The organism is Bradyrhizobium algeriense, assembly GCF_003062295.1.
GTDB classification, from domain to species: Bacteria; Pseudomonadota; Alphaproteobacteria; order Rhizobiales; family Xanthobacteraceae; genus Bradyrhizobium; species Bradyrhizobium algeriense.
In genome coordinates, this window is the sequence record NZ_PYCN01000025.1 from 1 (window position 1) to 102,442 (window position 102,442).

Annotated in this window: 72 protein-coding genes and 17 pseudogenes; 42 read left to right on the top strand and 47 right to left on the bottom strand. The window is 59.1% G+C overall.

Features of this window, described 5'->3' with window-relative positions; genetic code table 11:
- Positions 1-70: 70 nt before the first annotated feature.
- The gene (locus C7G61_RS32130; protein WP_108521520.1) at positions 71-1,492 is read right to left on the bottom strand and encodes a M16 family metallopeptidase; all 1,422 of its coding nucleotides are present in this window, start codon (positions 1,490-1,492) and stop codon (positions 71-73) included.
- Here C7G61_RS32130 and C7G61_RS47545 point away from each other — a divergent pair.
- The gene (locus C7G61_RS47545) at positions 1,422-2,051 is read left to right on the top strand and encodes a hypothetical protein (protein ID WP_190242069.1); all 630 of its coding nucleotides are present in this window, start codon (positions 1,422-1,424) and stop codon (positions 2,049-2,051) included. The two genes, C7G61_RS32130 and C7G61_RS47545, sit on opposite strands and share 71 nt — an antisense overlap.
- A 2,155-nt stretch (positions 2,052-4,206) precedes the next feature.
- On the opposite strand, the pseudogene C7G61_RS32155 reads toward C7G61_RS47545, so the two are convergent.
- Positions 4,207-5,273: pseudogene (locus C7G61_RS32155) on the bottom strand (IS630 family transposase).
- On the opposite strand from C7G61_RS32155, the gene C7G61_RS32160 reads away from it, so the two are divergent.
- Together C7G61_RS32160 and C7G61_RS32165 are read left to right on the top strand one after the other, a co-directional pair.
- Positions 5,176-5,556 (top strand): LexA family protein, encoded by a 381-nt coding sequence (locus tag C7G61_RS32160; protein ID WP_244608557.1) that lies wholly within the window; start codon positions 5,176-5,178, stop codon positions 5,554-5,556. The pseudogene C7G61_RS32155 and the gene C7G61_RS32160 sit on opposite strands and share 98 nt — an antisense overlap.
- 143 nt (positions 5,557-5,699) lie before the next feature.
- Positions 5,700-7,175 carry an acetyl-CoA carboxylase biotin carboxylase subunit gene (locus C7G61_RS32165; RefSeq protein WP_108521525.1) on the top strand — a complete coding sequence of 492 codons (1,476 nt, stop codon included), beginning with the start codon at positions 5,700-5,702 and terminating at the stop codon, positions 7,173-7,175.
- Positions 7,176-7,224: 49 nt separating this feature from the next.
- Here C7G61_RS32165 and C7G61_RS44985 read toward each other — a convergent pair whose 3' ends face one another.
- Positions 7,225-7,518 carry a hypothetical protein gene (locus C7G61_RS44985; RefSeq protein ID WP_190242070.1) on the bottom strand — a complete coding sequence of 98 codons (294 nt, stop codon included), beginning with the start codon at positions 7,516-7,518 and terminating at the stop codon, positions 7,225-7,227.
- Between C7G61_RS44985 and C7G61_RS47550 the strand changes: the two genes are divergently transcribed.
- The 12 genes and pseudogenes from C7G61_RS47550 (at position 7,477) to C7G61_RS32240 (ending at position 22,702) form a co-directional block, all read left to right on the top strand.
- Positions 7,477-7,680 (top strand): acyl-CoA carboxylase biotin carboxyl carrier protein subunit, encoded by a 204-nt coding sequence (locus tag C7G61_RS47550; RefSeq protein WP_108521529.1) that lies wholly within the window; start codon positions 7,477-7,479, stop codon positions 7,678-7,680. The two genes, C7G61_RS44985 and C7G61_RS47550, sit on opposite strands and share 42 nt — an antisense overlap.
- A 1-nt stretch (position 7,681) precedes the next feature.
- A pseudogene (locus C7G61_RS46235) lies at positions 7,682-8,411 on the top strand (carboxyl transferase domain-containing protein); the annotation flags it as partial.
- A 232-nt stretch (positions 8,412-8,643) separates the two neighbouring features.
- On the top strand, positions 8,644-8,724 hold the full coding sequence (locus C7G61_RS47090) for a hypothetical protein (protein ID WP_274542299.1): 81 nt from the start codon (positions 8,644-8,646) through the stop codon (positions 8,722-8,724).
- Positions 8,700-9,269 (top strand): carboxyl transferase domain-containing protein, encoded by a 570-nt coding sequence (locus C7G61_RS46240; RefSeq protein WP_274542296.1) that lies wholly within the window; start codon positions 8,700-8,702, stop codon positions 9,267-9,269. Before C7G61_RS47090 ends, C7G61_RS46240 begins: the two co-directional genes overlap by 25 nt.
- Before the next feature lie 3,105 nt (positions 9,270-12,374).
- Positions 12,375-13,388, top strand: coding sequence for an anthranilate phosphoribosyltransferase (gene trpD, locus C7G61_RS32195; RefSeq protein ID WP_108521535.1), 1,014 nt, complete (start codon positions 12,375-12,377; stop codon positions 13,386-13,388).
- A gap of 15 nt (positions 13,389-13,403) precedes the next feature.
- Positions 13,404-14,222: an indole-3-glycerol phosphate synthase TrpC gene (gene trpC, locus C7G61_RS32200; protein ID WP_108521537.1), complete on the top strand. Its 819-nt coding sequence runs from the start codon at positions 13,404-13,406 to the stop codon at positions 14,220-14,222.
- 490 nt (positions 14,223-14,712) lie between these two features.
- Positions 14,713-14,952, top strand: a complete 240-nt coding sequence (locus C7G61_RS32210) for a hypothetical protein (protein WP_108521541.1) — start codon at positions 14,713-14,715, stop codon at positions 14,950-14,952.
- Between the two features lie 301 nt (positions 14,953-15,253).
- A complete protein-coding gene (locus tag C7G61_RS32220; protein ID WP_108521545.1) occupies positions 15,254-15,769 on the top strand; it encodes a flavin reductase family protein in 516 nt (171 codons plus the stop codon).
- A 1,404-nt stretch (positions 15,770-17,173) separates the two neighbouring features.
- Positions 17,174-18,698, top strand: a pseudogene (locus tag C7G61_RS32225) (class I adenylate-forming enzyme family protein).
- A 209-nt stretch (positions 18,699-18,907) separates the two neighbouring features.
- Entirely contained in the window at positions 18,908-20,206 is a 1,299-nt protein-coding gene (locus C7G61_RS44990) for a preATP grasp domain-containing protein (RefSeq protein WP_244608559.1), read from the top strand.
- A 744-nt stretch (positions 20,207-20,950) separates the two neighbouring features.
- A complete protein-coding gene (locus tag C7G61_RS32235) occupies positions 20,951-21,295 on the top strand; it encodes a DUF6788 family protein (protein ID WP_108521548.1) in 345 nt (114 codons plus the stop codon).
- Position 21,296: 1 nt separating this feature from the next.
- Positions 21,297-22,702: pseudogene (locus C7G61_RS32240) on the top strand (ISNCY family transposase).
- A 116-nt stretch (positions 22,703-22,818) separates the two neighbouring features.
- Here the strand turns inward: C7G61_RS32240 and C7G61_RS32245 are convergent.
- The 3 genes from C7G61_RS32245 to C7G61_RS44995 form a co-directional block, all read right to left on the bottom strand.
- Entirely contained in the window at positions 22,819-23,484 is a 666-nt protein-coding gene (locus tag C7G61_RS32245; protein ID WP_108521550.1) for a 2OG-Fe(II) oxygenase family protein, read from the bottom strand.
- Between the two features lie 37 nt (positions 23,485-23,521).
- A complete protein-coding gene (locus C7G61_RS46245; protein WP_244608560.1) occupies positions 23,522-24,205 on the bottom strand; it encodes a GFA family protein in 684 nt (227 codons plus the stop codon).
- An 851-nt stretch (positions 24,206-25,056) separates the two neighbouring features.
- Complete coding sequence (locus tag C7G61_RS44995; RefSeq protein ID WP_190242058.1) at positions 25,057-25,743, bottom strand: hypothetical protein; 687 nt, start codon at positions 25,741-25,743, stop codon at positions 25,057-25,059.
- A 1,382-nt stretch (positions 25,744-27,125) separates the two neighbouring features.
- Here C7G61_RS44995 and C7G61_RS47555 point away from each other — a divergent pair.
- The 3 genes and pseudogenes from C7G61_RS47555 to C7G61_RS32270 all read left to right on the top strand — a co-directional run.
- A pseudogene (locus tag C7G61_RS47555) lies at positions 27,126-27,752 on the top strand (class I SAM-dependent methyltransferase); the annotation flags it as partial.
- Positions 27,753-27,825: 73 nt separating this feature from the next.
- Positions 27,826-28,689 carry a carbohydrate ABC transporter permease gene (locus C7G61_RS32265; RefSeq protein WP_108521554.1) on the top strand — a complete coding sequence of 288 codons (864 nt, stop codon included), beginning with the start codon at positions 27,826-27,828 and terminating at the stop codon, positions 28,687-28,689.
- Positions 28,690-28,750: 61 nt separating this feature from the next.
- The gene (locus C7G61_RS32270; protein WP_420836808.1) at positions 28,751-29,593 is read left to right on the top strand and encodes a carbohydrate ABC transporter permease; all 843 of its coding nucleotides are present in this window, start codon (positions 28,751-28,753) and stop codon (positions 29,591-29,593) included.
- A 4-nt stretch (positions 29,594-29,597) separates the two neighbouring features.
- Here C7G61_RS32270 and C7G61_RS32275 read toward each other — a convergent pair whose 3' ends face one another.
- From C7G61_RS32275 to C7G61_RS32325, 10 genes and pseudogenes are all read right to left on the bottom strand, one after another.
- Complete coding sequence (locus C7G61_RS32275; RefSeq protein ID WP_108521558.1) at positions 29,598-30,428, bottom strand: energy transducer TonB family protein; 831 nt, start codon at positions 30,426-30,428, stop codon at positions 29,598-29,600.
- Positions 30,429-30,432: 4 nt separating this feature from the next.
- Positions 30,433-30,876 carry a TonB system transport protein ExbD gene (gene exbD / locus C7G61_RS32280; protein ID WP_108521560.1) on the bottom strand — a complete coding sequence of 148 codons (444 nt, stop codon included), beginning with the start codon at positions 30,874-30,876 and terminating at the stop codon, positions 30,433-30,435.
- A gap of 16 nt (positions 30,877-30,892) precedes the next feature.
- The gene (exbB, locus tag C7G61_RS32285) at positions 30,893-31,654 is read right to left on the bottom strand and encodes a tonB-system energizer ExbB (RefSeq protein ID WP_190242067.1); all 762 of its coding nucleotides are present in this window, start codon (positions 31,652-31,654) and stop codon (positions 30,893-30,895) included.
- A 54-nt stretch (positions 31,655-31,708) separates the two neighbouring features.
- Positions 31,709-32,227 (bottom strand): heme utilization cystosolic carrier protein HutX, encoded by a 519-nt coding sequence (gene hutX, locus C7G61_RS32290; RefSeq protein WP_108521562.1) that lies wholly within the window; start codon positions 32,225-32,227, stop codon positions 31,709-31,711.
- A 13-nt stretch (positions 32,228-32,240) separates the two neighbouring features.
- The gene (gene hmuQ, locus C7G61_RS45000; RefSeq protein ID WP_190242059.1) at positions 32,241-32,576 is read right to left on the bottom strand and encodes a heme-degrading protein HmuQ; all 336 of its coding nucleotides are present in this window, start codon (positions 32,574-32,576) and stop codon (positions 32,241-32,243) included.
- 376 nt (positions 32,577-32,952) lie between these two features.
- Complete coding sequence (locus tag C7G61_RS32300; protein WP_108521566.1) at positions 32,953-33,795, bottom strand: electron transfer flavoprotein subunit beta/FixA family protein; 843 nt, start codon at positions 33,793-33,795, stop codon at positions 32,953-32,955.
- Positions 33,796-34,552: 757 nt separating this feature from the next.
- Complete coding sequence (gene nifA, locus C7G61_RS32310; protein WP_108521570.1) at positions 34,553-36,373, bottom strand: nif-specific transcriptional activator NifA; 1,821 nt, start codon at positions 36,371-36,373, stop codon at positions 34,553-34,555.
- Between the two features lie 231 nt (positions 36,374-36,604).
- Positions 36,605-37,439, bottom strand: a pseudogene (locus C7G61_RS32315) (SDR family NAD(P)-dependent oxidoreductase).
- Positions 37,440-38,109: 670 nt separating this feature from the next.
- Positions 38,110-39,882, bottom strand: coding sequence for an NEL-type E3 ubiquitin ligase domain-containing protein (locus C7G61_RS32320; protein WP_108521657.1), 1,773 nt, complete (start codon positions 39,880-39,882; stop codon positions 38,110-38,112).
- A gap of 415 nt (positions 39,883-40,297) precedes the next feature.
- A pseudogene (locus C7G61_RS32325) lies at positions 40,298-40,560 on the bottom strand (IS66 family transposase); the annotation flags it as partial.
- Between C7G61_RS32325 and C7G61_RS44120 the strand changes: the two are divergent.
- Positions 40,459-40,845 carry a hypothetical protein gene (locus tag C7G61_RS44120; protein WP_145963720.1) on the top strand — a complete coding sequence of 129 codons (387 nt, stop codon included), beginning with the start codon at positions 40,459-40,461 and terminating at the stop codon, positions 40,843-40,845. The pseudogene C7G61_RS32325 and the gene C7G61_RS44120 sit on opposite strands and share 102 nt — an antisense overlap.
- 203 nt (positions 40,846-41,048) lie before the next feature.
- On the opposite strand, the pseudogene C7G61_RS32330 reads toward C7G61_RS44120, so the two are convergent.
- Positions 41,049-41,666: pseudogene (locus C7G61_RS32330) on the bottom strand (IS256 family transposase); the annotation flags it as partial.
- An 11-nt stretch (positions 41,667-41,677) separates the two neighbouring features.
- Here C7G61_RS32330 and noeE point away from each other — a divergent pair.
- Positions 41,678-42,565, top strand: a complete 888-nt coding sequence (gene noeE / locus C7G61_RS32335; RefSeq protein WP_476727211.1) for a nodulation protein NoeE — start codon at positions 41,678-41,680, stop codon at positions 42,563-42,565.
- A 778-nt stretch (positions 42,566-43,343) separates the two neighbouring features.
- Here noeE and C7G61_RS32340 read toward each other — a convergent pair.
- The 9 genes from C7G61_RS32340 to C7G61_RS32380 all read right to left on the bottom strand — a co-directional run bounded on the left by C7G61_RS32340 (position 43,344) and on the right by C7G61_RS32380 (position 53,633).
- Positions 43,344-44,333 carry a nodulation protein NodZ gene (locus tag C7G61_RS32340; protein ID WP_274542298.1) on the bottom strand — a complete coding sequence of 330 codons (990 nt, stop codon included), beginning with the start codon at positions 44,331-44,333 and terminating at the stop codon, positions 43,344-43,346.
- Between the two features lie 395 nt (positions 44,334-44,728).
- Positions 44,729-46,774: a carbamoyltransferase family protein gene (locus C7G61_RS32345; RefSeq protein WP_108521661.1), complete on the bottom strand. Its 2,046-nt coding sequence runs from the start codon at positions 46,772-46,774 to the stop codon at positions 44,729-44,731.
- Positions 46,775-46,867: 93 nt separating this feature from the next.
- The gene (locus C7G61_RS32350; protein ID WP_057853266.1) at positions 46,868-47,656 is read right to left on the bottom strand and encodes an ABC transporter permease; all 789 of its coding nucleotides are present in this window, start codon (positions 47,654-47,656) and stop codon (positions 46,868-46,870) included.
- Positions 47,657-47,659: 3 nt separating this feature from the next.
- The gene (nodI, locus tag C7G61_RS32355) at positions 47,660-48,574 is read right to left on the bottom strand and encodes a nodulation factor ABC transporter ATP-binding protein NodI (RefSeq protein WP_108521574.1); all 915 of its coding nucleotides are present in this window, start codon (positions 48,572-48,574) and stop codon (positions 47,660-47,662) included.
- A 9-nt stretch (positions 48,575-48,583) separates the two neighbouring features.
- On the bottom strand, positions 48,584-50,293 hold the full coding sequence (gene nodU, locus C7G61_RS32360; RefSeq protein WP_108521576.1) for a nodulation protein NodU: 1,710 nt from the start codon (positions 50,291-50,293) through the stop codon (positions 48,584-48,586).
- A 12-nt stretch (positions 50,294-50,305) separates the two neighbouring features.
- The gene (gene nodS / locus C7G61_RS32365) at positions 50,306-50,923 is read right to left on the bottom strand and encodes a nodulation methyltransferase NodS (protein WP_108521578.1); all 618 of its coding nucleotides are present in this window, start codon (positions 50,921-50,923) and stop codon (positions 50,306-50,308) included.
- 40 nt (positions 50,924-50,963) lie between these two features.
- Positions 50,964-52,328 carry a chitooligosaccharide synthase NodC gene (nodC, locus tag C7G61_RS32370; RefSeq protein ID WP_108521580.1) on the bottom strand — a complete coding sequence of 455 codons (1,365 nt, stop codon included), beginning with the start codon at positions 52,326-52,328 and terminating at the stop codon, positions 50,964-50,966.
- A 16-nt stretch (positions 52,329-52,344) separates the two neighbouring features.
- Positions 52,345-53,004 carry a chitooligosaccharide deacetylase NodB gene (gene nodB, locus C7G61_RS32375; RefSeq protein WP_057853261.1) on the bottom strand — a complete coding sequence of 220 codons (660 nt, stop codon included), beginning with the start codon at positions 53,002-53,004 and terminating at the stop codon, positions 52,345-52,347.
- Positions 53,001-53,633 carry a NodA family N-acyltransferase gene (locus C7G61_RS32380; protein WP_108521582.1) on the bottom strand — a complete coding sequence of 211 codons (633 nt, stop codon included), beginning with the start codon at positions 53,631-53,633 and terminating at the stop codon, positions 53,001-53,003. Before C7G61_RS32380 ends, nodB begins: the two co-directional genes overlap by 4 nt.
- Before the next feature lie 805 nt (positions 53,634-54,438).
- On the opposite strand from C7G61_RS32380, the gene C7G61_RS32390 reads away from it, so the two are divergent.
- From C7G61_RS32390 to C7G61_RS45015, 11 genes and pseudogenes are all read left to right on the top strand, one after another.
- Positions 54,439-55,383: a LysR family transcriptional regulator gene (locus tag C7G61_RS32390; protein ID WP_108521586.1), complete on the top strand. Its 945-nt coding sequence runs from the start codon at positions 54,439-54,441 to the stop codon at positions 55,381-55,383.
- A gap of 803 nt (positions 55,384-56,186) precedes the next feature.
- The gene (locus tag C7G61_RS32395) at positions 56,187-57,140 is read left to right on the top strand and encodes a LysR family transcriptional regulator (RefSeq protein WP_108521588.1); all 954 of its coding nucleotides are present in this window, start codon (positions 56,187-56,189) and stop codon (positions 57,138-57,140) included.
- Positions 57,141-58,364: 1,224 nt separating this feature from the next.
- Positions 58,365-58,577 (top strand): hypothetical protein, encoded by a 213-nt coding sequence (locus C7G61_RS32400; protein ID WP_244608561.1) that lies wholly within the window; start codon positions 58,365-58,367, stop codon positions 58,575-58,577.
- A 145-nt stretch (positions 58,578-58,722) separates the two neighbouring features.
- Positions 58,723-59,430, top strand: coding sequence for a MerR family transcriptional regulator (locus C7G61_RS32405; RefSeq protein ID WP_108521590.1), 708 nt, complete (start codon positions 58,723-58,725; stop codon positions 59,428-59,430).
- Positions 59,431-60,684: 1,254 nt separating this feature from the next.
- Positions 60,685-61,791, top strand: coding sequence for a branched-chain amino acid ABC transporter substrate-binding protein (locus tag C7G61_RS32410; RefSeq protein WP_244608562.1), 1,107 nt, complete (start codon positions 60,685-60,687; stop codon positions 61,789-61,791).
- A gap of 507 nt (positions 61,792-62,298) precedes the next feature.
- Positions 62,299-63,388: pseudogene (locus tag C7G61_RS46250) on the top strand (pyridoxal phosphate-dependent aminotransferase); the annotation flags it as partial.
- On the top strand, positions 63,371-64,465 hold the full coding sequence (locus C7G61_RS32420; protein WP_244608567.1) for an LLM class flavin-dependent oxidoreductase: 1,095 nt from the start codon (positions 63,371-63,373) through the stop codon (positions 64,463-64,465). The pseudogene C7G61_RS46250 and the gene C7G61_RS32420, both read left to right, overlap by 18 nt.
- Before the next feature lie 147 nt (positions 64,466-64,612).
- Positions 64,613-65,038: a hypothetical protein gene (locus tag C7G61_RS32425; RefSeq protein WP_108521594.1), complete on the top strand. Its 426-nt coding sequence runs from the start codon at positions 64,613-64,615 to the stop codon at positions 65,036-65,038.
- A gap of 126 nt (positions 65,039-65,164) precedes the next feature.
- A pseudogene (locus C7G61_RS47830) lies at positions 65,165-66,427 on the top strand (cystathionine gamma-synthase family protein).
- Between the two features lie 1,424 nt (positions 66,428-67,851).
- Complete coding sequence (locus C7G61_RS45010; RefSeq protein ID WP_190242060.1) at positions 67,852-68,019, top strand: hypothetical protein; 168 nt, start codon at positions 67,852-67,854, stop codon at positions 68,017-68,019.
- 295 nt (positions 68,020-68,314) lie between these two features.
- Complete coding sequence (locus tag C7G61_RS45015; protein WP_190242061.1) at positions 68,315-68,629, top strand: hypothetical protein; 315 nt, start codon at positions 68,315-68,317, stop codon at positions 68,627-68,629.
- A 154-nt stretch (positions 68,630-68,783) separates the two neighbouring features.
- On the opposite strand, the gene C7G61_RS47570 is transcribed toward C7G61_RS45015, so the two are convergent.
- Both C7G61_RS47570 and C7G61_RS32460 read right to left on the bottom strand, forming a co-directional pair.
- Complete coding sequence (locus C7G61_RS47570; protein ID WP_108521601.1) at positions 68,784-68,981, bottom strand: transcriptional regulator domain-containing protein; 198 nt, start codon at positions 68,979-68,981, stop codon at positions 68,784-68,786.
- Between the two features lie 127 nt (positions 68,982-69,108).
- A complete protein-coding gene (locus tag C7G61_RS32460; RefSeq protein WP_108521603.1) occupies positions 69,109-69,420 on the bottom strand; it encodes a DNA -binding domain-containing protein in 312 nt (103 codons plus the stop codon).
- Between the two features lie 877 nt (positions 69,421-70,297).
- Here C7G61_RS32460 and C7G61_RS32465 point away from each other — a divergent pair.
- Entirely contained in the window at positions 70,298-70,729 is a 432-nt protein-coding gene (locus C7G61_RS32465; RefSeq protein WP_108521605.1) for a hypothetical protein, read from the top strand.
- 25 nt (positions 70,730-70,754) lie between these two features.
- Here C7G61_RS32465 and C7G61_RS32470 read toward each other — a convergent pair whose 3' ends face one another.
- From C7G61_RS32470 to C7G61_RS32505, 9 genes and pseudogenes are all read right to left on the bottom strand, one after another.
- The gene (locus C7G61_RS32470; protein ID WP_108521607.1) at positions 70,755-71,384 is read right to left on the bottom strand and encodes a transposase; all 630 of its coding nucleotides are present in this window, start codon (positions 71,382-71,384) and stop codon (positions 70,755-70,757) included.
- Positions 71,267-73,427, bottom strand: a pseudogene (locus tag C7G61_RS47260) (TrlF family ATPase); the annotation flags it as partial. The pseudogene C7G61_RS47260 and the gene C7G61_RS32470, both read right to left, overlap by 118 nt.
- A 12-nt stretch (positions 73,428-73,439) precedes the next feature.
- The gene (locus tag C7G61_RS32480; protein WP_108521609.1) at positions 73,440-74,456 is read right to left on the bottom strand and encodes a nucleotidyl transferase AbiEii/AbiGii toxin family protein; all 1,017 of its coding nucleotides are present in this window, start codon (positions 74,454-74,456) and stop codon (positions 73,440-73,442) included.
- Complete coding sequence (locus C7G61_RS32485; protein ID WP_108521611.1) at positions 74,449-75,042, bottom strand: DUF6088 family protein; 594 nt, start codon at positions 75,040-75,042, stop codon at positions 74,449-74,451. Before C7G61_RS32485 ends, C7G61_RS32480 begins: the two co-directional genes overlap by 8 nt.
- Positions 75,043-75,122: 80 nt before the next feature.
- The gene (locus C7G61_RS46260) at positions 75,123-75,362 is read right to left on the bottom strand and encodes a hypothetical protein (protein WP_244608563.1); all 240 of its coding nucleotides are present in this window, start codon (positions 75,360-75,362) and stop codon (positions 75,123-75,125) included.
- A gap of 13 nt (positions 75,363-75,375) precedes the next feature.
- Positions 75,376-75,753 carry a hypothetical protein gene (locus tag C7G61_RS46265; RefSeq protein ID WP_244608564.1) on the bottom strand — a complete coding sequence of 126 codons (378 nt, stop codon included), beginning with the start codon at positions 75,751-75,753 and terminating at the stop codon, positions 75,376-75,378.
- Entirely contained in the window at positions 75,753-76,001 is a 249-nt protein-coding gene (locus C7G61_RS32495; protein ID WP_244608565.1) for a toll/interleukin-1 receptor domain-containing protein, read from the bottom strand. The genes C7G61_RS46265 and C7G61_RS32495 overlap by 1 nt, the downstream gene beginning before the upstream one ends.
- Positions 76,002-76,252: 251 nt before the next feature.
- On the bottom strand, positions 76,253-77,536 hold the full coding sequence (locus tag C7G61_RS32500; RefSeq protein ID WP_108521613.1) for an IS701 family transposase: 1,284 nt from the start codon (positions 77,534-77,536) through the stop codon (positions 76,253-76,255).
- Between the two features lie 47 nt (positions 77,537-77,583).
- Complete coding sequence (locus C7G61_RS32505; RefSeq protein ID WP_202975805.1) at positions 77,584-77,871, bottom strand: hypothetical protein; 288 nt, start codon at positions 77,869-77,871, stop codon at positions 77,584-77,586.
- Between the two features lie 94 nt (positions 77,872-77,965).
- Between C7G61_RS32505 and C7G61_RS32510 the strand changes: the two genes are divergently transcribed.
- From C7G61_RS32510 to C7G61_RS32535, 6 genes and pseudogenes are all read left to right on the top strand, one after another.
- On the top strand, positions 77,966-78,520 hold the full coding sequence (locus C7G61_RS32510; protein WP_108521615.1) for a hypothetical protein: 555 nt from the start codon (positions 77,966-77,968) through the stop codon (positions 78,518-78,520).
- Between the two features lie 12 nt (positions 78,521-78,532).
- Positions 78,533-79,456, top strand: coding sequence for a hypothetical protein (locus tag C7G61_RS32515; RefSeq protein WP_108521617.1), 924 nt, complete (start codon positions 78,533-78,535; stop codon positions 79,454-79,456).
- A 51-nt stretch (positions 79,457-79,507) separates the two neighbouring features.
- Positions 79,508-79,663, top strand: a complete 156-nt coding sequence (locus C7G61_RS45025; protein ID WP_190242072.1) for a hypothetical protein — start codon at positions 79,508-79,510, stop codon at positions 79,661-79,663.
- A 193-nt stretch (positions 79,664-79,856) separates the two neighbouring features.
- Positions 79,857-80,558: pseudogene (locus C7G61_RS46270) on the top strand (IS701 family transposase); the annotation flags it as partial.
- A 248-nt stretch (positions 80,559-80,806) separates the two neighbouring features.
- Complete coding sequence (locus C7G61_RS32530) at positions 80,807-81,919, top strand: IS110 family RNA-guided transposase (RefSeq protein WP_108521623.1); 1,113 nt, start codon at positions 80,807-80,809, stop codon at positions 81,917-81,919.
- A gap of 356 nt (positions 81,920-82,275) precedes the next feature.
- Positions 82,276-82,938 (top strand): annotated as a pseudogene (locus C7G61_RS32535) (transposase); the annotation flags it as partial.
- A 188-nt stretch (positions 82,939-83,126) separates the two neighbouring features.
- On the opposite strand, the gene C7G61_RS32540 reads toward C7G61_RS32535, so the two are convergent.
- From C7G61_RS32540 to C7G61_RS47575, 5 genes and pseudogenes are all read right to left on the bottom strand, one after another.
- Entirely contained in the window at positions 83,127-90,680 is a 7,554-nt protein-coding gene (locus C7G61_RS32540) for a non-ribosomal peptide synthetase (RefSeq protein ID WP_190242066.1), read from the bottom strand.
- 245 nt (positions 90,681-90,925) lie between these two features.
- On the bottom strand, positions 90,926-92,218 hold the full coding sequence (locus C7G61_RS32545) for an aminotransferase-like domain-containing protein (protein ID WP_108521627.1): 1,293 nt from the start codon (positions 92,216-92,218) through the stop codon (positions 90,926-90,928).
- Positions 92,219-92,307: 89 nt separating this feature from the next.
- The gene (locus C7G61_RS32550; protein ID WP_108521629.1) at positions 92,308-92,856 is read right to left on the bottom strand and encodes a VOC family protein; all 549 of its coding nucleotides are present in this window, start codon (positions 92,854-92,856) and stop codon (positions 92,308-92,310) included.
- 257 nt (positions 92,857-93,113) lie between these two features.
- Complete coding sequence (locus C7G61_RS32555; RefSeq protein WP_145963722.1) at positions 93,114-93,464, bottom strand: hypothetical protein; 351 nt, start codon at positions 93,462-93,464, stop codon at positions 93,114-93,116.
- A 206-nt stretch (positions 93,465-93,670) separates the two neighbouring features.
- Positions 93,671-93,799, bottom strand: a pseudogene (locus C7G61_RS47575) (AAA family ATPase); the annotation flags it as partial.
- A 775-nt stretch (positions 93,800-94,574) separates the two neighbouring features.
- Here C7G61_RS47575 and C7G61_RS32570 point away from each other — a divergent pair.
- From C7G61_RS32570 to C7G61_RS32580, 3 pseudogenes are all read left to right on the top strand, one after another.
- Positions 94,575-95,450, top strand: a pseudogene (locus C7G61_RS32570) (IS5 family transposase); the annotation flags it as partial.
- Between the two features lie 3 nt (positions 95,451-95,453).
- Positions 95,454-96,558 (top strand): annotated as a pseudogene (locus C7G61_RS32575) (IS110 family RNA-guided transposase).
- A gap of 292 nt (positions 96,559-96,850) precedes the next feature.
- Positions 96,851-97,330: pseudogene (locus C7G61_RS32580) on the top strand (IS5/IS1182 family transposase); the annotation flags it as partial.
- Between the two features lie 236 nt (positions 97,331-97,566).
- Here C7G61_RS32580 and C7G61_RS32585 read toward each other — a convergent pair.
- The 3 genes from C7G61_RS32585 to C7G61_RS45565 are packed head-to-tail and all read right to left on the bottom strand — an operon-like array spanning position 97,567 to position 99,836.
- Positions 97,567-98,937, bottom strand: coding sequence for a HesA/MoeB/ThiF family protein (locus C7G61_RS32585; protein ID WP_108521636.1), 1,371 nt, complete (start codon positions 98,935-98,937; stop codon positions 97,567-97,569).
- Positions 98,937-99,323, bottom strand: a complete 387-nt coding sequence (locus C7G61_RS32590; protein ID WP_108521638.1) for a hypothetical protein — start codon at positions 99,321-99,323, stop codon at positions 98,937-98,939. The genes C7G61_RS32585 and C7G61_RS32590 overlap by 1 nt, the downstream gene beginning before the upstream one ends.
- Before the next feature lie 12 nt (positions 99,324-99,335).
- Positions 99,336-99,836 carry a multiubiquitin domain-containing protein gene (locus tag C7G61_RS45565; protein ID WP_202975806.1) on the bottom strand — a complete coding sequence of 167 codons (501 nt, stop codon included), beginning with the start codon at positions 99,834-99,836 and terminating at the stop codon, positions 99,336-99,338.
- 80 nt (positions 99,837-99,916) lie between these two features.
- Here C7G61_RS45565 and C7G61_RS32600 point away from each other — a divergent pair, with 80 nt between their 5' ends.
- Positions 99,917-100,303 carry a helix-turn-helix domain-containing protein gene (locus C7G61_RS32600; RefSeq protein ID WP_108521640.1) on the top strand — a complete coding sequence of 129 codons (387 nt, stop codon included), beginning with the start codon at positions 99,917-99,919 and terminating at the stop codon, positions 100,301-100,303.
- 12 nt (positions 100,304-100,315) lie between these two features.
- Here C7G61_RS32600 and C7G61_RS32605 read toward each other — a convergent pair whose 3' ends face one another.
- Both C7G61_RS32605 and C7G61_RS32610 read right to left on the bottom strand, forming a co-directional pair.
- Positions 100,316-100,507 carry a hypothetical protein gene (locus C7G61_RS32605; protein ID WP_108521642.1) on the bottom strand — a complete coding sequence of 64 codons (192 nt, stop codon included), beginning with the start codon at positions 100,505-100,507 and terminating at the stop codon, positions 100,316-100,318.
- A 48-nt stretch (positions 100,508-100,555) separates the two neighbouring features.
- Positions 100,556-102,133, bottom strand: coding sequence for a hypothetical protein (locus C7G61_RS32610; RefSeq protein WP_145963724.1), 1,578 nt, complete (start codon positions 102,131-102,133; stop codon positions 100,556-100,558).
- Between the last annotated feature and the right edge of the window lie 309 nt (positions 102,134-102,442).

Below are 102,442 nucleotides of genomic sequence, written 5' to 3' on the forward strand. Positions count from 1 at the left end.
GGTGCAGAGCCGAGCGTCGCGATCGCGAGCGAGGCCCCACCGAGGACGGCACGCCGAGTGAGAGAATGGGTCACGAGCGCTTCTCCTTACGTTTGGGCGCAGATTCCTTGATCAGATAGCCGGTCACCGAGCGCTTGTTGTCGAGCCAGTTCTGCGCGGCCTCGCGCACCTGCTCGGCGGTGACGGCGCGGATGCGGTCCGGCCAGCTTCGGATATCGTCGATGCTGAGCCCGGTGGTGAGCGCGGTGCCATACCAGCCCGCAAGCGTCGCCTGGTCATCCTGGGCGTAGATCGCTTGCGCAATCAATTGGGTCTTGACGCGCTCGAGATCCTCGGCGCGCGCGGGATTTTGCGCAAGGTCGGCGATCACCTTGTCGATCGCGTCCTCGATCTGGGCGAATTCGATGCCAGGTTTCGGCATGACAGAGATCATGAATTGCGAGGCATCAAGCGAGGTGCCCTCGTAGCTCGCGCCCGTGCTGCTCGCGAGCTGCTTGTCGATCACCAGCACGCGGTAGAGATAGGAGTTGATCCCGCCGCCCATCAACTGCGCGAGCACGTCGAGCGCAGGGCTCTCGCCTGCGGCCGCGGTGGTAGCCGACGGCACGAGATAGGAGCGGCGCCAGGTGGGCTGCTCGACGCGGGGATCGGAGAGCGTCACGGTGCGGGGTGCCGCGGGCGTCGGCTCCTGTGGCCGCACGCGCTTCGCGGGGATCGCGGGCTGCGCAGGAATGTCGCCAAAATTCTTTTCCACCATCGGGCGGATTTCGTTGGGATCGACGTCGCCGGCGATGATCAGGATCGCGTTATTCGGCGCGTAGAAGCGCTTGTAGAACGCGAGCGCGTCCTCGCGGTCGAGCTTCTCGATCTCCTGGCGAAAGCCGATAATGGGGCGGCCGTAGGGGTGGTTGAGGTAAAGCGCCGCCATCATCTGCTCGGTGAGCCGCGCATCGGGATTGTTGGCAACGCGCATGTTGAATTCTTCGAGCACAACATCGCGTTCGGACAGCACGTTCTCATCTTGGAGAACGAGACCGGCCATGCGGTCGGCCTCAAATTCCATCATCTTCGTCAGCTGCTCGCGCGGCACGCGTTGGTAATAGCCGGTGTAGTCGGGCGAGGTGAAGGCATTCTCGTCGCCGCCGACGCGCAGCACGGTCTGGGAGAATTCGCCGGGCGGATGCTTCGCTGTGCCCTTGAACATCAAGTGTTCGAAGAAATGCGCAAGCCCCGATTTGCCCGGCGTCTCATCGGCGGAGCCGACCTTATACCCAATCATCTGGGTCACGACCGGGGTACGATGATCGGGGATCACCACCACCTGCAAGCCGTTCGCAAGCGTGAAGCTTGCTGGTCGTTCCGAGGTGACTGTGATCTGGGTAAGCACGCTCCTGTTTTCAGCAACGTCCCGGAGGCTAGGATTGCTGCTATTATCCCTTTTGTATTCGGCTCTGTATTCGACCGCCAGCGCGGTGGGTGCCGTCAAGGCCATTGCAACAATGGCCGTGCCTAGCACCTTGGTTGTCACGGAACTACAATTCTTCATGCCATCGCCTTTTGGTCACATCGAGATTCACATTCTGCAACGGACGATCCCGACAAAGCAGAGAGCCGCACGCCGTTGGCAAACAATGGAGCAAAAGCCGTGCCAATCGCCTAATGCTTCCGCGCACCGCTGCGCGGGCAGCTGGACGCACAACGAAGCGCCGCGCGTTCTTTCTCTTCCGAAAGCCAAAGCCGCACTTGTTTGGTATCTGCCAACATGTTGCGAACACGACATTGCACACGAAAACGCACGACAACTCGCCGCCTCGCGCTTGCCTAAATCCTGCGACGCCGCATACTGGCGCCTTGATCTCGCGCCAGAGGCACTGCTCCGCCGTTTCGTGGCCGCGCTGGCGCCCGCCAGGAAACATCCAAAGCTTGTCGCGGCGCGGCCGCACCAGGAGTACCCGGCCGCTTCGACGCCTGCCACCAGCACGGCCAAGCGATCATCGTTTCGATCGATCAATATGCCGAGAAAGCGTTTGGCAAGCGAGACTATTTCCTAAATAGGCCTCCCGGTTTCAGGGGCCGGAGCGACCAAATCCCGAGGTCGACGTCATCTGGGTCTATGGCGCCGGCGAACACGGCGTCATGGCCTTCACCGACTTCGGAAATCTGATCGAGCTCGTCCGGATGCACAAAGAAAATCCGACTTGGCTCAAGCGCTGGCCGCCCGACTAATACAATCAGCCTGCGGCCTACGCCGGATGCGTACGGATTTTGTCGAGAACCGGCGAAGCATCAGGAACTGTGATTAGGCTCTGCGTCGCCATCCTCTTTAAGCGTCGGCCACTCCTCTGCGCGTCGGGCTAGCTTCTCATATTCCTCGGCGATCTTAAGGAGCCTATCTCTGGACTTGCCTTCAGCGAGCGACACCGCTTTGGTCCGCGTCGCTTCCGCACGGCCTCGCCAGAATTTGGGATCGTAGAACGGATCTATCGGTTTCATGCAAATGAGCATGCAGTTCGTACATTAAGAAAATGCGACATCAGCCCCTCCAACATTACGTAGGCCGCCCTCCCCGCAAAATTCACAAATTCGGCCCAATTGCCTATATCTCGGAAGGAGCGAAGCCGCGGGGCGCGATTCGCTTGAGAAAGCCGAAGCGGGGCACACGCATTGAGCGGTTGATAGAGTTGCTTTGCTCATGCCTCGTACACACCTGGTGGCAGCCGGACCAGCACGATACCACCCCCAGCCGCCACGACCTCCTTCGAAAGCGCACTCGGTCAAGTTTCTGCCAGGACGAAGGTTTAGACGCGCAGCATCTAAAGCGCCCGCCATCTCGGGCTTGAAAGCTCTTCCCTCTTCGAACTGCTACCACGTCGCGCGATTTGCGCTGACTGGGATCGCAAACCAATCTAATGTTTCGATCTCTCCGACTTGCCGGCTTGGAGGGATCAGCCGTGCTGGAGCTGTCACTTCTAACACGTGCACGGCTGCCCTCGGCCTCTAGATGGGAATGAAACTGAGATTTTCCGCGCCAGTGAAGGCCTCTCACTCTGATTCGCGCGAGATGGCTCTGGGGGCGCACGAGTTTGGACATATCCACACGAGCAGTCCTCGAAGGGGCTTGAATCGTACGCAGCGTTAGATTGTACGATCTTAAAAGCAGGTGGCGCCCCTAAGGCCATCTAAAAGCCTCCCGCCAGGTGATGAGAATTGCGAATGTCCCAAACTCTTAAGCTCACGCCGCAAGGGCCCGTCACGATCCTCGAGCACTCCCCCGAAAGCGAAGTGATCTATGGAGCGCACGGCGAACTGGCCAAGTTGCAGCCGGAACAGGACGAAGCATTTGGCACAATCTCGATCTCCGATGTCACGCGTGCCGCTCCTCGCAAGAGGTGGAATGCAGGTCGCGAGAGCGGACCATGTGGGTGATGGCCCCAGCTGTTACAGGCCGATAATGGTTCGCACTCCCCAACCAGGTGCAGCTTCGGGGGCGTGTTGGACGTAGCTGAATGCCGAAATTGCTGGCGGGGTATACCTTACCGCTATCGTAACTTCTTTCGTCTAGCCGGGCCGCAATCGTTGTTTCGCCCTGCTTGGCGGCTCTGAGTATCGGCCGACTGGCGGGTTGTTAGCCGCCTCCTCGCGCTCGGAAAATTACGGTATCTCACGACTAAGCGACCGAGGCACCGCTGCGATGGGTGTACAGATACGCAATGTGCGCTTCCGCGGCCGTCAATGCTTTGAATGGTTCCGGCCTGTTTCCCGGTAGACAGGTCATACTGCGCTTCGCGCAGGACGAACAATACCGCAGGATGTATCGACTTGAAGAGGATATCGTGAATCAAAAGCAGCGAACGCATGGGTCTTGGTTCTTCAAAGCACACCGCTGTGCAACAGCACTTGCTGTTGCTGTTGTGACGACAACAGCTCTATGCACCGAACAGGCGGGTGCGCGAGATCGGCCAGCGACACCGGAGGAGCGAGAGGCTTGCACTCCGGACGTGTTTCGCTTTTGTGGCAGCCACATACCTGATGCAGGCGCCATTACTGCCTGTCTCAGAGCCAAGTTCACAAACCTGAGTGACCAATGTCGCTACGTGATATCAGTTCGAGACTCTGCCAAAGGAAAGGAAGGCTCGAAATGAGCCAGCGCCAATAGGCCGGCGCCTTCGATCGCCCGCGTTCGAGACTAGTACCTCGTCACAGTGATTATGACTCTTTGGCAGCGACGGGATAGGCGCGGCCCATTTTGGCGCGAGCTTTGTCGGTTGTGAACATCCAATTGATGCGAGCGCCGGCGGCGTTTCGTTGTCGTTCCCAGGCGTCGATTTCGCGGCGGAGCCAGTGTGGGTCGTCGTTTCTGCGGTCCAGGCACTGGCCCGCGGAGCACGCCGATCTCGATCTCGACCATGTTGAGCCAACTGGCATGCTTGGGGGTGTAGTGGAACTCCAGGCGGCGCAGAATCCGTCGGGCTTCGGCGGGTGCGAATGCCTCATAGAGGGCGCCTACGGAGTGGATCGACAGATTATCCTGCACCACCCGGATGCACGCGGCGTCGGGATAATGGACATCGACGAGTTCGCGCATGCAGTGGGCGTAGTCTACTGCCGTCCGCCGCTCGGCGACCTTGACCTTGCGCCAAGGGCAATGGACGTCGATGCAGACGAAGAGATTGACGGTGCCGTTGCGGCGGTACTCGCAATCGTAGCGTTCGAGCTGGCCCGGTTCGGGTGGGATCGGCTGGCGAACCTCGCCGATGAGCTGGACCGGGCTCTCGTCGAAGCAGACCACCGGTCGGTCGGGATCGGGCGCCTCGGCATAGAGGTCGAGCACGTCTTCCATACGGGCGACGTATTCGCCGTCGACCTTTGGAATGCACCACATATCCTTGCGCCAGGGCTTAAGACCGTTTGCGGCCAGCCGCCGGCGCACCGTCTCGCCTGACAGGCTCTCGTGATCGGTGAGATTGACTATCGCCCCGGCCAAAAGCTCCAGCGTCCAGCGAGCGCGGCCCTCCGGGGGACTCGCGCAGGCGGTTGCCACCAACAGGGCTTCCTCCTTGCCGGTGAGCTTGCGCTTCGCCCCAGGACGCGGCTCCGCGCCCAGCGCGCGCTCCAGATTGGCCTTCCACGAAACGCCGCTTGGTCCGGTACACGGTGGAACCGCTCACCGCTACCGTGCGCGCAATTTCTTCATTGCTGCAGCCGGCATTGGCTGCCAGCAATATCTGGGCGCGCTTGAGTTTGCGGGCGGCCCGTTTGCCCTTGCTCAACATCGCGGTGAGTTCACTGCGTTCGGCTTGGCTCAGTTCGACCCGCCAGTACCTGGCTTTCATCTACACCTACGCCCACATGTTCCGGCGCCCGCCCGCCGAGGCCGACATGCAGCGCCACTTTCAAGTCAGTCCGCCCTCGGTACACCAGATGATCGTGACGCTCGAACGAAATGGTCTCATCAGCCGTCAACCCGGCATCGCCCGAAGCATCCAAATCCTCATGCCTCCGGAAGACCTGCCCATCTTAGATTGGCTCGGAATCAACCAGTCAGAACCATTGTGACGAGGTACTAGTCCCCGGCTGAATTCCAGGACGGCAACGCTGGATGGGGACAGATGAAAGGGCGCGGGCAATTGAGGCCGCACCAACCGCTTGCGACTGACGGAACTCCCGGCATCGGGCACTTGCTTGGACGAATAGGCGAAATGCGTAAGTTACCCTTCCACACCATTCTGATCGCCAACAGAGGCGAGATTGCCGTACGAATCATCAAGACTTTGCGAAGGCTGGGGCTTCGCTCTGCAATTGTCTACCACGATGCCGATGCGGGGACGCCGGCTGTCTCCATGGCTGACACGGCGATTGCCATCAGCGGTCGCACGCCAATAGCGGCCCATCTCGATATCGCGCAATTCATCGCTGCTGCCCACAAGGCGAGCGCCGACGCCCTTCATCCGGGTTATGGATTTCTCTCCGAGAATGCTGAGTTCGCCAGGGCCGTGATAAAGGCGGGCATTGCGTTCATCGGGCCCGCCCCCGAAAGCATAGAACTGATGGGCGATAAAATCCGGGCCCACAACTTCGTTCAGCGGAACGGTTTTCCGGTCGCACCTTCGGCGATCGAAGAAGATGATCCAGCGACATTCACATTCAGGGCGCGAGCTGTTGGAGTTCCTTTGCTGGTGAAACCATCGGCGGGCGGTGGCGGCAAGGGCATGCGGATCGTACGCGACCTCGCTACCCTGGAGGACGCGATTGCGCAGGCGCGCAGTGAGGGGCAGAGGTACTTCGGCGATGGCCGGCTTTACGTCGAACGATATGTCGAAAACCCGCGGCACATCGAAGTACAGGTGCTCGGCGACTCCTTCGGAAACGTGGTCCATCTCTTTGAGCGAGAGTGCTCGGTGCAGCGCCGGTTCCAGAAGATCATCGAGGAGGCGCCGTCGCCCGTACTGTCGCCAGAGTTGCGCAAGCGGGTCTGCGAAACCGCCGCCTGCATCGCGCGCGCCGCCAACTATCGAAACGCAGGCACTGTCGAATTCATCTTTGACGGTGGAGAGTTCTATTTTCTTGAGATGAATACGCGTCTGCAAGTCGAGCATACTGTGACCGAGATGATCACCGGCATCGATCTTGTTGCTCAACAGATCTATGTCGCCGCGGGCCGCGAACTTGGATTTTCGCAGTCCGATATCGTCTCGAGAGGACACGCGATCGAGGCTAGACTGTATGCGGAAGCCCCGGAACGTGGATATGTTCCGACGACTGGTAAGGTACTTGTTCTTGAGTACCCGGACGGCGACGGCGTACGGATCGACAGCGGCATCTTGCAAGGCCAGCAGATCACGACAGCGTTCGATCCCATGCTCGCAAAGATCATCGCGCATTCGCCGACGCGCATTGAGGCTGCGCTGAAGGCCCATCGCGCGATGCGGGAGCTGGTGCTTCTCGGCTGCGAGACAAATGCAAACTTTCTCACACGTATCCTCCGCGACGAGGCATTTCTGAGCGGACACGTCCATACGGGATATCTTGAGGAAAATCCGCACATCGCATCGGGCGAGCCTGCGTCCGACTTATCTGCCTTCCTCGCCACAGCCGCCCTCCTGACGAGACCTATCCGCGAATGGACAGATGCCGTGCCCGAGCTTCACGCAGCGCTGGGCAGCTGGAGAAACTGACGTGAAACACTCTTTTGAAGTTGATGTCGTGGATTATCAGTTATCGCTTTCACGTTGCCAACAGGGCTATCGCCTTCTCTTGAGTAACAAAGTGATTGGCCCAGTCGTGTTCTCCCAGTAAGGCGACGTTTGCGGCGTCCTTACTATCGCTGGCGAAAGCGAACCGGTCAGGTTCGCCATCGACGGCGAGGTTATTCACGTGCACATCCGCGGCAGGACGCGCATTTTGCACTACCGCGACCCGTTGAGAACGCTCGCTTGCGCGAATAATGAGGCAGATCATCTCCTGGCCCGCGCGCCAATGCCGGGTCTCGTCGTTACGACCAGCGTTTCGCCTGGTCAACCCGTTTCCGCAGGCACGGCGCTGATGAAAATCGAGAGCATGAAGTTGGAAACCATCAGACGCTCTCCACGGGACGGCGTGATCGACCGAATTCACTTCAACGGAGGCGAGAGCTTCGAGCGAGGCGCAGTGCTGGTTACGCTCTCAGAGGAAGGGCGTTGAGATGCAGCGGATCGCTTCTGCAGCGGATGTCAAATCTCACGAATTCCGCCTCAACGAACTCCACAATAGACGACTTGCGGCCGAATTGAAGGAACGACAACGTGTCGTCCGCTTCAACCGTCCTGAACGAGACCTTGAGCGCCTGCATCGGCAAAACAAGTTGTTTGTACGTGATCGGATCGAGGCTTTGCCCGATCCAGAAACTCCGTTCCTCGAGCTTTCGACGCTAGCCGCTAACAAGGCTTACGACGGCGAGGTGCCTGGCGCTGCGCAGGTCGTCGGCATCGGCATCGTAGCGGGTCGCGAGGTCATTGTTCACGCGGATGACGCCAGCGTGAAGGGCGGCGCATGGTATCCGTTGTCTGTCACGAAGATCGTGCGGGCCTTGGACATAGCGATCGAGAACTGTCTGCCAGTGGTTCATCTGTGCGACTGTGCTGGTGGTTTCCTGCCTTTGCAGGCGGAGTTCTTCGCGGATCGATACTACGCGGGTCGACTCTTCCGCAATCAGTCCATTCTCTCAAAGTCGCCATCGCAATGGGTCATTGCACCGCGGGAGGGGCGTACGTTCCGGCGCTTAGCGACTACAACATCATCGTGGAGGGAACGGGCGCGATTTTTCTAGGAGGCCCCCCGGTCATGAAACCGCCACGGGCGAGACGGTATCCGCCGAAGAGCTTGGTGGCGCTCATATGCATACCAGCGTGTCTGGGACGAGTGACTATTTCGCAAGCTCCGAGATCCACGCGATTGCCATCGCACGGGACATGTCGCTCGCTTCAATCGTGCCACGAAAGCCTCGATGGATCGAGTCTCTCCTGAACCGCCGGCGTACGACGCGTCCGAACTCTACGGCATCATTCCCAGGGATCCTCGAGTGCAGTTCGACATGCGGGAGATCATCACCCGTCTGGTGGATGGCACCCGGTCCACGAATACCAGTCTCTCTATGGCGAGTCTCTGGTGTGCGGCTTCGCGCGGCTTTATGGATATCAGATCGGGGTTATTGCAAACAATGTGTGCTGTTCAGCGACAGTGCGCTGAAGGGCGCTCACTTCATCCAATTGTGCGACAAGAACCGAACGCCCCTGCTCTTTCTGCAGAATATCACGGGTTTCATGGTCGGCCGCGAATACGAACGGCGCGGCATCACCAAGGATGGCGCCAAGCTGATCATGGCCGTCTCTGGGGCGTCGGTGCCCAAGTTCACGGTCGTTTGCAACGGCTCCTACGGAGCGGGGACGTTCGCTATGGCCGGGCGGGCTTTCGATCCACGCTTTATATTCACCTGGCCGCAGTCTCAGATTTCTGCGATGGGTGCAGAGCAAGCAGCAGGCGTGCTCACCCATGTCAAGGCAAGACAATTAACCCGCGAGGGTGGACGCCTGTCTGAGCAGGAGTTGGCAGCTATTCGAGAGCCGATTCTGGAAGGGTATCGGGAACGATCGAGCGCCTGTTATGCAACCTCCGAAATCTGGGACCACGGCATTCTTGATCCTGTCGACACCAGAAACGCGCTCGCAGTGGTCCTGAGCGCTTCGCTCAATACACCCATTGAGGCGCCACATTACGGCGTGTTCAGAATGTAGCGATCGGATCAGGGCCGCCTTGGCGGGATCATCGAGGTAGCGCAGTGCGATCCAGCCGCACATGAAATGGAAGTCGGCGCGATAATCGCAAAGCGCAAGGCGCCGATTATGCCCGTCATTCGATCTGGCTGGGTTTCAAATCGGCGGCCGGGTCTACCTCCACACCCACGGAAAGGAAGACAAGTGAAACGCATCACCTTCGCCGCGGCGCCGCTCGCGCTGACGAGCGCGGCGCACGCTGGCCCCGAGCTCGAAGCCAGCGCCGGCTTCCTTGCCGGCATCCGCTCGATCAACGTCACCATGCATCGCGTCCGCCCGCACAGATTAGGCGCCGCAAGCCGAAAGAAATGTCCAGCCTCGGCGCGCCGTCGCACATCGACGCCGATCACAACGACTGCGGTGCGGTCGGAGCGGTGCGTGCGTCCCCTTAACGGGTCGCACAAGACCGGAGAGATCATCGCGAGCAGGATTGCGGCGACGAAGACCAGGGCGAGCGCGAAAGCGTTTCACCGAAACGACCAGAGCAAGATACAGAGGACAGTCAGAAGCAGAGCAGAGTAATCCGCGCATCCCCGATGATCGGCGCCGTAACAGATCGCTGGGCATCATAGGAATGTCCGTGTGCCCCCTGATGGATTCCTGACCGCACCACCACGATTCCGGTCCGTCGTCCCGTACTGCAGAACAAACACCGTCCCGTTGAAGCGAGGGATTGAATGCCACCCAGAAGCCGCCGGTTCATTGATGACAATCATCGCCTTGGATGACGCAGCTCGAACGCTAGCATTGGTGAGGGATCGCTGGCTTGCTGCTGGCGAATACCGGCGAGGTATCGATGGCGCTCTCCACGGTTTTAATCGCAATCGTGGCGGCGTTGTTGTCAGTTCATCTGAGGACAGGCGGATCCGGTTTCAATGTGCCCCATCGTCGACACTCTCGAAGCAGCTAGAAGAGATGGGCTTCAAACCAGTTTCGGTGGGGCCAGTGAGCCGCTGAAGTCTGGCAACCTCACGCAGCACTGCGAACGGTTTCAGAAATGGTCTGTGCCAGTACGACGTCATCACGCAAATGATGATCTATGAGTATCGGATGCCGATATGTCGTTGAACGAACGCGATGTGCTGTCGCAAACACGCAACCGGGCTATCGCCTTAGGCCGGATTCGCTCTTCGCGCGCGCCCGAATCGATGTTTTCGTCGCCCCCGAGCGGGTCCAGGAGTACACTTAGTGGACAATGCCAACAAACAAATAGCGCTTGAAGAACACTCGGGTCGCGAGCAGGTGGTAAAAGATGGAAAATGGCATCACGGCCCGAACCGCGAAGATACTCAGCGCGCCCTTCACAACGGCGGACTTCGCAGCTTTGTCAAAAGGGCAGCCCTCGATTCGGTCCCGTTTGCGCTTTGCGCTCTGATATTGATCAACTGTGGAGCTGCGCTTGCAGTCTTGGCGTTCCTCGAACGTATATCAACCAGAGCCACAATCGATCTGAGCCTTATCGGCGCCCTCGCCTCAGCAACGCTGTCCTTTGCGTTGGGGGCCGCGCTCGCTTTGCTCGCAATGTTCGCCTGCGCCGCAGCTGAAAGGGCGGTTTCGAGGCTCAGTACTTGTGAGCCACCAAGGATCCAAAAGGCACGCCGCTTGCGCGCTGCAAAGACCGCGCGCGTTTGCCACGTCTGTTCTTCCGCGCTGGCCTCGCTAGCTTTATTCGCTTTTGGAATGTCCGAGACGAGCTCCACACCCCCGATGCTTCTGCAGAGGTAAGCTGCCCAAGTGCCCGTTCGAGTTGGCAAGACTCGAGCCCGCGAGCTGAGAACCCGCCAGGAGCCCCGCCCATGCAGTGTCCGAAATGCAACTCCGATAACTGGTGCGAAATCGCGTCGCATGATCCCTGGAGCGGTCGACCGATGATCCTGCAATGTCTGCGGCGAATATACTGAGCACAAGCTCGCTGAGCGCGAGGAGGCGTACGGCGCCCTGACCGGCGAACACCAACCGACCCGCCGGCTTATCCTGGATGCCCTTGAGAATGCTGGTCTAACGATCGTCCGCACCTTAAAAAGAATGGGAGACCTGCGCATGGGCCCTGCCATTCCTTGCCCCGCCCACCCTGTATCGCCGGCTCCGGAAAACGCGGGACTGTGAGGCGGTGCCTGATCGTCATGCGGGCTTCACGCCGTTATGGCCGATCTGAAGCGGCAGGTCGAGCGAGTGGCATCGAGCCGGCACGATGTGCGTTTAGCTAACTATTTCCGTACCGCAACCTCTTGCGCCGCAGTACGGCGAGCACTCGAGGAGGCCACAATCAAAAATAGTGCATAAGCTCGGGACTCTGAACCGCATCTATTCCACATTGGACGACATGCTCTATCCGCCGCTTCGTGCAATCACGTGGACGCGGCTAGGAGTTGCGGCGGGATCTGCAATGTCGCGATGTCGGCTCCGCTCACCTCACCGCGCGCGTCGCTTGGGTGCAATAAACGTCGGCATTGCAGAACAAGTCGGCTGGGGCACGTATCGGGCTGCCGTTTTTCAATTCTTCTTCTTTGCGCCCATAGGGGATCTTGAGCACGTCTGTCTGGAACGCCCGCGGTGAGTGTTCTCATATCAGTCAGACGGCGCTGGGACGGGTTTTCCACGATGGCGGCGGCCTGCATTTGGCCGCTTGTTTCCTCGTACCTCAGGAAGCGGCACAATGGAATACTGGAATAATGTTCAGCCAAGCCACTGAAGGGGGTTGAACCTTACGCTGCGTCAGGCTGTAGGCTTGGAAACCAATTATGACCAAACCTACACCACGCAAGCAATGGTTATCGGCTAACGCGGCAGCGGGGTTACCGTGCACATGATTTCAGGCTTGGAACTGACGCCTATTCGAATCGACTTCCCACTGATGAAGCCGGAAAGCTGCGAGATCGTGCCGTTTGTCGAGTTCGCATCGGACGAGAGAAGAGCCAAAAGAGAGTCTTCAAGCATGTTGTGCGACAAGCGGCCCCCCGCCCTCGTCACCAAGCTGGACCATCGGGATCGGCTCATCGATCAACGAGGTCGCCTTCGCCCACGCAACCGCTGCCACTAGCAACAGCTAGCACGTTCGAAAGCACGATGAACGCCTTCAACTCGAATATTGGCAAAGTCGCCGGCGGCGCCACGCTGACCCTCGAGGAAGCGGCATCCGCTTTCGACAGCATGATGTCAGGCGAAGCCACACCCGCGCAGATGGGTGGACTTCTCATGGCGCTGCGGGTGCGCGGCGAGACGGTGGAAGAGATTACCGGCGCCGCTTCCGCGATGCGGAGTAAGATGCTGCGAGTCAGTGCGCCGCACGATCCCGTCGACATTGCCGGCACTGGCGGCGACGCTTCGGGCTCGGTCAACGTGTCGACCTGCGCCGCTTTCATCGTCGCTGATGCTGGCGTGAGGGTTGCCAAACATGGCAATCGCGCACTGTCCTCGCGCTCGGGCGCTGCCGACGTCTTGGCGTCGCTCGGCGTGAGGATCGACATCACCCCTGAAGACGTCACTCGCTGCGTGCACGAAGCCGGCATCGGCTTCATGTTTGCGCCGGTCCATCATCCCGCCATGAAGCACGTTCACCCGACCGGGATTGAGCTCGCTACCCGCACCATCTTCAATCTACTCGGACCGCTGTGCAATCCGGCCGGCGTCAAGCGACAGATAGTCGGAGTGTTTTCGCGGCAGTGGGTGCTGCCCTTGGCGCAGGTGTTGAAGAATCTTGGCGCTGAGTCAGTGTGGGTGGTGCACGGCTCGGACGGACTCGATGAGATCACCCTGACCGGCCCGACCTTTGTTGCCTCGATTGAGACCAGCGAGATCCGCACCTTCGAAGTGCCCCCTGAACAGGCCGGCCTCCGCCGCTGCGGCAGCGTGGGGCTGAAGGGCGGCGATGCCGACGCCAATGCAGTCGCGCTGCAAAGCGTGCTCGACGGCGCCCCAAGCCCGTATCGCGATATCGCGCTTCTCAATGCGGCCGCGGCATTGATCGTGGCCGGCCGTGCCAAACCCTTGAAGGAAGGCGTCGCCCTTGGGCAGAAGTCGCTTGATAGCGGTGCCGCGGCGGCGCGATTGAAACATCTAGTCGCAATCTCTAACGCCTGACAGCCGAGCTGACCGATGTCCGACATTTTGACCAAGATCGAGGCCTACAAGCGCGAAGAGATCGCAGCCGCCAAGCGCGCCTTGCCGTTTTCAGAGGTCGAAGCGCTCGCGCGGCGGGCCCCGCCCCCGCGGGGTTTTCTCGCCGCCATCTGCAACAAGCACGCAGCAGATGAGTATGCGCTGATCGCCGAGATCAAGAAGGCCTCTTCCTCCAAAGGCCTTATCCGGGGCGACTTCGATCCGCCCTCGCTTGCCAGGGCCTATGAAGCGGGCGGCGCGGCCTGCCTGTCGGTGCTGACGGATACGCCCTTCTTTCAGGGGCACCCTGATTTCATGATGGCAGCGCGAGCTGCAACATATCTGCCGGTGCTGCGCAAGGACTTCATGTTCGACACCTATCAGGTGGTACAAGCGCGCGCTCAGGGGGCCGACTGCATCCTGATCATCATGGCGGCGCTCGACGACGAAACCGCTCGCGAGATCGAGGCTGCGGCCCTGGCCCATGGCATGGATGTGCTGATCGAGATCCATGACCGCGACGAGCTCGATCGGGCGCTAAAACTTCGCTCGCCGATGATCGGCATCAACAACCGCAACCTGCGCACCTTCGAGACCACGCTTACGACCAGCGAGGCGCTGGCGCCGCTCATACCGAAGAATCGCCTGATCGTCGGCGAAAGCGGTATCTGCGGCCCGGGCGATGTTCTGCGTCTTTCGCGGCTTTGCATTTCGACCTTCCTGGTCGGAGAAAGTCTGATGCGGCAGGCTGACGTGACGGCGGCGACCCGCGCGCTGCTCTCGCGCGAGGCGGCGGTTTCGACCGGAGTGCAGTGATGGCGCGCAAAGCCTCCAAGCCGAGCTCGCTTCGCTCAGAATACGGCTCGCCGCAAACGATAGTGAGGTGTCGCCGCTGTTGGCGACGGTTAGTCAGCATCCAGAAGGTCCGCGCAACTCAATCAGCACCGAGCCGGTGGGTCTCCCCTGCATTTGACGACGGCCGAGAAGTGCGGCCGGTGATGGTGAGGCGAAATGCACCGTTTGCACGAAATAGCGGTGCATTAGCCTGAGACGGTAAGAGCAAAATCATGGAAAGTTTTCACAACTCGAGGCGGATGAGGGCAGTCTATGCTCGGAGCAAAGCGCTTATCAGGCTGCAGGATGCGTACCGTATCAATCTTGCTGAGCTAATCGAGGCTAGGGCGGCGCCTGAAAGATCGACGGTCACTCAGATTGCCAGAGCCGGTGCGAAGCGCACCACGGAGATCGTCGAAAAGACAGGCGACTCGGGGACTCGCGCTTCGCGGTACCGCGAAGGAGACAAACAATGATGTCTTGGCGGACGATCACGGTACTCGGGTCGATCGCAACGATCGAACTCATGTTTCGTAAGTTTCGTGAGGTAATCGATACAGACGACTCGATCTCGCCCGAGCTGCGGCTTTCGTTGCACGCGACGCTGGATGAGCGTCTTCTCTTCGGGAAAGAGCGCCTTTTCAACAGTATCGGAAAACAAAGCGGCGCGGCGGCCATGCCCATATCACCACCGAGGAACGATTCGCAGTGAATGACGCCACGCGCAGACAGATCACGGACCGCCAGCCCTTCGGACGTACGGGCCGCCTTCGCTGTCGCTACGCGACGAGGACGCGGAACGTATTCGATCTGACGCAAAGGCACGCTGAACGCTATCATCCAAGCGGAGCCACCGATTGTGTTCAGCCGCATCGCCAGATCATGCTGTGGAGCAGTCAGATTATCGGTGCGATCAAACCCGCACTGCGCGGAAGCAAGTTCGAGAGTCGCGACCAACGCAATCTCCGCATAGTTCAAAAGTTCGAGGTCAAACGCCACTCCGGAGCTGGGCCATGAGCTGCCAATCGCCTCCCCGGATCAGCGATATTCAGTCCATCGAGGCGATCGAGTTTCGCCAAGCCATGCGAAATCTGGCGAGCGGCGTCTCCATTGTAGCGACCGGAACAGCCGTCCGACGGCGAGGGTTAACGGTCAGTTCTATTACTTCGATCTGCATGGAGCCGCCCTGCCTGCTGGTCTGCATTAATGCCAGTTCCGAAACTCACGACGCGATACTCGCCAACGGCACTTTTGGCGTGAGTCTTCTCGGCGGCAATCAGCAGGACCTCGCACTGCGTTTCGCCGGCCGGCATCTGTCCACCGTTTCGATACAGCGCCATGGGATCAGGGCGTTCTTGACGTACCGGTTCTGCAAAGCGCAGTTTGTGTGCTCGAATGCGTCTTGCATCACCACCAACTCGTCGGCACCCATGGGGATCTTTATCGGCCGGATTGTCGCGACGCGATCAGCTCAAGGCAATCCACTCGTCAACTTCCGTGGCGAACTTCGAACGTTACTGTACGGCTGAGTGCAGGTTTTCACCGCAATGTCGCTATTCGTAACGACACCCTACGGCTAAGGCTATGTTGAGAGCCACAATGAAGGAGCCGAGTTATGATGATAGAATACTTGCCCGAGAGGGGAGTGCAAATGGCGGAGCCCTTCGATTTTTGCGGGTTTAAGCTCGTCTTGAAGGGCCCGTATGCCGCTAAGCCTTCAGACTTGAAAGGGATCACGCTCGTTGACCACGACAATGCGCTGATGCCTATTTAGTGCCTTCCTGCCTGGCTGCCCCAAGGACAACAAAACCTGGGAAGCAGCCTACGCCAAGATGGTCGCAAGCGCGCGCGAGCGCGGCTGGATTGACGCTAAAGTAAATGCAATTCGCGCACACATCGAAAGAAGGTTCTGATCAGAAAGATCCGAGGCAGCTCGCATCCTGAGTTAGTGCCCTGCATGCAAGTGACACTCGTTCCTAATCTGTCTCGATAGCGACTCCTTTGGCAGCTCGGCTTCTTACCCAGAGGCGAACAGCATGATGGCGGCGAGAAGATCAGCCCTGAATGGGAACCCGACACGCATCAGCTGCGCCGCTCACTAAGACGGCGCCTTAAGGCCTTGGCGCTGGCAACGCTAGCCCGGCTCGGCCCCTATGAGGAAATGGCGGTGCTTTTTCAGTTTTCGTATCATCGCTGCTCCCGGAGGCTTAGGAATTTGAGCATATTCACACGACGGCCGCCCAAAAGGACTTGAATCGCACGTGGCGTCAAATTGTACGATCTCAAAGTAGGTGGCGCCGGCTTCCGGCCGCGCCGCGCTCAATCCGAGAAGCGTGTTTTGTTCTGTCCGCACAGATCCCTGGGCGCTGGTATGGCGACAAGATCGCGCAAACGCATAAAGGTCGATTGGGCTGCAGAAGCTCCCAAGGAGCTGTGGCGGCAAATTTCGCTCGCCACGATCGGCGCGACATCGCAAGAGATTGCCCGGTATCTCGGAGCGGCATGTGAAAAGACCTGACGGCTCCAGGAAGATATTGCTAGTCAATCACACTCAAGGCCAATGCCGGGCCATTGTCGGCCTCAAAGGTGGAGATGCGGGAGCCGCCTATATGTGTGGCGAGCCTGTATTGAGAAGATCGCGCAGGAAACTCTCGTCATGGTGCGCTTATCACCATTGTCTGATGCACGCAGCCCCTGTCGATCAAAACTGAAGTACGTGAGCAAGAGCCTACACTTTGAGTCTCCGGATTACATCCACCCTACCTGAGCCTCACGAGATCGTCACAAGCTGAACTCTTTTGCGGATACCTGACGGAAGGCCCCTCATCTAAGACAATAAAGCCGTAATCGACACCTTCCGAGCGACGTAGAGGAGCTCTCATTGGCCGCTTCGGGAGGCAAGTACTGTGCAAGCCAGGGAAAACGGAAGACTGATGGTTGATCTCTGCACGCTGATTGAGCGCAACGCGGCGTTCACTCCCGACAAGCCCGCGATCAATTTCGAGGGCGAGACCTTAAGCTACGCGATCTTCAATCAACGGATCGAGCAGGTCGCGCGCGCCCTAAAAAGCCAGCTCGGTGTCGAGAGAGGCGATCGCGTCGCGATCCTCAGCCTTAACCGGCCTGACCATCTGGTGCTGCTCTATGCCTGCGCGCGGCTCGGCGCAATGCTCGTGCCATTGAACTGGAGGCTTGCGGTCGCCGAGCAGCTCTTCATCCTGTCCGACGCCGCCGCCAAGGTGCTGGTGATCGAACACGCCTTCGAGGCACTCCTGCCGGCGCTGGCGGAGCAACTGCCGGATATCTTTGTCGTCGGCTTGGATTTTGCGCCCCTCGGCGGAAGCAAATGGGATGGCCTTCTAGACCGAGGGCGCGGCGGTGGTCGCAATCCGTACACGGACCTGTCCTGCCCGCTTCTGATCGTCTATACCTCGGGCACGACAGGGCGGCCGAAAGGGGCTGTGCTGCGCCAAGAGGCCTTGCTTTGGAATGGGGTTATGAGTCAGCACATGCATGGCCTCACCTCGGCTGACCATGTCTTGACAGTGTTGCCGCTGTTCCACGTGGGTGGCCTCAATATCCAGACGACGCCAGCGTTGCATCACGGCGCGACGGTTACGATCCACACGCGGTTTACGCCAGAGGCCACGCTCGCTGCGTTCGAACGCGAACGGCCAACTCTGGCCGTGCTGGTGCCTGCCACGATTCAAGGCCTGACCGAGCATCCCAAGTGGTCGACCACCGACCTAAGCTCACTCAGAGCAATTTCCACCGGCTCAACCATGGTGCCGCAGCACCTGATCGAACGCTTTGTCGCCCGCAGCGTACCAGTACTGCAGGTGTATGGCTCCACGGAGACCTGCCCAATTGCTGTCTATACGAGACTCGGCGGTGATCTCTCGCGTGAGGGTACGACTGGCCTGCCCGGCCTTTTCTGCGAAGCGGCAATCATCGATGATGGGGGCAACAAGCTGCCGCCAGGCACCCTGGGCGAGATCGCAGTGCGCGGGCCTAATGTTTTCTGCGAATATTGGGGCAATCAAGAAGCAACGCGCGAGGCGCTGCATCACGGCTGGTATCACACTGGCGACATTGGCCGCCGCGATGTTGATGGGTATTTTTGGGTCCATGATCGCAAGAAGAATCTGATCATTTCCGGCGGGGAAAACCGTTTATCCGGCAGAAGTCGAGCGTGTGCTTATGGAGCATCCCGATGTCGCAGAATGCGCTGTCGTCGGTCGGCCCGATTCGCGCTGGGATGAAGTACCAGTCGCCTATGTGATCAGGCAGTCGGGCGTGCGGATTGAAGCGGAAGCACTAACCGCGCATATGCAGTCGCAGCTCGCCCGTTTCAAAGTGCCGCGCGAAATCATTTTCACGGAAGAATTGCCGCGAACGGGGTTGGGCAAGATCCAGCATTTTATGCTGAAAGAGCTCGATGCGCGATCAAGTCGGTAAGGAGGCACCAAATGAATATCGCGGATTGGGCGCTGGCAATATTTCCCTTGCCGCCTGCACGCGATCTTATGTCTCTAGCTCACTGAAGTCGTTTCGAACAACTGTACTACACGAATACGCTGCCGCACGTTCATCGTAGTGCCGGACTGCGCTTCCGTCCCGATATATGCCAAGTACTACGGAGCTCGTTGATGCCGCGGATCCTAATTATGAACGCCGGTACCGCCCAAATGTCGGGTGCCGATCTGACGGCAATCCAACTTTCGCTTGCCGCCAAGTCAGCCTGGCGCTCCGTATGGTTTGCACAAGCGGGCGACCTAATTGTCTCTCCGGTAGCGATCCCAACTGATCTGCTACACTACGTTGGCGCGACGCTAAGGTTCGACCCATCGACCGTCTTGGTGCTCGTGCCAGAAAACGCGCACGAGACCCGGGTCCTTAGTGATTTCACTCTGCAGTCCAATACAATTGTTGAACAAATCCAACGCCACATTTGTGAGAAAACACATTGGAAACTCTGTGCTTGCTACTCTACTGAAGGCGTTGCGCGCTTAGCGGCGATGCTCGGCATACAGCAGAATGGGAACGACTTCGCTCTGCAGCGAGGACCTGATCTATTGAACCGCAAGAGCCACTTCCGTCAATTGGCAACAAGTGTCACGCTTCCGTTGCCCAGTGGATGCATAGCAACAAGCTCAGAAGAATTGTTCAGAGCGGTCAACTCCCTAAGGCTTGAAACCGGCAGCGTCATTGTAAAATTAGACAATGGAGCCGGCGGGGTTGGAAATATCATATTAACCGGCAAGGAGAGCGCTCCACTACCTGGGGCAAGGGAGACCCGGCGGGTTCTTTGGCCGTCGTTTGATCCTGATGCACTTTGGTCTGAGATGACAACCCGATCGTGTAAAACAGTGGTCGTAGAATCATACCACTTGGCCCGTTCTCTGTTCTACCTTGAGTTTGAAATCGAGGAAAATGGTTCAATTGCATACGTCAACAGTGGAAACATACGTCTGCATCGAAGCGAAGATCGGGCCGAACGAGCTCTCGTCTGGACCGGTCTAGAGCTTCCAAGCGACCTGAGCAATGAGCAGTACTCGACCGCTTACGCGCACGCCTATCGATTTGTGGAGCTTGCGCGGACCTTGGGTTACCGCGGAATGATCAACATAGATGCCATTTTCTCGACCGACGGGCGGCTGCTGTTTAATGAAGCGAACGGTCGGTGGGGCGGGGGCTCGGTACTGCACAGCATTGCTGACCGATTGCTAGGAGCCGACTATTCCCATTCCTACGTGATTTCATCTGTGCGAAACGTCCGACTAAACTCCCTCCAAACGGCACTTGATTGTTTTGTCGATGAAGGATTGCTATTTGATCGCATACACAAGGAAGGCGTTATTCCGCTAGCCGCCGACCAAGAGGCAGGCACGGTGGAGTGTCTCGTGATCGCGCGCGACAGGCTGGTGGGCCGGAATTTCGAGCATCGATTATCGACGATGCTCTGATTTGGATCACTGCCCCATGTTCCACTCTTCAGGATGCCTTCTTCGGTCCATTTGTTCCAACTTGAACAACATCCCTATTCCCAACCATGTGCTGAAGCCAAAACGCGCCCTAAGGAGATGGCGAAGCGCTCTCTTCCAGGTTGACTGGCGCACCACTGTCGATTCTTCCGTTCCAAACCCAAGTTGTTCGGCGCACCAACCTTGTCAGGTTTGCTATGCCACAACCGTGCAAACGGTTTAGTTCTGGACGACGCGCGGAGCACGAGAATGCCGGAGCGATGCAGATCGGCACCCAAATCTGCAGTCATTGCTCCATTCTTTAGCTGATTAAAGTAGTTAGGCAGAACGGCTGGACGTACAATACCTTGTCCGGGATATGAGCCTCGCAGTTTGACCATCATTGCGCCAGTGGTTAGCGTTCCCCTCTCCTCTTCAGGCAGCAGAACTCGCTCTTGTCTGATAACTTACCATCCAGCATCACTGTACAGACGATAGCGACGGGCGAGGAAGACAGCAAAGTATCTTCGAGCGTCGAGCCCGGCATTCGTCTAGTTAGAGAATGCCGGCCTGCATCCATAGATCTCATTCGCACGCCATTATAATCCATTCCATCCATCTAGCTACTTTTCCGGCGCAAAAATCGGCGGCCTTGTGCGGCTGCCAGAATCGCTCGCTGTGGCGAAAACTGCAAGGTCGGACGGATTGGCGTTGACTTGAAGCGGCAGCGTTGATTCATTCTTATGAATGATTCGTGATCGAGCCCTTCAAACGCGTGAGAAGCTTGTCGACAAGCTACCGGTCACCGGCGAACTGCTGCGCGGCTCGCTGCTGGAGCGCACGGTTCGTCATAAGAGCGGCTGCCCGAAATGCGCGCGCGGCGAAGGGCACCAGGTGCATGTCCTGACGGTAAGCTATGCGGGCGGACGCGTGCGTCAGTTCAGCGTGCGGCGCGAGCGCGTTGCCGAGGTGCGCCGTTGGCTGGACAACTACCAGAAGCTGAAAGACGCGATCGAGGCGATCTGCGAGCTCAATCACCACCTGCTGCGCCCTGATGCGGCGGTGCCGCGGGGGAGGAAGAAACGTGATTGAGATGCGCAGAGCGCAACTGAGCTTCGGCGACGGCTTGATCGCCGGGGAAGTGAGCGATCTTCGCGAAGGCTGGATGACCCATGCTGACCGGGTTCTGGCGGATGAACAGATCGTCGGTGCGGTGTACGAGGCGCTGGCGAGACGACATCCCAAGAGTCGTGGTCGTGGTCGGCTGGGCGCGCCGGCCGAGGTGGTGTTGCGATTGTTGATCCTCAAGCACGTTCGCAACTGGAGCTATCACGTACTGGAACGCGAAGTGCGCGCCAACCTGGTTTACCGCGACTTCACCCGGGTGGGCGGCGGCAAGACGCCGGACGCCAAGACGATGGGGCGCTGGGGCCTGGCTGTGGATCCGGAAACAATCAGGCAGATCCACGACCGGATCGTGCAAATCGCGCAGCAACAAGGGGTGACGCAGGGACGCAGAAAGCGCGTGGATACGTGGTGGAGACCAACATCCATTACCCGACCGACAGCACGTTGCTGGGCGACGGGGTAAGGGTGTTGATCCGCATCATGAAGAAGGTCACCAAGATCGTCGGCACGGCCGGAACCAAACTGCGCGACCGAACGCGAAGCGTAAAACTGCGCCTGCTCGATATCTCGCGAACCGCACGTGCCAAAGGACCGCTCAATCACGAGAAGCTCAAGCAAGGCTACCGGCGGCTGTTGAACTCGACGAGCCGTGTGGTGGGGCAAGCGAAGCACTTCTCCCATGAGATCGCCACCGGCGTGAAACGGGCCAGGGGCATCTTGAACCGGCTGGAGCTGCAAGGCTTGCGGCAGGAGCTGGAAACGATGATGTCGCTCGTACGGCAGGTGATGCAGCAGACCCGGGAACGCATCTTCCGCGGCAACACGCGGGCGGAGGACAAGCTCTTCAGCGTGTTCGAGCCCTCGACGGAGATCATTCGCAAGGGCAAGGCCGGCAAGCCCAACGAGTTCGGCAAGGTGGTCAAGCTGCAGGAAGCCGAAAACCAGATCGTGATCGACTACGAAGTCTACGACCGGCGGCCGAGTGATTCGGACCTGTTGATCCCGGCCATCGAAATCCACCAAGCCAAGCTCGGTCGCACGCCACGTCTGGTCGCAGCAGACGCCGGGTTCTATTCCGCCAGGAATGAAGCCGCGGCGAAGGCGAGCGGCGTCAAACGCGTCTGCATCCCCAATCGCTCCATCAAAAGCGTCGCGCGCAAGCGCGAGCAGAAGAAGCGTTGGTTCCGCAACGGCCAGAAATGGCGGACCGGATGCGAGGGGCGCATCAGCGTGGCCAAACGGCGGCACGGGCTCGATCGCTGCCGCTACAAAGGCCGCACTGGAATGAAGCGGTCGGTCGGGCTCGGCGTTGTCGCCGATAACCTCATGAGCATCGGTCGCGTGATGGAAGAGCAGTCACTCCAAAGGTAGTCCACTTCCAGCGCCAATCTTGGCCTCTCATCGCCCCGCGGGGCTTCTCGTTGTCTGCGTGGTTGACCCTGCCCTTCAGAGCCGCGATTTTTGCGCCGGAAAGTAGCTAGCCGACCTCATGCGCGAGCAGCAGGGTTTTCGATTATCCTGCGGTTCGCACCGCCGTATTTTGAACAAAAGTAGACGAGTGACCGACGCTCCCCGGCGTACACCTGCCTTACTTCATGCCGGAACCTACATGTGGTGATCAGTACGGTTCCTAAAGGTGGGCGAAACATTTGGAGTTTACGGTCGGTTGGATATACGACGAACTCACCGCCCTCGAAATCTGTCGCTAGCTGAACAATCACAGAATACTCGAAGTCGGGATCGCTCTCTGCATCCAAATGGATGCCAATGAAGGACCCAGGCGGCATGCGATGCATTTGGCATCGGCGAATGACGTATTCTGATGACGCTCCGAAGATCTTCCTGAGCGCGGAGACCCGCTCTGTCCTTTCAAGTAGTTCGATGATCTGCGCTGAAGCTGTACCATTCACGTTGCTAGGATTACGGCCGGCGTGATCCAGCCGCACTCGTCTTACAAAAACATTGTGAGAATCGCCGGCATCTCCCTTCCGAACCCCTTCTTCGGGAATATCGGACTGCAACTGATCGATCCTCGTCAACTCATCTTTGGTGAACAGCGTCTCGGGGGCAATCAGGACCGTACCTTTATCTGCCAGCTCTGAGCGGTACTTCGCGAGGGCATCTTCTGAAAGCAGACCAAGTTTATCACTCATTGTTCGCGCCTTTCGGATTCACTCAAATTCGACTCTTCTAATCCGCCTGCAACGAGCGGATCGCCAGATCCCAATTCTCGCCGTCGAAATCATCTATTCTTATGCTTTCGATCGTCGTTTTATCTAGGCATCGAACATTTACGCTGAATCCTGAAGGATTCGATCGCGGCCGATAAAATGGCTTTACGCCGCAAACCCGACAAAACGTATGCCGAGCGATGTTCTTATTGAACTGATATGTAGTGAGGAGTTCTTCGCCGCACTCAATCCTGAGCTTGTCGTCAGCAACGAGCATGTGCAAAACTCCGGACATTTGGCAGATTGAGCAATTGCACTTCACTGCAGAAATCTCTGCTGGCGCTCGTACGTAGAACTTGACAGCCCCACAGTGACAGCGGCCACTGTGTTCAACCTCCGGCCGACCATCTCCGTCACGCGAATCAATTCCGACTAGATTGCGGCACCACTCTAAGCTGAGACCATACGCGTGGTCGAATTCATCCAAGAAACGGCTACTGCAGTCGGCAGGGACCAGCTCGCTAATGAGCCTGATTGTCATCTCTCCGTGATATTTCTCCGCCGGATCCTCGCCGCCGACATGGACCTGGAAATACTCAAGATCATCAGTCCGAGCATCAAAGGTTCTGACTAAAGTGGTCCAAAGCGCCTGGATCATTTCCGCAGCATGTAGCTCAAAGGCAACCATGTAGGCGCAGCGCACTATGGGGTCTCTCGACGACAAGCCATGATATAGCGCACGCAGGTACCGGCTCGTTGTGGTACTGTAGTTAGGCTGTATTGCTCGGCCAAGTAGGCGCGACGCATCTGTTCTAAAGAGCTTTGAGTGGAAGTTTTCTGTTTCCAGAATACTGGGTAGCGCAGCGTTGCCGCCTTGGAGAACCCGACTGTGACCTCCCGTTTCATCCCAGCAGATAAAATTTGCGACCACACTGGTCAACTCAACGTCCCTCGGGAGGTCTCGATTGCGACGTATTGCGTCGAATATGAGATCCTTTTGCGATCCCGCCTGCAGGTGCGGGAACGCTTGTGACATCGCTAAGTATTCAGGTAGTAGACTGGCAACCTGATCTTTGGACATCTCCGCAGCGAACGGATGGGGGACAAGCAGAGCCCGGGCTCGCCGAGCCAAGTGCTCGCCAACTGGTATCTCTGAAGGTTGATGCAGTTTAGAGGAAGAAGCTTGGGATAACGTCATTCGAACCCGGGTATGCAGAGAGAGAGAGAGAGAGAGAGAGAGAGAGAGAGAGAGAGAGAGATTTTCTTGGCCTAGACCTAGGACCGCCAACCGATACCAATTCCCCCGGATCGAGAGACGAGTTCATTTTCCTGCAAAGAGGCATCACTTCGTCTTGAAGGCTCTCGATCTGGTCGATCCATCTAGTATCCTCCGGCTTCGGGTAGACCTTGGTGCGATAGTGCTTTGCTCAACTTATTTGTTCACGGATGTGTGGATTTTCTTGCTCCAAATGATTCCGTCGTCTCGCAGGCGTGCTCATTGGTTTCTCGATTGTGAGCTGTAGTTCCTACCGGGGTCGGTTCGCTTGCGCGAGATCAAAGCCAATTCCACGATGATTTCGTAGTGTGGGTTGGAGCGAGTGCCTGGGCCCGCACCTGCGCTATTGTGGTTGCGAGGTCAAGCACACGGGCTTTCGCTTTTTGCGCCTGACCAGCACTCAATACCAAAGGGAAGATATGCGCGCCTTCACTTTCGCCTGCCCGATCACCAACATGACGGTTCAGAAGTGGCTCGATGCTGATGCCGAGGCGACGGAACGAGAATTTCAAGGCCTTGTCTGCCCTGCTTGTTCGCAGTTGCACTTCATAAGTCGCAAGACTGGAAAACTGCTGGGGCAGAAAGAAAAATGACATCGCCTCACAATTCTGAAGCGTTGACTTGTGTCCTTTTCCGGCTCTAGCGGTCACTTCCTTCTCCGCCCAGGAGCCTCGACGGGGCGCTAATGTAGGAGAGAGCGTCAGCCAGCTGTTACAAGCCCGCCGCTCCTGCGTGTAGCGCAGCCCCTGCAAGCGCTGAGCGGCCCACCCGATAGCCTTGTATATCTGAGCCAGCTTCAGGTGCTCTCGTCGGGCATTGCTGTCAGGCGCGATCTGAGCGAGTGATCGGCATTTGTCCAATGCGGCGGTGGTACGACACGCGGGGGCTTGCTTGCACACCGGCCCTTCCCGTGCAAAAAGCCGCGCTTGCCTGCGATCACCCCGGAGCAAGGCAGGGATTTCCATTTCAGCCTCCTGCCAGCGCCAACAGCCGTGCGAGGTAGGTCGGTGGGGTCACCTTCATTTCTCTCTCCATGTTGTCGTTCGGTCCGTGTCCGGTTGGAGACGCCAAGTCGGAAACCTGACAAAGTGGCACTCTCATTCCAGCGCCCCGTCGTCCGGACGCAGGTCCTTTTGCTCACGTCAAGCAAGGCTCGCACCAATTCTCGCGACCGGCACCCCGATTGCTGTGATGACATGCAAGGAAGCCGCAGCTGTTGCGCGGATCGGACATAGTCTGCGCACCGGAGCCTGAGCCATGGCAGTCAAAGTTGGACTAATAATCTCGCTGCTATCTGTAGTTGTGTTCAACAGAAAGTTTGGCCTGGCGAATTCGCAGGCGTCACGACCCCCGATCCTATTGACTCGTTGCAACTCCGCTTTCCCTGTTTTGGCGTAGGAACGACATGTCTCGCCATGAGCTGCAGTGATCAGCAGACGCGTTCGTACCGGATCGGCATCTATTGGCACATGGCCTCGAGACGGCCGCTGGAGCACGGCAGCGTCGGCGGCCAACGACAGCATCATTGGATCGCGTGCCGCGAGCCGCATCACACCAGGTGATGCTCCGATACTGTGCGCTTAGGTAGGTGGCCATAGGGCACATTTATCCTCAAGGAACGATCTGAATTCGGCGCGTGAGCGGACCGTAGTCAGTTGAGGCTGGCCTTGTCGTATTCAGCCGCGTCCGGTTGGAGACGATGATGAGCGGAACCCGACAGTAGAATGCAACTCTTCCTCCAGCGCGCCGCGAAGCACCTGGTTATGCCCTTTTTCAAGCAAGGCTCGCACAATGTCTTTTGCGGCACGCCGATTGCTGGGAGACGGGCAGGATCGATTACGTCCATCGCAGTCTCGGAGGCACCGAGCCCGGAGTTCAGATGAAACTTGCTCGATTGATTCGAATCGATGCCATAGACGCCGCACGCTTGAGTGATCGTCCGCCAATTCAGGCTTCGCCCGTCCGTCGCTGGGTGCCCGCGTGGCGTTTGCCCAGGAGCGGCTTTGGTTCTTGTCGGAGGGCGGCAGAGACGCCGCGACATCAAGATGGGTTTGCGCTGACGGAGCTCGACAAGGTTGCGCTGCAGTCGACCTGGGATGGCCACCCTCGTCGAGTTGATTTGCTCAATACTCTTGGCACGTACAGGAGCAGCTGAAATGCGAGCGCTACATGTTGATCATCGTGCGGACCTTTCTCGCGCGTTGCAACGAGCGCTCCTGGATTGCGCTTTTGGCGTTCACGCCCTGCAAGCGCCCACTTCCTTGTGAACTCCCAAATCCCGAGACCACGCTCATGCGCAAGGTTCGCGCCAATATACCGTATAAGTAAGGAAAAGAGAGGTGTCCTCATGTCCAAAAACAATGCGGGCCAATTCAATGAACTTGCCACTCTATATGAAGACACCGTTCACTGGCCCTTTCGAAAAGAGATCGAAATTCCAAGCGTATTACTGGCTATTGGTGATGTTGAGGGTCTCTCAGTCCTCGACTTCGGGTGCGGCACGGGGATGTATTCCCGCTGGCTAAAGCAACGCGGCGCGGGCCGGGTTGTAGGGTACGATCCGACGAAAGGCATGCTCAACTACGCGCGGCGTCGGGCGGAGAAGGAGTTTCCGGGCATCTCCTTCGTCACTCGTCTCAGCCCCGATTTGATAGGTCAATTCGACCTGGTTCTTGCCGTGCATGTGCTGCAATACGCTAGCAGCGGACCTGAGCTGCAAGATATGTGCGCCAACATGGTCGGTCTGTTACGTCCTGGCTGGCGCTTGCTGACACTGGCGATTCACCCATCTTACGATCCACGTCGGAACTATTACGAACGCTATGGCCTCAGGCTCAGCGCCGATGATCTTCAGAAACCATATGTCGATGGTGGAGGTGTAAGGATACGACTCTGCAAAAACGGAAAGCAGGGCAGCGTCTTCGCATCGTATTGGTCCGCTGCTTCTTTGGAGCGGGCGTTAGGGCAAGCCGGCCTCCGATCGTTGGAACTGGATGCCCCAGAATGCGCCGCTTTCGTCGGCGTAGGAAAGGAATTCACTGATCGTGATGTGCCTGGCGCCCGCGATCGGGCTGCTCGCGGTATTCCTCACCTATCCGCTGGGCCTCGGCGTCTGGCTCGCCTTCACCGACACCACGATCGGCCAGCGCGGTATCTATATCGGCTTGGAGAATTTCCAGTATCTGTGGACCGATCCCCTGTGGTGGGGCGCGGTGTTCTACAGCGTGTTCTACACCGCGATCGCGACTTTCGGGAAATTCGCGCTCGGCTTCTGGCTGGCGCTGCTGCTCAACAACCACTTCCCGCTCAAGAGCCTGCTCCGCGCCATCGTGCTGTTGCCGTGGATCGTGCCGACGGTGCTGTCGGCGCTGGCTTTCTGGTGGATCTACGATCCGCAGTTCTCGATCATTTCCTATCTGCTGGTCGACGTGCTGCATATCCGCTCCACCAACATCGATTTCCTCGGCAATCCCTGGAACGCGCGGTTCTCGCTGATCGCGGCCAACATCTGGCGCGGCATCCCGTTCGTGGCGATCTCACTGCTGGCGGGCCTGCAGACCATTTCGCCCTCGCTCTATGAGGCGGCGATGCTGGACGGCGCCAGCGCCTGGCAGCGCTTCCGCTACATCACCTTCCCGATGATGATGCCGATCCTCGCCATCGTGATGACGTTCTCGATCATCTTCACCTTCACCGACTTCCAGCTCGTCTACGCCATCACGCGCGGCGGGCCGGTCAACTCCACGCATCTGCTCGCGACGCTCGCCTTTCAGCGCGGCATCGCCGGCGGCGAGCTCGGCGAGGGCGCAGCGATCGCGGTGTCGATGATCCCGTTCCTCGTGTTCGCGACATTGTTCAGCTACTTCGGCCTCGCGCGCCGCAAATGGCAGCAGGGAGAAGCCAATGACTGACGCCCAAAACGTTCAAGTATTGGCCCAATCCACCAACGTCGCCAGCGCCACACCCGACACGATGGCGTGGGATTCCCGCGCGCGGCGGGTGATGATGATCTATTTGCCGCTGTCGTGTTTCGTGCTGATCCTGCTGTTCCCGTTCTATTGGATGGCGATCACCTCGTTCAAACCGAACGCGGAGCTATTGAACTACAAGGAGCACAATCCGTTCTGGATCTCCTCGCCGACGCTCGCCCATATCAAGCATCTGCTGTTCAATACCGCCTATCCGACCTGGCTGAAGACCACGATGTTCGTGGCGATCGGTTCAACTTTCCTGTCGCTGTTTGCCTCGACGCTCGCGGCTTACGCGATCGAGCGCCTGCGCTTCCGCGGCAGCCCCTATGTGGGCCTCGGTATCTACCTCGCTTATCTGGTGCCGCCCTCGATCCTGTTCATTCCGCTGGCCACCGTGATCGTGCAGTTCGGCCTGTTCGACTCGCCGATGGCGCTGATCCTGGTGTATCCGACCTTCCTGGTGCCATTCTGCACCTGGCTCCTGATCGGCTATTTCAAGTCGATCCCGTATGAGCTCGAGGAATGCGCGCTGTTCGACGGCGCCACACGGCTGCAGATCCTGCGGCGGATCACGCTGCCGCTTGCGGTGCCCGGCCTGATCTCGGCCGGCATCTTCTCCTTCACGCTGTCATGGAACGAGTTCATCTACGCGCTCGCCTTCATCCAGAGCGGCGCCAACAAGACGGTGCCGGTCGCGATCCTGACCGAGCTCGTCACCGGCGACGTCTACCAGTGGGGCGCGCTGATGGCGGGCTCGCTGCTCGGCTCGCTGCCGGTCGCGCTGTTTTACTCGCTGTTCGTCGATTACTACGTGTCGTCGCTGACGGGCGCGGTGAAGGAATAAGGCTCTAGCGGATATAGAACGCCACCGGCGCGCTGAACGGCATCGAGGATTGCTTCACGTCCGCGGGGAATGCGGGAAACGGCTGGGCGCGGCACACCATCGCCAGCGTCTCGGCATCCAGCGCCGAATGGCCCGACGAGCCGCCGAGGCCGACGGAAAGCACCCCACCGCTTCGGCTGAGCGTGAAGCTGATCCGCGCGGTGCCCTGCTGGCCCGCGGTCTTGGCGGCGGGCGGGTATTGCTTGAAGCGCTGCAGATGGGCGGCGACCATCTGCCGGTAGGAGGCAAGCGCCGCTGCGGACGCGCCGGCGTTGGCGGCGGACGCCGCCGGCGCCTGGCGCTCGGCCTTGGGCGAGGCCGTGGTGCGCGGCGCAGGCGGCGCATCGGTTGGCTTCTTCGCATCCGGGCGAACCACTTTCGGTTTTACTGGCGACGGTTTTTTCTCAGGCTCGGCCTTGACCGGCTCCGGCTTCGGCAGGGTCGGCTCGGTCTTCTGCTCCGGCGGGGCTACGACTTCGGGCGTCTCCTGCGGCGGCGTCGGCGGGATCTGTTCCTGCACGGCTTCCGCAGCCGCGGGCTCCGGCGGCGAGGCATCGGCCTGCTGCATTACGGGGCCCGGCGCGAGATCCATTTGCGTCGGTTGCGGCGCGGAGGAAGCCGGCGCCATGTCGACCATGATCGCCGGCAGCGAGACGCCGGGCACCGGCCGCTGGGTGTACCAGTTCAACGCCAAACTAATCAGAGCCGCGTGCGCGGCAGCAATCGCAAACGCCGATGCTCCCCATCGCCGGACACCCGCTTGGTCGGAAACATCGTGGAGCGCGAACGCGTTCACGGCGCTAGCTCCGGCCGTCGAGGCCGACCAGCGCGATCTTGAGATAGCCGGCGTTGCGCAACAGGTTCATCACCTCCATCAGGTCGCCATAGCTGACGGCCTTGTCGGCGCGCAGATAGATGCGTTCGTTCTTGTCGCCCTTGGTGGCGGCGTCGATAGTGGCGGTCAGCGTATCGCGCGCGATGACATCCTCGCCGACCGCAACCGACAGATCCGGCTTCACGGTGACGAATACCGGCTTGTCCGGCCGCGGCGATGGCTCAACGGCACTGGCTGGAAGATTGACACCGAGATCGACGGTAGCGAGCGGGGCGGCGACCATGAAGATGATCAGGAGCACCAGCATCACGTCGATGAACGGCGTGACGTTGATCTCGTGGGCCTCGACAAGATCGTCGCTGCCGCCGCGCGTCCGTCCGCCGATTGCCTGACCGAGCTTCGCGCCCATCGCTCACACTCCGTCGTTACTCGGCGGCGCGCGCGAGGCGGAACGAGCCGCGGTCGCCTTCGCAGCTGATCAGGAGCAGCACCATCGCCGAGGCGTCGCCGAGCAGCGCGCGATGGGCCGCGATGGTGCGGGTGAGATGGTTGTAGATCACGACCGCCGGGATCGCCGCGACGAGACCGAGCGCCGTCGCGAGCAACGCCTCGGCGATACCGGGCGCGACGACCGCGAGATTGGTGGTGTGGGCCTCGGAAATGCCGATGAACGAATTCATGATGCCCCAGACCGTTCCGAACAGGCCGACGAACGGCGCGGTGGCGCCGATGGTCGCGAGCACGCCGGTGCCGCGCGCGATCTGCCGCGACATCGCCGCTTCGACCCGCTCCAGCCGCAGCGCCGCCCGCTCCTTGAGGCCGTCGTCAAAATGGCCGCCGGAGAGAGAGGCCTCGCGCGCGGCGGACTGGATGATCTGCGCCACTGCATCATTGCCGCCGCGGCTTTCCTGCTCGGCCTTGGCCAGCACGGTGTCGGTTTCCAGCATGCTCAGCCGCCGCCTGGCAGTCGCCGTCTTGCGGCGGACTTCAACGGTCTTGGCAAGCCAGATCGTCCACGTCACCAGCGAGGCGAAGGCTAAGCCCACCATGACCGCCTGCACCACGATGTCGGCATTCACGAACATGTTCCAGGGCGACAGGTTGCGCGGCAGCAGCGCAACGTCGGTAGCGGCCAGCGCCGTACCCGGCAAGGCGGCCATGGCGGCCGCGCCACTGCAACGGATCATAACGTCCAGCATTTTTCGCTGCATGATCGTCTCCCGGGCTGACATACGGATCGGCTACGCCGCGCAGGCGGGCGCGATCCTTTCGGCCAACGTGTGAAAGCGTTGCAACTGGTCGGCCCGCAGCGCGCGCGTCTCATCACGGCCGACGAACACCTTGAACATGATGCCGCCGTCGACATTGATGAAGGCGATGAAGGCCGACGATTTGCCCATGAAGGGCCGCTCGATAAAGGCAATCGCCGCGCAGCGCTCGTGCCGAAGATGGCCGTGCAGCCCCTTCGGGGGCTGCATCAGGTTGAAATAGCCGCGGCCGACCTCGCCCGCCGGCACGCCGCCGGTGAATTCGAAGATCGCATCGTCGGTATGCACGATCAGCGTCACCTCGCCCCATTGCGCGACATCGTTCATCGCTGCAGCGAATTCAGCGCCGGGACCGAAACGCACCATCGTGTCGGGCAGCGCCTCAAGCACGGCGCGCGGCGTGACCTTGCGCTCCCGCGCCACGTCCTCGATCACCGCGCCCGGATTATCCGCCATATGCGCCTTGAGTTCGGCAAGCTGCGCGCTCAACATCGCACCCTCCCCGTCACGCGGCGGCGCTGGATTTGCGCTCGCTCAGGATCACGTCGAATCCTTCAAATTTGGGATGGCCGAGATAGAGGCTTTCGCCGGTCTTGTTGTCGGCGCGGGCGTGCGCCCGGCGGAACTCGTCTGATTTGGTCCAGGCTTCGAAGGCGGCCTTGTCGACCCAGGCCGTATGCGAGGAATACAGCGTGTGGTCCTCGGCGACGGGGCCCTTGAGCAGGTGAAACTCGACGAAGCCGGCCATGCTGCTGAGATAGGATTCGCGCGTGCGCCAGACCGTCTCGAAGGCCGCTTCAGAGTCAATCTTCACCTGGAACCGGTTCATTGCGATAAACATTTCAAAATCTCCTTGCTGGGGTGCTGGGGTGTGCCTGGCGTACCGTTTGAGTGGGTTGGAAACATGGATGCACCGAAGCCGCGCTGGAGCATCAGCGCGGCCCGGTACGGTTAGAGGCGATGGTCTGGCGCTGCGTGCCGCCTCGCCCTCCGGACCGATCACGACCGGCGCGAGATCAGCCTTCCGCTTCTCGGCGAGCTTGCGGCCCGCGCCCATCAGCTTCCAGGAGATTGGATGCACCTGCCCGCGCTCCTGTTCGATGACTACCCAGACATGCTTGTCAGCGAATGCCCAGGCAGCGCCTTCTTGGCGGCGCGCCGTTGCGCAGGCAACGCGGGAGCTCTTATCACATCGCTCATCGCCAAGACCCTTCAGATCAGGCATCGCGGGCTAGCGCCGCAAGGTCGGTTTCAAGCTTGGGCTGGTGGTTGAAGATGGCGTCGATCAATGCTTGCGCCGGCTGCTCGGCGGCCTCTACCAGCACCGCCTTCTCAGCGCGCGCGGACGGCGCGAAGACACGCTTGACGACGGTCGGCGAGCCCTTGAGACCGCATTTGGAGATGTCCTCGACACCGGCCTCCTGCGCACTCCATTTCACGATCGGCGCCCGGGCGGCACGCAATGCATCGGCCATGGCGCCGCGGCGAATCTGATTGGTTGCCTCCAGCATGGTGATGAGACACGGCAGCCTGGTGCGAAGGACCTGGACGCCACCTTCGGAGCGCCGTTCCGTTTCAATTGTGCGTGCGGTGAGATCCAGGGCCCTGATCTTTGCGACGTAGGTAAGCTGCAGCACACCGAGCCGCTTCGCGACGCCGGGCCCAACCTGCGCGGTGTCGCCGTCGATGGTCTGCTTACCGGTGAAGATGAGGTCCGGCGGGCCATATTCCTTGCCGATTTTGCGGATGGCGGTCGCCAGCGCGTAAGTCGTTGCCAACGTATCGGCGCCCGCAAAGCAGCGGTCGGTGAGCAGTACGGCGCGATCGGCGCCAAAGGTCAGCGCTCTGCGTAATGAGTCCTCGGCTGATGACGGCCCCATTGTAAGGACGGTGATCTCGCCGCCGAACTTATCGCGCAGCTCCAACGCGGCCTCGAGCGCGAAGAGGTCGTATGGATTAATGATGGTCGGCACGCCCTGACGCATGATCGTGTTGGTCACGGGGTGCACGCGGATCTGCGCGGAGTCGGGAACCTGCTTGATGCAGACGACGTTGTGCATGTGCTTCTCCAGACGTTGCAACGGCTGGCGAAGAGAACAGCAAGTGTCGTACCATTGCGCGAATTTCAAAATCAGGCAGCAATACAATGGCCTTTGGGAAGCGTCATGTCACTGTAGCCTGACGTTCGCCGGCGGAATTGCGACATTCGTCCTGACTACGACAGCTCGGTTCGCGCGGCGTGATTTGTCGTTGATCTGGATCAAGGAGAGCGGCTCAAAACGGGATGCGCTTTGCTCGAGTCGATCCATACGGGATCCCGAGTCTCCGCAGCGGCCGCTGCGCTCACGAGAGAGCGTAAGCCCTGAGCCGACTTGCACTGTACGATGCTTCGCATCGCTAGGAGCAAGACCAGCGCCGCAATAAGCTTGCGGCGCCTGCGACCGCTTGGCACACGGCGGTCCCTTCGCGCGCAGGCCCGCATCGCGCAGCGGTCGCTGCATATGACGCCGGGCAAATTGAACGAGGTCGAACACCCGATGGTCTCGCTGACTATATCCGGCGTGAGCTAATGGTCGATGGCGACACGGCCAACGAATTCGCGATGACAGCGCCGCGTCCGCACGACCGTTGCGGGCATGGGACCGCCGGTGGTCGCGCGGGCTGATCTCGAGGATGACAAAATCGGGCCGACGCGGGGGTCGCATCCGATCGTGATCGGGTCCAAGTCCGCGCCAAACCAACCAAGCCTCTATGTCTGTTTCCAGCTATTCGCCCCAACAGCGATGGTCACGGCCCCGACATATCCCGACACTCCTTTCAGAAGCGCTTGATCTCGATGCCATATTTCCTCAGGGCGTAGCCAATCTGGCGCGGCGTAAGTCCAAGCAGGCGCGCCGCCTTCGCCTGCACCCAGCCGGATCTTTCCATGGCCGCGATGACACGCTCGTGATCTGTCATCTTCGCACCACCTACGAGGGCTGCGCCGACTGGCGCTAGCGGAGCCAGCTCGCTGCCGAAAGGCGGGACCGATGTAGCCTCGGCCGGCGATGTGGCCGGCTTGGCGGGCACTGGTACGATCGGCCCCTGCTGCAGGGGCGTCTCGTCCGATCCGCTCTTCCACAGCATCGCGGAAAGGCACTGGCCGTGGCAGCAGGCAAAGTCGTCTCTCACGATCGATGGTCCCGGTGCCAGAGTTGCGGTCCGCTGCACGCAATTCTCAAGCTCGCGGACATTTCCGGGAAAACCGCAGTTCATCAGTACTTCAATCGCACTCGTATCGAAGGTGAGCGTACGGCCGTTCTCGCTGTTGAAATTACTGAGAAACTTGGTGGCGAGGAGCGGGATATCACCGCGCCTTTCGCGCAACGGCGGCAGCAGCAAGGGAACCACGTTGATGCGATAATAGAGGTCGGCGCGGAACTCGTTCCTTGCCACCGCCTCTTCCAGGTTCTTATTCGTCGCGGCAATCACGCGAACATCGACCTTAATGGTCTGGTTGCCGCCGACGCGCTCGAATTCCTGCTCCTGCAGCACGCGCAGTAGCTTTGCCTGGAACGAGGCCGAGATCTCGCCGATCTCGTCCAGAAATAGCGTCCCCTTGTCGGCGAGCTCGAAGCGACCCTTGCGCGTACTGAACGCGCCGGTAAAGGCACCCTTCTCATGACCGAACAATTCGGATTCCAGTACCGTCTCAGTCAGCGCCGCGCAATTGAGTTTTATGAAGGGCCGCTTGGCGCGCGCCGACCGCTCGTGAATGGCCTTGGCGACCAGCTCCTTTCCGGTACCGGACTCGCCGCGCAACAGCATCGTGCTGTTTGATTTGGCTACGACCGCGATCTTCTCAAGCAGCTTGCGCAGCGCCGGGCTGTCGCCAATAATCCCCTCGACATGAACCTTCTTGCGCTCCCGCGCAGGCTGCTTGAGCTCGGACAATTCCTTTTGCAGCCGGTCCTTCTCCGCCATCAATCGCTCGCGGTCACACGCGAACAGGCGATGCAGCTTCACTGTCTGCCCCACTAGGTTGGCAATCATTGTGAGCAGCCGCACGTCATAATCGAGCTGGGCGCTCGACGCGTTGTCCAGGATGCGGTCGATCGTCAGCGTGCCCACGACATTCGCATCGATGCGAATGGGAACACCGATGAACGACACTCGCATGTCGTCGGAGGCCCCGAGCACCTCCTTGTCCGCAGCACTAAAGGCCGGATGCACTGCTACGTTTTCGGCGACGAGCGGCTTGTCCGACGCCACGATCTCGTCGATTGCCTTCTGCGGCAGGCGCATCCGGTAGCGCTCGTCGCTGCCTTCGCTCCAGCCGGCGCCCACGGTAATGTCCGGCACGCCATCATCGTGGAACAGAGAGACGATGCCGTGCCGCATCTGCACAAACGATTGCAGAAGATCGACGACGTTGGCCAGCGTGACTTCCAGCCGGCAGGGGGCGGTGAGTACTTTCGATATTTCGAAGATCCCGATAATCGCACTCTCGTACAACGGCACATCACAGACCGCGTCGTCCGTCTCGGAGTTTGAGTTAGGCCTTTCGCGTACGGAAGGGATATGCAGCATGACGACGTCTCCGTTGTTATGACCATCCTCCCTGTCCTCCTGTTCGGATTTGCGAATATTGTGTTGCATGTCATCCTCGATCTCGCCGCCATTTTAGGATGACGCAAAAGATAACTTCTTATTATGGCTCGATGGTACAACTTACAGCGCGTTGAGCGCGGCATGACGGTAAACTTACAGTGCTTTGACTAGCTTACTATTCTCTGCTCTTCCGCACTTGTCGCTTCCATTCCGTGGGAACACGAATTCCATTGATGTAGATCAAATCAGCTGCGATTTGTTTGTTGCCGGTGCAGTCTATCACAGGTGTTGGCCACCATTGATCGGCACCTCGGTGCCTGTGACATAACTTGCCGCATCCGAGCAAAGGAAGAAGATGACCTTCGCGACTTCTTCGGGTGTGCCAACTCGGCGCAGCGGAATATTTGGTACAAGGCGCGCTTCCGTGTTCGGCGACAAAATGTCTGTCTTGATCTCGCCGGGGGCGATCGCATTCACGCGAATGCCATGCGGTGCATAGTCGTGCGCCATCTCGCGCGTGAGACATGCGAGCGCAGCTTTTGATGTCGCATAGGCAGAGCTGGCAAACGGGTGCACCCGCGAGCCTGCGATTGAGGTCACGTTGACAATTGATCCGGTCGCTGCTTTCAGCTCGTCAAACAGGCCTTGCGCGAGCAGGATCGGCGCCACCAGATTGAGGTGGAATACCCTCATCCAGGTCTCGACTGACGTCGTCAACGCCGTCAGTCGTGCGCCATTCGGCATCTTCGGTGAAATGCCGGCATTGTTGATCAATGCGTGCAATGGCGCGCCCGCGAGGCGCTCCTTGACCTCGGCGATGGCGCGCCAGCATCCGATGATTGCTGAGGTCGACCTGGACATGGTTGTCGGCCCCTGACTCCCACGGGCAGCGCCCGCCATCGAACGGTCGGCGCGCGCAAGAAATGATGCGCCAGCCCGCTTCCGAAAACAGCTTTCCGGTGGCGTGACCAATGCCGCGCGACGCGCCGGTTAGCACCAACGTCTTCTGTTCTCCCTGCTGGATGCGGCCTCCATCGGTGTGAAACGGACAGCCCACGTCGGTCGCGGACGGTGGACCGGCGACCGCTTCGTCATTTCTCAGATCGAGACTCAAACGCGCCTCCCATTCCCTTGCCCTCGACCGTGAACGCGGTGCAGGATTTGGGCCAGTGCGATGCAGAGGAACGCTCGCACGTTTTTGCGGCCCAATGTCGCGTTCGCAACAGCTTGTCGGGTTCCACACATCATGCGCGTTTGCTTTCGGACAGTAGCAAACGCTGGTGCACAAGCCGCTTTTCGAGTCTCGCATAACGTGCGCGCCACCCCCATTTGGCTCCGCTCTTGCTCCATGGCCCTAATGCGCGCTGGTTTATCGAAAAATATTTTCAATGCGGTCGGGCAAGGTCCGTCAGCTAAATTGCTGCGCATATCAGAACCGCCGGCGAATTCGCTTAGTTCGCTCTCACACCCTTCGATGCGCTGGAATGAGGTATTGCTGTTGAGCAATCCGCCCCTCCTCTACCGGCCACGTCATTCCAATTCATCATTTCGTGATCGAACTGGGTCTCACGACAGGTGGTAGCAAGCTCTCCCCTGCAGGCGTTTCTCGGCGGCCTATCGCCATCGCAGTCTTCTTGAGCGTGGCGATGGCTCACGGTCGGCTAGCTCGGCTTGCTGCTGCGGCGGCGGAGCTGCCAGGCAGGCACAGTTTCTCATCTCGATCGCGCAATCGACCGCGGCGACGGCCGAAACAGCGATTGACAGCCTTCGCATGAACGGCCGCTTCACAGCTCGAGGCCGCGATCCGCGAGCACCTTGTGCATTACCGCGCTCTTGATCTCGCGGGCGATCTCGTTGCGGATCTCGGCTCCGAGCACCCGCTCGGCATCGGCATCGTCTGTCAAGCCATTCTCGGCGAGCCGTCTATTCAGGCGGCTGTCGAACTCCTCTCCCATCGCATCGATGAGCCGCTCCTGCATCACTGCATGGTCACCGGGGGCGATGCGTCTCACCACGCTCTCCCAAGGTTGCCAGCGCCTTGCCAGATAGTCCCCGAATCCCGTCGCCTCCTGGTCCCGCACCGATGTCGCGGCCATGGCAACGTCGTCTTCTGTCACGTGAGAGATGTTCAAGAAGCGCATGTCTGGGGCGACGTGCCGCAGCTCCAGGGGGTCGCGCAGCTGGGTCTGGTAGGCAAGATAGACCTCGATGTCGTCGATGTCGGCGTCCGGGTCGGCACGGCGGAGCGAGTTGACCGTCTCGCGCGCGATCCCGTCCAGCGCCTCCAAGCGGAACATCACACGGCCGTGTTGGAGCAATTCGTCGAGCCGCCCGTCATAGGCTCCGTCCTCGACATCAGCGTTCAGGCGTGCGGTCTGCATGCCGTTCCAGGCCAAAGTGATGCGATCCTCGCAGCTGTCGCTCGCTCCTAAAGCCTGCTCGAAATAGTGCTCGCGCAATCGCGGCCTGGCCGCCGCTTGCCGCAGATCCTCGGCCACCGCCTGCCGGAACGCCTCGTTGCCATAGTTCACCGTGCCACGGAGCCTGTCGAGGAAGCGTGCGTAGTCCTGGGCACCTGGCTCTTCGGCGAAGCGCTGCCAGGCGGCCACCGTGCCAGTATCGCCCTCGAGCCAGTGCGCGACAACCTCGTGCAGAGGCCGCGGCTCGACTTCCACCGCTTCCTCGGCCATAGACAAAAAGATCTGCGGGCCGGCATAGTCCCCGGCATGCATGGCTGTCGCCAGGTTGGTCAGTACCCCCTCGGGCAGCGGATTATTATCCAGATCAACGCTGGACTCACGGCCCAGCTGCGTCAGCAGGGTCTCTGGCACGCTGGTCAGCTGGTTGTTGCTGGCGCCGAGCCATAGGAGCTCGGCGGGGACCATCTCGGGCAGGCTCGTCAGCTGGTTGTGGGTAACGCTGAGCCATTCGAGCTCGGCCGGGAGGGGCTCGGGCAGATTGGTCAGCTGATTGTAGTCGACGTTCAGGCGCTGGAGCCCGGCTGGAAGGTCGGGCAGACTGGTCAGCTGATTGTTGTCGACGTTCAGGCGCCGGAGCCCGGGCGGCAGGTCTGCGGGCAGGCTGGTCAGCCCGTTGCTGCTGGCGTAGAGCCGCCGGAGCCCGGCTGGAAGGTCGGGCAAGCTGGTCAGCCGATTGTTGCTGGCGTACAGCCGCTGGAGATCGGCTGGAAGGTCGGGCAGGCTGGTCAGCTGATTGTTGTCGACGTTCAGGCGCCGGAGCTCGGGCGGGAGGGGAGCGGACAAGGCGGTCAGGGACAGGGACGACAGATCCAGCGGCTCATCGACATCGCCTGCATCCCGCCAAGCCCTCGTTCGACTTACTGCCTCTTGCCGATCCTCGTCTTCGCCCTGCCCCTCTTCGGCAGCCCGGCCCACCAGGACCTGGTCCTGCGACGAGGCGGGGTCGGCGGCGGACGCCTCCGCCTCCCACAAGGCTTCGACCCACTGCGCCGCGGCCGGGGACCCTGGTTCGGAGGTTTCGGATTCGGAAGTCTCGGAAGGAGTGCCAGCGCCAAGCTGGGCCCGTTCTGCATTCATCGATGCCATCTCTTCGGTAGCCAAGTGAAGGAAATGCGCGGGAGCGGTGCTTCTCGAAGTCGGTAGCTCTCACCATGGATGGTGATCACCGACCGACGAAGCAGGCGATCACGGAGCGCGGTTAACACGCTGCGCCATTCGCCCACAGGGCAGTTGCAGCAAGACTAGTACGTCCGGACGGAATCTACGGTTAACGAAAGGGTTTAGGGTCGTTTCGTTAAAGCAATACATCCCCTTCTCCTCTGCAGCAGATCAAGCGGACCTCTCAGTCCAGATAGACAGTATCTCAATGCTATAAGACTTAGCTGTCCATAAACTGACGAGTCTCGGAAGACTCATAATGCGTCGATGGAAGCCCATCGACGTCTCTCGAAGCTGCAGCGTCAGTGGGGTCCACTGAAGAAAAACTGGCGACGGTCTGGCGTTCGGGACGCCTTTCGCGTAAAATCCTCGCACGCTCGTCGTCTTGGCTACAGCCTGCTCCGCAGACAGCTCGTCTTCAGTGGCGCCAATTTCCAGCTCTTCGAAGATCAGCGCGCCAACTGGGTCGATCAGCCGCGATGATCGCTCCGATCGATGGCCGTAGATCTGGCGCTGGAGCTTGGCGATCCTAAGCTTCTGCTGGGCGATCAGAGCTTCGTCTTCCGAGGCTTTTGCACGGGCAAACGCGAGCGGCGCCCAATACCTTCACCAGCATTCGAATATGACCTCAAAGCTAGACTTAAAGTTCACATCCTCAGAAAGACGACCGAACTTCACAAAGCGGCCGCCACCGAAGGGATACATCGAGCGCGACGAGCAGATCTAGAAGATCGAGGCCCTGAACGCATGATCCGGACTTATCCAGCGTTGATGCATTCCATAAACAATCGATTTTACCAAGTGGAAGAAACGGATAGCAAGAAGTCAACTGGAGGAATTGAATTCAGGCATCCAAAAGGGAATGTCAGATATTTTGTGTAAGAGGCCTCTGTGAAGGGTAAATTTCAGTCGTTTCTTGCATCAGCCGGACATTGTCATCGATCCCATGGTGGCTAACAGTGGTCGGGCAGCAAGCTCTGTCAAGGCCGCAGCCGCCGCAGGCGGGGGCCGCAGGCCCGCCTTTACAGAGCTTGCTGATCGGCCAAACTCGGGCCGCCGGATAAGACGGCTGATCGACATTTTGGTCATCGCGTTGATCCCGGAAAGCGCGAGCCGAACTGAATGGCGAACTGGCCCATGGCGGCAGTCCACTCGACGCCTCGCCGCTACCTCAATCCGGCGTTCTTGATGGCGAGATAAAGCAGCTTCAACGCCGCGTCGTCGTTTGGAAAGCTGCCGCGGGTCTTGATGATCTTGCGCAAGCTGCGGTGCAGCGCCTCGACCGCGTTGGTGGTGTAGATCATCTTGCGGACGCCAGGAGCAAACGCGAAGAACGGCACGACCTGTTCCCAGGCGCGGCGCCAGGCCTGGCCGATCGCCGGATAGCGCTTGCCCCATTCGTCCTCGAACTCCTCGAGCCGGACCAGCGCCATGTCGGCATTCTCGGCCCGGTAGATGGCCTTGATGGCAGGCAGGATCGCCTTGCGATCCTTCCAGGCGACAAACGCCAGGCTGTTGCGGATCAGGTGCACGATGCAGGTCTGCACCACCGTCTGCGGATAGACCGAGGCGATCGCCTCGGGAAAGCCCTTGAGCCCATCGACCACCGCAATCAGGATATCGTTGACGCCACGCGTCTTCAGGTCGTTGATGACCTTGAGCCAGAATTTGGCGCCTTCGGTCTGCTCGATCCACAGGCCCAGATGCCAACGATTTGCCTGCGGTCTGCTTTCTCCTCGGCCTTCCCCGGTCGGGGACGACGCTGCTGTCGCATTTGCTCCAGCAGCACCCAGACATTGTGGCGCCGCCTGAGCCCTGGTTGATGCTGGCACTTGAGGCATTTGGCACGGTGGATCACCGTCACCCAGCGGGGGCATCACTGATTCAGGACGCAACATCCGATTTTTCGGGCCGAATCGATCGTACTATCGTCAGTCGCGCTTTTGCTGATGCGGCTTACGGCCAATATTTGGCAGCAGCGGGCAAGCGTACTTTCGTAGACAAGACGCCGCGTTATTGGATGGTCCTCGATTTTTTGGATTCTCTCTATCCAGAAGCGCCACACATCCTTCTATTGCGTAATCCCTACGCTGTTGCCGCTTCACTGAAATCGACATGGGGCATCCCGCTCGTGCCAGAAAGCTGGCCGCCCGCCAGCCTATCTGATCTCTCCAATCTAATGCTCATTCTGCCTCCCGACATCGCATCTTCTCTCGCCGATCTCGTTCTGGGCCTACCTGCGCTCGCCGCGCACCGCAGTCGGCGGCAGACGCAAGTGGTGCGGTACGAACTTTTGGTGGCGGGCCCCGACGAGGAAATCCGGCGCGTGATCGCTGGCCTCGGCTACGATCCAACGGGCATTACATCGGCGACGATGGAGCAGCCGGAATATCTTCGGTCCAGTCGCTTCGGGGATCGAAAAATCCTCGAGAGAAAGGCAGTCGATGATCGCTCAGTCTACACTTGGCAAACCGAACTGAGCATTCAAGAGATGCAAGCAATAACGGATGCAATCGGCGCCGAGCTTTTGATTGAGCTCGGTTATGAGCAGGAACTTCGGTCGTTCAGCAAGCTGGGATCGTGGACAGAGGTCGGGCCGTAACCGAACAATATCGTCAGGTATTTCAAACCTGGTGGGATTTGCAACGCGCCCAGCGAGGACCTCGTGCGGCATCTGGCGGAAACGGTGCGCCAAACAGTATTGTCTGGCAAGCTGAAGAGAACTCCTCCTCGGCTTTCGACCCCTCCATGGTTCGGAACGGCAACACCTAGCCGAGCTCAACATGGAGGAAAATTTGCGCTTGGCGAATTCGATAGCGGCTAAGTTCGAACAGGCGCTCACGCTGTCCGAGGCCGATCGAGCCGCTGGATGCGGCCATCGAGACGTTGCGGGCGGCAAACGTATGGCTTTATCCGAGGGCAAGATCAGCGGGCGGAAGGCATTCAGCTACGAGCGGTTTGGAGCAGCGCGTTCCCCTTGCGGGCGATCCGCGAACTGATTGAGGCAGCGCTGAAGGACCTGTCGCGAGACTTCCGGAGGCTTTACGCCGGGAAGCCGCTGGTCGATCCCGCCCGAGCGGCTCTTTGCGGGCTCTGCTGCTGGAAGCGTTCTGTTCTACACGGTGCGATCTGAGCGGCAGTTGATCGAGCAGCTCGACAACAATCTTTTGTTCAGCTAATTTGTCGGACTGTCGATCGATGGTTCGGTATGGGATGCCACCGTGTTCTACATGATCGGCTGCTCGATCGCGATAGTGCGACGACGTTCTTTGTCGCAGTTTCTGAACGTTACGAAAAACGACATCCGACAGGACGAACGGCGATGCTGCGCAATGCGAAGCGCGCGCCGATATGATCGACGAGGGTGCGGGTTGCAAGTTTCATAAAGCCAGGAGATGTTCGGAGGATTCATCAATCAAGATCAAACGACTCGGATCGTTTAAATCGAACTCAATAACGCGTGGCGCGAAGAGGCGGGCATAGCGGGTGAAGGCGCTAGTCGGCGGAAAGCGAATCACAGTATCGCATCGCCCGAGGAGATACATCTCGATGAGGGCGGAGATCCCGCCGTCGACTCCCAGTGCTGCACCATGTAATGGCCCGGCCTGATCCGCCTGGAAGCGTTTTGGGATCGTGAAAAGATCGGGAAACACACCCGACAGCTTGTCAAGTACCTGCGCGCTGTCCGTACACAACAATACCCTCACAGGTCCTGGATGTGGTAACGCTTTGGCCGTATCAATGGCAGTGCATACCTGCCGCAAGGCGAGCTCCGCATCGGCCCAGTAGGGCGTGTGCCCCATTATATCTTCGCCGTTGCCGTGCCGAACATGAACCCCGATTATATTGCGCCCTTCAAAGTGCTCTTGATATAGGGCGTCAATCCGAGCTTGAATTTCGGGCCTTGGTTTGATGCTCCGGAATATTTGTCGTTCGGCATCCTGATCGCAACGCCACATCAAACAAGCATCACACACCACGGTGTTGGCTTCACTATCTTGTTCGGCTTGGAAAAGCTCACTCAGCTCATCACGTTCTCGGAAAATCTGTTCATCTGGGCGATAAACGCAGTCGATCGATGGCTTATTCCACCATGACGGGAAGAAAGGACCCGGGAATGAGAGCTGGTTGATCTCGTCATCGCAGATGACCCGTACGCCCGCGATGTCTTGAATTGGCTCGAAGAACACCGGAAAGGCGTTCGTGAAGGGTTGATTGAGATAACAGGAGCCACGCCAATCAATGGCTAGAGTCCGCCCCGTCCGCTGCGCATAGCGCCAGGCTGACGCCAGGGACCACAGGCAATCACCGAAACCAGTACGTCGTCGAGAAACAATGAACCGGCCGTTCATCGAGCCGCCAACAAACATTTGTGTTTCCTCGTTAAGGGAATACCGCCTGGATAAGGACGCTACGGAAACTCTACGTATGGCCTCGCCCGATGCTGTCGTCAGCGATCGTGATGTTAGCCAACTTGGCTGGTAGAATCATATGCCGCTACCATGGAGGAGCCGCGCGAAAATGTTGCCATCGACATGCTTGATTTCAGTCGTATCCGCCTTGTTGCAACAGCTCCTCGAAGCCCTTTCTGGCATGTACCATGTCGAATAGAATTTCTGCTGCTGGGGCGCTTGCCGTCCTGAGCTGCCGCTATGGCGCAGCGCCCAAGACTACAAGCATGAGCCCAGCTACCGGGTATGCCGCCTTCAGGGGCCCAGCTGCCCCCGCATTTGGAGACATGCACACGGCCATATTCGTGGTGCTGTTATGCTTTCTCCAGCATTTGATCGCAGTCTTGATGCGCGCGAGCAGCATGTGAAGGATGCAGCCGAAGGCGACGGAGCTCCCATAAGCCCCGCAGTTCCTTCACGACAGCTTCACGCCTAGCCCGATCGAAAGTAATTGTATCCAGGAGATCCCTGAGCACGGCTTCGCCCTCGATCTGCATCAGTAGATCGAACGCATCCTGTGAAATACGCACACTGTCACCGCTGGAGTGCGCCGTACGGATTTCGCACACCGTCTCCTGGCGATCTCGCGCTGTGTAAGCGCGAACCCGATAGAGGCGCGCATAAGGCGGCAATGAAACCGCAAGCGCAGTCCAATCCTCCAACGTTGCCGCCCTCTTCTTGACGAGGAACGGCCCGACCACAAGTCCATCCAGCTCTGTCGTCAGAAATGTGGTAATCGCGTCTGCAACCGAATCCACGATCGGCTCGGCATTGTTGTTAAAGGACGTATTGAGCAGAACTGGGATGCCAGTCCGCTTCTTGAACGAATTAATAACCTCCCAGTAGGCTGGATTTGTCTTGCGCGATACTGTTTGCAGTCGCGCAGTGCCGTCGACGTGCGTTATGGCGCCGAGCGCGCTTCGCTTGGAGTCGCGCACGCGAACTACAAAATTCATGAAGGGAAATTCGTGCGTACCGTCGGGGAGGTCGAAAAATTCGCTCGCATCCTCGTCCAGCACTGATGGCGCGAACGGTCGATAGCCTTCGCGCTTTTTGACCATCGCGTTGATCCGGTCCTTGTTTGCGGCAGGCCGAGGATCGGCAAGAATGCTGCGATTGCCAAGCGCACGTGGCCCGAACTCCGAACGACCCTGCACCCAGCCGATCACGGCGCCGTTAGCCATCCAGTCGGCTGCGCTACCTGCCACGTCGTCACTGCGTTCGACGTCAAGGTGTCCACCCCATGCATCCAGTTCCTGCTGCACGGCGCTCTCGCTCCCGAGATCAGGACCCCAATAGACCTCCTGCAGCCGCTCACGTGGCGCGGGCCGGCCCAGCTCGTTAGACATCATTAATGCAGCGCCTAATGCGCAGCCAGCGTCATGCGCCGCGGGTTGCACGAAGATGTGTTCGAAAAGCCCCGAATACAGCAGCTTACCGTTCATGGTGCAGTTGTGGGCTATCCCGCCAGCCAGGCACAACCGCTTCATACCGGTAGCCTCGCGATGATGCCGGAGAATGTGAAACACGATCCGCTCCAAGGCTTCCTGCAATGAAGCACTCACATCTCGATGCTGCTGCGTGAATGGCATTCCCTTTCTTCGGACCTGGATGCTCCGGCGCAGCGTCGGACCGATTCGGTCGAGGTAGACGCGGTAGCCACCGTTGTCTAACAGTTCGTAGAACTGCTCGAAGACCTCGCGATGGGGAGCCGGATCCCCGTAGGGGGCAAGCCCCATGACTTTGTATTCATCGAATAAGCCGTAGCCGAGATACCGGATCGTCTCGAGATAAAATAGCCCTAGGGAATTATTCTCCGGGAAGGTCGCGAGTTGGGTAACCTCGGTTCCAGACCCCACAGCTAAGAGGCCGGAGAGAAAATCACCACCGCCATCGATCGCGAGGATTAGACTTTGCTCGAAGCCAGACATCGCAAAGGCGCTTACGGCGTGCGCCTGATGGTGACTTACGAAAGAGACACGCGACGGATCGACCTCGGTACCAAACTCCTGCGCTAGTAAGCCACGCATCAACAGTTTGGCATCCAAAGGAATGGAGAGGTCCGGCTGAGACCCGAACAGGCCTTCGAGCATAGCATTGCAATAGGCCTCGGTCGCGTAGAACGCGATACGATCGATATCGCTGAGCTGGATCCCTGCGGCTGCAAGGCAGTATTGTATCGAACGGCTTGGGAATTTGTTGGAGTGCTTAATCCGATTGAGGCGCTCCTCTTCAACGGCCGCTATCACGCGTCCGTCCCGGACGAGCACCGCAGCGCCATCGTGCAGAAATGTGTTCGAAAGCTCACGTGTATCTTCATAGACTTTGTCTAGTCCACCGCTCACTCCTAGACAGAACATCTCATTCTCCATTTATCGTGACACGAAGCCCAATTGACTGCCGAATTCGCGGTACTGCATCGTGTCTCTCCATCGCTTCTGCGGAATGTCGGGTTAACGCATCAGGCGCCGGCGAAACAGCGCGATCGAGAGGAAGAACGGCAGCACCGCGTACATGCACAGTGCACCGATATGCAGGCCGATGCCGCCGGCCGGGAGCCCAAGCATCACTGGGCGGATGAGGTCGACCGAATGTGCCAGCGGCAATAAGCCTGCCACGCGCTGAAATGCGCTGGGCATCTGGCTCACCGGAAAGACTGCGCCGCACAGGAACACCATGGGTGTGACGACGAGCGTCTGGTAAAACACGAAATAATCGTAGCTGGGCGCAAGGGATACGACGACCATCGCTAGGCTCGCGAAGACGAAGCCAGTGATTGCGATTGCTGGTATCGAATAGAGGATGGATGCCCACGCAGCGTAGCCCAGGGTCGCGGCAACCACTGCAATTGCCGTTCCGGCCAGAACGGCTTTGGTGGCTGCCCAAGCCAATTCACCGAGAACGATGTCGCCGAGCGTGAGCTGTGTGCACAGGATTGCTTCCCAAGTGCGCTGAGCACGCATGCGGGCGAACGCCGCATACATTGTTTCGAAGGTGGCGGCGGTCATGGCGCTAGTCGCGACCATCCCACCAGCCAGAAACGCGATGTATGAAGTGCCATCAATGAGTCCCACAATTATTCCAAGGCCAAAGCCGAGGCCAAACAGATTAGTCATGGGATCGGCGAGATTCCCGAGAACCGATGCAAGCGCGACTTTCCTCCACGCCAGAAAGTTGCGACGCCATACAGCGACCCAGTTGTACGCGTTGGCGGGCATGACGGCAGCGTAACCTTCACGCATCGTTCATCTCTCCATTTCCCGCCCGGTCAGCCGCAAAAAGACATCCTCGAGATTCGCAGGACGCTGCAGAAGGCGTAGACCTGCGCGCCCGCGCAGCTGCACGAGTACCTGCTCTGGATCTGGCGCATAGCAAAAAAGCGTCTCGCCGCTCACTTCGATATGCCGCGCATACGGCCTGATCAGAGAAGATAGCTCGTGCGGATTGCCGCCATAGATCTCGATCACTTGGCAACCGATCTGCTCATCGATCAACGCGCGAGGCTCGCCTTCTGCGATCTTGCGTCCTGCCTCAAGCACGCACAGCCGATCGCACAACCGCTCGGCCTCTTCCATGAAGTGGGTGGTCAAGAGAATCGTCTTGCCGCGCGCCAGCAGCAATCGCAGGCGTTCCCAGATTAGGTGGCGCGCGTGCGGATCTAGACCGGTGGTCGGCTCGTCCATCACCAGCAGATGTGGGTCGTTGATCAGCGCACGCGCCAGCGTCAGCCGCCGCTTCATGCCGCCGGATAGTTCGGCGACGCGAGCATCCGCCTTGCTCTCCAGGCGAGCGAACTCGAGCAGTTCTGGCACAACTGCTTCGACCTCGCGTGCGCTCATGTTGAAGTAGCGCCCAAATACCAGCAGGTTCTCGCGGACGGTGAATTCCAGTTCGAGATTGTCGAACTGCGGCACCACGCCGATGCGCGCGCGTGCCAGGCGGGCACGCGCCGGTACGGGCTCGCCGAGCACGGTCATCTTGCCGGTGTCCGGCGCTACCATGCCGAGAACCATACGCGCAATCGTGCTTTTTCCCGCCCCGTTTGGTCCGAGGAGGCCAAAGCACTCTCCCGACGCGACAGCAAAGGACAGCCCATCGACGACGATTTTGTCGCCATACGACTTCCTTACGCAGGTAAGGTCGATTGCTACGGTGGACATATGTTCATCTTAGACTGAAAGAAGGCGTTCGGCCGGCGATCGCTCACTTAGGACCGTTTTGGTCCACAGCAGGCCATCGCACCATATGTGTTCAACGCGTCCCCACTGGCAGGCTGCTGCGGCATCCGGAAAAAACCCACGTCCATGGTGGTTGGCACTCGTATTGCAAAGCAGCGGAATGCCCGTGAGTTCTTCATATTCGACGAGGAGCTCCGCGATTTTGTGCGGAGAGGTTCTGGGAACGGTCTGCAATCGCGCAGATCCGTCGAGATGTATAATAGCGGGGACTTTGTTCCACCATTCTGCCCGTGTCTGGTGATCGAAAAGCATGTAAGGATCCGGCGTCCCGGGGCTGAAAATTTCCGGCGCACGATCCTCCAGGCAAATCGGCGCGACTGGCCGAAAGAGTTCGCGGAGCTTAATGTCGTTGAGATGATCCTTCATTGCCGGCGAAGTCGCGGCTGCCAGAATGCTTCTGCCACCCAATGCTCGTGGTCCAAGCTCCGCGCGACCGGCGAGGAAAATTACGGGCTTGTTGCTCGCGAGGATGGTCGCAAGTTCACGCATACTACATGGCACAGCGTTCCATTCGGACGACACATCGCTGCGTATCAGGGCCGGGCCACTGTAGACCGACCATTGCAGCGGCACGAAGCCCTTGTCCGCCGCCATGGCGGAGCAAGCGGCACCGATTGCCGAGCCGCTGTCATTCGGAAAGGGCGGCACCCACACATCATCGAACAGGCCGGTCGCACGTAGTGCACTGTTCCATTTGATATTGAGACCGCAGCCACCGGCTATGCACAAATTGCGTGGTCCCGGAGAACACGAATGCCGCTCCAAAGCAATGGCCATTTGGCGTATAAGGAGACGCTCGAGGAAACAATGAAACGATGCAAGTACATCTTCGGGCAGCTTGTCCTTCAATCGGAGCGCGCTCGCGTCGAAGAAGTCGTGCATAGCCTCAAGTGAGGCCTCCTCGCTATTGACCTCCGCACGGTGACGACGAGCATGCTCCATGTCGGCCGCAAAGCGCTCCTCGTAGAGCTCCTGAAACACCGCCACGATGTCTTCATTAACAGACCCGAGCGCGATATAGGCCATCAGCTTGCCGGCAACACCTAGATCCCAGCTGGTACGGCTCGCCTGCCTATAAGGTCCGAAGTGATGGCCCGCGACAGCGTAAGCATGGCCTATGATCGGAAACAGGCATTCGATGAACCGCGCGCCGCGGGGTTCTACGTAGTAGAGACGTGGAAAGATGCAGCCGTCCCATACCAGGCAGAAGGCGGGTTGTCCGGCTTTGGCAAAAGGGCTCGTGCAGTAGGCGGAGGCCACATGGCCTGTGACGTGCGGATAGCTTTTATAAGGAAAGACCCTGCCGTCGAGCATCAGGTTAAAGCCGTCGCGCGAAGTGAGAAGGCCGCGGACATTCCGTTCAACATACGGCGCCCCTTTGAGAGTGATAGGTGTCACCCCGCTGAGGACCTGGAATTGCGACTCGACCTCCCCGTCCCAGCCGTCGATGACGAACTGATCAACATCCTGCGGATCCAGACCATGCTCCGCCAAAGCGACAACAACTGCGTCAAGATTGTCGATGGTTTGATACCGCGGATTGTTGCCCCGTTTCTCCTGCTCGACGCAAAAGACCAGCCGTCCATCCTCCACAAGAGCGATCGCCCCGTCATGCGTCAGCTTGATGCCGCAGATGCGCATAGTATCTCCATCTCAAGGTCGGCAATTGGATTTAATCGAAACTCGAACCGGATTCCGAAAGTAGACGAGCAAGCAGTCTTCGTTAGCCGACTCACCCTGGCACTGTACGCACTCGACCTCGATCAACGTTTCATTGAGCATGGTAATGACCGCCTCGGCACCAGCAGGGTGCCCCCAACGAGTGCAGGCGGCATCACGCGCCGATCCAAAGACCAGATGCCCACCTGGCGCAAGCATCTGCACCAGATTGCGGATGGCCGCGCGGATCTCAGTTATGTCTTCGAGGTAATAGAGAACTTCCGCCACGACGATCAGATCGAACAGCTCTGGGGTCGAGAACTGTTGAATGTCGGAAGCTATCCACGTGATGTGCGACCACCTCTTCGTCCGTTGGCACGCTCGACCGATCGCTCGCGGCATAACATCGACCACTGTGAGCCGTTTGCAGTGGGGTGCCAGCTTTTCTGTGAATGCGCCGGCTGCGCACCCGACTTCGAGAGCATGTGTAATAACCCCTTGTGAAAGCGACAGCCGGAGCATTTGCGTGTGACGCTCCCGCTCGAACGGATTGCCGTCGAGCCGCCACGGATCGTCGGTCGCCAATTCGAGATCTAACGATTGATATTTCATTTTCCGGCTCACGATTTGTGCACCCACGTAACGTTCAAAGTCACTCGCCGCTGCAGATACTGTTCGACGTTACGAACCTCGAAGAACGGCGCGAATGATCCGTCGGGCGAATTGACCCAGCAATGACCGAACCTCCTTTAGCGTCGGCGGCTCTTGGTCCAACGATCGGGTTTGGGATGACGACCTGTCTTTCACTCTCGTTTGGTAATTTTGCAGACTCGCGTGACAGCCAATCGCTGTTGCTCAATGTACACAATGCATAGGCTTTCACGGGCAGTAAGAGAAAGATGTTGATGAGTGTGTGCAGAGAAAAGCCGAGAAATCGAAGTTCGCGAGCACGAAATGCTGCGACGCTGCAGCGAACCACGGTCATTGATGCGATAATCAGTCCTGTCCACCACGGTACTGTGGATGTGAGTGCGAGCTGCGCGAGCGCCGCTATCGATGACAGGGCGAGAAGTAGCGGGCCGAGATTCTGTCCGACTACATCTAGCGTGAGATAGCGATCGAGTTCGGGCAACAGGCGCAGCGCAAGGAAGGTGTCACGGAAAGTGCTCCGCGCCCAACGCAGTTGTTGGCGCAAATATGGCCCCAGCCTATCCGGAACCACTGTTGCCGCGACGGCGTCGGGAACGTACTCCGTTTGAAAACCTGCTTTCAACATGAGGATCGTGAGGTGGCGATCCTCACCGAAGTCGCTTGGCTTTCCCCGAAAAAACTGCGTCTCGTACTGATCTAGCAGCAAAAGGAGCGCGGAACGGCGGTACATGGCACATGGGCCGCAGCAGCACATAACGGCGCCGAAGCGGGCCTGTGCCGCGCGCTCCTCGTTGCAAGCCAACCAGTACTCCATGTCGATCAGCCGGGTTAACCAGGTGTCGTTTCGGTTGCTCGCCGTCAACTGACCCATGGCCGCCCCGATCGCTGGATCTTGCATCTTTCGTGCAAGTTTCGTGACTACATCGGCGGCGAGTATCGTGTCCGAATCGACGTTGAGCACCAAATCTCCAGCCGACCCGCGTATCGCGGCGATCTGCGCCTTCCGTTTTCCGACGTTCTTGCCCAGCAGAATAAAGCTGAACCTCGGGTCGTCAGCGTAGGCGTCGTGAACGGGTGCTACAGCGTCGAGATTTCCGGAACCGTCGTCAACTACATAGACCTGCAGTTTCCCGGCATAGTCTTGGCTTGCAATGGATCTCAGACACGCCGATAGCGTGCGCGGGTCCTCGTTGAAGCAGGGGACGATGACATCCACGCTCGGCAAAGCGCCGGAGACGGCCACGTCGTCCGAGGCCGATGATACGTTTGTCGGCAGAGCATAAAGCACCTGCGCGCTTCGATAGAAGGTCGAGAGCAGCGCATACAACGAGATAGCGACTGTGCTGGTCGTGGCAAGAAGATTCATTGGTGTGTCTATTTGTTCAGTGAGGTTGAGGAAGCGAGCGGATTGAGAACCCGCGGCCATGCAATGCTGGAATCAGGCGCGAAAGTGCCAAGACGGTCTGGTCGCGCACACGAGCATGAGTGGCCCGTCCCAACTCCTCGGGAGGACATCCATCGTGTAAGAGCACGATTGCACCCGGGCGGACAGAGGCCAGCACAGCGTCGACAATCGCGTTAACACCGGGACGAGACCAGTCTCGCGGATCTACCGACCAGTGCAGGGCGGCCAATCCAGCCCTCGCCGACGTAGTGAGCACCTCTTCGCTCCACATACCATAAGGTGCCCGCATATGCCGCAGAGCGGCCTGGGGGCAGGCCATTTTGATGACCCTGCTCGCGGTTAGTATTTCATACTGCACTTCCGTGAGTTTGCATCTGGACAGGTCCGGATGCGTCATCGTGTGGTTTGCGACCTCGTGCCCTTCTGCGATCATTCGTCGGATTAGTTTCGGCTGGTCCGCCGCGTACGCGCCGATGACGAAGAACGTTGCGGGCACTCGGTGTTCCGCGAGCACATCCAGGACATCCGGCGTGCAGAGTGGATCGGGACCGTCGTCAAACGTCAGATAGACGCCGCGACTTTCCGTGCGGTCAGCGTACTCGCTGCGCGCTTCGCATAAGCGGTCGAGGTATGTCACAGCTCTGGCCCGTTCCGATCAATCACCGTACCAGTCGGCCACTCGCTGATCGGCCGTCCAATCGGCAGAACCAGGACAAGCACGTCCTCAACGCGCGTGGGCGATAACTTCAGATACACATCCGGAAGGGTGGACCGCACGCTAACCCCAGAGATAATGGTCGCCAGTCCGCGGCGGGCCAGCAACCTTGTAAGGTGTTCCTTCAGCGCATGCCGAACCGTACCGAAACCGAATGGAACGCCAAGCTTCTGCAGTACTGGATACATCACGCGCATTGAGTGGGTGATTCCGAGTCCTTCAAGATCCGGACGTACCCCGTACAATCCTAGCTCGGCCACTAGTAGATCGACGTCTCCGACCTTGATGAAGCGGCGTAGCGCGCCGATATGAGCCGCTACGCCGCGTGCGTCGTAGCCGATTGCACGGAGCTCAGGTCTCGCGCCGGCCCAACTTCGATGGCCTTCGAATGGTTTGGCATTGAATGCCCCGGTGGGACCATAGGTCTTTCGGAAGAAGTCGGAGAGTTCGATATGGTCGGCGAGGCGCATTTCATTTTCCCAGGCCACTCTCCACCGCACCGGAGAGCGCATGGAGATATCTGCCGTAGAGCTTGATACGACAATATTCATGATTGTCTCCCATGCACCGTCTGGCATTTGACGATGGACTTGGTGCACGCGAGCAGTTCACTATCGATGAATGGCTCCACCGGGGAATGGGAAACGCTGGTCTGGCATAGCTCGAGCCCGGCCACTCCGGGCCACTGAACATCCGCTATCAAGCAGGACGTGCTGAGAGGACGGCTGGATTTCAACAACTCATCTGCGCACTGGAAAGGGTCGGGATTGTCGCCTGTCAAACAGAGTACGCCTGTCAGCGCTTCACGGACCGATGCATCGTTATCCACGACGGAGATTACGTCGAGCGCATGTGCCATTCGCACCAGATCTAACTCCTGCATTTTCCGCACGATTTGACTGCTATGGACACGGGATACATTTGGCCGGGTCGCAAAGGCATTTGGCGCCTGCAATCGGCAGCTCCTGATTGGTTGCGACGTTAGAGCGAAGTGGAGGGCTGGATCAATTCTACAGAGGTAAACGCCCAATATAGAAATGCTTCGAGAAGCTATACGAACGTTTACCGGTAGTGAGCGCCGACGCGACCTGCGGCACGCCTGTCGCGTCAAGACACTGCGATGCAGTTTGTACAACCCGTTGACAAATCTGGCTCCAATGGGCATGCGCTTCGATCGGCGCTCGGGGTGCAGCTGAGACTTTTTTCGCGGAGCCAGGGCAAAGACTGGTAAGCATTCCTGATATGCCTGAATTTTTTGTTTGTCCCGACCGACGGCTTTGCTATCCGCCATTCGGCATAATTGGTAAAATCGATTGTTTTTATTGAACTCATCCAAAGGATGGATAACTCCACGCTATGCGCTTCAAAGGCCTTGATCTAAATCTTCTCGTCGCGCTCGATGCTCTGATGACCGAGCGTAATCTCACCGCGGCGGCACGCAGCATCAACCTGAGCCAGCCGGCCATGAGTGCGGCCGTCGCCCGGCTACGCGCCTATTTCCGCGATGAACTATTTACGATGAGGGGCCGGGAGCTTGTCCCAACACCGCGAGCGGAACGGCTCGCCGCGCCGATTCGCGAGACTCTGGTGCACATTCAGCTCTCCATTATTTCCCACGACACGTTCAACCCAGCCAAATCGGATCGCCGCTTCAGGATTCTCCTTTCCGATTTCATGACAGTCATTTTTTTTCGAAAGATCGTCGACCGTGTCGCGCGGGAAGCTCCCGCCATCCGGTTCGAATTTCTGCCATTTGTCGATGAGCCCGAAGAGCTTCTGCGGCGCGGCGAGGTCGACTTTCTTGTCATGCCGGAATTGTTCATGTCGAGCGCGCATCCTAAAGCGACACTGTTCGAGGAGACACTCGTGTGCGTAGGCTGCCGCACGAACAAGCAGCTGTCACGGCAGCTCTCGTTCGACAAATACATATCAATGGGACATGTTGCAGCGAAGTTCGGGCAGGCGCTGAGGCCCAATATTGAGGAATGGTTCTTGCTTGAGCACGGTCTTAAGAGGCGCATCGAGGTCGTTGTGCAGGGCTTTACCATGATCCCGCCGATGCTATCGGAGACTGAGCGTATAGCGACGATGCCCTCAAGGTTGGCCCAGCATTTTGCAAAGACAATGCCGCTGCTGATCGTCGAAACTCCACTTCCACTTCCCGCATTCACCGAGGCCATCCAATGGCCCGCCCTCCACAATACTGATCCGGCAAGCATTTGGATGCGGCGGATAATATTGCAGGAGGCATCCCGCATGGCTTCTCCGCGCGAGACCCCCAGAAATCGCAGGCGCTGCTAGGTTTTTACTCAAGGCGTCTTAACACCTGCTCTCGACATCAATCCAGATGCTTCAGGATGTGGTCGCTCGGGCCGATGTCGTTGTGCCGCAATGTCTCAGAGGCCCGCACTGCAAGAGGCACGTACGCCATATTCTACATGCAGAAGAACCCCTGCAACTCGATGTCAGCCGCAGCACGCCCGAATGGCGCACTTGATTTGCCGCTTGATCAAGTAGCGATTTGATCTTGCTTCTCGCGCCCGCCACCTGGCAGGCCCGCCGCAAGATGTTCTTGGAACTAGGCAGAGAGCGCAGCGGAATGGCTTTCCGCGATTGCGGCGGGTTGCATTTGGCACCGGTGTCGGCGACGCGGCTCAGATAATGCGAGAGATGCATTTTGTCGGATGAAATGAGTTCAGCTACACAAATGAAATTGCTTGAATCGCACACCGCGTCAGGTTGTAGGCTTACAAACGACGACCAACGCTAAGCCACGCGGGGGCGTCGATAGCGCATCTGCGGCGCTATTGGCGTAATGGTGCGCAACTGCGCCCTACTCTCAACGGTTCATAGTGATCGATGTGGTGCTGCGAGCGATTGCTGAGCGCACCAAAGGCCCTACTTCAAGACCGCGGGCGACTTCCACGCCCGCTCGCATGCTCCGTTGCGCAACCAACATGCTTGCGACCGAGTACGAGAGCCTTCTGTGCGATCGCGCGGTATCCCAAAACGAGCCTAGCTCGGGCGGGGGCGACTGGGACCTTCATAGAAGTAACCGTTGTTGCTCAATGTTTACAACGCAAAGGCTTTCAACGGGAGAAGATATGCCTTTTAAGGGCCTTGATCTAAATCTTCTTGTTGCGCTCGATGCTCTGATGACCGAGCGTAACCTCACCGCGGCGGCACGCAGCATCAAGCTGAGCCAGCCAGCCATGAGCGCCGCCGTCGCACGGCTACGCGCCTATTTCCGCGACGAACTATTTACGATGAGAGGCCGGGAACTTGTCCCAACACCGCGTGCCGAAGGGCTCGCCGCCCCTATTCGCAAGGCTCTGCTGCACATCCAGCTCTCCATTATATCCCAGGATGTGTTCAACCCTGCCAAATCGGATCGCCGCTTCCGGATCCTCCTGTCCGATTTCATGACAATCGTATTTTTTCGAAAGGTCGTGGACCGTGTCGCACGGGAAGCTCCCGCCGTCAGTTTCGAATTGCTGCCACTCGCCGATGCGACCGATGAGCTTCTCCGGCGCGGTGAAGTCGATTTTCTTATCTTGCCGGAATTGTTCATGTCGAGTGCACACCCTAAGGCGACATTGTTCGAGGAGAGCCTTGTGTGCGTCGGATGCCGCACGAACAAGCAGCTACCCGCGCAGCTTACATTCGAGGGATACATGTCCATGGGACACGTTGCGGTCAAGTTCGGGCTTACGCGAAAGCCCTCCATTGAGGAATGGTTCTTACTCAAGCACGGTCTCAAGAGACGCATCGAGGTCGTCGTGCAGAGCTTTAACATGATCCCGCCGGTACTATTGGACACTAGCCGCATAGGTATGATGCCCTCAAGGCTGGTTAAGCATTTCGAAAACACGATGCCCCTGCAGATCGTCGAACTTACGCGGTCACTTCCCGCGTTTACCGAGGCCGTCCAATGGCCCGCTTTTCACAATAGTGATCCGGCAAGCATCTGGATGCGGCAGATATTGTTGGAAGAGGCGTCCCGCATGAGTCCTCCGCCTGAGACCACGAAAGATCCAGGCGCCCCTAAATTCACTTAAAGCGTCTTCTCACCTCCTCTTCGCATCAATCCGGTTACCCCCAATCCTTCGTGAGAACCGACCCTCATTCATCGTAAGCGCGGATTCGCAAAAGCGTCCTACGTCCGTTATATCTGCACCCATATTTCAGCTGTCTCTCGCGAGTCTAATATTAGGCTCCTCTCGGCTTGACGCCATTCTCGCTCGAGCTCGTTAGCGACAATTTGCGGCGTTGAAAATTAGTGGCCCGTTGCAAATGGCTATCGAACCTGCCACACAGCAACGGTCTCAAGCCAGCGGTTGGGCTCGCTCGAGAGGATAGCAATCCAGTCGACAGCAGAGGCGGAGCGCGACATGCAACGACTTACGCGATCAACGACATTTCCCTACACATCGTCGGCGGCAGTTCTGGCATGAAGTCAGCTCCGATATCTTCTTCTCGCTCGACCTTCGTCTCTTCGGAGCTCATGACTTTCAAAGGGCGCCTGGCCCCTCGGACCGACCCCTATCGACCTCAAGCAGCGCATCATCTGCAAATCGAAGTGGTTGCAGAACTGATCTGCGAAGGCAAGCACGCGCTCCTGGCAACCCAAATTGCGCAACGAACTCGCAAGCGCGCTGATAACAGCAAAACTCGACATTTGCCTGGAGGGCGGGACTAGCGAATCGGCCCAGATGCGCTCAGCGCACTGGCATCGACTAATTTGGAAGGCATTGCCCGTCTACGTGTCTGTCATTTTGTATACCAGGCGCGGGCGAGCGAGCATGTCGGACAGACCAATCACTTACCGCTTCGCGCCAAGTCTCATCTACCGTGGTCCGATCCGTTGTGAACGGGATCAAAGAGCGGCCACCACTTTGCGATAGATATTGAGGCAGCGGGACTTAAGCTGAGAAAATGCTGTGACTATCGTTGTTGGATCAGCATTGGCTGCCGATCGTTGCTCGTATCGGCTCGGCGCTTTCTTGCAGCCATGGCTCAGAATAGCGGCGCACCGAATGTGAGAATCCTCTTCTTCGCCCCGCCAGTTCGGCTGCACATAGGCACTGCGGTGCTCGCAGTTCCGAGAAAAGTTAGTCGATATCGCCTGCGCGGCCTTGAGACGAAGCAAAGCGCGACTGTGTTGCGCAACAGCATCACTTCAACGTATACCGCACCTTCGTCGCTGTACGCCGGCGGTCTGTCTTCTTTTGGCCAAACGTCTTAGCCACGTGCGGCCGCCTTAGCGTTAATCACGGAGCCGAATGTTGCAGCAATACAGTGGTGTCTACGATCCGGAAGACCTCTCGGTCTTGGGAAGGCTTTTTGATGAAGCAGTCGCGGCGTTACCGGCTTCGATGCGAACTCCTGAAAATCGAACGGCAATCGCCACGCTTGTTCTGGAACGTGCAGCAGCCGGCGAGGCCCACTTGGCGTCCCTGATGAACTTGATGGGCGCCATTGCTTCTGCCGCTTGATCAGGCGACTCTCTGAGGACAGCAACCTTGCTGGCGCCAGAAGAGCCGCCTAGCTGGCGCCTGAAACGAAGCCATTTTCAGGTAGACCGTTGAAATAGCTTGAATCTCACGCGACGTCAGGTTGTAGGCTTGAAATTAGAGAACCATGACAAAACCTACACCACGAAGGCGTCGATGGCGCATTGGCGAGCTTGCAGAGGCGACCGGGGTAACGGTACGCACTCTGCATCATTATGAGCACACCGGCTTATTAAGTGCGTCGGAGCGCACCGACGGCGGTCACCGCATGTACGACCACGAAGGCCTCAAACGGGTACATCAAATCCGAGCGCTACGTGAGCTTGACTTCTCGCTTCACGAGATCCGTAGAGCGATAGAGGGCAGAACCTCGCTTACTGACCTATTGCGCAATCATTTGGGGAGAATTGAACTTCAAGTCGCGCGTGCAACCCTGTTGCGAAATCGTTTGCGCAACATGACGACGGATAGTGAATTGCACGTCAGTGTTGATGAGCTAGCTGCCACTCTGGATGCAATGTCGCGGGTTGAGGAAGAACGCCCTCAGCCGCTCCCATGCACATGCGTCATGGACTCAGGTCGAGAGGAGCGGTGGCGGAAGATCCTCGACGAGCTGCGCGATTGTGTGGATCGGGGCGAGCATCCCTGCAGCGAACGGGCAAATGCTGTGGCGCTTAAAGCGCGCTTGCTGATCACAGAGATCGCAGGAGCTGATTCGACCGTTTCAATGATACTGAAAGTTCTTGCGCGATTGAGCGCGCCACGCAGTATGGCTGGCTGGGATCCCTGCCTAATGCAATATCTCGACCTCGCACTTGCCGCCTTGAACGGATGAACTGCGCTGAACCTGCCGCGTATAATGCGTGCACCCCTGCTGTGTTCTCCATCTAGATGAGAATGATATGAGTTTTTTAGCGCCCAGGAACGCGCCGGTTGTGGTTTGCGTCAGATGGTTGAGGACTCGTGGCGCTCTTCTCTAACTTTTGCAGCGTCGCTCCTTCATCGAGACATGACTTTGGACACATTTATGAGACGAGCCCCCCGAAGGGCTTGAATCGTACATGGCGTCAGATTGTACGATCTACTGTAGGTGGCCACGCTCCCTGGCAACCTAGGGACAACTCCGCCTAGCCGGGAGGATCGCATGGCCTGCAGTACGTTCAGAGTTTCTGGGCGAGAGCTTCGGCATTCGGGACGCAGTGGATGATCATGGTGGCCTTGCAAGTGCTTGATCAGAGCGAGCCGTGCCGGTCGGGGTGATCGCGGGTGTGCTGGATGCTGACGCAGCGTTCGTTACGACGTAGTCGAGCTTCTCGCAAGGAGAGGCTTTGTCCGACAAACCGAACAAGACGGATTTATCTATCTCTCACTCACGGATAAGGATCGCAAACTTCGCGGATCTCGCTCGCTGCAAACCCAATTCGAATCGACATCATGTCGTTGGCACGTCGGTTGCTGCTCCAAAGGTTAAGTTAAGGATTACGAATGTCTCAAGCTGTTAGGCTCACGCCCCACGAGACGGTCAGAAGGCTCGAGCACTTCCGCAAGGAGCGGATTGTCAAAGTGCTCTATACGCCGGATGGGGTGCCGCCGCCGGCATACTTGCAGCTAAAACAGGACGACCAACTAGAGATCAGGGCGGGATGTATTCACGTCGCCGTTGCCGGACAGGAACGGGAGCTCGGTCCGAGTTCGGTATGTGACGTCTCAGGCGCCGGTCCTCACAAAGTATGGAATACAGGCGACGAACCCGCAGACTCCATATACGTAACGCCGCCGCGGGGATGGACATGCGAACCGTTTGCTGTGTTCGATCGATTGCAGCGTCAGGAGCGCCTCGGACGTGATGGGATGCCGAGATTGCCAGCGTTCGGCGTGTATCTCACTGCTTATCGCCACATCTTTCCTATAGCGGGACCGCAATGGTTGTTTCGCTCTGCCACGGCAGGTCCGGAGGCATCGGCCAGCCGCGGCTTACGCGCTGCCTTGAGGCATCCAAAGCTGGCGTTGTCTCATAACCAAGCGATGCCCTCGCATGGGCAGGAACGGCAAGCTGATAGCAAACTCAAGCAAACATCCGGAGCTCTAAGTGCCAATTTCTCGAATTACTGCAGCTGCAAGTGCAGCATTCCTCTCTTGTGCTTTGGCTTCGACCGCACCAGCTGCCGACGTTAATATCGCCGTGGTCGGCCCGATGACCGGAAGCACTGCTGCGCTTGGCGTACAGATGCGCGACGGTGCTACTGCCGCTGTCGATGCGTTAAATGCTTCGGGCCTACTTCCCGGTATCAAGGTCATATTGAGCGTCGCCGATGACGCGTGCGATCCCAAGCAGGCCGTCGCAGTTGCCAATCGGCTGACGATGGATCAAGTCAAGTTGGTCGTTGGCCACTTTTGTTCGTCTTCCTCTATCCCCGCTTCCGACGTTTACGCCGAAGCGGCACTTATTCAGATTTCACCTGGCTCAACGAATCCTCAGCTAACAGAGCGTGGTCTCAAGACGGTGTTTCGGATCTGCGGCCGCGACGACCAACAAGGACTCGTGGCGGCCGAATACATCTTGCGACATTATCCGAACAAGAAGATTGCCGTCCTTGACGACAAGAGTACCGCCGGCAAGGGCATTGCCGACTTCGTTGAGTCACGCCTTCAGGAAGCGGGCGAAAAGGTCATTCGGCAAAGCTATGTGGCCGGCGAAAAGGACTACACGGCCCTGGTCTCAAGAATGAAAAGAGACGGAATCCAGATCGCCTATATCGGCGGCTATTACAACGAGATCGGCTTGATTGTGCGTCAAGCCGCAGAAGCAGGCGCAGGTCTCACTATCATGGCGAACGATCCGTTGATGACCAGCGACTTTTCGGCGATCGCGGGCGAAGCAGCAAACGGCACACTGTTCACCTTCATGCCCGACTCCACCAAGAATGCTCAAGCGGCGGACGCCGTAGCTAGGCTCAAGTCTTCCAACATGTCAGCGGGAGGCTACACGCTCTACGCCTATGCCGCCGTCCAGGCATGGGCGGACGCGGTAAAGCGGGCCGGTACCTTCGACGGTCCGCGAGTAGCAGCTGCGCTTCGTTCGCAGCCAACCCAAACAGTAATCGGGCCGGTCCGGTTCGATACCAAAGGAGACAATGCAGCTCCCGGCTTCGTCGTATACCGGTGGCATAACAACATTGTCGAGACCGTCGAGTAGAACTCTTCGTTGTGACCGCACACGAGCCTAGATATTCAGCGAAGTAATGGAAATGATGAAACGTAATTCCGGACATGACGTGCTACTCGGGTCGGTTCTCGCGCTCGCGGTACTCGCGTCGTTTCTCGCGCTCGCAGTACTGCTCGTGGAGCTATCCTATGACGCCGATGCGCCAACGGAAGAGTTTATGCCCAACGGCACAGCTCGGCCGATGTCGCTGCGTTACTTTTGCTTAGCTCTTTGCCGAACTTCCACTGTGCGATCTGAGACCGACTCGTTCCGGACCAATATTTGGTACCTGGACCAACGCAGCGTGATATTGCTGCCAACTCAGAAATGACGGCAATGCCAATCCGTGACCGAGGCGGCTGATTGCTGCACTTTGGATGCCGGCCGTCCTCGCTGTCCCAACAAACACTCGAACTCTGTCCTCAGGCCGTCTACCGGACTGACTGACCGGCATGCTGACAACTGCAAGCGCCCTCGGTGGTTCAACGGGAGAAACCTATGTCCGATGCCAAATTGCAAAATGTGCTCTCTTCTCTTTCGCAGGCAGCGAAACAGCTAGATGCTCTGCCGTCCGACCGGCCTGCGCCGGCCGCTAATTACGTCAAACTAAACACGAATGAGAACCCATTTCCGTTGCCAGCAATCGTATGGCAAAGTGCAATTGTGGCGCTTGAGCGGCAGTATCTGTATCCAGAAGATGACAACATTAGCCTGAGGGAAACAGCCGCTAATATCTACGGCGTCGCGATCGATCATGTGATTGCCGGCAATGGATCATCTGAGCTTCTCGGGCTCATCTACAGAGCATTTCTTGCCCCGGGGCGACAGCGGCGCAATGCTGTCGCCAGGTTTTTCATTCAATCACAAACTTGTTATGTTGCAGGGTGCTCAACTGCTTGAAATCAGATGTAACGAACCTCAGTCGTTGCCGATAGAGCAATTGCTCTTTGGGCCAGCAAAAGATGCCAAGTTCATTCTGTTGGCGAATCCGAACAATCCGACCGGAACGTTCATCCCTATCGCCGATATCGAACGCCTCCTGGCACAATCGGACCGCCTCGTCGTGTTGGACGAAGCGTATGTCGATTCTGCGCCTGATAATGGCCTGCGGCCCCTCAGCCGTTATCCGGATCTTCTGCTCTTAAGAACACTTTCGAAAAGCTATGCCGCCGCTGGCGTTCGCGTCGGCTTCGGGTTCGGCCACCCGCAGCTTATTGGACGGCTTCGTAACATCCAGAACGTCTTCAGCATGAATGTAATCGGGCACGCGGTCGGCATCAGCATTCTTGCGCATCGCGCCGTCTATGAAGAGAACCATAGGCACATCAGGCATGAAAGACAGCGGGTTGCGACCGCATTGTCGCAACTTGGATTTTCTCTAACGCCCTCCCACGCAAACTTCTTGCTAGCGCGTGTGCCTGCGGGACACGACGGTAGATGGTGGCAGGCCGCTTTGGAAAGGCAAAGAATACTTGTTGCCTTCCTTTCCAATAACGCTCTTGAAAATTGCATCCGCGTGAGCATCGGGACAAAAACGCAAATGGATGCGTTTCTGGGAGCCGTCAGTGACATTTCTGACAGCTTAAAGCTAGGAAGATCGCCAGTTCTAACGTTCGGCATCTTCGATCACTTAGACGAGGACGGCCGCGACATCGCCCGACAATACGCAGATCGCCTCGTCCTGGCAGAGGCGTACGACAGACTCGGCTTCTTTGCATATCACGTGGCAGAACACCACTGTACGCCGCATGGGAGAGGTCCATCGCCAAATTTGTTCTTGTCGAGCGTCGCACAGCGCACACGGCAACTTCGTATCGGGCCATTGGTGATGCTGCTTAACCTCTATCATCTCCTGCGTGCGTTTGAAGAGATCTGTATGCTCGATCACTTGAGCGGTGGCCGGCTTGAGGTGGGTATCGGACGCGGCTCTCTTCCGCTTGAATTGGGCTACTACGGCATCAGTGCTGACGCGGCGCCAAGCCGTTATGAAGAAGCAAGCGAAGCCCTTATCAGCGCTATGAAAGGCGGCATGCTATCCTATCAAGGCCAACATTTTGAGCTAAACAGCGTTCCGTTGACGGTAAAAACTTATCAGCGTCCAAGGCCGCCGACATGGATTGCCACAAATCGACCCGAGTCCGCAGCTTGGGCAGCTGCCAATGGCGCAAATCTCGCGTGCGTAGGCCCCTCCTCTGCTGTACGCAAAGTAACTGATGCCTTCCGCGCTCATCGAGAGCCCAACGGCGAGGCTCACGATCAAATGCCATTTCTTGGATTGCTTCGCATGGTCGTGATTGCGCGTTCGGAGATAGATGCCTATTCGCTCGCGGCATCTGCTTACGCACAATGGCTCGAGAGCTTTAAGTTCCTTTACGAGCTCAATGCCATCCCTACACCACCACACCTTCCGCTGACCTTCGATGCGGCAATCGAGAGAGAATTGTGCGTCGTCGGAACGTCAGCTTCTGTGCGACAAGTTCTCCTAAATCAGCTGGAAGAGTCAGGTGCGAATTACCTTCTTTGTCAACTCGCATTTGGCAATCTGCCATTAGATGCTTCCCTGTGCACCGCAACCGCAATCCAATCCGAAATCATGGCTGGGACTTGGCCGACAATGATTTGCCCGTCCGGCTTTAGACATCAAACGTTGTGGCAGCGCTCCTAGACCCTTCCCGTATAGTCGGCGGGCAGCATGCGCTCACGATCAGCAGCTCCTGTTTGCTCACCACGACGTCCATGGGTCGACGAGGTGCGCTGTTGCCGCGATCCGGCAGCTCACGCTTTTCTAATCACACCTACGGAGGACTGACTAATGACGAAAGACCGATTCGCCATGGGCTTTGCCCTTGCATTGATTCTGATGGCGAGCTTTCCTGGAGCCGCCGGCGCGGAGGAGCCTGCGTACGCGGGCCTGAACGGGGGCGCGCCGATCAACACCGGCGACGTGTTGTCAGGCGAGCTCTACGCGATTCGCATACGCGATGCCAAGCACGGCAAAAAGGTCGCCTACCATATCATCTCCGCGCCGCGCCGGCTGCCCGAGCCGCACGCGCTGTGCAAGCTAGAGACCGGACCGGTAATGTTTCAGCTGCTCACAACTGGCGAAGCGCACGCCAGTCAGCTGAAGCCACTAGTCGGCAAGAGGATCTCGGTGAAGGTCGATGAAATCGCCTGTGCCGACGCTGAGCAGATGAGCGAGGCGGTGATCAAGAAGTGGAGTCTGGTGAAACAGCGTTGACTTGTTAGAGCCTGCGCTGACGATGTTCCAGCATATCGCGCAACCAGTTGCGGAATTCGCCCCACTGCCGTGGAAGGCAACTAGCTGCAGGGCAAGGATTTGGATCTATAGAACGAAGCTTAGGCCATGATGAAGCATTTTTCGTTGAAGACCCATATAGGCAATCACAAGCTGCGTCCGAAACGCAGATGCTGAACTACGGCTACGACCCGCAATTATCGCAAGGAGCGGCTAAACCGCCGGTCTTTCTGACCTCGACCTTCGTTTTCCGGACTGCCGAGAAGACGGGATGGACTTTCGATTTCGTCTCAGATCGGCGCGAGCCTCCCGAGGGAATGGGACGCAGGCCTAGTTTATTCGCGGTTCAATCACCCCAACAGCGAAATTGTCGAGGACGGGATTTCCATCTACGAGCGCATAGAGAATTGCGCACCATCCGGCATGGCGGTGATTGCGACGACGATCCTCGCGTTCGGCAAGCCCTGGCGACGTGATTCTGCACTCTCAACCCACTCTACGGTGCACCGGAAGCGTTGCTTGTGAAGACGCTTGCGGGCCTTTCGATTCGGTGCCGTCGGCTTTGCCGACGGCCTCGACGAGACCGGAGTCAGGCTGGCGGCGGGGGACGCGATACACAAAGGTAGGGTTCCAATGATTTTCATCGAAACTCTGGCAAACCCAACCGATGGGCCGGTCGATATTGCGATGGTCCGCCGCGTCGCAGAGATGACCGGCCGCGCCCAGGGGCACACGCCAATCGTCGCGTGCGATAACACATTGCTAGGGCCAGTGTTCCTGCGCCCGATCGAACATGGTGCGGATTTCACTTTGTATTCACTGACCAATATGTCGCGGTCATTCAGACCTGATCGCTGGCGCTGCGCTCGGGTCAAGAGCCCTCATGAAGGACGTCAAAGCGCCGCGAGGCGCCACCCGCACCCAACTGGACCCGCATTCCTGCTGGATGATCAGCCGCTCGCTCGAAACACTGAGCCTTCGCATGGAAAAGCCGATAGAAATGCGCATCTCGTAGCGCAATACCTGCGCGACTACGAAAAAGTGGCCTCGCTCACCACGAGGCAGACGGGCCGCGGGCCGGCTATTCGCGAAGCAATGCACTGGCACAGGTTCCACATTTTCGTTCGATACTGTCGACGGAAAAGCCGCCGCATACAAATTTCGGAACGCGCTGAAACTCTTCAAGCTGGCAGTGAGCCTGGGCGGTACCGAGTCGCTTGCCAGCCTACCCGCAAGCAGGACGCACTCAGGTGTTACGACTCACATCCGGGAAAAATCGGCGTCCTCGACTCCACCATCCGGCTATCGATCGGCATCGAACATCCGTCGGACCTAATTGCATATATCGCGCACGCGTTGACCGAGGCATAGCTGCAGGCGTGCGGCTGCTGGGACCGCCCCGCCAGGCGCCCATAAATGCTGTCCCGCGGGGCTTGTTGCCAACTCGACACCTCGGTCCCGTAATCACTTTGACGACGTGCTTGTGACCTCCGAGCAACCCTGAGCTGCGCTGCGCAGAATGCGTGATGGGCAAGCTGCCAGCGCGACTGCTCTTTTCGTCCACAGAGGTCTGATTGCCATATCGATGCCATTAACCGGGCTATCAGGAGCATAGATGCAGCAGCAGCATCGCTAAAGGAGAACCGTAAGTGCGCGTTAGTCCGTATTTTGAGGAGATCAAGGCTCGCGCGCTGCAACTGCTAACTAGCTTTCGGCCCACCGCAACCACATTCCCTCGAATCAAAGGGGAACTCCGACATTCCGTGCGCAGCGCACTCAGCCAAGCACGCGACGAGATGTACAAGCGCGAGAGACCCCGCATCATGGGGTCGCGAGCGGAACGCGCTGCTGCGTATCGGCGCACTCACTTCAACATCGGCAACTTCGCGCGAGCAGAGCGGGAAATTCGCAAGCTCATGTGGACGCGGCTGCACCACTGACAGTGGCGCCTTTATTTTACCCAGCGCTCGGTATCGGCAACTCTTACATACATTGCAGCGTTTTGGCATAAGATCAAATCGCGCGCGAGCCTCGCGCCACCGCATCGTCTGAATGTTTTAGACGCGACACTCTTCGGCTGCATTTGCATCTCAACCAGGGACTCGAAACCTAAATGGACGTTACAAATAGCGGCGTTTCGTCGAGAGACTCTGCGGGCATCGCAAGAGACAGCAAATCCGAGCTTAATAAAGCTCGTCACCGACCGCTACTTCAAACGCGAGCGGAATGGACGCTACCTGCTCGGCGAATCTGTTTCCGACCTGTTAAAGCGCGTCAAGGCGCAGAAGCGCGAAGAAGAGACGAGCCCCGCCTCACAGGATCTGCTCATCGCCCGATCCGAAGAGCGCTTAATGTCGGCGCCGACAAGCCACTAGATTAAGCAACACTGCGCAATCCTCAAGGAGATCTGCGGCGTGCTCAAGTAGACATCTTGCGATCCCATCGATAATTGCAACCGGATCCGGCGTTACGTCGAAGCGCGCCGCGATGATGTTCGAGCGCTGAACAAACATTCACACGATCCCGTTCGGCTCGCCGAAGAACGCAGGAATGCCAATCCAACCACTACTGACGACGAGAAGGAGGATCAACGTGTCTGAGCAGCGAATGATCACGGCAGGCGATTCGATCGCGAGGATCGATCGTGTCTTTCAGAACTTTCGGAAAATGATCGATACTGACAATTCGATTTCCCCTTGCGTTCGAGGCGCGATGCACGCATTGCTCGATGAGGATCTTCTTTTGGCGAGAGCGAGAATTCTCGACTATATCGCGAAGCATGAGGCGCACCGGCGATGAGTATCCCTGCGGACGTTTCAGGTGCTGAGGCCCTTGCCCTCGCCGAGGAGCGGTTCGCGTACGCTTGCGCGGTAATTGACGCTAATCCGGACGTGCTGCTCGAGATTCGCGACCTGTCGCTGGAGTTCAGGATGCGGATCATCCCGCAAGCGGGGACGTCATGACGCGGTCCCCGCAGCACCAGCACTCGCCCAAGATCGAGGGCATCGCGCGAAAGCTCGAGATCGTGGTGGCGGAGCTAGCTTCGCTTTCGAATGCTGCTCGCAGCGAGCGGCATTAAGGCGCCGCCACCTCTCGATGAGGACTATAGCAGTATTCAGCGGGTCGCGGAGATCCGTCACGTTAGCCCCGAGGGGTGCTCTCTCGCATTTCGCCGGGGCAAGCTACGTGCCGAGAAGCGCGGTGGCCGCTGACACGGTTGCGCGGTATAGCCGTACATCAACCGACAATAGGCAAATCATGGACAAGGTTTCACAAATCGAGGCGGAGCTTCGACAGATGGCAGCAGTGTATGCCCGTAAATGCATTGCGCTTGCCAAGCTGCAGGAGGCGTACTGTAGCAAACTCAACGAGTGCTCGAGGCCGAGCTGGCGCGCGACCGACACAGCACCGCTGGGACCCGCGAACGAGATGATCATCACCGACGCCTGTGCTGCGATCGACCAGGGTTTCCGAAAGGATTGTAGAGACCCGATGAATGGGCACATTGACCATCCCGGCGTGTCTAGCGGGACCACGGCCGAGGTGAGAGAGTTGCGTCTCGGCCTGTTGTAGGTTGTTGCCATCGTTCAGGTACTTCACGACTTATCGAGTTGTCGTTGCCCTGCCAACATCAGCGACGGTCGCCAGCCACTCTGAATTCAAGCAAAGTGCGCTTGCGACTTCACGACAATAAGGGCTCCTCGGTTAGCGGCCTCTTTCATTTACGTTACCGAGCCCGCTCATTAGCGAAAGCAGACGCCCATCTCCTTCGGAATTCGGAAACTTGCCCGCCCTTCGAGCGAGCGTCCCGGTAGGCATTTCGATAGTTGGGCCTTCGGCGGACCGCCTCCCAGGCGAAATCCGCCACCTCCCCTGACTTGATGGCGTGCTGATACGCGCCCGGCAGCCAGTCGAACTCGGACATTGCTCTGATCCCCTGCCGTAAGGCGATTGCGAAATGTCTATGAAGCCTTTGGTTGTTGGGGAAGCCACCAATTGTGCATTGCGTGATGCGTACAGGCGATCACGTTGTCAGTGGGAGAAATCCATTCTCAATTGCGAATTCTAATCGACAAATTCTTGCTATTTGGTCGCGCCGCCGCGCGCAGCAAATCGCGGTAACCGTGATCAGCCATCCATTTTGCTCGCGCCAAGTGACTATCAAACGCATTGCGAGCGCACGCCGGCTCGCGATCTGGATCAATATACAAGACCATCCGAGCCACCTCTTTCCAGTCGGCGCCATCGGTCTCGGCATCGAGAAGCCGCCAATACGTCACGAGATGCTGTTCATCGTAGCCCGTGAGCACCGGATCATCCGGAGCTGAATCGGCGACATCAGGATCGAGTGGCGGGGTCTTCATGGGTGTTACCAACAACTCCGTTGCTCGAATTTCGTCCCCTGTGTGTGGGCTTCTCCACACAACCGCCATAAAGCGATCAAGTCCAGCATAAAAATTCCTCAGAAGGACTAGTCATGAGACTAGTCGCGATCCGCTCGCATCACTGGGCTAATCGCTTTGTCCGCGTATTATACCACCTAGCGCAATATACGCGATTGCTTCCTATCCTGCAGATGGACATTCGCAAGGTCTTTGGAGCAGATGGTCGATTTCGCTTGGCCCTAGGCCGGCTAGCGCCGCGCTTGGCTGATTGTGCCTTCTTCGTGGAGATCGGGGTACGCTTCGGCCCGACGCCCACAGCCTGGTACTGATCATCATCACTACAAAAAGATTGTCCGAAATATATGCACAAGTTTCGGCCCCGCCTCGCCCACGAGCCGATGGCGTCGCGCCCGCGCGCGACCTCGTTCACCTAGTTGCCGCCGCCGACTTCGCCCGTGTCAGCGGCCGCAACATAGCCTTTCTCCTCAGAGAGTTATCCGTTCATTACCGGAATGGCTGGGCGGAAACGCGCCAAAGCAACAAGCGCAGCTTCTTCCCCACGCGGGTCATTTGCTTTTGGCCGACCTTCGTTGACGAGATCAAGCAACCTCTCGTACCGGAGTCGGTCATTTTGCGCCTGCACCTCCTCGGGGCCGTACGCTTCCCTATTGGAACGAGGTCAAGGACATCTGCCCGCAGCAAATAGAACTTGGGATAAACGACGCCACGTTGGATCCAATCAGTGAGTAGGGCAATGAGATCACCCCGTAGCGAGGTGATATTCGCATCAGACAATCGCCCCGCGCGAACATCTCTAGCCCTGAGATCTACGTAGCGAAACCATATCCGAGTCCAGTTGCAGAACTCTTCGCACGAAATTTCCGCGATAGACGGCGTGACTGGGCACGAGTTTGCGACCACCGTCCAGACGGTGCTTCACGCTTGGAAATTTCCGGGTCTGCCTACCGTCTCCTTCGACGACAAGACGCACGATATTCTCATTGACGGGAAAAGCCGCCGCGCAAATGGAAAGGGCGTCCGGGCTTTAATGAATGCTGCGTTTAAGATTGGTGTGCTGTTGTACTGCCGGAAGAAGGAGCTCCCGCATCCAGGCATCGTGGTTCTCGATAGTCCACTGCTGAGCTACCGCGATCCGCTGACCTCTCGGCATGGCGAGCTGGCTGCTGACGAAAAGGAAGTGAAGGATAGCGGACTCAAGGAACATTTCTATCGGTTCCTAGGAGCCTGTCCCTATAATGGACTTAGGATTAAGCGAGGCGGGTTCTGAAGCTTTTTGGGGAGACAGGTTCTCCTCAGCGTGCGGCGGCGAGTTTTGCGAGGTTGTGGGCGATGCAGATCATGGCCCATTCGGCTTTGACCTTGTCGATGCTGCGCAGGAGGAACTGGCGGAAGCCTCTTGCCTGCTTGATCTGACCGAAGACGGGCTCGACGATCTGTTTTCGCAATCGATATCGGCTTCGATAGCCTGCGCGCTTGAGCTTTGTGCTCATTCTGGCGACGAGCGTGCCGGATTTGAGCTTTCTTTTTGTCGTGGCCGCCTTGGTGCCGTGCTTTTGCCGTCCGGTGGCGACGTAGCCCTCGATCCGGCGTCGAATGAGCGTGCGAAGATTGGCTTGCGAGCAATAGCCTGCATCGGCCGACGCTTCATCCGGGTTCTTCCCGAGATTGGCTTTGATGGCATCGAGCAATGGCGCAAGCTGCGCCTGATCGCTTGGCGAGTTGGTCAGCGTGTGCGCCACGATGATCTGATGGGCGCCATCGACGGCGGCCTGTGCGTTGTAGCCCTGGATGAAGCCGTTTTTGGTCGGCATTCCGCCTGGTCGGTGTGCGCGACCGGAGAATGATCCAGCAGGTCCCTTTGATAGAGCCGTCGGAACTCCGCCATCGCGCCGATGACGACGGCCGAATCCCCGGCTTCCCATGCCCCCTTCAACACCTCATTCGCCTTCTGCAGCAGCGTGCCCTTGCCCCGGAACGCGCCAGCCTTCCTGAGGTCGATCAGACCGTCTTCCGCCTCGGACGCCCACTGCTCCACGTTGGCGACACGCGTCACGGAGAAGGAAAGCTTCTTCAGCGTGCCAGACGAGGCAGCGAGCCGCGCCATGAGCGGCGCGTAGAGGTTCTCCAGCACTGATTGTTCCGCGACAAGCGCGTCGAAAGCGCTGCCATAAGCCTCCTCGCGTTGCGTCTGCAGGTCGCGCGCCCGATCTCTGGCGCCCTGTGCGTCCTTCAGCTTATCGGTAAGCGTTTGCAGCGCTGCGGTCTCGGTCGCGATGCTGCCAGAAAGCGCTGTGTATCGTCGCTGCGTCTCCTTGTCGGCGCTGACCAGCTTCTCCAGCCGCGCCATCTCCGCCTCAAGAACGGCTTGTGACAGCGTGCTCAGATCGACGTCGTCTCGAAAGTACGGCGTGTTCGGATCGCTCGGCGCCGGCGTCGTTCCCTTGAGCTTGGCGATCTCGCCATCGACCCATTTCACGTAGCCGGCGAGATCATTGTCGACGGGTCCTTTGTAGTCCAGCAGGAAGGACGCCCACTGCTCTGCTGACATGCCACTGTGGGTATGGCGCGACTGGGCCTGTCTCAGCGCTTCTGGAGCCTGGTTACGCCGTAGGTCCTTCACCTCGTCCTGCATTGCCAGGAAGGTTTGCCGCTGGCCGGCGAACTGCCGCAGCTTCGCCCGAACCTGGTTTGCGGCTCCCGCCAATTCCGTGTGACGCTGGGCTCGCTTCTCGCTGCCGGCCGATACGAGCTTGGCACGGTCGGCCGTGTACGCATCGACCAGCTTCTTCTTTTGCGCGACCTGCCCCTCATAGGTCGCGATCAGCTTTTCCTTCTCCAGCTCGGTACCGATGCGCTCGGAGATCTGCGACACGGCCTCGGCCTCGCGTTCACGCGCAAGGCGATGGCGCGATGCGCGGTGGTCGAGAAGCTCGGCGAAGTCCAACGTGCCGTCCCGGGCGTCGTCTGGATGGGCCTCAAAGATCACCCGTTCGATTTCGCGCAAAAGGCCGTCGGTCAGCCCGCTCGACGAGCAAAGCTCCTCCACGAACTGCTGCGACAGATACCGCACGCGCTCATAACTAAACGGCCCGTTGGCATCCGAGCCATCGAGCGCGCGGACGCTCGGTTCTCCGGAAGCCCAACTCACCTTGACCTTCCCATCACCGACAAGGGGACGGCAAGGCGACATCGTCGAGCTTGTGGGCGTCACTCCCGTGCAGACAGGGTTTCAACCCACCGCATCGGGCTCGCATTTCATCGGGGCCAAGATCCCTCTGGCCTAGCCAGAACTCGCGCTGGGCCGGGCTGCTGGCAAAGATCACATGCGCAAAGCCTTCGATTTCGCGTCGGATCGTCTGGTCCGCAGCCTCCCGCACGCCCGACGTTCCGTCTGTCGCGCCACCCGCGACCGCAATCAGTATGTTCTTTTTCGCCCAGCCGCTCTCCGAGAACACCTCGCGCAATTTTTGGAAGTTGACCTTGAACTGGTTGGCTCCATAGGCCAGCGCCGCGCGGTCGTCGGTGATGTCCGGATCGGCCTTCTTGCCAAGCTTGATGAGGTCCGCGCGCGTGCAATCGAAGCGGTCCTGCATGACGTTAAACTGCAGACGCGACAGCAGTCGCTGCAATTCCTCGATGTGCTTTGGATCCTCCGGGCTGACAAACAGGTGAAGATTGACGAATCCGCCCTTGGCTGTGGCCACGTCGAGCCGTAGCTCGACATTCGGGAAGATCAGCTTGGTGGCAGGCAGCCGGCCAACCGCTTTGTGCTTCAGCACCTCTTCGTAGGTATCAGTCACGTAATAGTCGGTCAGGGCGATCGCCTCGATGACCGGCATGGCCCGCTCCAGCGCGGTGAGATAGTCACTCCACGCTGTGGGACCGCAGAACTGGTTGTTCATCACCGTGCCCGGTGCATGAATATGCGGCTCCCACCGCCGCCACTCCGATCCCCGACTGAGCATTCGCCTGCCCCTCTATGCGCCCGCGCGGTTGGCCCGCGCGGCGATATCGGCGCAGCGCTCCATCAGACTCTCGAAGGGTTCGGCATCTTCCAAGAGCAACCCGTCCTCGACCATGCGGCCATAGTCTTCCTGCAGCACCTTGGAGGCATCGCCGCCCGGCACGATCTGCAAACCGCCGTTTACGGCCGCCACGTAATCGATCGGACTGCGGTCGGCGGCCTTCTCGGCGAAGAACATGCCCTTGTGGCGCGCGACAGCGTTCGCCAACTCCCGATCCGCGAAAGCCGCATCCGCAAGACCGGCCTCATCCAGCCGCACGACATCGTGCCAGTGTCGTGCGAAGCGATCGCCGCGGAGCCGCTCCTGCAGACAGAAGACGTGGATCGCCGTCGCCTTTTCCCAGAAGGTTCGCTCGGCATGCATCACGCGGGGCCGGGCCATTGGGAAGACCACGCCTTCGACCAGGCCCGATGCGTCGCAGGTAATGTCCCGCAGGCTTGCCGGCTCGCCCGTCGATCGCGCGCCGAATTCGAGCATCACGCTTGGCGCCACGTAGCCGGAGCCTGCGGCAATCGCCTCATAGTCGATGAACAGCTTCTCGCGCTCGACGCGGATCGTGGCAGGCAACGCCTCCGCGGCCAGCGCGTCCGCGATGACCGGCTGTGCGGTCCCCGCCACCCACTCCGGCAAACGCTTGCGCACCTCACTCGACCAGCGCTTCTCCTCGCTGCGCGTTTTCGGCAACGCCTCGCCCGTGTCGCCCACCAGATCCGGCGCAATTGCCCGGATGTCGTAGGTCAGGTCGACGTCCTCGGAAAAACGCCGGATGACTCCATAGGCCTTCGACAGCGATGTGCCGCCCTTGAACACCAGATGCTCGCCGAGCGCCGATCCGTAGAGCGTGGCGAGCGCCCAGACGACCCACACATCCTTCTCGAGAAGGTGCGCTGGTCGTCCCGACTGGTCGGCCGCGACGCTCAGCGCCTCGTGGCGATCGGCCACCGGGAGGTGGAGAAAGGCGTCAGCCATGCGCCGCCTTTCCCACACTGCGCGCCAGCCAGGTCGGAAGCTGCGGCGCTGCCGCGACCAGTTCGCTGAAGGTGGACGGCGGGAGCTTCCGCTTCAGTGTTTTCAATGCGGCTTCTGCCTTCTCCGGCCCGAGCCAGGCCAGCGCCCGCACTGCCTCGCCAGCCGGCTTATAGGCCAGGGCGAGTTGCCAGCGCGGAGCATGACGAAGTTCAACGACCTGCTTGCCGAGATTCATCGTTCGGCTGCGGCCGGAGGTCAGATAGACCGACCGAACCGGCACCTGGGTCGTCAGGCCGAGGGTGTTGGCCGCCGCCGCCCCGCTCGGGACGATGACTTCGCCGCGCTGGTTGGCGAGCGCCTCGACCGCCTGCTGGACTGATGGAGCCCTCGTACCGAATCGGCTCGTGATGGGACGGAGATAAACGCCCCGACCGGCCCGGATCAGGTGGCCCCGCTCGGTCAGCCGCGACAAGGCCTGATCCACCGCGGCGCGATTACCGAGGTGAAGCAAGCTCTTAGCCGCCAAGGGCGTGCCTTCCGGCAGTCCTTTGGCATGCGCAAGAATCTGTTCGGTTAACCGTTGCATGGCCATCTCCTGTCAGAAATATACGCAGTTTTCTGACATCTTTCAAGCCCAAGTATCCCCCTCGGACCCGTCCGTTCCTCCTAGATCAAGGGCGCGCCCTTATCGAGCAGACCGTCGAGGAAGTCCTCCCGCGAGCCGATCGGTCCCGCGAGGGTCGCAAGGATCAGCGCCTCAACGACCTGGCGGGCCAATGACCGCGCCATCACCCGCTCATTCGTCGAAATGGCCGTCATGGCGCGCCCATGCAGGAATGCGCTCCGCACGTTGAAGAGTTGCTCATACTGGTCAGCGAAGCGTCGATCGCCCAGCAGGCCGGCCACCCGTCCCCGCATTCTATTTGTGGAGCGCGCATCCCTTTGTGGCGGTCAACCGGCACACCCTGGCCGGACCGAATGCGAGCGGCGCAAGGTGGATGTGCCTAGTCCGGGTGGCGCGCAGCGCCGCGTCCAGCCCCTTCGCCGCTTCCTCCACAGGCAACGCAAGATGGGCCGTGTCCTTCCGCAGGTGACATGGAAAGCCCAAGGCTCGCAATGCGGTCGAGAGCGCGAAGGCCGGTCCCTTCTTGCCGGCGTTCGGATAGCCGTCGCGGCAGGTTTCGCGCAGCCGCACGAAGGCGGGGTGCGCGAGAATATTGTCGGGCCCGGGAGGACGTAGCCGCCACAGGTCCGTCATCGCCGTAAGCATCGCCATGCTGGGACCGGTCTCGCTCATCAGGAGATCCGGAGCCGCCGCAAAAGCTTGCCGAGAACCGCCTCGTACTCCTCGGGCGTGGAGAAATCGGCGTAGAGCTTGCCTTTCAGGAACTCCGGCAACTCACATTCTTCGTAGAGCAGCGGCAGCACGACCACCTCGCCGCTGGCGATCTCGCGGTTCATCGCCACGTCGAGCTCCTTCTTCACCCAAGGGGCCCCAATCGACTTTTTCGACAGGACAACGGCGATGTAGCGGCTGAGCTTCACCCTTGCATTCGGCCGCAATGACATGGTCTCCGACAGCCGCGACGACATCACCGAACCCGGACTTCGGGTTGATGGTGATCGTCTGGTCCGCCGGATTGCGATAGACCCCGCCATAGTCGTACTGCGTCATAATTTTTTGTTGTCTGTATGTTGCGGCGTTGCTGCCGCAACAGGGACATCGCGGCAAGGTTCTGATGAGCGCGTTGATCAGGCGCACACGCATGGTCGCGATCGAGTTCGCAATGTGACGTTCAGGCCGCAAGGGGAGATCCTCTGGGTCGATAGCCGTCGGGTAGGACAGACGTCGGTAAGATCGTGGTGGAGCGAGGTCTCGAGGGGGGAATCGTCTCCCTCTCGGAGATCAGGAAGCCGTAGGCTGCGATGCACATCGTGGCGTGATGATGGAAGCCGCGCCAGCCGCGCCCTTCAAAGTGCCCAAGCCCGACCTCCTGCTTGAGCTCCAGATAGTCGCGCTCGATACGCCAGCACAGCTTGGCGAGGTCGACGAGCTCGCGCAAGCCGATATCGGCTGGCAGCGTCGACAGCCAATACTTGGTCGGCTCGACTTCGCCTACGGGCCACTCGATCAGCAACCATTCCTCCGACAGCAATTCTGGCTTGAGCTGGGTATGTCCGACCCGAACGCGCACGCGGGCGAAGCGCGACGATAGCCACTCGGATGAACCTTCTCGCCACCGGATCGTGTGCCAGGCATCTTTGGGTAGACCATGCGCCAGGCGTTTGGCCGAGATCAGATCGGGTTCGTCGCGACGCCCCGTATTGTTCAGCGGCCGGCCTCTCCGCCTCGGTCCAGTGCCGGGTGGCCATACCAGAATCTTCGGCTGAATGCCGACGACGTAGCTCACACCCAACGCCGTCATGCCGGTGCGCAGCCGAGAGTCAGTACCATAAGCACCGTCCATCAAGGCGACACCGCGCGGCAGGCCGGCCTCGCATCCCCACCGTATTTGATCGAGTGCAATCTCCGGCTTGGTCTTGAAGGTTATGTCCCGCGGCACGCCTGTCTTGTTCCGGCGCACCCTGTCCTTATTCCACTCCTTCGGCAGATACAGCCGATAGGCCACCGGTAGGCTGGCGGAGTGGTTTGCGATCGACAGCGAGACAGCCACCTGACAATTGGCTTCTTTGCCGAGCTGCCCGCAATATTGATGCTGCACGCCTACTGAATGCTTCCCCTGCTTGGGGAAACCCGTGTCATCTATGATCCACGCCTCGATCGGCCCCTGCCGTTCCATTGCAGGCAGCACCATCTCGCGTACCTTGGCCAGCACCTTCTCGTCCGACCAGGACGCGACACCGACAAAATGCAGCAACGACTGATGCTGTGCCGCCGTCCGCGCCGGGGCCGTCTTCGCCGCCATCGGCTCCACGCTCTTGCGTTCGCCCGGCAGGACTAGCCCGGTGCAATAGTCGCGCAGCGGGCCAATCCGGTCGGCGTGACCGAGCACCCCCGCAAGACCCGCGACATAAGCTGCAAACCGTGCTTCGACCTTCTCCCCGTCTCTCCGATTCATGTCAGCACCTCGCACGCCAATCCTGAATCTTCTCAAATAGTTGATTCTCAAAGTCGAACCGTGCGACCTTCTGACTCAGTACGAATAGGCGGTGCTACCGAGGCTGGAGACCTTGGTGAACGCTTGCCGCCCAGCCAGCTCGTGAAATCGAACTGCTTTCCGTGCTCGCCATCGGGATGGATGCGGACGTCACGCGCGCCTTGCGTGCGGAGCAAATACATCGCGTAGGCGAGCATGACAGCGCCCTCATAGAGATGATGTTCGTGGAGGTCGTCCGATTTTCCGACCCGGTTGGGCGGTGGCTCAAGGGCCGTCACGAGATCTTCGAAGTCCAACCCAGCCTCCCGATAGAATCAGCGGGCGCTCGTCGCCCTCCTATTGACAGACGCTTATAACCGGCCATATTTGCCCGGTAAAGGAGGCCCAGTCATGTTTGCCTACAACCCCGAGAAATTTGCGTCACTCTACGCGACCGAGCTTGGCCAGCGCGTTTGGACCTTCCTCACACAGCCCGAAAACGTCGCTCGCCTGGAGACGGCGTCCGAGCTCGGCAAGCCCGCCGTCGAAGGCATCGAGGAACAGCTCCTCGCCGAATTTCGTGAGGACGTCCTCGCTGATCGCGTCAAGCAGATGGTCGGCCACATGGTGCGGCAGATCCTGGAGCAGCGCGACTGGGCACTCGACCAGACCGACGTGAAGGTTCAGTCCGTGCCCTTCAGCAAGGCGGCGCGCTATCGCCGGCCAGACTGGTTCACCTTTCACGCCTTCCGCAACAGCAGCGATCCGCGCGACGTCGTCATCACCGATCGCCGGCAGAATCCGACGCTGCCGAGCGGCGCGCGGTGGACCTTCTACGCAACCTTCGCCAGCCCGCTGAAAGCGGCGGTGGCGTTCGGCGTCAACGACATCAAGCAGCTTCGCCAGCAGATCCATTCGCACGGCTTCCACCGTGTTCGCATCGAGCGGATGATGCGCCGGGCATGAGACGAGCAGACGATGAGTGATCTATTCGACGTTGATAGTGCCAATCTCGATCGCGCGTTCGAGAACCTCAAGGCCGCCGAATTTCCGATCGAGCAGCAGCTTCGCGCCATGCTGCAGGAGATGTGGGCGCGCTACGAGCCTTATGCCGATCCTGACTTTCGACAGGGCTTCGCGCGCGACGTAGATGGCCGCTTCTGGGAGATGTATCTGGGCTGCACATTGATCGACGCTGGCCGCACCTTGCTCCCGGTGGTCGAGCGTCAGCGCGAGGGTGGCCAGCCGGATCTCTGCGTCTTGGAAGATGGCCACCGTATCTGGATCGAGGCCATTACCCCAGATGAAGGCGCCCCAGGTCCTGACCAAATCGTGCGTCCGGTTCCTCTCAACGAGGGGGGCGGCCTCTTCGTCGCACCGATCCGTCAGGCGCAGTTGCGCACGTCCGGGGCGTTCTGGACCAAGGCGCAGAGGATCGCGCGCTATCTCGAAGAGGGAGTGATCGTGCCGGAGGACACGAGGATCATCGCAATCAGTGCGAGCCGCTTCGGTGTCTATGTCGCCGAACAGCCATTGCCGCTGATCATGACCACGTTGTTTCCGATCGGAGACGCCTACATCACGATCGATCGCGAGACCGGCAATGTCGTTGACGAAGGATTTCACCCTGCCCCCTTCATCAACCGGGAACACAATCCGATCGCGCGCACGGCATTCCTCGACGAGCGTTTTGCCGACATCTCAGGTGTGATCTGGTCGCGCGTCGGTCTCGGCAACCTCTCGCGCCGGACCCGCCCGTTGACCTATGTCCATAACCCCTTGGCACAGGTTCCGCTGGCGACAAACTGGGGCGTCTGGGATCGCGAGTTCGTCATCACACCGCGCGGCGACGAATGGGAGGCCCACGACCTCTTGGCCCAGGCCGCAGCGGAGGCATCATGACGATGCGGCCGAGTCCCCGCGCCCGGCGCCTGCCGACTGACGAGATTGACCATGGCCGTCGCCGATGAGCAGCGTCTGATCACACGGATCAGCCAACGGAAGTTCGAGCTCTATGCGCTGTCGCTCGACCGCGGGCCCAATTTTGATCCCGCGCATATCTTCGCGAGCTATCAGGCGGGTGAATCAAGGTGCGCGCATGACATATAAAACTCAAACCAACTCCCGCTCTTCCAGCACTTCGAGCATCGCCATCGTCGTCGTTACCCCAGATTTCGGCCTTACCGGCTTTGAGCGCATCAATCAGCCGGAGGGAGCTGGCCTCAACGGCGCCATGATAGCTTTCCTCCGCCTGTATCTCGAAACGTTCGATCTCAGCATTGATCTCACCTTCGGCCGTTGGATCAAGCTCGCCAACACCGGCTATGGCACCGACACCGCTCTGCGTGGAAATATCACCGCACTTGGCCTGAGCTATGTGGCTGGCATCCTGCCACAAACATCGGTATGGACGCCTGGAACTGGGCCGCGGCCGCCGAAGAAGTGGTCGGGGAACGGGCGACCTCCAAAGTTGCTGCGGCGTGACAGCAAGCACCGACCGATTTCGGCCAAGAAGCTTGCGATCGGCCTGCCATCACGTGCTTGGCACAAGATCACGTGGCGTGAGGGTACGGCAGAGCGGTTGTCCTCGCGCTTTGCCCGTGTGCGCGTCCGTCCGGCACCTCGAGATTACTGGCGCGCCGAAAGCCGGCCGGAGGAATAGCTGCTGATCGAGTGGCCGGCAGGCGAGGAGGCGCCGACCAAATATTGGTTGTCAACGCTTCCGGCGAACATTGGCTTCCGTCAGTTCGTCGATATCGTCAAGCTGCGCTGGCGCATTGAGCGCAACTACCACGAACTCAAACAGGAAGTCGGCCTTGGCCACTTCGAGGGGCGAAGCTGGCGTGGGTTCCACCATCACGCAACACTGTGCATTGCCGCCTACGGATTTCTGGTCTCCGAGCGAGAAACGATTCCCCCCTCAGAAACAGCCTCCACCAAGCTGTTCAAGGAAGCTGCAATTCCCGAAACTTATCGACCGAGGGGATCCGCCATTGCGGCCTGAACGACACGTCCCAAATTCGATCGCCACCGTTCGGAGAAGATTGAACGCGGCTCTCGTGTCCACACTATCTCGATGCCCTTGTTGCATCAGGCCAATCTCACGTCGAAGTCGGTGAAAATTATGACGCAGTAGGACTAGACCCTATGTTCGCGCCGTGAGGTGACGGGCGGCCCGCCCCACGGCAAGCTCCTATCGAGGGTTGCGCCGGATGGGCCGGCGCCGAGCCTCAAGCATGGGGAGCGGGCCTAATGAAGGATAGCATTTTCGTGGGGCTGGATGTCCATAAGGCGACGATTTCGGTTGCGCTGGCCGAAGGGCTGCGCGGCGGTGAGGTTCGTAACCTGGGGATCATCGCCAACCGTGCCGATCAGATCACCAAGCTGGTGGAAAAGCTTGGCAAAGGTGGGCGGCAGGTAAGCTTTTGCTACGAAGCCGGTCCCTGCGGTTATGGCCTGCATCGGCAACTGACGGAACTGGGGCAGGATTGCATCGTGGTGGCCCCCTCGTTGATCCCGATGAAGGCGGGGGATCGGGTCAAGACCGATCGACGCGACGCGGCGATGCTGGCCAAGCTGCATCGAGCCGGCGAGCTGACCGCGGTATGGGTTCCGGATGCGGCGCATGAGGCCATGCGCGACCTGGTGAGAGCCCGTGCCACCGCGATGCGTGTGCTCGGCAAGGCGCGCCAGCACCTGCAGGGTTTTCTGCTACGGCATGGGCGCATCTATCCCGGCAAGAAGGGCTGGACCTTGGCTTACCGTCGCTGGCTCACGACGGTGCGCTTCGATCACCCCGCGAGCCAAATCGTTCTGCAGGACTACATCCACGCCGTCACTGACGCCGAAGCCCGAGTAGAACGTCTGACTCGGCAAATCGAAGAGTTGGCGCCGCAATGGTCGATGAAGCCATTCGTCGAGGCGGTGCAGGCCATGCGCGGCGTCGCCTTCATTGTCGCGGTGACGGTGATTGCCGAGGTCGGCGACTTCTCCCGCTTCGACAATCCCCGCCAACTGATGGCCTATCTCGGCCTCGTTCCATCGGAGCATTCGAGTGGTACTTCGACCAGGCGCGGCGGCATCACCAAAGCCGGCAACGCCTTGGCCAGGCGGGCTCTGATCGAGGGGGCGTGGACCTATCGCATGCAAGCCCGCGTCAGTCGCAAGCTCCATGACCGTAACGAGCGCTTGCCTCAGGTCATTCGCGACATCGCCTGGAAGGCCCAGGTCAGGCTCTGCGCTCGCTATCGCCGCTTGTCGGTAGCCGGCAAACCCAAGGTAATTGTCACCACCGCCATTGCACGCGAAATGGTTGGCTTCCTGTGGGCGATCGCTCGTCAAGTCCAACTCGGGCCGGCTGCCTGAAAGAACGATGCTCGACCATATCGGTGCCCAGGGCAGGAGGCGGGGCGCGGTGGGGAATCCTCGTGGCCTGCTTTGAGCCGGCTTTGCCGACGCTCGTCCTCTAGACCGAGGCAGCCCCAAGACGAAACCACGGTCATGCGGTAGCCAACCCGCGCATGAGAGCTTGCTCAACCGTCGTCTCTGGCTCCGCCTCCCGCCTTGGGCACCGCCGAAACTCAGCGCCTGGGCGCAACCAGGAGAGTCGTGCTCGTTCAAAATCTTGACAGCGAACATGAGAGCAGGCTGTTGAAAAAGGCGCTCGCCGCCGACCGACGACCGTGATTCATTCGCTCCGATGAGATTCGGAGATGGTGTGCGTGCGTGGCGGCGACAATCGAACGGGCGAGCTGTTCAGCTACGTTGACCTGGAGGCGCGGGTGCGGCGAGATCATCCGCCGCGAGCGATCCGGACGATTGTGAACGAGGCGCTTTCGGCGCTGGAGCGCGAGTTTGCAGCGCTCTATTCGCCGATTGGGCGGCCGTCGATCCCGCCGGAGAAGCTGCTGCGGGCGATGCTATTGCAGACGTTTTATTCAATCCGCTCGGAGCGGCTTCTGATGGAGCGGCTGGAATACGACCTGCTGTTCCGCTGGTTCGTCGGAGTCGGCGTTGACGACGCAGCCTGGGACCATTCGGTGTTCTCGAAGAACCGCGACCGGCGACTGGAAGGCGACATCTCGGCCAAGTTCCTCGTGGCGTTGCTGGCGCGCAGCCCAAGGTGAAGAAGCTTCTGTCGAGCGATCACTTCTCGGTCTATGGCACGCTGATCGAGGCCTGGGCCTCGATGAAGAGCGTCAAGCCGAAGGACGGCTCGGGCGAGCCGCCGGCGCAAAGGCGGGCGCAATGCCGAAGCGGACTTCCATGGCCAGAGACGCTCGAACGACACCCATGCTTCGACCACCGATCCCGATGCCAGGCTCTATCGCAAGGGTAAAGGCAAGGAGACGAAGCTGTGCTTCATCGGGCATGGGCTGATGGAGACCCTCGCCGCCATCGATCGCCTCGTTCACCACGCCACCATCGTCGAGAGTGTATTGTGAGCAATCACAGGCGCAACAACAGCAGCAGACAGAGCTGTTCGCAGCGTGATATCAGGAGATCGGAGCGGCCGAGAATCCAACTAAGAGATTGGTCGCCGTGGCCCCACCGGATGGGGTCCACTTCACTGCTACAGGTCCTGATCTATTGGAAAAGGTGCGTCTTTTGAAGCTTTTGTTGGACGGCGAACGAATGCCTCGCCGGGAAGGCGATGTGAGAGGTCCTCCGCAAGAACGGTCACATTTGGATGCTTCAGAAGGGAACCATGGTCGCCAGGAAGAGGGGGCCCTTCAACGAGGCTCTCGAAAGCAGCGTGCCATGGAGTTGCTGCGCTAGTGGACTCCCGAGTGTAATAGACGCAGAGCGCCGAAACCTTCTTAGGTACGTATAGTTTGCCCGCGCGAATATGGCGAATGAACATTTGGAAGATTTCCTCAAGCGCCGGTACACCGATTTTCCATGTACCAAAAGCAGCGCTCGCGAGCGTAGCGAAGTCACCCGGTCGAATTTTCATGGTTGCATCGTGCTCAGGCGACAATCCTCCCTCGTCGACAAGGAATGCAAGGAATTCAGACCATTCCTGGTCCAAGGTGAGAGTGGAAGGCGTCTCTGGCGCCGACGGATGGGCACTATCGATCAATGCCACTAAATCGACCCTCACGTTTGCAGAGATTAGCATCCCAGCAACGGCGTGGGCGAGCACACCGCCAAAAGACCATCCCGCGAGCGTACAAGCCATGTCCGGCAGCACAGGAACAATAGCCCGAGCATAGACTTGGGCGATCTCATCAATCGAACCCACCTTCAGGAGTTCGTGACCGAACTCTAGGGCATGTATACCGTAGATGGTCTGTGTAGCTGGCAGCGCCCGCACGAGGTCATCATAGACGCTCAGCCCTCCGCCACAAGCGTGACAGAGGATAAGTGGCTGACTGTTCGCGAGTCGAAGCGGAATAAGTTGGCTCGCAGATTTTCGATGGTTCTTCGATGCGGGGCGCACCTTCTCGGCGCACTGATCGAGACGAGGATTCGTGAAATGCACGGAAAGATCGAGGATCAAACCCCGCCGCCGGAGTTGCTCAAGCACTTGCAGCGCTAGCAGCGAATGTCCACCGAGGTCAAAGAAGTTGTCGTGCCGCCCGACCCGCGCCACACCGAGAAGCTCCGCCCAGATCGTCGCCAGCGCGGTCTCGGTCTCGCCCCGCGGCGGCTCATAGGCCGCGCGCGCATAGGCCGCATCCTCAGGCATCGGCAGCGCCTTGCGGTCGAGCTTGCCGTTTGCCGTCAGCGGCAGCGCCGCCAGGCGCACAAACGCAGCCGGCACCATGTAGTCGGGCAGCCGCGCACTCACATGCGCGCGCAAGGTGCCGGCAAGGTCAGATCCCTCAGCTTCGCCGGCGTGCTCCGCAGCCGCAACCACATAGGCGACAAGACGCTTCTCGCCGGTGCGATCCTGTTGCGCCACGACGACCGCATCGCGCACGAATGCGTGTTCGACGAGCCGTGCCGCGATCTCGCCGGGCTCGATCCGGAAGCCCCGGATCTTCACCTGGTCGTCGTTGCGGCCCAAAAACTCCAGATTGCCGTCCGGCAAGTACCGCGCAACATCCCCGGTCCGGTACATCCGCGCCCCCGCCTCAGCGCTGAACGGATCGGCCACAAACCGCTCCGCCGTCAGCTCGGGCCGGTTCAGATAGCCACGCGCGACCCCCGCCCCGCCGATGTAAAGCTCCCCGACCGCCCCGAACGGAACGGGCGCGCCATGACCGTCCAGCAGGTAAACCTGCGTGTTCGCGATCGGTCGGCCAATCGGGAGCCGCTGGAATGGCTCATCAATCGCGTTGATCTCGCAGACTGTCGCAAAGGTCGTCGTCTCGGTCGGACCGTAGCAGTGCAAGAGATGTTGCGGTCGGTTCTGCCTCAACACCCGTGCTACTGCCGCCACATCAACCGTATCACCACCAACTAATAGCAACCGCAAACTTGCCAGCACCGGGCCTAGATCATTAGCGCTCTGCCTGAACAACCCCGCTGTCAAATGCAGGACGGTAATGCGGTGCTGCTGAACCAGACTGCGCAGCACTTCTGGCTCCAGCACATTAGTGTATGGAATCGCAATCAGGCTCGAACCGTGTAGCAGCGGTGCCCAGACTTCCAGCGTACTGATATCAAACGCGGGATTGCCCAGCCATCCCACACGATCCCTCGAGCTGAACTCCGCATAGCCGTTGTTGATGACGAGCCGGTTGACAGCACGATGAGGAACAACAACTCCCTTGGGAACGCCGGTCGAGCCGGAGGTGTACATTACATAAGCGGCGGCCTCGGCGCTCAATGCCAGGCCTGGATCGGTACTACATCCTGTTCCGGCCATGAGCGGCTCAATGGGCAGAACAGGGATTGTCACCTCAACCAGATCGTCATCGTCACTCTCGCTAAGCACGAGGCGCGCATCACAGTCGGCCAGTATCCAGCTTTGTCGTGCAGATGGAAGAGCGCGATCGATCGGCACATAAACTCCCCCCGCCTTCAGGGTCGCCAACTGCGCCACCACAAGCGCAACGGAGCGGTCCAGCATTGTCGCAACACTATCCCCGGGCCTCACCCCGAGCCCGATCAGATGATGCGCGAGCCGGTTCGCCCGTGCATTGAGCTCGCCATAGCTTAAGCGCGCGTCCGCATCGACCACCGCCACCGCGTCCGGCGCTTGACGCACCTGCGCCTCGAACAGCTGATGGATGCACTGCTCCGCCGGATAGGGGGCCGCCGTCCGGTTCAACTCCTCCAGGAGGTAGGCGCGCTCAGCGGCTGGCAGGATGTCCAGGTCTCGCACCGGCGTATTGGGGGCGTGCTCCAGCGCCTCAGCCACTTGCTCGAGCGCGCGCTGCATGTAACCGCAGACCCGGTCCGCAGCGACGCCCTCCGCCACCTGCGCCGTCAGACCGAGCGCCTCGCCAAAATCCTCCACCGACAAGGACAGGGGATAGTTGGTGCGCTCCTCCCCGCCCAGCCATTCGGCCCCCTCTAGCCCATCATTCGGTGCAGAACCGGACATGGCCGCTGGCGTGGTGTGACGATAGTTCAACAGCGCGCTGAACAGCGGCGCCGGTGCCGCAACCCCGCTGCAGCGTTGCGCCAAGGCCAGCGAGGCATGCTCGTGCGCCAGCAGCTCGGCCAGCCGGGCGTGGGTGGTCCGCACGCTCGCCTCGACCCCGGTGCCGTCCAGATCAAGCCGCAGCGGCAGGGTGTTGATGAACAGGCCCATGGCGCGGTCGACACCGGCGCCGCCATGCATGCGGCCGAACAGCACCGTGCCGAACACCACCTGCTCGCGGCCGCTGCTGCGCGCCACCACCTGCCCCCAGGCCAGATGGCACAGGCTCGCCAGGCTCACCCCCAGCCGCCGCGCCTGTTCCCGCAGCCGCGCGTTGAGCGCCTGCGGCAGCATCCGCCGCGCCTCATGGACCCCATGGCCGTCGCCGCGGATCTCGCTCAACCCGAACGGCATGGTCGGCTCGTCGATGTCTGCCAGCAGCCCTCGGAAGAACTCTTCATGCGCCTTGGCATCAACACCAAGACGCGCCTGCGCCACCAGATTGCGGAACGGCTGCGGGGCTATCAGCTCATGCTCGCGCCCCTTCAGCACGGCCCGGACCTCGGCATGCATCACTTCCAGCGTGGTTTGATCCCCGATCAAATGGTGCTGCAGCTCCAGCAGCAGCCAGCGCGCGCTGCCGGGCTCGCGCGCGGTCACAAACCGCAACAGCGGCGCCCGACCAAGATCGATGCGGTGCTGGCGCGGATCAAACCGGCGCCGGAGCTCATCGGCGCCGGGACAATCATAGCCATCCAGCTCGACCTCGCTCACCTCCAGCGGCGCACGACGCCACACCACCTGGGCCGAGCTCGACAGCCCCTCCCAGACAAAGGCCGTGCGCAGAATGTCGTGCCGATCCACCACCCGCTGAACCGCGGCAAGATAGCGATCCAACAGGCCACGGTCGGCAAACGCCGTCTGCGACACCAGCAGGTACGGATCGCCATGGCTGGCGAGCAGATGATGGAACAGGATGCCGTCCTGCAGCGCCGACAAGCCATAAATGTCCTGGATGTTGCCGACGCCACCAGGCACCATGGCGACGATCCGATCGATCTCGCCCTGCGTCAGCTCGATCAGCGGCAGCATCTGCGGCGTAATCGCCGTGCTGCTCGCGGTGATCAGGTTGGCCGGGACCGCCGCCTCCTGATGACTGCCCAGGCTTGCGGCCTGATCCGCCAGCACCGGCTTGGCGAACAAGGTCTGCACCTCGATCCCCAGCGACAGCCGCCGCAGACGCGCCATCAGCTGCACCGCCAGCAGCGAATGTCCACCGAGGTCAAAGAAGTTGTCGTGCCGCCCGACCCGCGCCACACCGAGAAGCTCCGCCCAGATCGTCGCCAGCGCGGTCTCGGTCTCGCCCCGCGGCGGCTCATAGGCCGCGCGCGCATAGGCCGCATCCTCAGGCATCGGCAGCGCCTTGCGGTCGAGCTTGCCGTTTGCCGTCAGCGGCAGCGCCGCCAGGCGCACAAACGCAGCCGGCACCATGTAGTCGGGCAGCCGCGCACTCACATGCGCGCGCAAGGTGCCGGCAAGGTCAGATCCCTCAGCTTCGCCGGCGTGCTCCGCAGCCGCAACCACATAGGCGACAAGACGCTTCTCGCCGGTGCGATCCTGTTGCGCCACGACGACCGCATCGCGCACGAATGCGTGTTCGACGAGCCGTGCCGCGATCTCGCCGGGCTCGATCCGGAAGCCCCGGATCTTCACCTGGTCGTCGTTGCGGCCCAAAAACTCCAGATTGCCGTCCGGCAAGTACCGCGCAACATCCCCGGTCCGGTACATCCGCGCCCCCGCCTCAGCGCTGAACGGATCGGCCACAAACCGCTCCGCCGTCAGCTCGGGCCGGTTCAGATAGCCACGCGCGACCCCCGCCCCGCCGATGTAAAGCTCCCCGACCGCCCCGAACGGAACGGGCGCGCCATGACCGTCCAGCAGGTAAACCTGCGTGTTCGCGATCGGTCGGCCAATCGGGAGCCGCTGGAATGGCTCATCAATCGCGTTGATCTCGCAGACTGTCGCAAAGGTCGTCGTCTCGGTCGGACCGTAGCAGTGCAAGAGATGTTGCGGTCGGTTCTGCCTCAACACCCGTGCTACTGCCGCCACATCAACCGTATCACCACCAACTAATAGCAACCGCAAACTTGCCAGCACCGGGCCTAGATCATTAGCGCTCTGCCTGAACAACCCCGCTGTCAAATGCAGGACGGTAATGCGGTGCTGCTGAACCAGACTGCGCAGCACTTCTGGCTCCAGCACATTAGTGTATGGAATCGCAATCAGGCTCGAACCGTGTAGCAGCGGTGCCCAGACTTCCAGCGTACTGATATCAAACGCGGGATTGCCCAGCCATCCCACACGATCCCTCGAGCTGAACTCCGCATAGCCGTTGTTGATGACGAGCCGGTTGACAGCACGATGAGGAACAACAACTCCCTTGGGAACGCCGGTCGAGCCGGAGGTGTACATTACATAAGCGGCGGCCTCGGCGCTCAATGCCAGGCCTGGATCGGTACTACATCCTGTTCCGGCCATGAGCGGCTCAATGGGCAGAACAGGGATTGTCACCTCAACCAGATCGTCATCGTCACTCTCGCTAAGCACGAGGCGCGCATCACAGTCGGCCAGTATCCAGCTTTGTCGTGCAGATGGAAGAGCGCGATCGATCGGCACATAAACTCCCCCCGCCTTCAGGGTCGCCAACTGCGCCACCACAAGCGCAACGGAGCGGTCCAGCATTGTCGCAACACTATCCCCGGGCCTCACCCCGAGCCCGATCAGATGATGCGCGAGCCGGTTCGCCCGTGCATTGAGCTCGCCATAGCTTAAGCGCGCGTCCGCATCGACCACCGCCACCGCGTCCGGCGCTTGACGCACCTGCGCCTCGAACAGCTGATGGATGCACTGCTCCGCCGGATAGGGGGCCGCCGTCCGGTTCAACTCCTCCAGGAGATACGTACGCTCAGCGGACGACAGCAGCTCAATCCGCGCGACCGCTTGCCGCGCATCGGCCATCACAGCACACAACAAATTTTGCAAATGCTGCGTCATGCGGTCGATCTGCTTGGGCGCCAAGCGACTAGCATCAAAGTGCCATCGGAAGCTCCCATCCAGAGCGCAAACCTCAAACGTTAGCAAATCGCCGGATAGGGTTGTCTCAGAACGCGGGCTCGAAGCCAGATCACCAGCGGCAGAAGAGCTATTTGTCGTAACCGTAACGCCAATCGGCCAGGGTCGCCGCGATCGTAGCGCCTCCCTACCCCGCAAGCTCGGAGCGCGCGCGATCACATCCCGCGCAAAGCTATCGTGCTCGCTCAGTTCGGCGCATTCGGCGGCGACCACCCTGCGCACCTCTGCAAAATCATGACCAAGATCAATGGTAATTTCCATCGGCACGACAGAAGCGACAATCACCTCCGCCGCCTTCAACCGGGCCCGCGATCCATTCTGTGCGGGCGTCCATCCCAATTGGAGCTGTGATTCGCCAGTGACGCGAGCGAGATAGGTCAGCCAAGCAGTTATTAGGTGTTCCGTGCGATCAAATGGCGACAGCCTAGCCAAAGCACTTGGAATGAGCCACGAACTCGACTGCCATATGGGTGGAGTCGCAGCTTCTGAAGCCGACAGAAACGGAAGCTGCAATATTTTGAACTGCTCAAGCCGCTGCCGCCAAAAACTCTCCCGAGGCGCCAGCATTTCATGGGCAACAGTTATGTCCCGAGCCTCGTCATCGCTTAAAATCGGGAGGCGATGCCCTAGATCCAGATCGGACTGCCTCGCGAGTGCCCGCGCATCCAGAGCCTCACCATCCGGGCTGTCAAACCAAACATCAACATCCTCTGTTCCCGTCGCCACACGCCAGTGGCTGGGGTGGATTTCAACCAGGGAACCCGGCGAAAAGCCCGAGCAGCCAGACGACGCCTCCAAGCACCTGACTGCGACAACGTCATCGCCCACAAGAGCCTTGGACAGACATAAAGGATTGGAATGATGCGGCCCAAAGTCTAAGGCGCGCGTCATCGCTGAGAGATCTTGCGCGGATCTATCCCATCGCAGACAGCCCGCAGCATCTGGGCGTCGGCGCCTCGGAAAATAGCTTCTGTCCGCTAGCGCCTGCGGACGGGCGACAAGCCTTTCGTTCGTTAACCCAGTTAAAAGCTCGCGGAATCCCTCGACTGCGGCTTCATAACATTTGAGGTTCAGGCTTAACGCGGTGTCGGTAGGTCCAATCAGGACTTGGCGTTGAACCACCAGGTCACCCGTATGAACACCATCATCTATGCGATGCCACGTGATGGCATATTCGGACTCTTGGGCCAGCAGCGCCCAAGACGTCGCATGAGTTCCCGCATACCGTGGTAAGGGACCGTCGTGGTAATTGAAAGCACCTCGACGCACTCGCCCAAACACATCCGCCGGCAATATGAACGGATTGGCAACAGAAAATATCCACTCCACCGGTTCGGTACTGAGCAATGTGGCAAGCTCTTCAACGCTCGCTAGGCACAAGACATTGGCGCGAGCGGCCCAATCGCGGAAGATGGCGTCGGCACACAGGGCCGCGCCGATGACGTAGCCCATCTCCATTGCTAACTCTGCACACCTAATAGCTAGCGTACCACCACCAACAAAGACGGTAGAACCAATTGGTGAGGCTGCAGGTCGTTGCCCACCCCAATCGCCGAGTTCGCAACTCGATGAGGCCAACACACATATGTCGTGATGTTCGTACCCCACGTCCATGACAAAACCTCCACGTGTGTGACGCGCCGAGCGTGTGGCCACCGAGAGACGCGCGCCGGCGTGCACCGGAGGAGACCGATGGGCCATCTTCACGCTCCAGCCAAGCCGTCGCGTAGCCTAGGCAATTCCCGCCCGACGCGCCGCGCCACATAATGACCTAAACCTCTCACAGCAGTTGAGATTTGCTCGGGAGTAACCGAGCTGAACGCCAATCGGATCCGGCAGTCTTGAGAGTTATCCAGTGCGAAGAAGCTCATCGGCATAACAATGACATTGTAATGCGTTGCGCACTCGTCCGCGGTGTTCGCGTCAAATCTGAAAGGAAGATCGAGAGTCAGAAAGAAGCCGCCGGCAGGACGATTCCATCGAACCTGGTCCGACAAAGGCGAAAACACATCGTCCAGCTGACACAACATAAGGTCGCGATTTGCACGATACCAATCCAGCGCCGGCCGGATCCAGCCACGTAAGCTTGTCCGCTGTTCGATCAAGAGCCCCGCCACAATCGCTTGGCTAATTTGGCTCGTATTCACGGTACCGAAACTCTTGCGCTGAACCAGATCTTCCCAAAGTGTCCGGCAAGCACCTGCGTCTCCAAAGATGGTATCGGGCAGTATTGCTGCTCCGACGCGAAGAGCTGGGCTTAGCGTCTTGGAGAATGTTGACAGGTAGATAACACTTCCGACCTCATCCAAAACGGCCATCGGAGGCACCGCATCTCCTTCATACCGAAATGGCCCATATGGATTGTCCTCCAAAACGACGATCCGATGTTTGGCGCACACTTCGAGGATCTCCCGTCGTGCGACCACATCGAGGACGCGTCCTGTCGGATTATCAAAATCGGGAATAAGATATGTTGCCCGAGCTCTTCGACCATTTCGGCCTAATTGCACAACGGCGGACTCGATCGCGTCTGCAACGCAAGACGCTGAATTGGACAACGCTGCAATAGGCACCCTCGCAGCATTAGCTGCACCAATTGCTCCAATATAGGTGGGATTGCAGACCAGGAGCACATCCGAAGATTCGGGACACAGCGCCGGCAGGCAGAGAGCGAGCGCTTCCTGGCATCCTGAGGTGATCAGGACGCGATCCGCCTTAGCGGGGAGCCCCTCATCGGATCGCACCTGTTGCGCAACAAGCTCGTTGATGATTCCCGCTGTTCGACCATACTGCAACAACTGAGACCATACTTGGCCACGATCGCCAGCCCAATACCTTTGATACACACCGAATGCATTCAACAGCGCCTGGGGGTTGAGTCTATCGAAAAACCGGTCACTCGGCCTACCAGACGCAAGCGAGACAGCTGAGGGAAACCGACTCGAGACCTCGTTCAGGAAATTCATTGCCGAACTTTGCAACCGGAAATCCATCATGGAGCCTTGGAGGAGGACGGAGCTATGGAGATCACGCCTACGTCGGAACACGAGCACGACTGGAGGTCTAAGGGCGTACGCCTCTTCGCTCAATACTTGCCGGACTGTTCAAGCTGGTCAAAAAGCTGCTGGACGTTCGATTCGAGGAAACCACTCTCTCCATCTCGGCGAATGATTTCGAAGCTAAGCCCCGTCTCAATGGAGCGGCTCGAGAAGGCCTGTGTCAGTCCAGGGCCACGTATCACATTCGTGTCAAATCCCAGACCACGAGACTTTAGGGTCTCTACAGCAGCATCCACGTCGTCGACCTCAAGAGCGATATGAGCAACTCCAACGCCGTGACGCCGCACGAGCTCTGAGACCTGAGAAGCCGGCTCAGTACCCTGACACAAAACAAACCTGATGCCCCTGCTCTCGAACTCAGCAGATAGCATGCCCGTCGCTCGACCCTTGATGTGAAAACGGCGCTTCAACTCAAAACCTAGCACGTCCCGAAAGAATTGAATTGAGGCCTCAAGATCGAGCACAGCAATCGCAATATGATCGATCCCGCGAAATTGCGACACCGGACTCGCGGTTGTCCGGATGTCATCGGAAGTCGCACCCACTCCGAGCTTGCTATCGATCGTTTTCTGCATAGCACCCACTTTCGATCACACAATCCGACAATCAGGCCAAAGCGACCTCATCGCGCGAGCGACAGGCAACCCTGCTACCAGCAGATCAGCCCTGTACTAGCGTCAAGGTTCTTCAGAATCCTCTGCTCGAGGTCCGCCAACTCAGCCTTACGCCTGGCCACATCCGATTGAGCGCGGAAGAGCTTGGCTTTGAGCTCTTCTCGTTGCCTCATTGCTTCTCGAAGTTCCCAACCGTCCTGCATCGGCTAATTACCTATCTACGAGCGAACGCCGCCTGTCAGCTCCGAAAACATTGCCTGCGCTTCCGCTGCTGCTGGTGTCAGATCGCCGCGCTTCAGCTGGAGGCGGACGTCCGCCAGACCAATCTGTTGGAACGGCTCGCGGCACATCACCTCGAACATGGTGCGCAGCATCTCTTGACTGGCGTCGTTCCGTCCAGTTCCGGGTGCAGAGCAATCCTGTCCTCGCCGGGAGACCGAAGCGCCATCAGGAGATGAGAGGCCCCGCGACGGCCACGCACGTGATGGGCGCAGCAGCATCAGCATCAGCATCAGCATCAGCATCAGCATCAGCATGGCACTGATTTGGATCAATCGAGCAAGTTTCATCTGAACTCTCTTAGACAAGGGCTGCGATCGTGGTCGTAACGGATCACCCCCGCATCTCAAGCAACCGACGTGCCAATGACGTTCTGCGAGCGTTTCCTGAAGAAACAACGCGCCTCTCGCTGCGCTGGCGGAATGCTGCCGTCTTACTGTCGGGCTTGGGACATCGACGTCTTGAACCAGACACAGCTCAACACAACAACACGGACGGTCAATGGCGACGATCGCCAAAAGAGCAATTGCCCGAGATCACCCTTGCTGGTCAGAATGCTCTCGCCGCCATTTTTGAGGGTCTCATCATCGAGCGAGAACATCGTGCGATAGGCATCACGCTCGATGCTGGCTCTCTCGCAAGGGGGCGGGGAGAATATCCTCTCGGTGAAGCAAGAGATCGGTTTGCTCGACCGAGGCAAACCGGGGCAGCCTGAATTCATGGAAAAAGACAGCCGAAACAAAACCGGTATCAGTCGTGGCGTCACCGACTGCCGAAATGGGTAGCTGGCCACCACCTCACTGCCGAACTCAGGGAGGAGCACGTCGATTATAAGCGATGCGTGTCATGCCGCAGTCGTGAGACCAAGCTCCGGAAAACCCGCTTGGTGCCGCTGCACGACACGGCAGTAGCGGGCTTGAGGCGCTATCTGGCGCGTCGCCGGCCCCGTTCCGAGGCTGATCCGGTGTTCGTTGACGCGCGTGGTTTGCCGCTGCGCTACATTGCGGTCAAAGAGACCTAGCCAATTCCCGCACAGCGGGAGCAGTTGGCAGCGTCATCGCAGACGCTGCCGAATCCGTGCGGCCAAACAGCGCGCCGGAAACTATTCGATGCAGCGGGCCATCGATCGCTACAGCCGGTAAAATGCTCTCTGTCTCAAGTTGCCGCCATTGCGCAACCAAAACGTCGCCGCGTCAGCTCCGCAGTCTGCCGATAGCAACCCGCGATCTCAAACTATCCCCATAGCCGCGCCACCGTGCATCTTCTCCCGCGCCTTCGCTCAATCCGGCTTCAATGAGGTCGCGTTATAAGCGCTTGCCGCGCCCTCGCGTGAGCGCGATCTCACAGAACCCTCCAGATTCCCTCGAATCTCCAGCCGTGATTCTCTACCCTCCAACGTGATTGGCGGAGGGTTCGATGCGGCACGGGAGCGGCGGGAAAGCGGCGAGCAGGATCTGTTTCGCTCGCGGCTCGACCAAGTCATCAACATGGATCACACGCTGGTGAAGCTGGCGCGGACGATCGACTGGGGGTGTCTGGAAGAGAAGTTCGGTGCGGTGTATGCCGACGGCTCCGGGCGGCCACCGCTGCGGACGCGGCTGATGGCGGGGCTCGCGATTCTCAAGCATACCTACAATCTCAGCGATGAAGTGGTGTGTGAGCAGTGGATCGAGAACCCGTATTACCAGTACTTCTGCGGCGAGGAGTTTTTCCAGCACCGGCTGCCGCTCGATCGCTCCTCGATGACGAACTGCCGCAACCGCATGGGAGAGGAGCGGCTGCAAGCGCTGTTGCAGGAGAGCCTGGCGGTGGCGACGCGAACCGGCGCGATGAAGCCTTCGGAGCTCTCGCGCGTCATTGTCGACACCACGGTACAGCCGAAGCACATTACCTTCCCGACCGACGCCAAGCTGATGAACCGGGCCCGTGAGAAGCTGGTGCAGCTGGCCAAAAAGCTGGGCGTGGAGCTACGGCAGTCCTATACGCGGGTCGGCAAGTTCGCCCTGATCCAGCATCAGCGATACGCCCATGCTAAGCAGTTCAAGCGCGCCAACCGGGCTTTGCGCACGCTCAAGACCTATCTCGGCCGTGTCATCCGCGACATTGCCCGCAAGATCGACGGCGACCATGGGCTCGAGGGCAGCTTCGCTCACCTGCTCAGCCTTAGCCGGCAGGTGCGCCAGCAGGAGCGCGGGCAGCGCGGCGCCAAGGTCTACAGCCTGCATGCCCCCGAAGTGGAATGCATCGGCAAGGGCAAGGCCCACAAGCCTTACGAGTTAATGGCATGGACCACGCCCGCTCTCAGAGGCAACGTGCTACCCCGCGGGGCAGCAGCAGGAGCGCAAGCCATATCGAATACGAACATTATCACAATCGGTATCGATCTCGGGAAGAACACATTCCATGTCGTTGGTCTCGATGCCACCGGCGCAATCACGTTACGCAAGAAGCGATCTAGAAATCAGCTTGACCAGTCGCTGAGCAATGTTCCGCGTTGCCTAATCGGAATGGAGGCGTGTGCAGGAGCACATCATCAAGCTCGAGAAATTAGGCCATCAAGTACGGCTCTTGCCGGCACAGTACGTCAAACCATACCTCAAGGGTCACAAGAATGACTTTCGGGATGCTGAAGCGATCGCCGAGGCTGCTCAGCGGCCGACAATGCGGTTCGTCCCAGTGAAGTCGGCCGAACAACTTGATTTACAGGCACTCCACAGAGTTCGCAGTCGATTGGTGACACAGAGAACAGCGGTCATCAATCAAATTCGGGGCTTTTTGCTTGAGCGAGGCCTACCAGTGCGGCAAGGAGCGGCAGCACTCCGATTGGCACTCCCCCAAATCCTCTCGATACCTTCGGAAAGCCTGTCACCTCAGGTGGTTCGGCTCATCCAGGACTTGGCCGAGGACTGGCGCTATCTCGACCGTCGCGTCGCGTTAGTCACCAAGGAGATCAATGAGATCGCGGAGCAAGATGAGCATTGTCGCCGCCTGATGAGTGCGCCGGGCGTCGGGCCAATCATCTCAAGCGCGATGATCGCCGCGATCGGAACTGGTGATGCGTTCCAGAAGGGCCGCGACTTTGCGGCATGGCTTGGCCTCGTACCAAAACAAATCTCGACCGGTGATCGAACCATTCTCGGTCGCATATCAAGACGCGGCAACCGTTATCTACGAACACTGTTCATTCAGGGAGCCCGAGCCGTATTACTGAGGCGCCAAACCTGGGCCAGGCACGGCTTCGGAGCCTGGCTGGAGGCAGCATCGAAGCGGCTCCACTCGAATGTACTGGTTGTTGCCCTGGCCGCAAAACTCGCGCGGATGGCCTGGAGCATGCTCGCAAAAGGCCGTGACTACGAAGCGAGTTTCCTGGGGCACGCTGCATAGCACGCCCGACCCGGGAAGGAAGGAAGATCCAAGATCCGATCGGAATAGCACACTATCCCGCCGAGGTTTGCGAGACGGAAAGAACGAATGGAGAAACGGTTCCACCGACACTTCTGAAGCCTGGTTCGACTCCATGGCCCTCCTTGAGGCCGGCGAGTTATTGAGGACAGAAGTGGCGCGGATATCCATAATGGCTCGGGGCGACAGCCTCAAATCGAAGCCGGATAGATTGGCGCAAACCGCTTCATCCCTTTGTCGATCCCTCTTGCAACGCGGGCGTGGTCCATAGATCGGCGTCAAGGTCAGCGTTGCTACCCCTCTCAAGCACAGCAAGGGCGGCCAGTTCGTCGCCCATGTACAGGCGCTGCCGGGCAATCCCTATGACGGCCACACGCTGGCTGAGGTGATCCCCGGGATCGAGAAACTCATCGGCACCACGATCGATCGGCTCCACGCCGATGCCGGCTATCGCGGCCACAATGCGCCGGCCGACTACAAGTTCAAAATCTACACCTCAAAACAAGAACGCCGCGTGACCCCGGCAATCAAACGAGAGATGCGCCGCCGCTCTGCCGTCGAGCCCGTCATCGGCCATCTCAAGGACGAGCACCGAATGGGCCGCAACTATCTCGCCCACCGCAACGGCGACCTCAACAACGCCATTCTCGCCGCCGCCGGCTACAACTTCCGCCGCCTCATCAAGTGGCTGAGGATCTTGTTGTACCTCATCCTGATGGCGCTCTTCCCGAAGTCAAAACTATCGCCGGCCTGAAAACGTATTGTTCACAGAAGACTTTCGAGGCTCTGCACCCCGAAAGCTTGCAATCTGAAAATACCTTCGCCAGAAAACTCGAACCCCCGATCAAGCCCTTACAGGTTCTTCACGGGCGACTGCCTCAAGCGCGGGATGCACAGAATCGTTGATGATCACCACGTCACTCAAGCATGCGAGCCCGACCGCGCGTTACAATTCGGGAGAACGTCAATTGGCTGTTAACGGGGCTCGTGCTAGCCTTCTGTACATGGCAAATCAACGCCATCACCTCGAGCGAACCGCATCCCGCCTTTCGAACATTCCGGACAATCCGCATCTTTACGCGGTTCGACCAACTGCAGCCTCCCGGTCAGGGCATTGATGTGCTGGTAGTGCAAGGGACGATCAGCGCGCAGACTCAGATAATCCATTAGAAAATCATTCACGGCGTGCCCCGCGGAGACCGCATTAAGACTGATAACGCTGGGGTTCGGCTCATCAACGCCATAAGCCTGCGCCTTTCGTTCCGCATCTGTCTTGGCCTCTTTGGCCAAGAGATTAGGATCAATCAGCTGATTGCACCAAAGGCAACCCGCACCTGGACGAAGAGGGCGAATGGCACTGAACGCATCGATCACCCGCCCCTGCTCATCGGCGCGGATTTTCGAGCCCAGCTGAACGGCTGGAATAAGATATTGATGAACCAGTGCGTTCACTACTAGGCGCGCCCGCATTGAGTCCGCCGCAAGAAAGATGTAATCGCAACCTTTGAGCCGATCCGCCACTGAAGCTTTAGCCACGTCCGCGTTGAAGTACTCGATGTGCGCGGATGGGTTGGCCTGCTGGATGAGGCGCTGTGCCAACTGAACTTTGGGCGTCCGATTTGCAGCATCGGACTGCGATGCTCCGATAAGTCGTGCAAGGTTGGATGCTTCAACCGCATCGTCATCAACAAGCGTGAAGTGGCCGACGCCCAAGCGGGCCAGATACTCCACAACAAGGCTACCGATCCCGCCTAGCCCGATCACCGCAACGTGAGCGCGCGATAAGGTCTGCTGGCCCGCTCGACCAAACATACGAATTTGGCGGTCATATTGGTCGTCCACCGAGCTCAAATTTCTCGATAGATGGGGTGCGAGACGATCAATCTTCATGCCAATTACGCTCGCCTGATCGAGTTCGCAACGGCTGCCATTGGGCATCCAGAGATCTGCCTGCACGGCCCGCCGCCCCAACACCAGAGCGCCAACCGGCATGCCTTTGGCGATTTGCAATAGAGCCGGATAGCCGCGCTCATGTGATCGGATATCGATATCGCTGAATCCGACTTGCCGATCGCTGCCGTGATTATGAACGGCCAGATAGACTAAACGCTCGTCACGGGCGCGGGTAATCAGCCGATGAATGAATTGTGGCGTTAAGGCTCGGTGACCGATTTTGCCCGCGACATAGTCGATTCCGTCCTTAGCCAGATGCACTTCCCGAACGGTGAGGAGTGGAATCGTGTCTAGTTCGGACAGACCCGCGAGTAAGATGGCTCCGTGCTCATCACCATCCTCGTGATAGAGATGATGCCAAAGTAACTCGTAGTCCGGACGGGTGATGTGGAGCCTGCATTTGGACATCACGACGATCTTTCTAAGAAATCCAGAACCTTGAGAACCTTGGCACAAGCTTTTTGCTTGCCGTTCTGGGCCGTGCTGTTGCGGCGGGAGATCTGCAGAGCCGACCTTCCTTCGAACGCATGTCCCGCGGTGACCGGAGACGCAAAGCCCTGACCGTCAGCGCGCCGGACCTCTCCACCGATGAAAATGGGATAGATGTCGGCATAAGGATATTGCGCGGGGACGTGAAAGCCCACCCACGTCTTGCTAGGGACAAACCGGTCGCTAAGGGCGACCGGTTCGACCACAAGATAGACGCCGCCCTGCCCATCGTCCCGCATGTTGAGGGAGGCAGAGGGAAACTGCTTCTTCAGATCTTCGATGGCGGCAGAAACTTCCACTTTCATGGCAATTTCTGCCTAGGAGTTGTCGTCCGGCGCAATCGCCGTGAACCGAAGATGCTCCCGCAGATGGACGACATCATTGTCGCCCACGATACGGCTGGTGCCATTAGGCAGTTCCTCCTGCAGCACAAAGTTGGGCTGGATCGCCACACCTTGAGTAATGGCGGCCGCCTTGATCTCTGCGCCGGTGGCGGAGTGGCCTTTGAGGTTCACCGGCTGTTCGTTGACGGTGATGACGACGATGTGTTCAGGCTTGCGCGCCACAAACACCATTTGATCGTGGAGTTCTATCTGCTCATGGTCTTCAACGCGGCGATGGGTACCATCGTGTAGGACTAGTTCCAGCAGATAGTCCTTGCCGATCTCAACGCCCTGCTCGATCGCAGCGATCTTGATCTGCTCGCCAGTTTCACGCGGGCCCAGCAGCTTTACCGGGCGCTCGTTCACTTTCACCGTGACCAAGTGGTTGTGTCGGAGGCGTTCCGTCTCAAGGATATCCGTGCGTTCGGTAGCCATACGCTTTCTCCTTGCGATTTCGAAGTCGAATTGCTATTAAGCAATAGATAGCGGAACCTAAATAGAAAGTCAATTGCTAAATGGCAATTCCTGAGAGCGCAAGAAATGCTAATGATACCAAGGGCTTTGACGGAGATGCCTTCTACCGAGCGCTGGAGACGACGGTTCAAGCCCGCTACGTCAATTGGAAAGAGGTGTCAGAAGCAACGGGCGTTAGCGCTTCGACCCTGACGCGCATGGCGCAGGGCCGGCGTCCTGACGCGGCCAGTTTGGCCGCGCTTTCTGCCTGGGCTGGACTTAATCCGTCCGATTTTGTCAACGCGCCCTATCGCGCCAGCCAACCAGAGCCCATGATGCAAATTTCTAGCCTTTTGCGGGCGGATCCGGCCCTGGACACCGAGGCCGCAGAAGCAGTGGAAGCAATCGTACGCGCGGCTTACGAGCGCCTGAAGAAGCCCCTCAAGTAGCCGGTTACGCCCTTAGCATTTTAGCTGCCATTGACGGCTTTCAGCCGCTTGCAAACGCCTTTCCTCCACGACTTTGACGATGTCGGGGATCACGTGCTCGTCCATCTCTTTGAGGAACTCTTGCACCAACTTGGCATCGACAGGCGCAAGCCCCTGAAGCATCTCAGGTCTTTCATTTGTCTTGTCGTGCGCACCGTCAGTCATCGTGATCTCCCTGAGGTCCAGAATAGGCTTCGCCGCCCGTCGATAACGCTATTTCGTCTGAGTTGGTCGCAAGTTGCGGTCCATCCGCGAGAACCCTGCATGACCGATATTGGCAAGTTTCAGGCCACCCATGCCGGAAGCGATTTGGCCAACCTGCTTACGATCGAAAATCAAGGCATCGGTGCGGCTGTGGAACAACCAGAGCGGCATCTGCTCGCGTAAGCTGGCCGTGGCGTCGATCACCGCCCGCGCCTCAACCCTTCCATTAGCCCACTGTTCCTCCGTCGAAAACTCCACCACCCAGATAAACTGGGCGTACGGCAGCGTCATGATGTACTGCAAAAGTTTTGGATCAAATTCCGATGCATGCTCTCGCGCGAAATGGCGATAAGACGAGCCGGTGGTGATGAAGTAGCGGACGATGGTGTCGTCCTTGGGCGGGAGACCGATGGCGCGACCAAGCGTGAACAAGGCAGGAGCCAACCGATCAACGGCATCAGCCGGATAATAGACCTTCTCAGGAAGCGCCACGATAAAGGCGTCAGCCGCCTCCGCCGCGTAGGGGGTCCCGCTCGACTTCGGAATGGAGACGTACGGAAGATGGTTGTCGTCGACAACAGCAAGCGTTTCGACTTCATCCCAAGCATACCGGAGACCGGAGTGACCTTTCACCGGTTGACGCCATTCATAGCCCACGAGCGCAACCGCATGGCGACGCGAATGCATCGCGGCGAACAGAGGGAAGCCCGATTCTACATAGGCAATCAGTTGCCGATAGAACGGATGGTCCTTAGTACCTGTCGTGGCATTGCGCGCGATGTGGATAGGGAACGTGCCCGCTTCTTGAAACACGCGTTCGGCATGAGCGATCTGCAATCCTTTAGACGGCACTAAACCGCCCGGATTGAACTCGTGCGCCATCATTGTGATTTCATGGACCAAATATTCTCTATGAACGTTGTAGCGCTCGCTGTAGTGACGCAAGATGGACCAGCAAGCAGCATGCGCGCACACAGAAATGTCGACATGCTGATCCATCGACGGAAAGCCACGTATTACAAGCTTGTAGCCGAGCAGATGCACCTTATGATCGGCAGTGATGATGAAACGACCCGCGCCTTTGCGGATGTCCGGAGAGAGCACGGTCCTGCCGATGGTAGCAATGCCAGTCGGCCGCAATACCATGTAGCCGAAGTAATGATCGTTCAGTTCGCGATCGGGACAAACTAGCGCAGCATTGGCGTCATCGAACTTCACGGTCTGGTCAAAAAAGTGCAGCCGCACACAGTCGCTGCGATAGTACTGCCCCTTCTTCGAATAGAAGCTATAGTAAGTGCTGCGGTAATCCTTATCGATGTAATTGTATTCGATGAGGACGCCCTTCACTGCATCCGAGATCCCTTGGCTCAGAAGCTTTGCGACCAGAGCCGGGTTGTACTCGGAGGTGATGTGCATGGACAGCTGCGCGAGTTCGGCGCTCGTCGCCAAAGAAATCCACTTGTACATTAGAGGCGGGCGTGATTGGAAGCGACGCGCATATGCATCGTAAGAAGCGCCATTAGAAATCCCTTGATCAAAAACACGACGATTCCCTCCCACCGTCGGCCGGACAGAGGTGTAAGCCACCAGCTGACCTTCGTCAAATTTGAGGCCGACAGGTGCCGCTAAAACTAAGACGTTGAGCCAGTATGATTAATCGCGCTGCGCCGCAGCAACCGGACAAAGACGCGAAATCCCTTACTTTCGGGGCTGCCTCTTAATCTCAGCACAACATTTGGCACTAAACCAGCAACGGCCGTCACGCTTAACTAGTTTCTGTCGCGAAACACCTGCATTTGTGTTGAGGGCGCCATTTCCTCAATAAAACCGGGGCGAATTAGCAGTAGATGCTAGCATTCGCCATGTGTTTTGACGCGAGTTTCGTCGCGATTTCAT

What these genes read in the sequence shown, in the direction of transcription:
- C7G61_RS32130 (WP_108521520.1), bottom strand. Translation starts at nt 1,492, where the DNA reads ATGGCCTTGACGGCACCCACCGCGCTGGCGGTCGAATACAGAGCCGAA.
- C7G61_RS32165 (WP_108521525.1), top strand. Translation starts at nt 5,700, where the DNA reads ATGCGTAAGTTACCCTTCCACACCATTCTGATCGCCAACAGAGGCGAG.
- C7G61_RS47550 (WP_108521529.1), top strand. Translation starts at nt 7,477, where the DNA reads ATGCCGGGTCTCGTCGTTACGACCAGCGTTTCGCCTGGTCAACCCGTT.
- trpD (WP_108521535.1), top strand. Translation starts at nt 12,375, where the DNA reads ATGAACGCCTTCAACTCGAATATTGGCAAAGTCGCCGGCGGCGCCACG.
- trpC (WP_108521537.1), top strand. Translation starts at nt 13,404, where the DNA reads ATGTCCGACATTTTGACCAAGATCGAGGCCTACAAGCGCGAAGAGATC.
- C7G61_RS32210 (WP_108521541.1), top strand. Translation starts at nt 14,713, where the DNA reads ATGATGTCTTGGCGGACGATCACGGTACTCGGGTCGATCGCAACGATC.
- C7G61_RS32220 (WP_108521545.1), top strand. Translation starts at nt 15,254, where the DNA reads ATGAGCTGCCAATCGCCTCCCCGGATCAGCGATATTCAGTCCATCGAG.
- C7G61_RS44990 (WP_244608559.1), top strand. Translation starts at nt 18,908, where the DNA reads ATGAACGCCGGTACCGCCCAAATGTCGGGTGCCGATCTGACGGCAATC.
- C7G61_RS32235 (WP_108521548.1), top strand. Translation starts at nt 20,951, where the DNA reads ATGATTCGTGATCGAGCCCTTCAAACGCGTGAGAAGCTTGTCGACAAG.
- C7G61_RS32245 (WP_108521550.1), bottom strand. Translation starts at nt 23,484, where the DNA reads ATGAGTGATAAACTTGGTCTGCTTTCAGAAGATGCCCTCGCGAAGTAC.
- C7G61_RS44995 (WP_190242058.1), bottom strand. Translation starts at nt 25,743, where the DNA reads ATGGAAATCCCTGCCTTGCTCCGGGGTGATCGCAGGCAAGCGCGGCTT.
- C7G61_RS32265 (WP_108521554.1), top strand. Translation starts at nt 27,826, where the DNA reads ATGTGCCTGGCGCCCGCGATCGGGCTGCTCGCGGTATTCCTCACCTAT.
- C7G61_RS32270 (WP_420836808.1), top strand. Translation starts at nt 28,751, where the DNA reads ATGGCGTGGGATTCCCGCGCGCGGCGGGTGATGATGATCTATTTGCCG.
- exbD (WP_108521560.1), bottom strand. Translation starts at nt 30,876, where the DNA reads ATGGGCGCGAAGCTCGGTCAGGCAATCGGCGGACGGACGCGCGGCGGC.
- exbB (WP_190242067.1), bottom strand. Translation starts at nt 31,654, where the DNA reads ATGATCCGTTGCAGTGGCGCGGCCGCCATGGCCGCCTTGCCGGGTACG.
- hutX (WP_108521562.1), bottom strand. Translation starts at nt 32,227, where the DNA reads ATGTTGAGCGCGCAGCTTGCCGAACTCAAGGCGCATATGGCGGATAAT.
- hmuQ (WP_190242059.1), bottom strand. Translation starts at nt 32,576, where the DNA reads ATGTTTATCGCAATGAACCGGTTCCAGGTGAAGATTGACTCTGAAGCG.
- C7G61_RS32300 (WP_108521566.1), bottom strand. Translation starts at nt 33,795, where the DNA reads ATGCACAACGTCGTCTGCATCAAGCAGGTTCCCGACTCCGCGCAGATC.
- nifA (WP_108521570.1), bottom strand. Translation starts at nt 36,373, where the DNA reads ATGCAACACAATATTCGCAAATCCGAACAGGAGGACAGGGAGGATGGT.
- C7G61_RS32320 (WP_108521657.1), bottom strand. Translation starts at nt 39,882, where the DNA reads ATGAATGCAGAACGGGCCCAGCTTGGCGCTGGCACTCCTTCCGAGACT.
- C7G61_RS44120 (WP_145963720.1), top strand. Translation starts at nt 40,459, where the DNA reads ATGGCCGTAGATCTGGCGCTGGAGCTTGGCGATCCTAAGCTTCTGCTG.
- C7G61_RS32340 (WP_274542298.1), bottom strand. Translation starts at nt 44,333, where the DNA reads ATGTTTGTTGGCGGCTCGATGAACGGCCGGTTCATTGTTTCTCGACGA.
- C7G61_RS32345 (WP_108521661.1), bottom strand. Translation starts at nt 46,774, where the DNA reads ATGTTCTGTCTAGGAGTGAGCGGTGGACTAGACAAAGTCTATGAAGAT.
- C7G61_RS32350 (WP_057853266.1), bottom strand. Translation starts at nt 47,656, where the DNA reads ATGCGTGAAGGTTACGCTGCCGTCATGCCCGCCAACGCGTACAACTGG.
- nodI (WP_108521574.1), bottom strand. Translation starts at nt 48,574, where the DNA reads ATGTCCACCGTAGCAATCGACCTTACCTGCGTAAGGAAGTCGTATGGC.
- nodU (WP_108521576.1), bottom strand. Translation starts at nt 50,293, where the DNA reads ATGCGCATCTGCGGCATCAAGCTGACGCATGACGGGGCGATCGCTCTT.
- nodS (WP_108521578.1), bottom strand. Translation starts at nt 50,923, where the DNA reads ATGAAATATCAATCGTTAGATCTCGAATTGGCGACCGACGATCCGTGG.
- nodC (WP_108521580.1), bottom strand. Translation starts at nt 52,328, where the DNA reads ATGAATCTTCTTGCCACGACCAGCACAGTCGCTATCTCGTTGTATGCG.
- C7G61_RS32380 (WP_108521582.1), bottom strand. Translation starts at nt 53,633, where the DNA reads ATGAATATTGTCGTATCAAGCTCTACGGCAGATATCTCCATGCGCTCT.
- C7G61_RS32390 (WP_108521586.1), top strand. Translation starts at nt 54,439, where the DNA reads ATGCGCTTCAAAGGCCTTGATCTAAATCTTCTCGTCGCGCTCGATGCT.
- C7G61_RS32395 (WP_108521588.1), top strand. Translation starts at nt 56,187, where the DNA reads ATGCCTTTTAAGGGCCTTGATCTAAATCTTCTTGTTGCGCTCGATGCT.
- C7G61_RS32400 (WP_244608561.1), top strand. Translation starts at nt 58,365, where the DNA reads ATGTTGCAGCAATACAGTGGTGTCTACGATCCGGAAGACCTCTCGGTC.
- C7G61_RS32405 (WP_108521590.1), top strand. Translation starts at nt 58,723, where the DNA reads ATGACAAAACCTACACCACGAAGGCGTCGATGGCGCATTGGCGAGCTT.
- C7G61_RS32425 (WP_108521594.1), top strand. Translation starts at nt 64,613, where the DNA reads ATGACGAAAGACCGATTCGCCATGGGCTTTGCCCTTGCATTGATTCTG.
- C7G61_RS45010 (WP_190242060.1), top strand. Translation starts at nt 67,852, where the DNA reads ATGAGTATCCCTGCGGACGTTTCAGGTGCTGAGGCCCTTGCCCTCGCC.
- C7G61_RS45015 (WP_190242061.1), top strand. Translation starts at nt 68,315, where the DNA reads ATGGACAAGGTTTCACAAATCGAGGCGGAGCTTCGACAGATGGCAGCA.
- C7G61_RS47570 (WP_108521601.1), bottom strand. Translation starts at nt 68,981, where the DNA reads ATGTCCGAGTTCGACTGGCTGCCGGGCGCGTATCAGCACGCCATCAAG.
- C7G61_RS32460 (WP_108521603.1), bottom strand. Translation starts at nt 69,420, where the DNA reads ATGAAGACCCCGCCACTCGATCCTGATGTCGCCGATTCAGCTCCGGAT.
- C7G61_RS32470 (WP_108521607.1), bottom strand. Translation starts at nt 71,384, where the DNA reads ATGGGAAGCCGGGGATTCGGCCGTCGTCATCGGCGCGATGGCGGAGTT.
- C7G61_RS32480 (WP_108521609.1), bottom strand. Translation starts at nt 74,456, where the DNA reads ATGGCTGACGCCTTTCTCCACCTCCCGGTGGCCGATCGCCACGAGGCG.
- C7G61_RS32485 (WP_108521611.1), bottom strand. Translation starts at nt 75,042, where the DNA reads ATGCAACGGTTAACCGAACAGATTCTTGCGCATGCCAAAGGACTGCCG.
- C7G61_RS46265 (WP_244608564.1), bottom strand. Translation starts at nt 75,753, where the DNA reads ATGAGCGAGACCGGTCCCAGCATGGCGATGCTTACGGCGATGACGGAC.
- C7G61_RS32500 (WP_108521613.1), bottom strand. Translation starts at nt 77,536, where the DNA reads ATGAATCGGAGAGACGGGGAGAAGGTCGAAGCACGGTTTGCAGCTTAT.
- C7G61_RS32510 (WP_108521615.1), top strand. Translation starts at nt 77,966, where the DNA reads ATGTTTGCCTACAACCCCGAGAAATTTGCGTCACTCTACGCGACCGAG.
- C7G61_RS32515 (WP_108521617.1), top strand. Translation starts at nt 78,533, where the DNA reads ATGAGTGATCTATTCGACGTTGATAGTGCCAATCTCGATCGCGCGTTC.
- C7G61_RS45025 (WP_190242072.1), top strand. Translation starts at nt 79,508, where the DNA reads ATGGCCGTCGCCGATGAGCAGCGTCTGATCACACGGATCAGCCAACGG.
- C7G61_RS32530 (WP_108521623.1), top strand. Translation starts at nt 80,807, where the DNA reads ATGAAGGATAGCATTTTCGTGGGGCTGGATGTCCATAAGGCGACGATT.
- C7G61_RS32540 (WP_190242066.1), bottom strand. Translation starts at nt 90,680, where the DNA reads ATGGAGATGGGCTACGTCATCGGCGCGGCCCTGTGTGCCGACGCCATC.
- C7G61_RS32545 (WP_108521627.1), bottom strand. Translation starts at nt 92,218, where the DNA reads ATGATGGATTTCCGGTTGCAAAGTTCGGCAATGAATTTCCTGAACGAG.
- C7G61_RS32550 (WP_108521629.1), bottom strand. Translation starts at nt 92,856, where the DNA reads ATGCAGAAAACGATCGATAGCAAGCTCGGAGTGGGTGCGACTTCCGAT.
- C7G61_RS32555 (WP_145963722.1), bottom strand. Translation starts at nt 93,464, where the DNA reads ATGAAACTTGCTCGATTGATCCAAATCAGTGCCATGCTGATGCTGATG.
- C7G61_RS32585 (WP_108521636.1), bottom strand. Translation starts at nt 98,937, where the DNA reads ATGTCCAAATGCAGGCTCCACATCACCCGTCCGGACTACGAGTTACTT.
- C7G61_RS32590 (WP_108521638.1), bottom strand. Translation starts at nt 99,323, where the DNA reads ATGAAAGTGGAAGTTTCTGCCGCCATCGAAGATCTGAAGAAGCAGTTT.
- C7G61_RS45565 (WP_202975806.1), bottom strand. Translation starts at nt 99,836, where the DNA reads ATGGCTACCGAACGCACGGATATCCTTGAGACGGAACGCCTCCGACAC.
- C7G61_RS32600 (WP_108521640.1), top strand. Translation starts at nt 99,917, where the DNA reads ATGGCAATTCCTGAGAGCGCAAGAAATGCTAATGATACCAAGGGCTTT.
- C7G61_RS32605 (WP_108521642.1), bottom strand. Translation starts at nt 100,507, where the DNA reads ATGACTGACGGTGCGCACGACAAGACAAATGAAAGACCTGAGATGCTT.